Consider the following 111,621-nt stretch of genomic DNA (forward strand, 5'->3'; position numbering starts at 1 on the left):
CCCCCCCCCGCCCGCCCCCCCCCCCCCCCCCCCCCCCCCCCCCCCCCCCCCCCCCCCCCCCCCCCCCCCCCCGCGCCCACAGTTACTGCGCTCAGCCGTTAGAGCGCATCACGCGACGGCTGGCCATCGACCAGGCGCTGGATCCATAGCGGATTGCCGTTCTTCAACGCGTCCGGCAGTAAGCTGTCGGGGTAGTTCTGGAAGCACACCGGCCGCAGGAACCGATCAATCGCCAGCGTACCCACGGAGGTTCCACGCGCATCGGAAGTCGCCGGGAACGGACCGCCATGCACCATCGAATCACAGACTTCCACACCGGTCGGGTAGCCATTGAGCAGAATCCGCCCGACCTTCTGTTCCAGCAACGGCGTCAACTCGCCGAACTGCTCGAAGTCTGCCGGCTCACCAATGATCGTCGCCGTCAGTTGCCCGTGCAGCCCGTTCAATGCCGCACTGAGTTGCGCCTGGTCCGCCACTTCGACAAACACCGTGGTCGGGCCGAAGATTTCTTCCTGCAAGACTTCATCGCCATCGATCAACAGACCGACATCGGCCTTGAACAATTGCGGTTGCGCCTGATTCCCTTGCTGCGTACTACCCGCCAGATGCGTCACGCCGGGATGCGCGAGGAGTTTGTGCAGGCCTTTGCCGTAGCTGCTCAACGTCCCGGCATTGAGCATGGTTTGTGCGGGTTGATCATCGATCAACGACGCCACTTGCTGCACGAACGCACTGAACTGCGGCGAGCGGATGCCGATCACCAGGCCGGGATTGGTGCAGAACTGGCCGCAGCCTTGAATCACCGACGCCGTCAGATCACGGGCGACGGTTTCAGACCGCGCTTCCAGCGCTCGCGGCAGAACGATCACCGGGTTGATACTGGACATCTCGGCAAACACCGGGATCGGTTGCGCACGTGCCGCCGCCATGTCGCACAACGCGCGGCCGCCCTTGAGTGAGCCGGTGAAGCCAACCGCCTGAATCGCCGGATGCTTGACCAGCGCCTCACCCACCCCGCCGCCGTAGATCATGTTGAACACGCCAGCCGGCATGCCGGTTTTTTCCGCCGCACGGAGGATCGCGTCGGCAACCCGCTCGGCCGTTGCCATGTGGCCGCTGTGGGCCTTGAACACCACCGGACAACCGGCGGCCAGGGCTGAAGCGGTGTCGCCGCCCGCGGTGGAAAATGCCAGCGGGAAGTTGCTCGCACCAAACACCGCTACCGGACCGAGGCCGATGCGGTACTGACGCAGGTCGGGGCGCGGCAGCGGCTGGCGATCCGGCAAGGCTTTATCGATGCGTGCGCCATAGAAGTCGCCGCGCCGCAGGACCTTGGCGAATAACCGCATCTGGCCGCTGGTGCGACCGCGTTCACCTTGAATGCGTCCAGCCGGCAACGCCGTTTCGCGGCAGACCACGGCGACGAAGTCATCGCCCAACGCGTCCAGCTCATCGGCGATGGCATCAAGAAATTGCGCACGACGTTCGGCGCTCAGGCTGCGATAGGCCGGGTAAGCCACCGCGGCAGCCTTGGCGGCGGCGTCCACTTCTTCGGGCGTGGCCTGGACGAAATCGTGAGGCAACGCTTCGCCGGTGCTGGCGTCCACGCTCTGCAGTTTGACGCTGCCGGCCGCGCTGCGCTGGCCGCCGATGTAGTTGTGACCAAGAATCTGGGTCATGGGTTGCTCCTCAAAGTGTGCCTATGGTGCCGGGCTCGAACGCCGCTGCAACCGGTGCGATACCGTTGATCAACGGTGCGCCGAACTCGGCTTGACTGATTTCGAACACGTCACCCGGTTGGGTGCGAATGCCGTCAGCAAACGACAGGGTCGCGGTGCCGAAGAAGTGAACGTGCACGTCCCCCGGACGCAGGAACTGGCTGTATTTGAAATGGTGGTACTCAAGGTTTTCCAGGCTGTGGCACATGTTGGCCTCGCCGCTGAGAAACTCGTTCTGCCACAGCACCTCGCCGTTACGGAGAATGCGGCTGGTGCCTGCCAGGTGTTGAGGCAATTCACCCACGCGAAGTTCCGGCCCATAGCTGCAACTGCGCAATTTCGAGTGGGCCAGGTACAGGTAATTCTTGCGCTCCATGACGTGATCGGAGAACTCGTTGCCCACCGCGAAACCCAGGCGATAGGGCTTGCCGTCGTGGCCGATGACATACAGACCGCTGAGCTCGGGCTCTTCGCCCGCATCTTCGGCGAACGGTGGCAGCGGAAACGGTTGGCCCGGACGCACGACGATGCTGCCGTCGCCTTTATAGAACCATTCCGGCTGCACACCGGCCTGCCCCGCCGCCGGCTTTCCGCCCTCCACGCCCCATTTGAAAATGCGCATGGTGTCGGTCATTGCGGCTTCGTCACCGGCCTGTTGATGCATTTTGTCCCGCGCCGAGGCGCTGCCCAGATGGGTCAGGCCGGTGCCGCTGACCAGCAGGTGCGCCGGGTCCGGATGATCCAGCGGCGGCAGAATACGCAGTTGGCTCAGCAGTTCGGCGTAGTCGTGGCTGATGCCCAGGCCCAGGGTCTTCACCTGTTGCTCCAGATTGACGCCCGCCTCGATCGCCGCCAGTGCCAGGTCACGCACGGTGCGCGCATCCTGCACTTCGCGGACCAGACCGTCTTCGACTACGCCGACCCGGCGCTCGCCGTTTACCAATTCGAATTGAACCAGACGCATGAAAGTCTCCTGTTTAAGTCCACACCGCTTCCCCATGTGGGAGCGAGCCTCCTCGCGATAGCGGTGTGTCAGTCGCCGTAAATGTTGAATGGGGTATCCATCGCGAGCAGGCTCGCTCCCACAGGGTCAAGCGGTGTTGCTGAATCAGGTGCGGGTCGCGCCGCGGGCACTCGCCGCGAACTGATCAACCGGCAATACATGCTTGCGCTCCAACAGGCGATACACCACGCCGGTCAGCACCAGCCCGAACAGCATCACTGCGGAGAGGAAATACAACCCGGATGCCAGATTCCCGGTGTATTCCTTCAACGCCCCGATCACGAACGGACCGATGTAGCCGCCGAGGTTGCCCACCGAGTTGATCAGCGCAATGCCCGCCGCCGCACTGGCGCCGGCAAAGAAGCGACCGGGCAAGGTCCAGAACACCGCGGTGCAGGAAAACAGTGCGAATGCCACCAGGCACAACGCCGCCAGTTGCAGCACCGGCAGCGTCAGCCACGCACTGAGGAACAGGCCGATGGCACCCAGCACATACAGCACCGCCAGGTGGCCGTAGCGATCATTCAAACGGTCGGAACTGCGCGGGATGATCAGCAAACCGATGATCCCGAAGAGATACGGCACCGAGGACACGAAACCGGTCACCAGGTCAGTGCCGCCAAACTGTTTGATCAGCGTCGGCAACCACAGGCCCAGACCGTAGATGCTCAGGGTCACCGGCAGATAGAACAGCGCCAGCAGCAACACCCGCTTGTCCTTGAGCGCATGCAGCGGATTGCCATGGCGAGTCTGGCCGTACTCTTCCAGGTCCTTTTTCAGCTCGCCGGCCAGCCAGTCTTTCTCGGACTGCTCCATCCATTTCACCTGTTGCGGGCCATCAGGCAACCAGCGCAGCACCGGCCAGGTCAGCAGGATCGCCGGGGTGCCGATGACGATGAACAGCCACTGCCAGCCGTGCAATCCAAGGATGCCGTCCATGCCGAGCAGGCCGCCGGACACCGGGCCGGTGATCAGCATGGCAATCGGTTGAGACAGGATGAACAGGCCGAGGATCTTGCCGCGATGGCGAACCGGGAACCACTGGGTGATGTAGTACAGAACGCCTGGGAAGAACCCGGCTTCGGCGGCACCAAGCAGAAAACGCATCACGTAAAAGCTGTGCGGCCCCTGGACGAAGGCCATGCCGATGGTGATGGCGCCCCAGGTGATCATGATCCGCGCAAACCAGCGCCGCGCGCCAAAACGTTCGAGCATTAGGTTGCTGGGGATTTCCAGCAGGAAGTAACCGATGAAGAACAGTCCGGCACCGAGGCCGTAGGCCGCATCGCCGATACCGATGTCAGCGCCCATGTGCAGCTTGGCGAAACCTACGGCGGAGCGGTCCACATAGGCGATCAGGTACAGCAAAATCAGGAAGGGAATCAGTTTCAGCGTGATGCGACGAATAAGCCGCAGTTCCTGGCTCATGAGATCGGTCTCCGATTGTTGTTGTTATAGAACCTCGGGGGACGCCTCTCGCGGAAAACCACCAGGGCCATCCCTCCACTGAGCGCGACTATATAGTAATACTATTTAAGCTCGCAACACTTCCAAACCGCGGAATTTGCGCTTATGTTAGGCGTCAGCTCGAACAATATAGTCATACAATAAGAGAATCGATCATGTCTGATAAGAAACCCACCCTGCGCTCCGCCCAATGGTTTGGCACGGCCGACAAGAACGGCTTCATGTACCGCAGCTGGATGAAGAATCAGGGCATCGCCGACCACCAGTTCCACGGCAAACCGATCATCGGCATTTGCAACACCTGGTCGGAGCTGACCCCGTGCAACGCGCATTTCCGTCAGATTGCCGAGCACGTCAAACGCGGCGTGATCGAAGCCGGGGGCTGGCCGGTCGAGTTCCCGGTGTTTTCCAACGGCGAGTCAAACCTGCGTCCGACCGCGATGTTCACTCGCAACCTGACGAGCATGGACGTCGAAGAAGCCATTCGCGGCAACCCCATCGATGGTGTGGTGCTGCTGACCGGCTGCGACAAAACCACCCCCGCCCTGTTGATGGGCGCCGCCAGTTGTGACGTGCCGGCGATCGTGGTCACCGGCGGGCCGATGCTCAACGGCAAGCACAAAGGCCAGGACATTGGATCGGGCACCGTGGTCTGGCAGCTCAGCGAACAAGTGAAGGCTGGCACCATCACCCTCGATGACTTCCTGGCGGCAGAGGGTGGCATGTCCCGATCCGCGGGCACCTGCAACACCATGGGCACCGCGTCCACCATGGCCTGCATGGCCGAAGCCCTCGGCACTTCCCTGCCCCACAACGCGGCGATTCCCGCCGTCGATGCACGTCGCTATGTGTTGGCGCACATGTCCGGCATGCGCGCGGTGGAGATGGTCCGGGAAGACTTGCGGTTGTCGAAGATCCTCACCAAGGAAGCCTTCGAAAACGCGATCCGGGTGAACGCGGCCATCGGCGGTTCGACCAACGCGGTGATCCATTTGAAAGCCATCGCCGGTCGCATCGGCGTGGACCTGGAGCTGGACGACTGGACCCGCATCGGCCGCGGCATGCCGACCATCGTCGACCTGCAGCCGTCCGGCCGTTTTCTGATGGAAGAGTTCTACTACGCCGGCGGCTTGCCGGCCGTGCTGCGTCGCCTCGGCGAAGCCAACCTGATTCCGCACCCGAACGCCTTGACCGTGAACGGCAAGACCCTCGGCGAAAACACCAAGGACGCGCCGATCTATGGCCAGGACGAAGTGATTCGCACACTCGACAATCCGATCCGCGCCGACGGCGGCATCTGCGTGTTGCGCGGCAACCTGGCGCCGTTGGGAGCCGTGCTCAAACCGTCTGCGGCCAGTGCCGAACTGATGCAGCATCGCGGCCGTGCGGTGGTGTTCGAGAACTTCGACATGTACAAGGCGCGGATCAACGACCCGGAACTGGACGTCGATGCCGATTCGATTCTGGTGATGAAGAACTGCGGGCCGAAGGGTTATCCGGGCATGGCCGAAGTCGGCAACATGGGCCTGCCGGCGAAACTGCTGGCGCAAGGCGTGACCGACATGGTGCGGATTTCCGATGCGCGCATGAGCGGTACCGCGTACGGCACGGTGGTGTTGCATGTGGCGCCGGAAGCGGCGGCCGGCGGCCCTCTGGCGACCGTGAAGGAAGGTGACTGGATCGAACTGGATTGCGCCAATGGTCGTCTGCACCTGGATATTCCGGATGCGGAGCTGGCGGCGCGCATGGCCGATCTGCAACCGCCGCAGAACCTGATCCTCGGCGGTTACCGTCAGCTGTACGTCGACCATGTGCTGCAAGCGGATCAGGGTTGCGATTTCGACTTCCTGGTCGGATGCCGCGGTTCAGAAGTGCCGCGCCACTCCCACTAATCTCACCCTCCCCTGTGGGAGCGGGCTCGCTCGCGAAAGCGGTGTGTCAGTTAACTTATGTATTGACTGCAACACCGCTTTCGCGAGCAAGCCCGCTCCCACATTTGATTTGCACTTGCCTCAAGATTGCGCCGTGCCTGCTATCATGCGCGGCATCTCCACCGCACAGGATCGCGCCGTTCCCCATGGATTACCGCAAACCCTCCGACCGCAAAAGCATGCACTCGCGCATCGTCCAGGAACTGGGCATGCAGATCGTTTCGGGTCGCTTCAAACCGGACGACAAACTGCCCGCCGAAGCCCTGCTGTGCGAAGAGTACGCGGTCAGCCGCCCGGTGCTGCGCGAAGCCACGCGCGTGCTGGTCGCCAAAGGCCTGGTGTATTCCCGTCCGCGGGTGGGCACGGTGGTCAAGCAGCGCAAGGAATGGCACATGCTCGATCCGGACGTCCTGCACTGGTTGATGCAAAGTAGCCCGCAAAATGAATTCTTCGATCTGCTGACCAGCGTGCGCAGCATCATCGAACCCGCCGCTGCCGCCCTGGCCGCGCAGTTCGCCACCGACGCCGACATTGCCTCCATCGGTGAAGCGTATCAACGCATGGAAGCGGCACTGACACCGGAAGCCCTGCTGCAACCGGACCTGGATTTCCACAGCCGCATCGCAGACGCGACCCACAACGACCTGCTGGCCAACCTGTGCAACATGTTGTCAGTGGCGATTGCCGAGGCGCTGAAGCATTCCAACCAGCGGCCGAACCTGCATGAACTGGCGTTGCCACGGCACAAGGCGATACTCACCGCGATCGAGAACCGTGATGCGCTGGGTGCGCGGCATGCGACGTTGGTGCAGCTGGATGATGCGCGCAGTGCGTTGAATGTGGTGTTGGGTTCCGAGCCTTCCTGAACACCACTATCCCTGTGGGAGCTGGCTTGCCAACTCCCACAGGAGTTGTGTCGATCTTCAGTGTAAAAAAAGCCGCAACCCTGAGGTTGCGGCTTTTTCAGTTCAAACCGGGATCAGTGGGCAAACAACGAATTGCCCTTCTGCCCCGCCAGCTTTTCCGGCTTGATCAGGAACCGCGCCAGTGCCGGCAGCAGCCACAGCGCGCCGAACATGTTCCAGAGCAGCATGAAGGTCAGCATCAGGCCCATATCGGCCTGGAACTTGATGGCCGAGAAGATCCAGGTGCACACGCCGATCGCCAGGCACAGACCGGTGAACAGCACCGCTTTACCGGTGGATTTCAGGGTCTGGTAATAGGCTTCCTGCAACGGCAGGCCGGCACGCAGGAAACTTTCCAGGCGGCTGTAGATGTAGATGCCGTAGTCCACGCCAATCCCCACACCCAGCGCCACCACCGGCAATGTCGCGACTTTCACGCCGATGCCCATGAAGGCCATCAGGGCATTGCCGAGCACCGAGGTCAGCACCAGCGGCAACACAATGCACAAGGTCGCGGCCCAGGAACGGAAGGTGATCATGCACATCGTCGCCACGCAGATGTAGACGAGGATCAGGATGGTCAGCTCGGATTCCTTGATCACCTCATTGGTGGCCGCCTCGATCCCGGCGTTACCGGCGGCCAGAATGAATTCCAGGCCTTCCTTGTTGTTCTCCTTGGCGAAGTCCTGCACCGCATGCACCGCGCGATCCAGCGTCGCCGCCTTGTGATCGTTGAGGAACACCAGCACCGGCGCCAGGGAGCAACTGTTGTTGTACAGGCCATCGGCCCGGGCGATGGAGTTGTTCAGCACGTCCGGGTTGCGCGACAGGGTTTCCCATTTCAGGTTGCCCTCGTTCATGCCCTTGATCATCTGCTTGGACACGGTCACCAGGGAGATCGCCGACTGCACGCCCTCGGTGTTCTGCATCTTCCACATCAGTTCGTCGATGGGCGCCATGGCTTCGTAGCGCGAGCAGCCTTCAGCCTTGGTCTTGACCATCACCACCAACACGTCGGAACTGGTGGAATAGTTGTTGATGATGAAGTTGTTGTCCTTGTTGTAGCGCGAATCCGGGCGCAGCTCAGGGGCCCCCTGGTCGAGGTCGCCGATTTTCAGGTTCTGGCTGTACCAGAGGCCGCCACCGAAGGCCAGCAAGGCCAGGACGATCGACACCGGTGCGACTTTCGGGCTGGCAAAGTTCGACAGCAGGCGCCAGAACGGGTGTTCGCGGTGCGCGTCTTTCTTGCTGCGCTCGACCGCACGTTTACTGATGCCGACGTAGGAAATCGCCACGGGCAGCAGGATCAGGTTGGTGAACACGATCACCGCTACGCCGATGGACGCGCCGATGGCCAGCTCGCGGATCACGCCGATGTCGATGATCAGCAGCGTGATGAAGCCGACCGCGTCCGCCAGGATCGCGATCATCCCCGGCAGGAACAGTTGGCGGAAAGTACGCCGTGCCGCGGTCAAGGCGTTGTCGGCCTCGCTGGACTGCAAGGCGATGCCATTGATTTTCTGCACGCCGTGGGAAATACCAATGGCGAAGATCAGGAACGGCACCAGCATCGAATACGGATCGAGCCCGAACCCGAAAAAGTGCATCAAGCCGAGCTGCCAGACCACCGCCACCAGCGTGGTACTCAACACCGCCACGGTGCTGCGCATGCAGTTGGTGAACCAGTACAGCAGGATCAGGGTGATGATGAAGGCGACGCCGAAGAACATCACCACCATCACCAGGCCATCAATCAGGTCGCCGACTTTCTTGGCGAAACCGACGATGTGGATCTGCACGTTGGGGTTCTGTTTTTCAAACTTGTCGCGGATCTTTTCTTCCAGCTCGTGGGAGAACTTGCGGTAGTCGAGCGCCAGCAACTTGCCCTGGTCCTGCGGGTCCGGATAAGACTCCAGCAGCGGGATGTCGACGATGCTCGACTTGAAGTCGTTGGCCACCAGACGCCCGACCTGCCCGGACTTGAGCACGTTGTTGCGCAGCAGGTCGAGGCTTTCCTGGGATCCGTTGTAACTCTGCGGGATCACTTCACCGCCAGCGAAGCCCTCCTCCGTCACCTCGGTCCAGCGTACGCTCGGGCTCCACAGCGACTTGAGGCCGGAACGATCGACGCCGGAAATGTAGAACACTTCGTCGTTGATCTGACGCAGGGTCTCCATGTACTCCTTGGAGAAGATGTCGCCGTCGGTGGCTTCCACCGAAATCCGCACGGTGTTGCCCAGGTTCGCCAGATCGTTGCGGTGCTCCATCATCTTTTGAATGAACGGATGCTCCAGCGGGATCATTTTTTCGAAGCTGGTGGACGGCCGGATCAGCGTCGCCTGCCAGAACAGAAAAATGCTGACCAGCAGGCAGATCACAATCACTGCCGGGCGGTTGTTGAAGATCAGGCGTTCGAGAAACGTCGCCTTGTCCTGGTGATGGCTTGTCATGGATGTCATAGCTCCGCCCTTCTTATTATTTGCCCAGCTCTGAGCCGGTTGGCGAAGTAGCGCGAACGCCGCCCTGTCCTGCCAGAATCAGATTACCGTTGCCCGCTGCAGTCACCGCCGAAACGGAAATGCGATCCGGGCGGTTGAACACGCTGAAGGTTTCGCCGTTGTCATTGCTGCGGATCACGCTGCCACCGTTGCCGACGATCACGATGGAACCGTCGTCCAGCAGCGTAGCGCCGGACAAGCCAAATTCCAGTGCGCCGCGGGCGGCTTTCAGCTCGACCGGTTCCCAGGTGCTGCCGAAATCGGTGGAGCGGAACAGATTGCCGCGCAGACCGTAGGCCAGCAGCGTGTTGGCCTGGGCGGTACCGATCACACCGAACAACGAGCCTTCGTATGGGCCTTCAAGCTTTTCCCAGGTCTGGCCCCAATCAGCGGAGCGGAACATGCTGCCCTGCTCGCCGACGATGAACAGCCCGGCATCCTTGATCGCACCGATGGCGTTGAGGTGATACTGGTCTTCGTTGTCCAGGCGATCGCTGACGTCTTCCCAGTGCTTGCCGCCGTCGGTGGTGGCCATCAACGCGCCGTAAGCCCCCACGGCAAAGCCGCTGTTGACGTCCTGGAACCAGACATCGAGCAGCGGCGCTTCACGTTTGAGGTCTTCGAATTGCTTGGTCCAGGTGACGCCGCCGTCCTCGCTGGCGAGGATCTGTGCGTCGTGGCCGACGGCCCAGCCGTGCTTGTCATCGACAAAATAGACCGAGGTCAGCAGTTGCCGGGTCGGCACTTTGGCCTGGGTCCAGGTGGTGCCCTGGTCATCGGAATAGAGAATGTGTCCGCGATCACCGACCGCCACGAGGCGCTTGCCGGCATGGACGACGTCAAGCATCAGGCTTTTGCTGGCCTTGGCGGACTCAACGGCATAAACCATGTCGGACGCTGGCGCCGCCGCGGCCAGCACCGGTGCCGACAACACGGCACAGCCCAGCAGCGAGAGCGCTGTAGCCAGCAACGCGATTTTGCGCAGCGCCGGCGGGCGGCAAGTACCCACACCCATGACAGGCTCACTCATAGACCTTCCCCCATTATTATTGTTAGGTCGTTCAACCTTTCAGGGCGCCGTAAGGGGTGCTCGTGGGGATTGAATGGTTAGGAGCATAGTCCTGAAACCCGCAATCCAGAGCCCCTTCGGAAGCTGGCTTATCCTATCGGGGTTTGGAAAGGTCTGACAATCGACGCCACGTTATGTTTTGTTAACCTGCGGGGTGCAGTGGGATGGGTGAATGATGGGGTATCAGGCGGGGTGATTGTTGGGGGACGCATTCCACTGTAGGAGCGAGCTTGCTCGCAATGGACGGCAACGATAACACGGGAAACCAGACGCCCGCGGCGCTCTCGGGTATTTCGCGAGCAGGCTCGCTCCCACAGGATCCGAGTGAACCCCGAGGGAGCTAACCGCGACCTTATGCCAGGCTTTTGCTGACCACTTCAAACACGTCGCTGGACAGCTGACCCGAAGCGCGAATTCGCTCCAGCTCACCTTTCATCAATGCCTGACGAGCATCGTCATACTTGCGCCAGCGCGTCAGCGGTGCCAGTTGGCGAGAGGCGATCTGTGGGTTGAAGCCGTTCAGTTCGATCACCAGATCGGCGAGGAAGCGATAACCCGAGCCATCCGCCGCGTGGAAGTTGATCAGGTTCTGCCCGGCAAACGCGCCGACCAGTGCCCGCACCTTGTTCGGGTTCTTGATGTTGAACGCCGGGTGCTGCATCAACGCCTTGACCCGCTCCAAGCCACCCGGTAACGGGCTGCCGGCCTGAACGCCGAACCATTGATCCATGACCAGCGGGTTATCCTTGAAGTGCTCGGCAAAACTCGCCAGCGCGGCGGCCTTCTCTTCTTCATGAGGCGAGTTGACCAGCACGGCCAACGCCGTCAAGCGCTCGGTCATGTTGTCGCTGGTCTCGAACTGCTCGAGCGTGGCCGCCAGGACTTCAGGTTTACCCACCAACATCAGGTACGACAGCGCAATGTTCTGCAGCGCACGACGAGCAAAGTGCTCGGCCTCGGCGACATACGGCGTTTTCTTCGACAGGTCGCGGTTGGCCTGATAACGCAGCCACAACGCCTCGAACAAACCATCGGCCAATTGCTTGCGGGCAAATTCCCGGGCGATGTGGATGGCGTCGACGTCGGCCACTTCGCTGATTTCGGTCAGATACGCCTCGCCTGGCAGCGAGAGCATTTCGGCGACCATCGCCTGGTCCAGCGTCTCGTCCGACAACACCGTGCGCAAGGCCGTTACCAGACGCTGATCCAGCACCAGCGTCTCGCCCCGCTGCTGCTGGGCGATCAATTCTTGCAAGACCTGAACCGACAATTGCTGACCGGCATCCCAGCGGTTGAAACCGTCGCTGTCGTGCTGCATCAGGAACATCAGTTGGTCGCGGTTGTACGGGAAGCTCAGTTTCACCGGCGCCGAGAAGCCACGCAGCAGCGAAGGCAGCGGTTGTTCGGCGATATCGACGAAGGTGAAGGTCTGCTCGGCTTCAGTCACCGAAATCACCCGCGACGTGCCTTGAGCGCTGGCTTCGCCGGACAGACGCAGGGCAATCGCTGCGCCTGTCGAATCCAGCAGGCCCAGCTCTACCGGAATCACGAACGGCAGTTTTTCAACTTTATCCGGGGTCGGCGGGCAGCTCTGTCGGAACGTCAGGCTGTAGGTTTTCGCGGCGGCGTCGTAGGACTCACTTACCGCGAGACGCGGCGTACCGGCCTGGCTGTACCAGCGCTTGAACTGAGTCAGGTCGACACCGTTGGCGTCTTCCATGGCTTTGATGAAATCGTCGCAGGTGACGGCCTGGCCGTCGTGGCGTTCGAAATACAGGTCGCTGCCTTTGCGGAAGCCGTCGGCGCCGAGCAAGGTGTGGATCATGCCGACCACTTCCGAGCCCTTTTCATACACGGTCAGGGTGTAGAAGTTGGAAATCTCGATGAAGCTGTCCGGACGCACGGCGTGGGCCATCGGGCCGGCGTCTTCGGCGAACTGGTGCGTGCGCAGGTAAGCCACGTCCTGGATGCGTTTCACGGTGGCCGAGTTCATATCGGCGGAGAAACCGGAATCACGGAATACGGTGAAACCTTCCTTCAGCGACAACTGGAACCAGTCGCGGCAGGTCACGCGGTTGCCCGACCAGTTGTGGAAATATTCGTGGGCGACGATCGCTTCCACACGCTGGTGCGCGGCATCGGTCGCGGTTTCAGCACGGGCCAGCACGGCGCTGGAGTTGAAGATGTTGAGGCCCTTGTTCTCCATGGCGCCCATGTTGAAGTCGTTGACCGCGACGATCATGAAGATGTCCAGGTCGTATTCGCGACCGTAGACTTCTTCATCCCAGCGCATGGACTTCTTCAGGCTGTTCATGGCGTGCTGGCACTTGTCGATATTTTCCGGCTCGACGTAGATGCGCAGCGCCACCGAGCGCTGGGTCATGGTGGTGAAGGTGTCCTCGACGCACCACAAGTCACCGGCCACCAACGCGAACAGGTACGCCGGTTTCATGAACGGGTCTTCCCAGGTCGCCCAGTGCCGGCCGTCTTCGCCCGGACCGCTGGCAATCGGGTTGCCGTTGGACAGCAACACCGGGTAGCTGTGCTGTTCAGCGACCACCGTGGTGGTGAACTTGCTCATCACGTCCGGACGGTCGAGGTAATAGGTGATCTTGCGAAAGCCTTCAGCCTCGCACTGGGTGCAGAACATACCGCTGGATTTGTACAGGCCTTCCAGCGCGGTGTTGGTTTCCGGATGAATCCGGACGCTGGTGTCGACCGTGAACGTGGTGCTGGTCGGGTGCAGGGTCAGGTGGTTTTCGGTCAGTTGATAATCCGCGTCGCTCAATTCGCGGTCCGCCAGCGTCACCGCCAAAAGCTCAAGCTGCTGACCATCCAGCACCAGCGGCGGCAGGCCCGGGCCACGCTCGGGGTTGCGGCGCATCACCAGTTGCGCGTGGACCAGGCTGTGGTCCTCGAACAACTCGAAGGTCAGGTGCGTCTCGTCGATCAGGTATTCAGGCGCCTGATAGTCCTTCAAATAGATCATCTTCGGTTGTTCGGTGCGCATGCTGGAATCCTTACTGATGCACGGCGAGCTGATAAGCCGTGTATTTACGAATGTTGATCACGCCGGTGTCGAAAATCAGGTATTGGCCCTTGATCCCCAGCAGCGTGCCTTCGGCAATCGGGTTCTTGTCCAGGTTGAAACTGACGATCTTGGCCGGGTACTGCTCGACCGGATAACGGATTTCGAGTGGCGCCACGTCCGCAATGGTCTGGATTGCCTGCAGGCCGAATCGTTCCTGCAATGCTTGTAATCCCTCGGCACAGCTTTCAAACAGCTGATCGCGAACTTCGGCCAGGTCCACGGAAATCGCTTCGCCCTTGAGTAAAGCACGCCAATTGGTCTTGTCGGCCACCTGACTGCGGAACAGGTCTTCGACGAAACCCGACTGCTGGCGGCTCGCCACGCGCATGATCGGCAACGCCTGACGGGCACCCTGGTCGATCCAGCGGGTCGGCAGCTGGGTGGCGCGGGTGATTCCGACTTTCACCCCGGACGAGTTCGACAGGTAAACGATGTGATCGGTCATGCAGAACTTCTCGCCCCACTCCGGCTCACGGCAGGTGCCTGCGTCGTAGTGGCATCGCTCTGGACTCATGATGCACAGGTCGCACTGCGCCAGCTTGGTCATGCACGGATAGCAGTAACCCTGGCTGAAACTGGTTTTGGTCTTGCGCCCGCAATGGGAGCAGAAGATCGCTCCCAGGTATTCGAGGCGAACCGTGCTGCCGATCAATGGATTGACCGGCACCTCGACCTCGCCCAGACGAAACGCGTACTGCACGTCGGACCCGTCCAGGCGTGCCGACATCTTGCTGATTGCACCGCGGCCAATCTCGATCAATGGATGGCATCCGACTTGAACAGGATGTTGGGCACGCTGATCGACTTGGAGCTGCATTCCTGCGGCCCCATGTAGCCCGTCCGCTCTTCTTCCGGCAGGTTCTGGACTTCCCAGGCGATCATTGCTTGCAGCGACAATTCCCTTTGCTCGGCGGTGAGCTTGCCACCGTCGGACCATTTACCGATTTCCACCGCCAATTTCAGGCTCTGGTAGATGTCCGGGGTGATGTTCTTGATCATTTCGTTGAAAGAGGACATTGGGTCTCCGCGCTCTTTGATTCACGTAACTGTTTTAGACGGCCAGTTTACGGCGGTTGTACGAACCACCCAACAAGCCGGTCAAGCATCCGACGAGCAACCCGCCAACATGGGCGGCGTTGGCGATTTCACCGAAACCGATCATCGAGACCAGCCCCGACAGGCACAGCAGCAGCCACACCAGCATCATCACCAGCACGCCACGCGGCAGGCGATAGGCGCGGTTCGGCGACAACAGCTGGAAAATCCAGCAATGCCCGAGCAGGCCGTACAGCACACCGGACAACCCGCCGAACAGGGTCGGGCCGCTGAAAACGAACTGCGCATAATTCGACACCAGGGCAAACAGCAGCGTCAGGCCGATCAGGTTGATGCTGCCCTGACGCGACTCGATGCGCCGCCCCAGCTCCCAATACCACATGCCGTTCATGGCCAGGTGCAGGAAGCCGAAGTGGATCAGCATCGGCGTTACCAGGCGCCACCACTGCCCCGCTTCCAGGCTGTCGGCCAGTGGGGTGAAATGCAGGTATTCGCCAACCACGCGAAAATCGAGGAAGGTGAACCAATGCAGGGTGGCGAGGTTTTCACCCAGCAGCGTCACCGCACCGACGATCAGGGTCAGCAATAGCACCAGCGCCGTCGCCTTGGCGTGGCGCAGCTGCTCGACGAAACCCGGGCGCTTGGTGGTTTGCGCCACCGGGATATCCAGCTGGTGATCGGGATCGCCGGCGGGAAAGCGCTCGTACAGCACGCGCACGTCGTCGCTGATATTGGCCGGCACCCATAACACCTGCTCGCCCTCTTCTTCACTGACCCGATGTGGCACCTGCATGCGTTGCAACAGGTTGACGAACCCGCTCAGGTCCACCGCCAGCGGCAGGCGCAGTACGGCAACGGCACTCATCGCAGCACCTCCGGCCGTTCGACATCGACCCAGACAAACTTATGCGGATCGAGCCGGGTTTCCTGGTCCAGGCGATAGGCAACCAGTTTGCCGTAGAGCACCGCGCTGTAGTCCAGGCAGGCCAGGTTCGGCCGGATCGGCGCCGGTTTGCCGCTGCGCCAGTAGTGGCCGACGAACAGCAAAGGCTCGTCCACGCCATAGCGCAGCAGGGTGTTTTTTTCGGTGGAGGACAGCGGCGTTCGGGCCACGGGTTCCGGCAGGGCGTCAGGCTGGAACACAATGTCTCCGTAGGTTTGCGGGTCGTCTTCCCAGAACTTGGTGCGGAAGAACGATCGCGTCAGGCCATCGCCGCTGGTCATGGTCAAGCCGTCAGGCAAGCGCATGTCGGTGCCGCGCAGCAAACGGTCGAACACGGTGCAGGCAAAGCTGCCCGGCACGGCCGAGGCCTGGAGGAAGTGCTCATCGATGCAGCCATCGGGAAACTGCGCGCGCAGCGGCTCGATCAGGCCCGCGTCCCAGCAGGCGTGCACCACGCGGAAACGCCCGGCATCGACAAACAGCGGCAAATCGTAGAACCACTGCTGGAAGTCGTGCCAATCGCCGGGGTGGTGTTCAAACTGGGTCAGGGTCTCACCAAGCAGACGCGCGTGACGGGGCGTGTGCTCGCGCACGAATTGCTTGCCACTGCCCGGCGGCGCTGGCGTGCTCCAGCCGAGTGCATTGAATTCATGGTTGCCCATGATGCACAGCGCCTGGCCGGCCTCGACCATGTCGTGGACGATGTGCAGCGCTTCGCGAATTCGCGGACCTCGGTCGATGATGTCACCGACGAACACCGCCATGCGCGACGCATGCCGCCAGACGCCACCCTGTTTGTGATAACCGAGCTGGTCGAGCAAGTGCTCAAGGGTCAGAGCGCAACCGTGCACGTCACCGATCAGATCGTAACTTCGCGCGGGATCGAGCATCAGTCGCCTCCACCCCCCAACTTGCTGCCCCAGCCGAGCTTGGTCCGGCAGACTTCATAATAGTTGTGGTCGAGCGGGTGGATCAGCCGCAGCTTCTGCGCTTTCTTGCTGACGGTGATGGTGTCGCCCGGTGCGCAGGTGAAATGGTTCTGCCCATCGCAGGAGACTTGCGGGTAGATCTGCATATCCTTGGACACGACGATTTTCAGCTCACTGTTGCCATCGACCACAATTGGCCTGCCCGACAAGGTATGGGGGTACATGGGCACAATCACAATAGCGTCGAGCTTGGGATGCATGATCGGGCCGCCCGCCGACAACGCGTAGGCGGTCGAGCCGGTCGGCGTGGCGACGATCAGCCCGTCGGCCTTCTGGCTGCAGACGAACTGGCCATCGATGTACAGCTCGAACTCGATCATTCGCGTGGATTTGCCGGGGTGCAGCACCACGTCGTTCAGCGCATCACCCTGACCGATGGCCTCGGCGTGACGGCGGACTTCAGCCTGCAGCAGAAAGCGGTTTTCCACCAGATAATGGCCGTCCAGCACTTCGGCGACTTTGACTTCGAGTTCGTCCGGGCGGATATCTGTCAGGAAGCCCAGGCTGCCGCGGTTGATGCCGAGCACCGGGATATTGTGTCGGGCCAGCGCGCGGGCGGCGCCCAACAGGCTGCCGTCACCGCCGACGACAATCACCATGTCACAGACTTCGCCGAGCATCTTGCGCGACGAGGTTTGCAGGCCATGCCCCGGCAGCACTTCGGCGATGGTGTCTTCGAGGATCACGTGCAAGTGACGATCGAGCAGAAAGCGTTTCAGTCGGCGGACGGTATCCAGCACCTGCGAACTGCCCAGGCGACCGATGATGCCGATATTACGAAATTGCTCCATGGTGCCTCTAAAGTCTGCGGCGACGAAAAGCACGATTATGGGCGAAAGCGCGGGATAGACAAAATCCTTTCAGCTACAAGGGTGTACTCAGGTTTAGGGCTATGCTCGCAAGATGATCCTATTTCCCGATTTGCTGCAGTTACCCCACCAGTTGCGCCACCCCGAGGTGCGCGACCTGGCCTGGGTCATCCTCGCGCCGCCGATGCTCGAAGTCACGCCGTGGCCCCAACGCCATCCGCTGACCGGCAGCGACTGGGTGCAGGCCCCGGAACGACTGGAGCTGTGGCTGCGACAGCTCGATCGCGACAGCTACGATTTACTGCACTGGCTGGCCCAGGCCCGGACCCGCCGCCTGGGCCTTTATTACGAACGGCTGTGGCAATACGCGGTGCGCCACGCGCCGGGCATCGACCTGATCGCCGCTAACCTGCCGATCCGCCGCGAGGGCCATACCTTGGGCGAACTGGACATGCTGTTGCGCGACCGCGACGGTGTGCATCACCTGGAACTGGCCATCAAGCTTTACCTCGGCCCACAGAATGGCGACGGACACGACACGGCGTTGTGGCTGGGCCCCGGCTGCCATGATCGGCTGGACCGCAAACTGGCGCACCTGAGCCAGCATCAACTGCCGATTTCCGCCCGGCCCGAAAGCCGCGAGGTACTGGCCGCGCTGGATATCCAGCCATTCAGTGCGCATTTGTGGTTGGGGGGTTATCTGTTGTATCCCTGGCCGGGGCAGTCGCAATCGCCGGACGGCGCGCACCCGCAGCATTTGCGCGGCAGCTGGCTGCATCAAAGGGACTGGAAGGACTTTGTCGCCCAGCGTCCGTACGGGCGCTGGCAACCCCTGCCCCGGCATGCCTGGCTGGCGCCGGCGCATTATCCGGTGGAACAGACCTGGAACGCCGAGCAGCTGCAGACGTGGCTCAACGAGCTGGAGCCGCTGGCGCCAGCGCAGTTGCTAGTGCGCCTGATCGAGAACGACGATGGCGACTGGGAGGAAGCGGAGCGGTTGTTTCTGGTGGCGGATCTTTGGCCGAATGTGCCGGGTGGTGGTTGAGTGTTGTGAGTGTTCGCACCGGCCTCTTCGCGAGCAAGCCCGCTCCCACAGGGAAACGCATCCCATGTGGGAGCGGGCTTGCTCGCGAACGGGCCAACCCGGTTTATATGGACAGCCGCACTGCCAACGCCGCCAACGTCACCAGCAACACCGGCACCGTCAACACAATCCCGACCTTGAAGTAATACCCCCAGCCGATCCGGATATTCTTGCGCTCCAGCACATGCAGCCACAGCAACGTCGCCAGGCTGCCAATCGGCGTGATCTTCGGCCCCAGGTCGCTGCCGATGACGTTGGCATAGATCATCGCCTCCTTTACCACCCCCATCGCCTGGCTGGCATCAATCGACAACAGGCCGATCAGCACCGTCGGCAGGTTGTTCATGATCGACGACAGCACCGCCGTCAGCACGCCAGTGCCCATCGCTGCACCCCAGACGCCGTAACCGGCAAACCCGTCCAGCCAACTCGCCAGATACCCGGTGAGCCCGGCGTTGCGCAGGCCGTAGACCACCAGATACATGCCCAGGGAAAAAATCACGATCTGCCACGGTGCTTCTTTCATGACCTTGCGCGTGGAAATCTTGTGACCTCGCGCGGCAATGCCCAACAGCAGCGCCGCGCACACCGCTGAAATGGCGCTGATCGGGATGCCCAAGGGCTCCAGCGCGAAGCAGCCGAGCAACAGGATCACCAGAACCACCCAACCCGCGAAAAAAGTCGCCTTGTCGTGGATCGCGCTGGCCGGATCTTCCAACTGCTCAGGGTCGTAATCCTTCGGAATGTCGCGCCGGAAGAACCACATCAATACCGCCAACGTCGCCGCGACGCTGACCAGGTTGACCGGAATCATCACCGCCGCATAGCGATTGAAGGTGATGTGGAAGAAATCGGCGGAAACGATATTGACCAGGTTCGACACCACCAGCGGCAGGCTCGCGGTATCGGCGATGAACCCGGCGCCCATGACGAAGGCCAGGGTCGCCGCCGGGGAAAAGCGCAAGGCCAGCAACATGGAAATCACGATCGGCGTGAGGATCAGCGCCGCGCCGTCATTGGCGAATAGTGCCGAGACCAGCGCCCCCAGCAGTACCATGTAAGCGAACAACTTGCGGCCACTGCCGCGGCCCCAACGGGCGACATGCAGCGCCGCCCAGGCAAAGAACCCCGCCTCATCCAGCAACAGGCTGATGATGATCAACGCGACAAAGGTGCCGGTGGCATTCCAGATGATCTGCCACACAATCGGGATATCGCTCAGGTGCACCACGCCAAAGATCAGCGCCAGCACAGCGCCGAACACGGCGCTCCAGCCAACGCCCAGGCCTTTGGGTTGCCAGATCACCAGGGTGATGGTCAGCAGGAAAATCAGCGACGCGATGAGCATGCAAAGCAGCCTTACAAAAAACAAACCGCGATTCAGCCGTAATGTGCGCGAGGAGTAAAGCCAAAACACATCGCCGTGCAGCGATTTGCCTGTACAAACCTCGGAAACGACGATCGCCCTTGCAGGAGCGTGGCTTGCCCGCGAAGGCGGGTGTGTCAGGCGGCCTCAATGCTGACAGGCACGCCGCCTTCGCGGGCAAGCATCGCGCCTGCAGGGTTTGTCAGACTTTCTTGTGCTGCTCGACCCACTGCCCGTAAGCATTGATAAAGTTTTGCAGAAACGGCTTCACCGACTCCGACAACTTGCCCGCCTCATCGAACGCCGACCCCGCGCCGCCCAAATAGGCTTCCGGCTGCTGCATGCACGGCACATTGAGAAACACCATCGACTGACGTAAATGATGGTTCGCGCCAAACCCGCCGATCGCCCCCGGCGACACGCTGATAATCGCACCCGGCTTACCGCCCCACGCGCTCTGGCCATAAGGGCGCGACCCTACGTCGATCGCATTCTTCAGCGGCGCCGGAACCGACCGGTTGTATTCCGGGGTGACGAACAGCAACGCGTCGGATGAACTCACTTGCTGCCGGAAAGTGCTGTAGGCTGCCGGCGGTGAAGCACCATCGATGTCTTCGTTGTACAGCGGCAAATCGCCAATTTCGACGATCTTCAGTTTGAGGTTTGCAGGTGCGAGATCGGCCAGGGCCAGTGCAACCTTGCGATTGATCGATTCCTTTCTCAAGCTGCCGACCACAACGGCGATCGTGTAAACGTTGCTCATGGAAGATTCTCGACTGTTCGATGGAAAGAGCTTGTAGTTATAGATGACGTATCAATCAGTGGGCGAGCAAAAATGCCGCCCCTGACTATTTTTTTCCTGTAGGAAAACTTACCTCGCCCAACAACGGTCTACAGAACCGCAAATTGAGTGATTTATCTCCAGAGGTTCTAAGCAGATGGCAGCAGTACTCGTCGGTCAGTTCCATGCAAGAGACGCAGAAGGCCGTGTCTATTCCGTGCATGAGTTCCAGGAATCCACCCCACCGGCAGACGGCCTCACCGGCTCCGCGCCTGTCACCACCTATAAACTGGCCATCGGTGATCGCGTTAAAAAACTCGATGACAACCAGTTTCTGCTGGTTCAGTCGGACATCACCATTGTTCGCGAACCTGACACCTACATTGCTGGCCTGCCGGAAACCAACGTCGCCTCATAACCTCGCGTTATGAGCAGAAGTCATAGGCACGGACTTGGGTTAGGATTCAGCCACTGACTCTTCCCACCTGCTGAACATGGACTTCACGCATGCGTTTACGTCATATCGAAGTGATACAGGCGCTTTTGCAGACCGGTCACCTGGGCACCGCTGCCGAATGGCTGCAGCTGCCAGTGACCGAGGTAGAAAGCCTCCTGCGTGACGCCGAGAGCCTGTTGGGTTTCATGCTGTTTTCCAGCGTGCGGGGACGCTTGCAGGCCACGCGCGAGGCGCGAGAGCTTCAAGTCGAGATCGCTCACGTCTACGAAGTCCTCGAACCGGTCCAGCGCCTTGCCAGCAGCCTCAAGCAATATCACGCCCCACCGCTTCGCCTCGTTTGCACCCCGCCGCTGGCACAACAGTTGTTGCCACAAAGCATTGCCGCCCTGCGCCGGCGTCTGCCTGACGTGCCTTGCAGTCTTCTGAGTCAACCCACCCGCGACATCGTCAGAAGCCTGCTCCTGCGGGAAAGCGATGTGGGCCTGAGCCTGCACGACCCCGATCATGCGGACATTGATTGTCAGGTCATCGCCCAAGGCAAATTGCAGCTACTGGCCCCCCATGGCTGGCTGCAACCGAAGCAGAAATATATTTCCTTGCAAGATCTGGCGGGCCAATCGATGGTCGGCCTCGAAGGGCATGATCCGCTGAGCCCGGCGCTCGACAACAAACTCCACGCCTTGCGCCCTGCCCCCGTCATCCATACCCGGGTTCAGACCCACCAGATGATGCGCAGCATGGTCGAGGCCGGTGAAGGCCTGGCGATTGTCGATCCGTTCACCGCGCTCGGAGCCAAATCCGCAGGCCTGGACGCCTGCCCGCTGGCGCCTGCCGTGCCGATCAGCGTCTATGCCCTGACGCTGAAGAACGGCGAACCTTCACCCGCCGCTCAGGCGTTACTGGACATCGTCACGGAACAAGCCGCGGCGATGTTGGCGAACTGATCGGCTTCTCCAGCGGATTATCGAACAATCGATACCAGAACAAGGCGATCTCGGCGGTGTTCGGGTCAATGCCGCGATAACGCAGATGATCGGTTCCACCGATCACATACCCGCAACGTTCATACAGTCGGCACGCACCCAGGTTGTTGTTCTGGGTTTCGAGCATGATGCCCGGCAACTTTTTCTTGCGGCTCCAGAACTGCGCCACGTCCAGCAGCGCCTTGGCCACACCATGTCGCCGGGCCGGCGCGTGCACCGCCAATTCGTCGATGTGGGCAAAGCCGTTCCAGTTGGTACTGATCACCAGGTGCCCCACCGGCTCATCGTCGAGATAAGCCATGAAAATCGCACTGTCGGCGGCATCACGGAAACTGCTGAACTCTTCGGGATCGATGCCGTAACACTTGCGGTAAGGAGTGATCGGCGTCACCGGCCACTGCTCCACCGGTTTGCCGATTTCGGCCGCACCATAGGCCGCGACTTCAAAACTGAAATCACTGCCCCAGATATAAGCGGCGAAACCATCATCGGCAACTCGCACCGACAGCCCTGGGTATTTCGGATTCATAACCGGTTGCATACTGGGAAAGGTCCTCACTCCTTGATGCAATCGACGGTGTAAAGCCGCCCATTGCCCTCGTCTTCGTGTTGCAAGCCGTGCACATCGGCGACAAATCCGGGGAAACTGCTGTCGAACGTGCGGGCAAACGCCAGATAATCGTTGATCGAGCGCGTCGAGTCGGTAAAGCGCTCGCCGGGCATGATCAACGGGATCCCCGGCGGATAGGGCACCAGCATCACGGCGGCGATGCGCCCGTCCAGCGCATCGATCGACACGGCCTCTACCTCGCCACGCACCAACTGATCATAGGCGTCCGCAGGCTTCATCGCGATTTCCGGCAGCACGGTGTACATGCGCTTGAGGTGCTTGGCCGTGGCGTTGCTGCGATAACAGGCATGCAGTTGATCGCACAAATCACGCAATCCCATGCCCTTGTATCGCGCGACGTCCTGTTGCGCCACACAGGGCAGGCACGCCGAGAGACTGACGTTAGCGTCGTAACTGCGTTTGAACTCGAGCAACTCGGTCAGCAGCGTGCTCCACTTGCCCTTGGTGATGCCCATGGAAAACAGCACCAGGAACGAATACAAACCGGTCTTCTCGACCACCAGTCCGCGCTCCCACAGAAACTTGCTGACCACCGCCGCCGGAATCCCGCGCTCACTCAGTGCGCCGCCCGCCGTCAGCCCCGGCATCACCAGGGTCACCTTGATCGGATCGAGCAGCACGTAATCGTCGGTCACGCCACCAAAGCCGTGCCAGTCGGCATCGGGTTGCAGCAACCAGTCTTCGGTCACCACTCGCTCGATGCCCTCCACCGACGGCGGCTGCCAGATGGAAAACCACCAGTCATCGGCGGCGATGTGCTGACGCAGATTGGCCAGCGCCCGGCGAAAGCTCAAGGCTTCATCGAACATTTCCTGTAACAGCGAACGACCGGCCGGGCCTTCCATCATTGCCGAAGCCACATCCAGCGACGCAATGATGCTGTACTGCGGCGAGGTGGAGATGTGCATCATGAACGCTTCGTTGAAGCGATCGCGATCCAGCTGCCGCGCGCCACCGTCCTGCACGTGAATCATCGAGGCCTGACTGAAGGCCGCGAGCAGTTTGTGCGTGGAATGGGTGGTGAAGACCAGCGGGCTGTCGTCACTGCGCGAGGTGCCCATGCCGTAACGTCCGGCAAAGAATTCGTGAAACGCCGCGTAGGCGTACCAGGCCTCATCGAAATGCAGCACTTCTACGCTGTTGCCCAGGCTCTGTTTGATCAACTCGGCGTTGTAGCACAAGCCGTCGTAAGTCGAATTGGTCACTACCGCCAGTTTGACCTTGGGCTCGCGGCCTTTGGTCAGCGGGCTGGCATTGATCTTGGCCTGGATCGATTCGCGGCTGAATTCACTCAACGGAATCGGGCCGATGATCCCCAGCTCGTTTCGCTCCGGGCACAGGTACAAGGGAATCGCGCCGGTCATGATGATCGCGTGCAGCACCGACTTGTGGCAGTTGCGGTCCACCAGCACCAGGTCATCGCGGCCGACCATCGAGTGCCAGACAATCTTGTTGGCGGTCGAGGTGCCATTGATCACGAAAAACGTGTGATCGGCGCCGAAGTTGCGCGCCGCTCGCGCTTCGGCCTCGGCCAGCGGCCCGGTGTGATCGAGCAACGAGCCCAGTTCGGGCACCGACACCGACAAATCCGAGCGTAAGGTGTTTTCCCCGAAAAACTGGTGGAACGCCTGCCCCACCGGGCTTTTGTGGTACGCCACGCCGCCGCCATGCCCCGGCGTGTGCCAGGAATAGTTGGAGTCGGCAGTGTGCTGCACCAACGCCTTGAAAAACGGAGGAAGCAGACCGTCCAGGTATTTGCGCGCGGCGCGTGCCACCTGACGTGCCAGGAACGGCACGGTGTCCTCGAACAGGTAAAGAATGCCCCGCAGTTGATTGAGCTCGTCCATGGCGTCGGCCGGGGCGTTTTCCAGAGTCACTTGTTCGCCGAGGGCAAAGATTGGCAGGTCCGGTGCACGCACCCGTGCCAGGCCGATCAGGTCAGCCATATTCTGTAATAAATGACAATTAACGCTGGGATCTTCAGCGGCAATCAACATGCACGAGAGGCCGTGATGGGTCGACGCAACCAGCCGTCCTTCGGTGTAGTCCACCGCTGACACAATGCTGAAACCTTCCTGCTCCAGCTCCCGGGCGATGCCACGCACGCGGTCACCGGCGACGGTGTCTGCCTTGATGTCGCGATGGACGATCAGGACCGGAAATTTCAAATCTTTATACATGAGGCTCAGTGTCCTGAGGCGGCAGACCGTGGGCTGCCAATAACCTCAGGGTAGAGGGTTGCGGCGGAAGTGGCGAGCATGATGCCCTCAAAGGGGTCATTGGATGCGTGTTGATGGTGCGCAAACATCGCAGCCTTCGGCAGCGCCTACAACGGGATTCGCATTTCCCTACAGGCGCTGTCGAGTGCAACGAGGTCCCGATCTTTCAAGCAACCTATGCCTGCGCCTTTGCCTCGACCAACTGCTGCCACAGCGACGGAGCGCCGGCGGATTTGGCGATGACTTCCAGGCGCGCCAGGTGCTGCGCCAGATCGTCTTCGCTGGCGCGGATGACCCGCGTCGGTTGGCGATCGGCCGGCAAGCGGCGGATTTCGGTGGCGGAGTTGTCCGCGCCTTCGCCGGAACCGTTGCCATCGGACGCATTGCCGGCCAGCGACAGGCTGGTCTGGCCACCGGTCATGGTCAGGTAGACGTCGGCGAGAATCTCGGAGTCAAGCAAGGCGCCGTGGAGTTCACGGCCGGAGTTGTCGACGCCATAACGCTTGCACAACGCATCGAGGCTGTTGCGCTGGCCCGGGTGACGTTCCCGGGCCATCATCAGGGTGTCGAGAATCGAACAGTGCTGGGTGATATCCGCGCGGTCGTGCTGCCCCATCAGGGCAAATTCGTTGTTGATGAAGCCAACGTCGAACGCCGCGTTATGGATGATCAGCTGCGCGCCCTTGATGAATTCGAAGAACTCATCGGCCACTTCGGTGAAGCGCGGCTTGCCCACCAGGAATTCGTTGGTGATGCCGTGGACGCCGATGGCGCCTTCATCACTTTCGCGGTCCGGTTGCAGGTAAACGTGGAAATGCCGGCCCGTCAGGCGCCGACCAATCAACTCGACACAACCGATTTCGATAATCCGGTGGCCGTCGGTCACCGGCATGCCGGTGGTTTCGGTATCGAGTACAACGGATCTGGTGGCCATCAGTGCTCAGCTCTCAACGGGTCAATCGTGCAAAAGCGGCGATATTAGCACGCGATCTGGCGAGGTGAAGCGTACGGGCGCTCGCGCCTCAAGTTATAGGCACCAATGCGAGCTGGATGCACTGACTCACAAATTCAATGTGGGAGCGGGCTTGCTCGCGAAGGGAACGACGCGGTTGCTCAAGACGCAGCTCAGGCTTGTTTGTAACCGCGCACTTCGTCCACGCCACGGTTGGCCAACTGGTCAGCGCGCTCGTTGCCGTGGTGGCCAATGTGCCCACGCACCCATTTCCAGGTGACGTTGTGACGGTTGACCTGCTCGTCCAGCAGCTTCCACAGGTCAGCGTTTTTTACCGGTTCCTTCGCCGCGGTTTTCCAGCCGCGCTTCTTCCAGTTGTCCATCCATTCGTTGATGCCTTTCATCACGTACTGCGAGTCGGTCGTCAACACCACGTCACAGGCACGCTTGAGCTCTTCCAGCCCGCGGATGGCACCCATCAGTTCCATACGGTTGTTGGTGGTGTTGGCCTCGCCACCCCAAAGTTCTTTTTCAACGCCCTTGCACACCAGCAACGCGCCCCAGCCGCCAGGGCCAGGATTGCCTTTGCAGGCGCCGTCGGTGAAGAGTTCTACGCTATCGCTCATGCCAATCTATCCAGAAAATGCGGTGGCTCGCCGATCAGCGACCGACGATGCCCGAGGCCGGGGCAAACCCGGCCGGGAATAAAACAGTATTACGGTTCGATGTTGCGCCGGTTGACCTTGGCCATCGGCAAGGGAATCAGCTTGCCCATCGGTTCGCGCCGTTCCTGCCGCAATGGACGCAGGCCCACGACGATCTTGCGCGCCACCAATAAATAGAAGCCGCCACCCGACAGTTGCCAGTCACCGGCCTTGCGCTCCCAACCGGCGAGCCGGGCTTGCCAGGCGGGGGACGCCAGCGGCGGACGATAGCACCCGAAGCGGCGTTTCTCCAGCGCGAAGCCCAGCAGATTCAACCAGTCGCCGACCCTCGACGGCGATATGCAGCGGGCCTTGCGCAGCGCATCGTGGGCGAATACGTGGCGCAGGCCCCAGCTGCTCCAAGGATTGATCCCGATAATCAGCAAATGCCCGCCGGGGCGCACGCTGCTCGCAGCTTCGCGCAGCAGGCCGTGGGGCGACAGGCAGAAATCCAGGCCATGCTGCAACACCACCACATCGGCGGCGTGCTCGCTCAAGGGCCAGGCCTGCTCTTCGCAGACAATCTCGACCCCCGGCAACGGTGCGCCAAGCCGCACGTTGCGCTGGACCTGAGGCGCCGACGGCGGAATCTCGGCCGAAGGACCGTAATGCACCAGATAGCCGCCGAAGAAGCGCCCCAGCTCGTCTTCAAGCATGCGTCGTTCTTCGTCCAGCAGAAATTGGCCGAGGGGGCCGGACAGCCATTCACGGGCCGCGCTGATCAAGGCCAGCCAGTCAGGATCAGCCTGAGCGAACGCTTTATCGGTCATTGCATTCTCCAACGCGCCAGGAAGTTCTAAGATGCGCCATTGTTTACCGCTTGGCGAATCCGACGATGATACAGATCACAGCCCTGCCCGCCTTCACCGACAACTACATCTGGTTGTTACAAGACCCCGAGACCCGGCGCTGTGCCGTGGTCGATCCCGGCGATGCCGCGCCGGTTCAGGGCTGGCTCGCGGCGAATCCGGGGTGGGTGCTCAGTGACATTCTGATCACACACCATCACCACGACCATGTCGGCGGCGTCGAACAACTGAAAAAAGCGACGGACGCGACGGTCTATGGTCCGGCCAGCGAAACCATCCCGGTGCGGGACGTAGCCCTGAAGGACAACGATCGCATCAGCGTCCTCGGTTGGGACTTCGAGGTCATCGCTGTGCCCGGCCACACCTTGGGGCACATTGCTTTCTATCACGAAGGGACGCTGTTCTGTGGCGACACCCTGTTTGCCGCCGGTTGCGGGCGCCTGTTTGAAGGCACACCCGAGCAAATGCACACCTCGCTGACGCGCCTCGCCTCGTTTCCCGAGGACACCCGGGTCTACTGCACCCATGAATACACCTTGAGCAACCTGCGCTTCGCCGTCGCGGTCGAACCCGGCAACCCGCATACCGTCGAGCGCCTGGCCAAGGTCACGGAGCTACGCCAGGCAGGGATCATCACGCTGCCCTCGACACTGGCCCTGGAAAAGATGACAAATCCATTTATACGGACAGGCGAAACATCCGTTAAAGAAAAAGTGGACGAACGGATGGGAGCTCATAACCGGGCGCCCAGTGAGGTTTTTGCGGCCTTGAGGGCGTGGAAAGACACGTTCTAATGGGGCTCGACGCGACTGCGGACAATCTGAATGGTTGACCGCAGGGGGTGCGCTTTCTAGAATCGCCCGACATTTTTGCCCGGAACTTACTTCCAGCCAATGTCGTCATCTATTCGTAAAGCCATCAATTCAGACGCATTGACCCGCTTGGCTCAAGCCATAGCGGTGGCTGTGTCCGCCACCCTGGCGGGCTGTTCAAGCCATGTGCCGCAGACCGAAGCGGCCCACACACCGAATATTGCCGCTCGAGCCAAACAGAAGCCTATCTGGCTCAGCGAAAAGCCAACACCACAAATTCCACAGGACGTCTGGGAGCGCATGCGCCAGGGCTTCCAGCTGCAGGAAGGTCTGGGCGTCAACCCGCGCATCGAGCAACAGCGCCTGTGGTTCGCCAGCAATCCTTCGTTCCTCGAAAACGCCGGCGAACGCGGCAGCCTCTACATTCATTACATCGTCGAACGCCTTGAAGAACGCAACATGCCGCTGGAGCTGGCGCTGTTGCCAGTGATTGAAAGCGCCTACAACCCGATGGCCTATTCCCGGGCCGATGCGGTTGGCTTGTGGCAATTCATTCCTTCCACCGGGCGTTATTTCAATCTGCGTCAGACCCGTTTCTATGATGGCCGTCGCGACATCACCGCCTCGACCACCGCAGCGATGGACTACCTGACGCGCCTGCACGACATGTTCAACGGTGACTGGTTGTTGGCCCTCGCGGCCTACAACGCAGGCGAAGGTACGGTCAGCCGGGCCATCGAGCGCAACGAAAAGCTCGGCCTGCCGACCGATTACTGGAACCTGCCGCTGCCCGCCGAAACCCAGGCCTACGTGCCGAAGCTGCTGGCCTTGTCGCAAGTGGTACTGGCACCAGAAGCCTACGGGGTGAACCTCAACCCGATTGCCAACGAACCGTATTTCCAGGTCGTCGAAATCAACCAGCGCATGGACCTGTCCAAGGTCGCCGCGGTGGCCAATATCGACGAAGACGAACTGTTTCAGCTCAACCCGGCCTTCAAGCAGCGCACCACCATCGACGGTCCCCAACATTTGCTGGTGCCGACGTCCAAGGCGCAGCTATTGACCGCCAGCCTGTCGACCATGCGTCCGGACGAATTGATCAGCCAGCGTCCACTCAAGCCAGTCTTCGACGGCGTTGATAATTCCGAAGTCGCCACGCTTAAACGCGCCTACCGCGTCAAACGTGGTGACAACCTGGGCACCATCGCCAAAGCCAACAAGGTTGATGTCAAGGACCTGCAACGCTGGAACAAGCTGACCGGCAAGGACCTCAAGGTCGGCCAGACGCTGGTTATGCAGGACAAGACCAACAAGCGCAATACCGGCCGGATCAACACCGTGGTGGCGGCCAACGCCAAGACCAAGACCAAAGCGACAAAGCCGCAGACCCAGTATAAGGTGCAGCAAGGTGACTCGCTGTACATCGTGGCCAAGCGTTTCAATGTCGAGATGCAACATCTCAAGCGCTGGAACCCGCGCGTCGGCCAGGCCCTCAAGCCGGGGCAGATGCTCACGGTTGCTTCCCCGCACTAAAAACAGCCCCTGAATTCAGGGGCTTTTTTGTGAGCGGACATTACCTTCCTGTAGGAGCGAGCACGCTCGCGATGCACCCGAAAGCGACGCGGGGCGTCAGGTTGCCAGCGTTATCGTTAACGACCATCGCGAGCATGCTCGCTCCTACAGAGGTGGGGATAGCCAGCAATTAACCGAGCATTAAATCCCCATCTTTTTCCTGTCCATACAAGCTGTTACTGTACGGCCCACAAAGCCCAAGCCGCCTGGATCGGATCTCTGACTTGAAGCGTCCCCTCCTCCTGCTCCTGATCAGCCTGGCCTTGAGCTCCTCCGCAAGCGCGACGATCAGCGAAAGCCATGGTTATGCGCAGTTCGGCACGCTCAAGTACCCGGCCAGATTTACCCACTTCGACTGGGTCAACCCGCAAGCGCCCAAGGGCGGTACGTTGCGGGTGATGGCGTTTGGCACCTTCGATACGCTCAATCCTTATACCTTCAAGGGCTCCAGCCCGGTTTCCACGGCGAATTTCCTGCAGTACGGCATCAACGAGCTGAACGAACCGCTGATGGTCGGCACCGGCCAGTACGCGCCGTCCGGCGATGAACCCACCTCCAGCTATGGCCTGATCGCTCAATCGGTGGAATACAGCGAGGACCGCAGCTGGGTGGTGTTCAACCTGCGTCCGGAAGCGCGATTTCACGATGGCGAGCCGATTACCGCGTACGACGTCGCATTCTCCTACCGCTTGCTGCTCAAGGAAGGACACCCGCAATACCGCACCAATCTCCAGGAAGTGTCGCGCGTCGACGTGCTCAACCCGCATCGCATCCGTTTTGTTTTCAAGCGTGCGGGCAATCCGCTGCTGATTCTGCGCCTGGGCGAATTGCCGGTGCTGCCGCAGCATTACTGGAAAGATCGCGACTTCAAGGCCACCACCTTCGAACCACCGTTGGGCAGCGGGCCGTATCGCATCACTGCGGTCACGCCCGGGCGGCAGATCGTGTTTGAGCGGGTCAAGGATTACTGGGGCAAGGACCTGCCGGTCAACCGCGGCAAGTACAACTTCGACCGTATGGAAGTCGAGTTCTATCGCGACAGCGACGTGGCGTTCGAGGCGTTCAAGGCCGGCGAGTTCGACATCTACATCGAGCACCAGGCCAAGAACTGGGACAACGGCTATCGCTTCCCGGCGGTCAATCGCGGCGACGTGATCAAGGCGCAGATCCCGCACCAGATCCCGACCCAAACCCAGGGCCTGTTCATGAACACCCGGCGCCCGGCCTTTGCCGACACGAAAGTCCGTGAAGCGCTGGGGCTGATGTTCGACTTCGAATGGACCAATCGCACGCTGTTCAGCGGTGCGTACACACGCGCCATGAGTTACTACCCCAACAGCGAGTTTTCCGCCACCGGCCTGCCGGTCGGGCACGAATGGCTAATGCTCAAGCCGTATCGCGAACAACTGCCGGCCAAACTGTTCACGGAGCCGTTCAGCCTGCCGCAAACCCAGGGGCGCGGCATTCCCCGGGAAACCATGCGCCAGGCCCTGAGCCTGCTGTCTGAGGCCGGCTGGAAGCTCAACGGCCAGCACGTACAGAATGCCGCCGGGCAACCGCTGCGCCTGGAGATACTGTTGGTCAACCCGAACCTGGAACGCATCCTCCAGCCTTACGTCGAGAACCTCGCCAGCATCGGTATCGATGCCCGGCTGCGGACGGTGGATCGCGCCCAGTACAAACAGCGCCTCGATCAGTTCGATTTCGACATGATCCTGATGACCCTCAACCAGACTCTGAGCCCCGGCCTGGAGCAATGGCAGTATTTCCATTCCAGCCAGGCCGGAGTCAAAGGCAGCAAAAACTACGCGGGCATCGCCAACCCGGTGGTCGACCACCTGCTCGATCAACTGCTCGGCGCCCAGACCCGCGATGAACAAGTCGCCGCCGGAAAGGCCCTGGACCGGGTGCTGCTGTGGCAGCACTACATCATTCCCAACTGGTATCTCAATTATCACCGCCTGGCGTACCGCAACCGGTTCGCTTTCGTCACTACGCCGCCCTATACCCTGGGCCTGAGCGCGTGGTGGTTGAAATCTTCGGAGAAAGATCGATGAAACCCGTACGTGCCCTGCTCCTGCACGCCAGCGGTCTGTTGTTCGCCGGGCTGGCTTGCGCCGCCCCGCAACACGCCGTGACGCTTTACAACGAACCGCCAAAATACCCGGCGGACTTCAAGCATTTCGATTACGTGAACCCGGATGCGCCCAAGGGCGGGATATTCCGCCAGGCCGGCTTCGGCGGCTTTGACAGCCTCAACCCGTTCATCAGCAAAGGTGTGCCGGCCGACGACATCGGCATGATCTACGACACCCTGGCCAAACAGGGCCTTGACGAACCGTTCACCGAATACGGATTGATCGCCGGCCAGATCGAAAAAGCCCCGGACAACAGCTGGGTGCGTTTTTACCTGCGCCCGGAAGCACGCTTCCACGACGGTCACCCGATCCGTGCCGAGGACGTGGTGTTCAGTTTCGAGACCCTGACCAAGGACGGCGCCCCGCTCTACCGCGGCTATTACAACGACGTCGAGGAAGCGGTCGCCGAAGACCCGCTCACGGTGCTGTTCAAGTTCAAGCACAACAATAACCGTGAACTGCCGTTGATCCTCGGCCAGTTGCCGGTGCTGCCGAAACACTGGTGGGCGAACCGGGATTTTAACAAGGGCAACCTGGAAATACCGTTGGGCAGTGGTCCGTACAAGGTCAGCGAAGTGAAGGCCGGGCGCTCGGTGCGTTATGAGCGGGTCAAGGATTACTGGGGCAAGGACCTGCCGGCCAACCGCGGCTTCTACAACTTCGACGTGATGACCACCGATTACTACCGCGACAACACCGTGGCGCTGGAAGCGCTGAAGGCCGGGCAGTTCGACTTCTGGCTGGAGATGAGCGCGAAAAACTGGGCCAATGCCTACAACATTCCGGCAATCACCGAAGGCCGATTGATCAAGGAACAGATCGCCAACGGCAACCCGACGGGGATGCAGGGGTTTGTCTTCAACCTGCGACGTCCGACGTTCCAGGACGTGCGGGTGCGCCAGGCGCTGACATTGCTGCTCGACTTCGAATGGACCAACAAGCAACTGTTCAACGGCGCCTATGTGCGCACCCGCAGTTTCTTCGAAAATTCGGAAATGGCTGCCACCGGCCTGCCCGATGCCGATCAACTGGCGATTCTCGATCCCTTCCGCGGCAAGATTCCCGAACAAGTGTTCACCGAGGCCTTCCAGAACCCGACGACCGATGCCAGCGGCATGATCCGCACGCAGCAGCGCAAGGCCTATCAGCTGTTGCAGGAGGCTGGCTGGAAAATCGTCGACGACAAAATGGTCGACGCCACCGGCAAACCGGTGACGATCGAATTCCTGCTGGCCCAGACCGAGTTCGAGCGGGTATTGCTGCCGTTCAAGCGCAACCTGAGCGACCTGGGCATCGACCTGGTGATCCGCCGCGTCGACGTGTCCCAATACATCAACCGCGTCCGCTCCCGAGACTTCGACATGATCGTCGGCAGCTTCCCGCAGTCCAATTCGCCGGGTAACGAACAGCGCGAGTTCTGGATGTCGGCCGCCGCCGACAAGCCTGGCAGCCGCAACTCCATGGGCCTCAAGGACCCGGTGGTGGACCAGTTGGTCGAGCAGTTGATCAACTCCGACTCGCGCAAGAGCCTCGTGGCCCACGCCCGCGCGCTGGACCGTGTGCTGCAATGGGGCCATTACGTGATCCCCAACTGGCACATCAAGACCTGGCGCGTGGCGTATTGGAACCACATCGGCCACCCGAAAATCTCACCCAAATACGACATCGGCACGGCCACCTGGTGGATCAAGCCGAACGTGACACCGGCGATAGAAGTCGAAACCAAACTGCAAGCCGACCCTGCGGGCACGGAGTAATAGATGCTGGCGTATATTTTTCGGCGACTGCTGCTGATCATCCCGACGTTGCTCGGCATCCTGCTGATCAACTTCGTGATCATCCAGGCCGCTCCCGGCGGACCGGTGGAACAGATGATCGCCAAGCTCGAGGGCTTCGAAGGTGCCACCAGCCGCATTGCCGGCGGTGGTGCGGAAGTCTCGGTGGCCGGTTCCGCCTATCGCGGCGCGCAAGGCCTGGACCCGGCGCTGGTGAAAGAAATCGAGCACATGTACGGCTTCGACAAATCGGCGCCGGAACGTTTGTGGATCATGATCAAGAACTACGCCACCCTGGATTTCGGCGACAGCTTCTTCCGCGACGCCAAGGTCATCGACCTGATCAAGGAAAAGATGCCGGTGTCGATCTCCCTCGGGCTGTGGAGCACGCTGATCATGTACCTGGTGTCGATCCCGCTGGGGATCGCCAAAGCCACGCGGCACGGTAGCCACTTCGATGTCTGGACCAGCTCCGCGATCATCGTCGGCTACGCGATCCCGGCGTTCCTGTTCGCCATCCTGCTGATCGTGGTGTTCGCCGGGGGCAGCTATTTCGACTGGTTCCCGCTACGAGGCCTGACCTCGAACAACTTCGATGAACTGAGCATGGGCGGCAAGATCCTCGATTACTTCTGGCACCTGGCGTTGCCCGTGACGGCGCTGGTGATCGGCAACTTCGCGACCATGACCCTGCTGACCAAAAACAGCTTCCTCGACGAGATCAACAAGCAGTACGTGGTCACGGCCAAGGCCAAAGGCCTGACCAATCACCGCGTGCTCTACGGCCACGTATTCCGCAACGCCATGTTGCTGGTGATCGCCGGTTTCCCCTCGGCGTTCATCGGCATCTTCTTCACCGGCTCGTTGCTGGTGGAAGTGATCTTCTCCCTCGACGGCCTGGGCCTGATGAGTTTCGAAGCGGCGATCAACCGCGACTACCCGGTGGTCTTCGGCACGTTGTTTATCTTCACCCTGCTGGGGCTGGTGGTGAAGCTGATCGGCGACCTGACGTACACCTTTGTCGATCCGCGCATCGATTTCGAAAGCCGGGAGCATTGAGATGAACCTGTCCCCTCTCAATCGCCGACGTTTCGAACTGTTCAAGGCCAACAAGCGTGGCTGGTGGTCGTTGTGGCTGTTTCTGGTGCTGTTTGGCCTGAGTCTTGGCGCCGAGCTGATCGCCAACGACAAACCGCTGGTGGTGCATTACGACAACTGCTGGTACTTCCCGGCGCTCAAGCGTTACCCGGAAACCACCTTCGGCGGCGAGTTTCCACTGGAAGCCAACTACAAGAGCCCGTACATCCGCGAACTGCTCAAGGCCAAGGATGCCTGGGTGCTGTGGGCGCCGATTCCCTTCAGCTACCAAAGCATCAACTACGACCTGAAAGTGCCGGCCCCGGCGCCACCCTCCGCCGACAACCTGCTGGGCACCGACGATCAGGGCCGCGATGTGTTGGCGCGGGTGATCTACGGGTTCCGGATTTCGGTGCTGTTCGCCCTGACGTTGACCATTCTCAGTTCGGTCATTGGCGTGATCGCCGGCGCGCTGCAGGGTTTCTACGGCGGCTGGGTCGACCTGGCCGGGCAGCGTTTCCTGGAGATCTGGTCCGGGTTGCCGGTGCTGTACCTGCTGATCATTCTCGCCAGTTTCGTCCAGCCGAACTTCTGGTGGCTGCTGGGCATCATGCTGCTGTTTTCCTGGATGAGCCTGGTGGACGTGGTCCGCGCCGAGTTCCTGCGTGGGCGTAACCTCGAATACGTACGCGCAGCGAGGGCGCTGGGGATGCAAAATGGTGCGATCATGTTCCGCCATATTTTGCCCAATGCGATGGTTTCGACCATGACGTTCATGCCGTTCATCCTGACCGGCGCCATCGGTACACTGACTGCCCTCGACTTCCTGGGCTTCGGCCTGCCGCCGGGCGCGCCGTCGCTGGGCGAACTGGTGGCCCAGGGCAAATCGAACCTGCAAGCGCCGTGGCTGGGCATGAGCGCGTTTGCGGTGCTGGCGTTGATGTTGAGTTTGCTGGTGTTCATCGGCGAGTCCGCTCGCGATGCCTTCGACCCGAGGAAGTGAAATGAATCAGGACAATCTGATCGAAGTGCGCGACCTCTCCGTCGAATTCGTCGTCGGTGATCGCTGTCAGCGCGTGGTAGAGGGCGTCAGCTTCGACATCAAGTGCGGCGAAACCCTGGCCTTGGTGGGTGAAAGCGGTTCCGGCAAATCGGTGACGGCGCACTCGATCCTGCGACTGCTGCCCTACCCGCTCGCCCGGCACCCGTCCGGCACCATCGAGTACGCCGGGCAGGACCTGCTGAGTTTGAAAGAGAAAACCATCCGGCACATCCGCGGTAACCGGATCGCGATGATCTTTCAGGAACCGATGACCTCGCTGAACCCGCTGCACTCGATCGAAAAGCAGATCAACGAAGTACTGGGCATCCACAAAGGCCTGATGGGCAAAGTGGCGACCAAACGCACCCTGGAATTACTGGAGCTGGTCGGCATTCCCGAGCCGCACAAGCGCCTCAAGGCCCTGCCCCACGAATTGTCCGGTGGTCAGCGTCAGCGGGTGATGATCGCCATGGCCCTGGCCAACGAGCCGGAACTGCTGATCGCGGACGAGCCAACCACCGCGCTGGACGTGACCGTTCAGCTGAAAATCCTCGAATTGCTCAAGGAATTGCAGGCCCGCCTGGGCATGGCCCTGCTACTGATCAGTCACGATTTGAACCTGGTGCGAAGAATTGCGCATCGTGTATGTGTCATGCAGCGCGGTTGCATCGTCGAACAGGCATCGTGCGAAGAGCTGTTCCGTGCGCCGCAGCATCCGTACACTCGGGAACTGCTGGCAGCGGAGCCCAGCGGCAAGCCGGCGACCAATGTTATCGGCCCGCCATTGCTGCAGGTCGAGGACCTGAAGGTCTGGTTTCCGATCAAGAAAGGCCTGCTGAAAAAGACCGTCGACCACATCAAGGCGGTGGACGGGATCAATTTCAGCCTGCCGCAGGGGCAGACCCTGGGGATCGTGGGCGAAAGCGGTTCCGGCAAGTCGACATTGGGTCTGGCGATTTTGCGCTTGATCGGTAGCCAGGGGGCGATCCGTTTTGAAGGCAAGCAGCTAGACTGCCTGACGCAGCAGCAGGTTCGGCCGCTGCGGCGGGAGATGCAGGTGGTGTTTCAGGACCCGTTCGGCAGCCTGAGCCCGCGGATGTGCGTGAGCCAGATCGTCGGCGAAGGTCTGCGGATCCACAAGATGGGCACCGAGGCGGAACAGGAACAAGCGATTATTGCGGCATTGAAGGAGGTAGGCCTGGATCCGGAAACGCGGAACCGCTACCCCCACGAATTTTCCGGTGGGCAACGGCAGAGAATCGCCATTGCCCGGGCACTGGTGCTGAAACCGGCGCTGATTCTGCTGGACGAGCCGACTTCGGCGCTCGACCGGACAGTGCAGCGCCAAGTGGTGGAGCTGCTGCGGTCACTGCAAACCAAGTACAACCTGACGTATCTGTTTATCAGCCATGACCTGGCTGTCGTCAAAGCGCTGAGCCACCAGCTGATGGTGGTCAAGCATGGCCAAGTGGTCGAACAGGGAGACGCGCAGAGTATCTTTGCCGCCCCCCAACATCCGTATACACAGCAGTTGCTGGAAGCCGCTTTCCTGGCTCCAGCCACTGCGCAATAACCTGAAAGAGAGGAGCAACACATGGGTTTTCTCGCCGGTAAGCGCGTACTGATCGTCGGTGTCGCCAGCAAGCTGTCCATCGCATCCGGCATCGCTGCCGCCATGCATCGCGAGGGCGCTGAGCTTGCCTTCACTTATCAGAACGACAAACTCAAGGGTCGTGTCGAAGAGTTCGCACAAGGCTGGGGTTCGAATCCGGACCTGTGCTTCCCGTGCGACGTAGCCAGCGATGAAGAAATCGCCAAGGTCTTCGTTGAACTGGGCAAGAAGTGGGACGGCCTGGACTGCATCGTGCACTCCGTCGGCTTCGCACCGGGTGACCAACTGGACGGCGACTTCACCGAAGCCACCACCCGTGAAGGTTTCCGCATCGCTCACGACATCAGCGCCTACAGCTTCGTGGCCCTGGCCAAGGCCGGTCGCGAAATGATGAAAGGCCGCAACGGCAGCCTGCTGACCCTGTCGTACCTGGGCGCTGAACGCACCATGCCGAACTACAACGTCATGGGCATGGCCAAGGCTTCGCTGGAAGCCGGCGTACGTTACCTGGCCGGCTCCCTGGGCCCGGACGGCACCCGCGTAAACTGCGTCTCGGCCGGTCCGATCCGCACCCTCGCGGCTTCCGGCATCAAAAACTTCCGCAAGATGCTGGCCGCCAACGAAGCGCAAACCCCGCTGCGTCGCAACGTCACCATTGAAGAAGTCGGCAACGCCGGCGCCTTCCTTTGCTCGGACCTGGCGTCCGGCATCAGCGGTGAAATCATGTACGTGGACGGCGGTTTCAATACCACGGCCATGGGCAACCTCGAAGAGTAATCTTCGACCGGCCCAATAAAAAACCCGCCTCGCCAGGCGGGTTTTTTTGTGCCTGCGATTTCAGCTTTGCCGTGATCACCTGTGGGAGCGGGCTTGCTCGCGAATACGGTGCATCGGACGACATCAGTTTCGACTGATACACCGCATTCGCGAGCAAGCCCGCTCCCACAGGATCAGTGTTGTGCCAGGCAGGTGGCGAACAATTGCTGGATCGGCTGCGAACGCTGGCTGTAGCGTTGCAGCAGGACGATCTCGCGGTGGAACGTCAATTCGCCCAGCCGGATGATCCTGACCTTCGCGCCATATTCCAGCCACAACCCGGCTTCGGGCAGCAACGAGATGCCGAGCCCGCATTCGACCATCTTCACGATGGCTTCCAGCTCATCCAGCTCCAGTGCCACGTGCACGTCGATGTGCTGTTCACGCAGGAACCGCGTCACCAAGCGCCCGCCAAAAGAGTTACGGTCGTAGCGCACGTGGGGATGATCCGCCAGAAGCTGCAACGGATCATCACCTTCAAGCCCAGCTGGCACGATCAGCACAAACGGCTCGCGGCGGATGATGTGTGCCGACAGTTCCTTGGGCAATTCAAACGGCGGCTGGATCAGAATCGCCAGGTCCACTTCGCCGGTGTCCACCTGGCTCAGCAGATTCAGCGACACGCCGGGCACCAGCTTCGGTTCAAGCCGCGGTGCTTGCTGGCGCAGGCGCAACAATGCCTGGGGCAGCAGTCCTGTCTGGGCCGTGGCCACTGCACCGATTTTCAACTCGCCGCGGTACTCGCTGACGTCATCGCTGACCGCCATGCGGCTGAAGGTTTCCAGCATTTCCCTCGCCATCGGCAGCGCCCGCTGGCCTGCGGCATTGAGAATGGCCTGACGCCCCGTGCGATCAAACAAACGAATGCCCAGCGCCTGCTCAAGATTACGCATCTGCGCACTGACCGCCGATTGGGTCAGGCCGATGTGCATGCCGGCCGCCGCGAACGTGCCGTAGCGTGTAACTGCAATGAACGTTTTCAATTCACGCAACATAACGGCCTCGATTGATCGAAATAATTTGAGCTCGATGCAAAAACTATCGTCTTTCAATCAAAAAGCACAGCGCTAAACTCAGCCTCAATCCCCACCGCCTGCGAGGCATCAGCGATGCAACTCTCCCCGTTTCACCTGGCCATCCCCGTGTACGACCTGGCGGCCGCCCGTGCCTTCTACGGTGAAGTCTTCGGCCTGGAAGAAGGCCGCTCCAGCGACCATTGGGTCGACTTCAATTTTTTTGGCCATCAACTGGTCATTCACTTGGCGCCGAAAAACGCTTCTCAGCAAGCGGCACACACCAACGCTGTGGACGGGCATGACGTACCGGTGCCGCATTTCGGCGTGGTGCTTGGGATGGCGGAATGGGAAGGTCTGGCGGAACGCCTGAAGGCGCGCGAAACGCGATTCGTGATTGAGCCGGGTATTCGATTTCAAGGGTTGGTGGGGGAGCAGGCGACGATGTTCCTGTTCGATCCGTGCGGCAATGCCTTGGAGTTCAAGGCGTTCAAGGATATCGGGCAGCTATTTGCCAAGTGAATGGGTGATTTTTCCGGCCCTTCGCGAGCAAGCCCGCTCCCACAGGTGCGGCGCCGTCCTTGCTCGCGAAGACGCCCGCTTATACACCACACCACTTGCAGGCTACCGGTGCAGCGCTCTCTCGGCATCGTCCAGCAACTCATCAATTGAGCCGTGACGGCTGGCGTCATATTCCACCTGCCCAATGCTGAAGCGAATATCATATCCCCGACGCATCGCGGCACTGCGCTCGTCGAGAATTTCCTCAAGGCGCACCTTGATCGCGGCCAGGTCCACAGCACTCGAACCGGTCAACAGCGCCACGAACTCATCATCACCCAACCGCCCGATCACGTCGCTTTCGCGAAACGCAATCCGCAGCACATCAGCGAAACTCTTAAGGGCATCATCACCCTCGGCACGACCGTACAGGTAATTGATCTGCTTGAAATTATCGAGATCGAAAAAGAGTAAAGTGGCCGGTACTTCCAGCCGCTGACACGTATCCAGTCCCAACTGGGCCAGTGTGGTGAATCCGTGCCGGTTGGACAGCAGCGTCAGCTCGTCCATGCTCGCCATGGTCACGCCCATGACTTCCTGCTCGGCCTTGCGAGCCATGTCACGCAGCACTTCGCGTGGCTGTTGCGGCGACACCGCGGGGGCGGCGCAAGCGCCGTGTTTGACCGGTTTGCCTGGGATCAGCATTACTCACTCCAATAGCGGGTATGTTGTTTAGAGTCGCCCATACCCGCTTTGACTCCCGGCTAACGGACCGCCGGTCAACTGCCCGCCACCGGGCAAGGCCCTCCCGCCGCGGCCCAGAGCTTGAATTGAGTGACAAAAATATCGTGAGGCACCGGCACTGGTGCCCTGCCCTCGCCTGGATTCCAGCCCCACAGCACCAGTTTGTCGTCGCTGACATGCTTGATCAGCGCCGCGAAATCCCGGTCACCGTTGCTGCTACGGTCCTTGATCATCGCGCACAGTTTATCGGCCGGCAGGCCGATCCAGGCCATCTTGTGCGCCGCGGGCGGCAGGCTCCAGTGCGGCGCACCCGGCGGAGCATGCGGGCCGTAGCTGGCCGGCGGGTTGTTTTCGGCGTGACACGTGGCGCAGGGCAAACCCGCCGCGCCCTTGCCGTCCATGCCTCGCACCACGTTCATTGCGTGGGGAATCCCGGCGTCGAACTGCAACGGTGAATCGCCGGGGATATGGCAGTTCTGGCAACGCGGGCTTTGGAAAACTTTCTGCACGGTATCGAAGGCCTTCAACGCCGCCTTGTCTTCGGCGAACAGGTCCGAGGCGTAGATCGTCAGCCCAACCAGCACCACCGCGCCCAACATCAAATGTCGTTTCATCTCACACCCCCGACAGGTTCAAGGGTAATTCGCGCAGACGCTGCCCGGTCAGGGCAAACACCGCGTTGGCCACCGCCGGCGCTGTCGGCGGCACGCCGGCCTCGCCGATACCGCCCGGTTTGTCGGTGCTAGGCACGATGTGCACCTCGACCACAGGCATCTCGTTAAGTCGCAATACCTGGTAGTCGTGGTAATTGGACTGCACCACCTCGCCGTTCTTGAAGCTCAGCTTGCTGTGCAAGGTGAATCCGAGGCCAAAGGTCACCGCCGATTCCATCTGCGCGGCGATGCTCATCGGGTTGACCGCAATCCCGCAGTCCACCGCGCACACCACCCGGTGCACGCGGATCGCCAGGTTGTCCTGAGACACTTCGGCGACCTGCGCGACGTAGCTGCCAAACGACTCGTGCACGGCCACCCCCAACGCGTGGCCGTCCGGCAACGGCGCGCTCCAGTTGGCTTTCTCCACCGCCAGATTGAGCACGCCAAGATGCCGCGGATGGTCCTTGAGCAACGTTCGGCGGTAGTCCACCGGATCCTTGCCGGCCGCCGCCGCCAGTTCGTCAATCAACGATTCCATGACGAACGCAGTGTGGCTGTGCCCGACCGAGCGCAGCCACAACACGGTGATGCCGGTTTTCGGTGAATGCAGTTCCACCGAATGATTGACCATGCCCTCAAGGTAAGGACTGTCGGCCACGCCTTCGACCGAAGTCTTGTCGACGCCATCCTTGACCATAGTGGCTTCCATCATGGTGCCGGCCATGATCGACTGGCCGACCATCACGTGTTTCCACGCGACCGGCAGCCCACCGGCATCCAGCCCGACACGGGCCTGATGCAGGAACGCCGAACGGTAGTAGCCGCCACGAATGTCGTCCTCCCGCGACCACACGGTCTTGACCGGCGCGCCCGCCGCTTTCGCGACCTCGACGGCCTCCGCGACAAAATCCGAGGTCGGATTGGCCCGGCGACCGAAACCGCCGCCGAGAAACTCGGTATGAATCTCCACCTGCTCGGGTTTTAGTCCGGTGATCTTGCCTGCGACCATCTGATCCAGGGTCTGGAACTGCGTGCCGGTCCAGATCTCGCATTTGTCCTGGGTGATTTTTACCGTGCAGTTGAGCGGTTCCATCGGCGCATGCGCCAGATACGGCACGCTGTACTCGACGTCGATGGTTTTCGTCGCTTTCGCCAAGGCACCTTCGGCATCGCCCGCCTTGCTCGCCGGGACGCCAGGCGTGGCCGCCAGTTTGCGAAAGCTTTCCAGCAGGTTCTGACTGTCGAGCCCGGCGTTCGGCCCCAGGTCCCAGTCGACCTTGAGCGCGTCACGCCCCAGCTTTGCCGCCCAATAGTGATCGGCAATCACCGCGACGCCCGTGGACACTTGCACCACTTTGTGCACCCCCGGGACCGCCAGCGCTCCGGCGCCTTCGAAGGATTTGACGTGCCCGCCCAGCACCGGCGGACGCGCGACCATCGCGGTCATCAGGCCGTCGAACTGCACGTCCATGCCGAACCTGGCGCGCCCGGTGATTTTCTCGGGCGTGTCGAGGCGCTTGGTGGGTTTGCCGATGACCTTCCAGTCCTTGGCCTCCTTGAACTTGATCGACGCCGGATCCGGCACCGGCAACTTGCCGGCGTCGTCGGCCAGTTCGCCGTACGTGACGCTGTGTTCGCCGGCCGTCACCACCCCCGATTCGGTGCGAATGGTCGAAGGCGCGACGTTGAAGCGCTTGGCGGCAGCATCGACCAGCATCAGGCGCGCCGCGGCGCCGGCCTGACGGTAGCGGTCGAACTCCATCCAGGTGGAGGTCGAACCACCGGTGATCTGCATCCCGCCAAACCCGGCCATGCCGTAGTCCGCCGCCGATGCAGGCGAGTGTTCAACGCGGATTTTCGACCAGTCGGCGTCCAGCTCTTCGGCGATCAGCATGGTCAGGCCGGTCCAGATGCCCTGGCCCATTTCCGAATGACCAAGCAGCACGGTGACGCTGTTGTCGTTGGCGATACGCAAGAACGCATTGGGCGCGAAGGCATTGCCCTGATTCTCGGCGCCCAAGGCAAACCGGTGCGCGCCGGGGATGACAAACGCCACCACCAGACCGCCGCCCAGCAACGCGCTGCCCTTGAGGAAACCTCGGCGCGATAACGGATGGATGCTGTTCATTCGAACCTCCCTCAACCGATGTCGGCGGCGCGTTTGACCGCAGCGCGAATCCTTGGGTAAGTGCCGCAGCGGCAGATATTGCCGGACAGCGCCTGATCGATGTCGCTGTCGGTGGGTTTGGGGATCTTCGCCAACAGCGCCGCTGCTGACATGATCTGCCCGGACTGGCAGTAGCCGCACTGGACCACATCGAGTTCGGCCCAGGCTTGTTGCACCGGGTGCGAGCCGTCGGTGGACAGGCCTTCGATGGTGAGGATTTTTTGCCCGTGGGCCACGACGGTGGCGGGCGTGATACAGGAGCGCAATGGCGCGCCATCGACGTGCACGGTGCAGGCGCCACACTGGGCCATGCCGCAACCGAATTTGGTGCCGGTCAGGTGCGCGACGTCGCGCAGGACCCAGAGCAACGGCATGTCCGCGGGGACATCCAGCTCCTGATCCTTGCCGTTGATGTTCAGGGTCAGCATCGCGATTTTCCTCAGACTCACGGTGTTCTGAAGGGCGACGCTGTGGCATCCAACATGCCCACGCGCGCCTCGGGTTATCCCTACAGCTAAGCGCAAAATGCCGGGCGAGACCGGTTCATCGACCACCGGTCACATCCCGGCCGCCACAAAACCTGTAGGAGCGAGCGTGCTCGCGATGGTCGCTAACGAAGACGCGTATTTTCTGGATATACGTGGCGCTCTTCAGACCATCGCGAGCAAGCTCGCTCCTACAGGCGAGCGATGGTCGAGGGCGATTCGACCAGCGAATGGCATTTGAGAAATTCGGTGCGGTGATCACACGGTACGCAGGATGATTGCCCGGAAAAATGGCCTCGTGTTACAAGCACTATGAAGCAGTCTTTCACAATGGTGGCGGCAATGAATCAGGATCCGTTCGATGGCTTGACCGAGTTTCTGGCGGTGGCCGAGCACAGGAGTTTCACCCTCGCCGCCACTCGCCTGGCGGTGACCCCGACAGCGGTGAGCCAGGCGATCAAATTGCTGGAACGGCGTACCGGGGTGTTGCTGTTCCAGCGCACGACACGCCGGGTCGCCTTGACCGAGGCCGGTGCCAGCCTGTTCGCCCGCCTGCGTCCGGCGGCCAGCGAAATCAATGAGGCCCTCGCAGTGCTCAGCGGCTTTCGCGATCAGCCGATGGGCACGCTGCGCATCACCGCGCCACGGCTGTTGGGGGCGTCGCTGATGGAGCCGCTGATCCCGCTGTTTCGCGAGGCCTGCCCGCAAGTCACCCTCGACATTTCCCTTGACGACGCCACCGTCGACTTGATGACCGGCGGCTTCGACGCCGGAATCCGTCTGGGCGAGTCCATTGAACAAGACATGATCGCGGTGCGCCTCACGCCCGACCTGCAATGGTCAGTGGTGGGCGCTCCGGATTACTTCGCCAAGGCTGGCAAACCCGCCAGCCCCGAGGAGCTGACCGGCCATCAGTGCATCGGCTTTCGCTTCTCGAACTCGGGCAACGCTCACCGCTGGGAGTTTCGCCGCGACGGACGCGACTTCACCGTGGGCGTCGAAGGTGGCGTCATCGTCAATGACCGTCGGCTGCTGGTGGCCGCCGCTCGCAGCGGATCGGGTCTGGCGTACGCCTGTGATCTGGAGATTGCCGAAGAACTGACGGACGGTCGACTGGAGCGCGTGCTAGAGCCGTTTGTACCGCCCAGTTCAGCGCTGTACCTGTACTTTCCCAGCCGGACCCAGACCCAGCCGAAACTGCGCGCGTTCATCGACCTGGCGACGCGCTGGATCGCCAGTCAGGGCGGGCTTAAACCCTCGGTTTGAGCAAGAGGCCGATGCTGAAGACCGGTGCGGCGGCGAGCCGACGCATCAGGCCGCCACCTTGATCCGGTGGTGGGCGCTCAACCGATGTTGGGCCAGCAGGCGCATTACGTAGCCAATCTTGATCAAGGTCGGGCCGATGATGGTCATGGCGTGCATCGACACGAGCACCACGATCGACAACTGCCCGGCGTAGAGGTAGGCGCCGTAGATACCCGCCAGCAGCAGCGCGAGGCCGATGCCCAGGACTTTGCTCGACAGCTGAAGAACGTTCTGAGGATTGTTGAAGTAAGCGAACATTTTTTTGTACTCCTGTATCAGCCAGTTGTACGGTTGTTAGTTCACCTTTCGTGCCAGGTTTTCCACGCCTGTAAATCAATACGTTAGGGCTTACAGTGTCAATTTGACTCATTCCACCTAGTCAGTACGACACCAAACCATGTCATTTTGACTGCGTTCAACTGATAATCCGATGGGATTTCTGATCGGCAATTCGCGCCAGAGCTAATACACTCCAACGCTGACCTGTCGAGGACACCGTGATGAAGCCCACCGCTGCCAAAGACGCCGACAAGGCCCCACGCTTCTGGCGCGACGACGCCCTGCCCTTCATTGAAGCCCGCTCCATCGCCGACGGCCGCGAGGTCTGCTACACCCGGCATGCCCACACGCATTTCTCCATAGGCGCGATCACTGCCGGGCGCAGTACCTATATTCATGAGCGATCGCAGTTTCAGGTCAGCGCCGGCACGGTGGTGCTGATGAATCCCGGCGATGTTCACGCCTGCAACCCGATTGACGACGAGCCGTGGTCGTACCTGATGTTGTACGTCGATACGGCATGGCTCACGGATCTGCAGCATCAGCTCGGGTTCAGCCATGACCTGGCATTTCGGCGGTTTTCCATCACCCACAATCGGGACGACGATCTGTTCACCGGGCTGAAGGTGTTGTACGAAATACTGGTCGACAGCGAACAGGACGTACTACGCAAACAGAGCGCGGCGGTGGAGTTTTTCACCGACGTGCAGCAACGCCTCAACCCCGGTGATCAACCGCTGCGCGAGCCTAATTTCAAACTGGAGCGCGCGGCGGATTTCATTCGCGACAACTGCACACATCTGCTTAAGCTCGAGGACATTTGCGAGGCCGCGCAGCTGTCGCCGTCGTACCTGATCCGCGCGTTCAAGCAGCATTTCGGCATGACGCCCCACGCGTTTCTGGTCAACCGCCGGATCCAGTTTGCTCAGGACCAACTGCGCAACGGCCGGTTGATCGCTGACGTCGCGCTGGAGGCCGGGTTTGCCGATCAGGCGCATTTTCAGCGGGCGTTCAAACAGCATCTGGCGGCGACGCCGGGGCAATATCGCGGTTAGGGCAGCAGGAGATAGATCGCGCTCATGGCCAGCAGCAGCGCCATGATCCGGTTGAACCAGCGCATGCCCGCCGGGTTGTTCAGGTAGCCACGCAAAAAGGTCCCGGCGTAGGCCCAACAACCGACCGACACATAGCAGATCACCAGGTACACCGCAGCAAACTGCCAGACCAGCCGCGCTTCGCCATCCGCGACAAACGCGCCCATGCCGGCCACGCAAGCCAGCCAGGCTTTCGGATTGAGCCATTGCATCACCGCGCCATACATCATCGACGGCGCCCGTGTTGAGCTTTTCGCATCAAGCTCGCCGTTGTCCGCCGCCAGTTTCCACGCCATGAACAACAGGAACGCCACGCCGGCCAGTTGCACCGCCCGCGTCAGCGCCGGCCAGGCGATCAACACCTCATGCAGTCCGAGGCCCATCAACACCAACAACAGCACAAAACCCAGGGTCGCCCCGGCCACGTGCCGTTGGCTCGCGCGAAAGCCGAACTGCGCGCCGGAACTCAACGCGACAATATTCACCGGCCCCGGCGTGATCGACGCCACCAGCGCAAACGCTGCCATCGAAATAATCAGACTCATTGCACGTTCTTCCCTTCAGTTAAACCAGCCCTGAAGGTAAAGAGCGGCTTGGCTCGCGTATTGAAGAAAACTGCCCAGTGCCATTACCGCAACCTCCTTTAGGAGCGAGCACGCTCGCTCCTACAGGTGAATGCGTTCGCGCCGTATACGCCGCCATGCCCACGGCCCCCAACGACAGGCGGATCGCATGCGGCACGTGGAGTGAAGTGGCGAAAGGCTCGGCGGTGGAAACGGCAACTTGCTCCCAACGGGCCGTGGCGTTTTCCATAAGGAATTTTGTCTGAATAGAAACGCTGAAACGGCTTGTAGCAAGACTGGCGAAGCCGACCATGCAGCGGAGGTATCCATGACGGCTTTTGATTGTCTGCTCTTTCGCCTACACGATGTGTGCAAGGCATCCTTCGCCGCACCCTCCGCAATAAATCAGTGTGCTACAGATCATTTCCATCTAAGTCTTGCAGCAATACCCGGTAAATCAAACAGACGGTTGGTCACCCCTGTCGATGGCAGAATTTCTCGGCTTCCCATCCTGGCCGCAGAAAAATGGTGATCAATGAAACCTCTACCGCTCTTGCTCAGCGCGCTGTTCATCAGCCCTGGCGCCTTCGCCATGAACGGCGATTTCTGGTATTTCCAGACAAGTGCCTATACCAAACACTGGAAAAGCGACCCCGACCACAACAACCGTCAGAAGCTGATCAGCGTCGAACGCAACCTGGCCGACGGCTCTCTGTGGGGAGGCGCGACGTTTCGAAACTCTTTCGACCAGCGCTCCTACTACGCGTACTACGGCCATCGCTGGGTCGCCGAGCAGTATCCGGTCTACTTCAAGCTCAGCGGCGGATTGCTCAAGGGATACAAAGGCCAATACAAGGACCGGATTCCATTGAACAACCTGGGCGTCGCGCCGGTGATCATTCCCGCCTTCGGCACTTTCTACGGGCCCGTGGGTGCCGAACTGGTCGTCCTGGGCGGCGCCGCGGTCATGGTCAATGTCGGTTACCGCTACTGATCATCCCGGCCCGGGTTGGCTGAAAATTACAGGTGTTCACACAGCCTCTCTGTAGGAGCGAGCTTGCTCGCGATGGACGTGAACGATGACGCGGGCAGCCTGAATGCCCGCGGTGTCCGGACGTCCATCGCGAGCAAGCTCACTCCTACAGGTGAATGCGTTCGCGTCAGGTATACGCGCCGACCACTCGTTTCACTTTAATCAGCGCATCTCTCAGCGAGTCCATGTCCACGGAACCCAACGCCAGACGGATCGCGTGCGGCACGTGGACTGAAGTGGCAAAAGGCTCGGCAGTGGAAACGGCGACTTGCTCATGCATCAACTCCACGGCGATCTGGTCCGCCCGCGCGTCTTCGCCGAGCGGCAACCACAGAAAGTAGGACGATGGGTGTGTCATGCAACGCAGACCTTTCAGCAGGTCGGCAGCCATCGCTTGCCGGGCTTGGGCGTCGGCGCGCTTTTGTGCTTCCAGAGTGCTCACGGTGCCGTCATCGAGCCAGGCACAGACAATGGCGGTCATCACCCCCGGCGTGTTCCAGGTGGTCGCGCGGATGGCATGTTCCAGTGCCGGCACCTTGTCCAGCGGCGCGGCGACGAAGCCGACGCGCAGCCCCGTGGCAATATTCTTGGAGAACCCCGAGACGTAGACGGTCCGTTCTGGCGCCATGTCGGCCAACGGGGCCGGGGCGTTTTCCACCAGGAAGGCGTAGGCGGCGTCTTCAATGATCAGCAGATCGTGCTGGCGTGCAATCGAGACAAACTGCTGACGCCACTGGGCGTCCATGACCCATCCCAATGGATTGTGCAGGGTCGGCATGGTGTAAACCGCGCGTACCGAGCGGCGTCGGCACAAGGCGCTCAAAGCCTCCAGATCCGGTCCGGTCTCCGTGACGGGAATCGGCACGATTTCCAGGTGCAGCGATTCGGCCAGCACCTTGAAACCGGTGTAGGTCAGCGCATCCGCCGCGATCACGTCGCCGGGTTTGAGCAACGCCATCATTGTCACCGCCAGCCCATGTTGCGCACCGCTGACGATCAACACCTGCTCGCCCTGGACCTTCAGCCCACGTGAAAGCAAATGGTTGGCGATCGAGGCCCGCTCATGGGGACGCCCGGCATGGGGCTGGTAACGCAGATGGGATTCAAGGTCGCCGGACAGCGCGAGTTGCCTTAGCGCGGTTCGCAACAAATCCGCCTGACCGGGCAACGACGGGTAGTTGAAGTTGAGATCGGCCATGCCCACGGCGACCGCGTGCTGGCTGACACCCTGGCCGGGCGGCAGCGACGTCTCCCGGACAAACGTGCCCCGCCCCGTTTCACCGCTGACGAGGCCCATCGCCTCCAGCTCCGCATACACACGGCTGGCAGTTACCAGCGCCAGCCCATGGTCCGCCGACAGTTGGCGATGGGTTGGCAGCCGCGTGCCGGGCGCGAGGCGTCCTGCACGGATGTCGGCGGCAAAGGTGTCGACCAGGGTCTTGTAACGCAAGCGCGGCATAGGCGATGTATCCATGACAATTTTTTGATTGTCTTGATAGTCAACCCTACGATGCGCTCAACGCAACCCTGCGCAGACGCCACCAGTCGAGTGATCTTCAATGGAACGAGTATCGAACGTGCACAGCCAGACTCAAGCAAAGGCCTCGAGCGGCTGGATCAACGGCCTGATCGGCGTGCTGATCTTCAGCGGCTCGCTGCCGGCGACCCGCATCGCCGTACTGGAATTCGACCCGGTATTTCTGACCGTCGCCCGAGCCACCATCGCAGGCGTGCTCGGGCTGTTGATGCTGATGCTGTTCAAAGAAAAACGTCCGGCTCGCGATCAGCTGTTGCCGCTGGTCATTGTGGCCATGGGCGTGGTGGTCGGGTTTCCGCTGCTGACGGCGCTGGCGCTGCAATGCGTGACCTCGGCGCATTCGATTGTGTTCGTGGGGCTGTTGCCGCTGGCTACTGCGGTGTTTGGTGTAGTGCGCGGTGGCGAGCGCCCGCGGCCGGTGTTCTGGGTGTTCTCGGTGCTGGGCAGCCTGCTGGTGGTGGGATTTGCCGCGTCCCAGGGCCTGACCGCCGCACCCGAGGGCGCCATCCTGATGCTGTTGGCCATCCTGGCGTGCGGCCTTGGCTATGCCGAAGGCGCGAAACTGTCGCGAACCCTCGGCGGATGGCAGGTAATTTCCTGGGCGCTGGTGCTGGCGCTGCCGGTCATGGCGTTGCTGAGTCTGTGGCGCGCACCGGCTTCGTTCTCCGGGATCAGCACACCGGCGTGGTTCAGCCTGGGTTACGTCTCGCTGTTCAGCATGCTGATCGGCTTCGTCTTCTGGTATCGCGGGCTGGCGCAGGGCGGGATTGCCGCTGTAGGGCAGTTGCAATTGCTGCAGCCGTTTTTTGGCCTGGCGCTGGCGGCGTCGTTGCTGCACGAGCAGGTCAGCCTCGGCATGCTGGCGGTGACGATGGCAGTGATTCTCTGCGTGGCCGGGGCGCGGAAATTCGCGTAGGCGCGAGAATTTCCCGCGAAGCTGTCCTTGAGGCGGCATCGCCGATCGGGATGCCATCCTGACCACCGAGCGATTGTACGGCGCCAGCGCTGCTCGACTGTACGGGTCGAGCCGCCCGGCACCTGTGGTAAAAATATCGCTCTCGTCACTGGAGCCGATCATGGACCTCGCCACTCTCACCCTCTTTCTTCCGGCCTGCTTCGCCCTGAACATGGCCCCCGGTCCGAATAACCTGTTGTCGGTCAGCAACTCGACGCGCTATGGCTACCGCACCGCGTGCGTGGCAGGCCTAGGTCGGTTGCTGGCGTTCGCCGGGATGATCGCCCTGGCGTCGGCGGGTCTGGCGGTGGTGTTGCAGACGTCGGAAGTGTTGTTCTACGTCATCAAGATTGTCGGCGCGGCGTACCTGTTCTACCTCGCGTGGCAATTGTGGCGCGCGGATCCGGGGGCGGAAAACCGGGTGACCGGCGCCCCCGCAGGCCTGCTGAGTTTGGCCCGACAGGAATTTCTGGTGGCTGCCGGCAACCCGAAAGCGATCCTGATCTTCACCGCGTTCCTGCCGCAGTTCGTCGACCCGAGCCAGGCCGTGACGCCGCAATTCGCCGTGCTCGGCGCGCTGTTCCTGATGCTGGAATGGATCGCCATCGGCGCCTATGCCTACATGGGCCTGCACATGCGCCGCTGGTTCGCCAGGCCGCGGGGCAAGCGGATTTTCAACCGTTGCTGCGCGGGGTTGTTGTCGGCGGCGGCTTCGGTGTTGTTGATGGCGCGCCGGGCCTAGGCCTCATTCACTGTAGGAGCGAGCATGCTCGCTCCTACAGGGGGGCTTGGCGGCGTCTGAAATTTCTTGTCGATTTTCCGGTGGAGACGCCGGGCGGCGGGCCTTATGCTCAAGCCATGAATATACAAAACGCTTTCCTGCCGCCCCACGCCGAGATGGTGCGCGCCATGCTCGAACGAGACACCACCTACGAGGGGGTGTTTTTTACTGCGGTCAAGACCACCGGCATCTTCTGCCGCCCCAGTTGCACGGCGCGCAAACCGAAACCGGAGAACGTCGAGTTCTTCGCCCATGCCGATGAATGCCTGTCCGCTGGCTACCGCGCCTGCCTGCGCTGTAAACCGCTGGACGCGGCCGCCATCGCCCCGGACTGGGTGCAGGCGCTGCTCCACGCAGTGGACGCCGATCCCGAGCGACGCTGGACCGATGCCGACTTGCTGGCCAAAGGCGTGGAGCCGCTGAAACTGCGCCGCTGGTTCAAGCAGCACTTCGGCATGACCTTCCACGCGTGGCTGCGTACCCGTCGCCTCGGCATGGCACTGGGCGGGATCAAGCAAGGCGATTCCATCGACAGCGCCGCGTTTGATTCGGGCTACGAATCCCTGAGCGGATTTCGCGACGCCTTTCAAAAATCCTTCCACATCACCCCCGGCCGCGCGGCCAACAGCGAACCGCTGCTGTTCACACGCCTGACCACGCCGCTGGGACCAATGATCGCCATGGCGGAACGGCGTGGACTGGTGCTGCTGGAGTTTCTCGACCGGCCGGCACTGACCCGGGAAGTCGAGGCATTGCAGAACCGCCACGGCTATGCGGTGGCGCCTGGGCACAACGCGCACTTGCGGCAAATCGAAGAGGAGCTGGCGCAGTATTTCGCCGGCCAGCTAACCGAATTCAAGGTGCCGTTGCACCTGCCCGGCAGCGAATTCTCCCGGCAGGTCTGGGCCGAATTGGCCAAGATCCCGTACGGCCAGACCAGCACCTACGGCACCATCGCCGCGCTGATGGGCAAACCCGGTGCCAGCCGCGCGGTAGGCCTGGCCAATGGGCATAACCGGATTTCGATTGTGCTGCCCTGCCACCGGGTGATCGGTGCGGATGGCTCGCTGACCGGCTATGGTGGAGGACAGCCGCGCAAGGCGTTTCTGCTTCGGCTGGAAAAAGCCGCCGTGCAGCTCACCGAACCACTGGCGTTTTGATCATTTCACCAGGAATCAACGCTTGACCCCCGACCCGTATTTATCCGCAACCGAATTTCTCAAGTCGATCGACGACGATTGGGCACGCCACATTGCTGCCATCGGCCCCTGCCGGCACGAACCCCACGCGGCGCACGATCCGTATGAATCGCTGGTGCGTTCGATTGCCTATCAACAGCTGCACGCCAGGGCCGGGGATGCGATTGTCGGTCGATTGCTGGCGCTGTTTCCTTCAACAACGTTTCCTCGTCCTGAACAAATCCTGGCCACCGGGTTTGACTCGATGCGCGGGTGCGGCTTTTCCGCGAGCAAGATTGCGACCATTCAAGGCATCGCCCAGGCCGCGCTGGACGGGGTGGTGCCGGACTACGCAACGGCGTTGGCCATGGAGGATGAGGCGCTGATCGAGCGGCTGGTCACCCTGCGGGGCGTTGGCCGCTGGACGGTCGAGATGCTGCTGATCTATAGCCTGGAACGGCCGGATATCCTGCCGGCCGATGATTTCGGCGTGCGTGAAGGGTATCGGCGGCTGAAAGGGTTGGAGGTGCAGCCTACCCGGAAACAGATGATTGAAATCGGGTTGGCGTGGAGTCCTTTTCGGACGGTGGCCTCTTGGTATTTGTGGCGGGTGCCCAGCAGGTAGACCGGGTTATCGTTCTTCGCGCGCAAGCCACGATCCCTGTGGGAGCGGGCTTGCTCGCGAAGGCGTCATCCCGATCAACAAATCACTCAAACCTGTTCACAACCCCGACTTCAACCGACTGAACGCCCGAATCAACGCCCGATTGAAGGCCTTGCCGTTGTCATTCTTGGTGTACAACGAAGCCCTCACTGCTGCCGACGGATACGTCCCCGGGTCATTGCGAATGGCCGGGTCGATCAACGCGTCCGCCGCCGTGATCGCATTGGCGTAGTGAATCGTGTCGGTGATTGGCGCAATCACCTCGGGCGTCATCAGGTAGTCCATCAACGCCAGGCCTGCCTGGGGGTGCGGCGCGTCCCTGGGAATGACCATGGCGTCAAACCAGATCAACGTGCCTTCCTTGGGAATGCGGTACTTCAGCGTGAACGGTTTTTTCGCCGCTTCCGCCTGGCCCGCCGCGATGGCCACGTTGCCGTTCCACGACATCGCCACGCAGGTGTTGCCGTTCGCCAGGTCGCTGATGTTCAGGTCATTGTCGAAATAGCGAATGTACGGACGGATCTTCGCCAGTTGCTGCTCGGCCTGCTTGAGGTCGTCGAGGTTCTGGCGGTTGATGTCCAGCCCCATGTACTTCATCACCGCGGCGAACACTTCATTGGGATCGTTAAGCAAACTCACGCCGCAATCGGCAAATTTCGACACCACGTCCGGATCGAACAGCATTGCCCAGCTGTCCGTTGGCGCATCGGGCAGGCGCTTCTTGACGGCTTCCTGCTGGTAGCCCACGCCGGTCGTGCCCCAGGCATAAATCCCGGCGTAACGATTGCCCGGATCGAACACCGCCATGTGCTGGCGGAACTCATCACCGACGCCGGCAAAATGCGGCAGTTGTTGCGGGTTCAGCGTCTGAATCGCCCCGCTCTGGATGGCCCGGGACAGGTGCTGCCCCGCCGTCAGCACCAGGTCATAGCCGCTGCGGCCGGTGAGCAGCTTGGTCTCGACGGTTTCCAGGGAGTCGAAGTGATCGGCGACCACGTGAATGCCGGTCTTCTTCTCGAAATTGGCCAGGGTGTCCGGGGCCAGGTATTCGCCCCAGATATACAGGTTCACCACCGGTTTTTCGCTGTTGGCGGCCTGCACACACAGGGGTGCAAGCACCAGCAATAACGCTTGAGTCAGTTTGTGCAGGCGCATGTTCACGCTCCCTGTTTATTGCGGGCAGGCGCGGCGTATTGCGGCATGGTGATGCACGCGACGTTGCCGCCGCCCAGGAGGATTTCCCGGGAGTTTTCGATGCCGACGATTTTGTGCTGCGGGAACAGTTCGGCCAGTGTTGCCAGCGCCACCTGGTCGTTGCGATCGCCAAACAGCGGCACCACAATTGAGCGGTTGCCGGCGTAGTAATTGATGTACGAGGCGCAGATCCTGGTCCCGGCCTGGCGGGTGTGGGTGCTGTCCTGCTGATCCAGGCCTTCGGCCTCTTCAGCAGTCCATTCCAGCACGTCAGGTTGTGGCAATTTGTGCACGATCAGTTCGCGGCCACGGCTGTCGCGGGTGCTGCGCAGGATGTCGTAGGCCTCCTGGTAGATTTCCCATTGCGGGTCATCGCGATTGTCGGTCCATTGCAACACCACTTCACCCGGACGCACGAAGCACGCGAGGTCGTCGACGTGGCCGTCGGTTTCGTCGAACTTGCAGCCGCGAGGTAGCCAGATGACCTGCTCGGCACCGAGGTAATCAGTGAGCCGGCGAGTGACTTCTTCCTTGCCCAGATGCTGGTTGCGATTGCGGTTGAGCAGGCATTGTTCGGTAGTGAGGATGCTGCCCTGGCCGTCGCTCTGGATGCCGCCGAGTTCGGCAATCAACGGCGCGCGATAGCGGTCGAACCGCTCGATTTCGAGAATCTTGCTCGCGATCTGATCGTCCTTGTCCCATGGGTAGTACAAGCCGCCATCGAGGCCGCCGTACGCGTTGAATTCGAAGTCGACGCCGCGCACTTCGCCGCTGGCGTCGTTGACCACGAAGCACGGGCCGCTGTCGCGGAACCAGGTGTCGTTGCAGGTCATTTCCACCACCCGCACTTGCGGCGGCAATTGCCGGCGCGCGGTGGCGAATTGCGCGGCGGAAGCGCACACGGTGACCGGTTCGCTGTGGGAGATGGCAGTGACAATCTGTACCCAGACTTTCTGCGCGGGCTTGGCGCCGTTGCGCCAGACGTCGGTGCGCTCCGGCCAGCCGAGCCAGCAGCCGGCCTTGTTCTCGAATTCGCCGGGCAGGCGAAAACCGTCTTGTTTGGGGGTGGAGTCGAGCGAACGTGCCATGGTCAAACCTCGTTAGCGGGGATTGGGATGACCACAGGCTACGGTCGCCTGGCCCCTCGTCGCCAACGATGATTATTTCGGAATACTTGAATTCAACTCATCAATCGATCAGTTGATCGTTGAACCATTCCAGCATTTGCGCCACGGCTGGACGCTCCAGGCGCACCCGCTCACACACCAGCGCGTACTGACCCAACGCGGTCATGCTTGAGGTGAACGGCCGGACCAGACGACCGCCAAGCAAATCTTCCTGGGCCGTGAGGTTATCGCCCATCGCGATGCCCTGCCCTTGCGCCGCTGCCTCCAGCGCCAGACCGGCGTGGGCGAAATACAGCTGCCGTTGCGGACGCAGGTCACCGGCATGACCGGTCAGCCAGGCGGTCCAGGTCTTGCCGTCCTGGTCGTCGTGCAACAGGCAGTGACGCGCCAGGTCCTTGGGGGCTTTCAGCGTGCCCTGGTTGAACAGGCCGGGGCTGCACACCGGGAAGAACTGCAGCGCGGGCAACGGCCGGACGAAGTAGGCGCTGCTGTCCACGGGGCCGGTGCCATAGGTGATCGCCAGGTCGATGTCTTCCCCTGGCGCGGTGGCATCGATCGGTTGTTCGTAGAGGTGCAGCGTGATGTGCGGATAGCGCGCATAGAAGTCGGTCAGACGACGCATCAACCACTTCTGCGCCAGTTCGGCGGTGACCGCCAGGCGCAGTACCGCGAGCGACGAGGGATCGCGCAATTCGTCGCAGGCCTCGCCGATCAGCTCGAAGGCTTGCTGCAGGCTCTGCATCAGGCGTCCGGCGGCGATTGTCGGGCGGATCTGTCGGCCTTCGCGGATGAACAGCGACACGCCCAGTTGCTCTTCGAGTTGACGGATCTGATGGCTGACGGCGCTGTCGGTGACACACAACTCCGCCGCCGCGCGGCCGAAATGGGCGTGGCGGGCAGCGCATTCGAAGGTTTTGAGGGCCGCGAGGGAGGGTAAGCGTCGCATCAGGTCAGGTCCCGGAGGTGAGATGCCCATGCTGACCGGGCGGGCGGTGGGCGTCCAGTGGCACCGAGTGATCGTGTGTCAGCAGCAAGCCGGCTCCAACAGGGAATGCTGTGGGAGCGAGCCCGCTCGCGAAGGGTCTACGCCGAAAGATGCTCGTAAAGGATGGTCGCGCCGACAATGATCAACACCACGCCGCCCACAATCTCTGCACGCTTGCCCATCACGCTGCCGATCACCCGGCCCAGCATTACACCGATCGTCACCATGGTCAGGGTCGCCAGGCCGATTAAACCGGCCGCCAACCAGATGTTGACGTTAACGAACGCCAGGCCCACACCGACGGCCAACGCATCGATGCTGGTGGCAAAACCGGTGACGGCGAGCAGCCAGAAACCATGTTGCTTGGGCTTCTCGATTTCCTCTTCGGCATCATCGGGCTTCACCCCGTTGTAGATCATGTGCAGGCCAAGAACCAGCAACAGTGTGAAGGCGATCCAGTGGTCCCAACTGGAGACGAATTGCGACGCCGCCTGACCGATGAACCAGCCGACAATTGGCGTGATGGCTTCGATCACGCCGAAGATCACGCCGACGCGCAAGGCTTCGAAAAACTTCGGTTTGTGCAGGCTGGAGCCTTTGCCGATCGCAGCCGCAAAGGCGTCGGTGGACATGGCGAAAGCGAGGAAAACAAGAGAGGCTGGGTTCACGCTGAAACATCCGGTCGGGCTGGAGTCCACGACATGCCCGCGCGCCCGACTTCAGCGCAGGTATGTCGATGGTCTCACCAACCAGAAGGTGCCCGTACCACGGCAGGTTGCCGAGAATGTTGATACGGGCGCTTGCGACAGGCGCAAGCAGGCTACTCCCCAAAGAGGTGCGCAGGGTAAACCAGTGAATGTGAAAATTGCATTAACGCGTTCGAGACCGAGTCATCGTTCTTCTCCCAACGCCGTCACATTCACCACAAATGGCGCCGGTTTCCTGCACGCCGGCTGACCGGCGCCCTGCTCGACACCGTTTGCGGATTTTCCGCCGGGAACGTCCTCGCTTCACACTTTTCAGTGAATTGCCTGGCGCCCGCCGTCGGCGAAGTGTTTATCGCCCGGGGTCGCGTGGTGAAAGCCGGCAAGAAACAAGTGTTCGCCCGCGCCGAACTGTTCGCCCAGACCGGCGACCAGTTGAAACGGGTGGCGACCGGTGATGCGATTCTGCTGCCAACCTCACACTGAACCTGCGGTTTTTCGGGCGGTCATGGAAATAACAGCCAGTCATTTGGAGGTTCGGCCATGCAACTCGAAGGTTCTTGCCATTGCGGCGCGGTGTCGTTCAGCCTCACCAGCGTCCACCCCTACCCTTATCAACGCTGCTACTGCTCGATCTGCCGCAAGACCCAGGGCGGTGGCGGCTACTCGGTCAATATTTCCGGCGACGCCGCCAGCCTGAAGGTGCGGGGTCGCAAATCCATCGCGATTTACCACGCGCGGCTCAAGGATGACGGCGACCAACGCGCTCATCGCAGCACCGCGCAACGGCATTTCTGTTCGGTGTGTGGCTCCGGATTGTGGCTGTTCAGCCCGGAGTGGCCGAAATTGATTCACCCGTTTGCCTCGGCCATCGACACGGCGCTGCCGGTGCCGCCCGAGTACACCCACGTGATGCTCGGTTCGAAGGCACCGTGGGTCGAAGTGCCGCCGCATCAAGGTGATCGGCAGTGCGAGACCTGGCCCGAGGAATCCATCGCGCAGTGGCATGAGCGCCTGGGTCTGGCCCGCTGATTCAGCAACACACTTGCCGCGCGTTTTCGTTTTGCCCTGTGCCCGCTGGCGCCCCGCTTCCACAGTTGTCAATGCACTGCGATCGCTGCCGCCAGCAAGTTCTGCCCCTATGCAGGCCCATCGGTCTGGGGCAGCAGTTGTACCCCCAGGTACAACGCCAGCATCCCGTCCAGCCGCAACGGATCCACCCCGCTGATCTCGGCAATTCGCTCCATCCGGTACCGCAGACTGTTGCGATGGATCCCCAACGCCTCCGCACACGCCTGGCTTTGGCCATCGTGATCACACCAACTGCGCAAGGTCGCCAACAATTGACCGTTACCGTCCTTGGCAATGACCTTGCGCAGCGGTTTGAGCAGTTCATCCAGCGCATCGTCGTTGCGATGCCGCCAGAGCATCACCGGCAGCCGATAACGGGTCAGCGTCAGCAAGCGCGAATGGGGCAGCACATCACGCCCGTACGCCAGCAGGTCGCCGACTCGCCGATAGCATCGGCGCAAGCCCGACAAGCCATCGGCCTGCCCGCCCACGGCGATGCGCAAAATATTCCAGCCAAGCCCATCGAGCTTTTCCAGCAACCGATCATTCTCGATGGCCTGGTTTGCCGGTCGACACCACAGCAACGATGACTTCGCCGAACTCACACACCAACTGTCCGGGTAGCGCAACGTCAACCACGCACTCAGCGCCTCGACTGTCTGCCCCGGCCCGTGTTCCAGTCCCAACTCGAACAGGTACGGCACCCGCGTCATCTGCGGTTTCAACCCCAACTGTTGCGCCTCATCGATCAACCGCGGCGCATCACCCGACTCGCTCAGCAGCAAGGCCAGCAGGTCATCACAGCGCTGGCGCCGCCATTGCTGCTCGGCCTGCTGATTGCGCTGGCCCACCAGCATCTCCGCGGTCATCCGCACCAGCTCGGCATAGGTACGCAATTGCTCCGGCTCGCCGGTGATGCCCAACACCCCAATCAAGCGCTGATCGAGCAACAACGGCAAATTGATCCCCGGCTGCACGCCTTTAAGGTGAATCGCCGTTTGCGTATCGATTTCCACCACGCGCCCGTTGGCCAGCACCAGTTGCGCGCCTTCGTGCCGCGTGTTGATCCGCTCCGGTTCACCGCTGCCAAGAATCAATCCCTGGCTGTCCATGACATTGACGTTGTAGGGCAGGATCGCCATCGCCCGGTCGACGATGTCCTGGGCCAGGTCGTGATCGAGTTCGAACATAGGGGGAATCCTTGCAAGCGTAATGAATCGAGGGTTGTTCACCCGCACAGGGCCGGGCCGCAAACCCTGTGCTCAGGCACAAAGACAGCCACCCTCGAGGTGGCCGAGACTCTCAGGGCGAACAACGTTACCCTTTGCATCGCAAAAAATCATAATAAAGAGAGAGCCGCCATGTCACAGAGCGCCGCCACAACCCAGGCCGTCGTTGACGAAAAAAATGCCGTCTACAAACGCATTACCCTGCGTTTGATCCCCTTCATTTTCATCTGCTACCTGTTCAATTACCTCGACCGGGTGAACGTTGGATTTGCCAAGCTGCAGATGCTCGACGCGCTGAAATTCAGCGAAACCGTGTACGGCCTCGGCGCCGGGATCTTCTTTATCGGCTACGTGCTGTGCGGCGTGCCGAGCAACCTGGCGCTCACCAGATTCGGCCCACGGCGCTGGATCGCGCTGATGATGATCGTCTGGGGCACGCTGTCGACCTGCCTGCTGTTCGTCACCACCCCGACCGGGTTCTACACCTTGCGCCTGTTCACCGGCGCTGCCGAAGCCGGGTTCTTCCCCGGCGTGGTGCTGTACCTCTCGCAGTGGTTCCCGACCTTCCGCCGCGGCCGCATCATGGCGCTGTTCATGTCAGCGATCCCCGTGTCCGGCCTGCTCGGCAGCCCGTTCTCCGGCTGGATCCTCAACCACTTCGCTGCGGGCCAGGGCGGTTTGGCCGGCTGGCAGTGGATGTTCCTGCTGCAAGGTATCCCGACCGTGATCCTCGGCGCGCTCGCCTACTTCCTGCTCAGCGACAGTTACGCCAACGCCAAATGGCTGACCCCGTTCGAGCGCTCGGTGCTGGAAGCCGACCACGCCGAAGACCTGGCCAACCAACCGAAAACCACCAGCGACACGTTGTTAGCAGTGTTCAAGAACCCGGCAATCTGGGCGTTCGGCCTGATCTATTTCTGCATCCAGAGTGGTGTCTACGCGATCAACTTCTGGCTGCCGTCGATCATCAAGAACCTGGGCTTCAGCGATAACCTGGTGATCGGCTGGTTGAGCGCGATTCCGTACCTGCTGGCCGCGGTGTTCATGTTGCTGGTCGGCCGCTCGGCAGACCTGCGCAAGGAACGTCGCTGGCACTTGGTCGTGCCGATGCTGATGGGCGCAGCGGGCCTGCTGATCGCTGTGAACTTCGCCACCACGCCCGCCATCGCCATCCTCGGCCTGACCATCGCCACCATGGGTGCCCTCACCGGCCTGCCAATGTTCTGGCCAGTGCCCACCGCCCTGCTCAGTGCCGGCGCGGCCGCTGGCGGCCTGGCGTTGATCAACTCCATGGGCCAGATGGCGGGCTTCCTCAGCCCGTACCTGGTGGGTTGGGTCAAGGACAGCACAGGCTCGACCGATGCGGCGTTGTACCTGCTGGCCGGTGTGATCGTGTGTGGCAGTGTGCTGGCGTTGCGCATGACGCGAACGCTGCGGGTTTGATGTTTTTCATCCCGTGAGTCATTTGCCGTGCGACATGCAGGAACCTTCCTACTTGTCGCACTGCTGGCTCCTACAGTAATTACTTAGATGAGGCGATAGTCTGCAATCGCCTCGTTTACTGACGTTTAGCGAGGTATAAAAAATCTAGAAGGATGTATCTAAATGATCAAACTATCCGTAACTAGTTTGTGCCTGTCGTTGTCATTAGCTTGCCTGCCGCTGACCACTAACGCGGCCGTCCCCACACAATCCGACTCTGGCAAAATGCCTTCCGTTGCGTTCAGCCTTTCGTGCAGTAAAGATGGTTTCAGGGGCGAAGCCAGAGGGCATTACTATAACTATGGCCAAAACGGCAGAAGCGTCTATGTGAATCAATACAGAATCCTCAATGCTGACCCTACACGTAATAAAGCCAATGTAAACACGACCATTGCCAACGCTGGCGGAGGCGGAAGCAAACCGTTCAAATCAACCGACAGTATGAAACAGGATGGCCAGTGGCATGACGTCGGTGTTTCCTGGCACTCGCCATGGCCAGCCACTCAGGTAAGGGTTGAGTTTGTCTTCGACAAAAAAGGCAAAGATCCGAGGTGCGAAGGAGCGGCCAATCTTGGTTGAATAAAAAGCGTGGTTTCCAAGCGACTTGATTGCGATTTTCCCTAGCACTAAGACCTTTGCTCGCGGCTTTATAAGGCCGCGAGCGCTTTCCGAAAAAAAGGATTTTTGAATGCACAAGTTTATTGCAGGTTTTTTGCTGTCCGTATCGCTAGCCTGTCTGTCCCCTATCGCCAGTGCTTCGAGCCCTGTCCAAGCAGACATGGCCGGAGCCGTTGCCAAACCGTTCGAGCTTTCCTGTGGTGTTGGCAACGGTCTCTTTCAGGGATATGTCAAAGGTCATTACTACAATTACGGTAGCAGCAAAGGTATTTACATAACTCAGTACAAGATCTATCAAGACGACGAGTTAGCAACTTATGGCGACAAAGCCAATATAAACCTGGCTGCCTTCAGCTCGAATGGACCTGTCAAAGAGGTCGCATCCCCCGACAACCGTAGACAAGACAACCAATGGCACAGCGTCACACAAAACATCCCGAGCATTGCCGGGAGCAAGGTGTTGGTCCGAGTAACTTTTGTCTTTGACAGACCCAGAAAAAAGGATCCCAGTTGCAGCAGCGAACTCCTTATCTGATTTAAATCAAGCATCAATCTAAAATCCCATAGCCATTCAATATAGATAAAACCTGCTCGCCACCCACAAAGTGGCGAGCAACGTCGCCAGCCCTCCATGAATGCCTGACATCGCTATGAATGAGCGTCTCATCCACCTTTTAAACATCCAGAAAAGCTATCAACACTCCATCGAAAACCTGGCCATCCTCAACAATGTTTCCCTGACAATAAACACAGGTGAAAGCTGCGCCCTACTCGGCACTTCCGGCTCAGGCAAAAGCACGCTGCTTAATATTCTGGGTTTACTGGACTCAGCCGATTCCGGTGAATATTACTTTGCCGGTCACGACATATTCACCGCCACACCGGATGAACTGGCTGCCATCCGCAATCGCCACATCGGTTTCATTTTCCAGAGCTTCAACCTGATGCCGCGCCTGAGTGCACTCGACAACGTGGCTTTGCCCCTGCGCTATCGGAATACCCCACACAACGAAGCGCGAGAACGCGCCCTGCACATGCTCGTCAAGGTCGGCCTGGAACAGCGCGCCCAGCATCGCCCTGCCGACCTCTCTGGCGGTCAGCGGCAGCGAGTGGCGATTGCCCGGGCGTTGGTCGGCGAACCGTCGTTGATCCTGGCAGACGAACCCACCGGCAACCTCGACCGTCGCACCGCGGACGAGATCATGACGTTGCTGCTGTCGCTCAACCAAACCCACAACGTGACGCTGATCGTGGTCACCCATGACCCCGCGATTGCCGCGCGCCTGGACCGCCAGGCGCGGGTCGACAACGGTGTGGTGCGAGAGGGCGTTGCTTGTTCAGCCTGATATCCAGCGCCCTGCTGCAGGACCTCGGCGCGAGCCTGCGCGGGTTGGGCAAACGCTCGGTGCTGGCGCTGATCGGGATTGCGATTGGCAGTTCTTCCGTCGTCGCCATGATCAATATCGGCAGCAACGCCGCCGAGGAGGCAGCAATGATTTTCAAGGGAATGGGCGTCACCACGCTGGTCGCTCAACTTTCCGAAACGACCCAGGATGGAAGTGCCGCTCGCACAACGCTGGACACTGATCACCTACGCGCCACAATTCCGAACCTCATGCAGGTTGCCCCGACCGCGCAAACAGGCAGTGCGGTGACGTTCAAGGGACGTACCTCCTACACCCAACTGGTCGGCAGCACGGCCGAGTTGCCGGGCGCAATGGGGTTAACGCTAAGTGCGGGGCGGTTCCTATCGGACTTCGATCAGGGTGATACCTATGCCGTGGTAGGGCACCGACTGGCCGCAGAGCTCGGTACGACCAGGGATCCCTTGCGTATTGGTGACCGGATCCGCGTTGAAAACTACCTGTTTCAAGTGGTCGGCATCTTGCGCGAGCAACCCGACAGCCTGCTGATACCGGTCCGGCCCAACGACTCGCTGTTCCTGCCCTTGGCCGGCATGCGCCGGGTCAGCGATTCGGCGCCCATCCGTGACGTGATCATTCGGGTGACTGCCGAACACTCCGTCAATGCTGTTGCCATGGCGTTGGTCGCCCCGCTGAAACGGCTGTCCGGCGCCAAGAACGTCGAGATCTTCGTTCCGCAGCAACTCATGGATGGCTTGACCCGCCAAACCCGCACCTTCGCTTACCTGTTGATGGCGCTCGGGGGTATTGCCCTGATCGGTGGCGGCACCGGCGTGATGAACGTCATGCTGATGAACGTATCGCAGCGCCGCCGCGAAATTGGCGTGCGCATGGCGCTGGGCGCTCGGCGGCGCGACATCCGCCATTTGTTCATGCTCGAGGCCATCACCCTCACCGCCGTCGGCGCCTTGTGTGGCGGGCTGCTGGGCATCGCTTGCGCCTACACCTACGCGACCGTCTCGGGCTGGACGTTTTTCCTGGCGCCGATGTCACTGCCGCTCGGCGTGTCCAGCACGTTGCTGGTGGGTGTGTTTTTTGGCCTGTACCCGGCCGTGCTGGCTTCACGGTTGCAACCGGTGGAGGCATTGCGGGATGAATAGTCGGGGCGCCCTGGCGATCACGTTGCTGTGTCTGATTGCGCGCAGTGGTCACGCATCAATGGACGTGTCGGCACCGACCGTCACCCGTGGCGCCGAGCCCGGCGTGCTGTTGAGCCAGCAATCGACGCACCTGACCCTGGGCGATGCGGTGTACCTCGGCCTGCGCAATCATCGCGGAATTCGCAGCGCTTACCTGCATCGAGTGGCGCAGAAATTTGACTTGCGCGTGGCCAAGGATGCGTTCAATCCAAAGCTGCTGCTCAAGGCTAAACACGAAGGCACCCAAGGCAGCGTCGACCGGGGCCGCCACACCGCGCTGTCGCCCAGTGTGAGTCTGCTGGGCGAACACGGCACGCGCCTCAGCACCGGCTGGACCCACCAGCTGGGAGATGCCGAGCGTGCCGGTCGCGTGCGCAGCGACGGCCTCAACCTGTCGATCATCCAGCCACTGCTGCGCGGCGCGGGCCGGGACGTGACCACGGCGCCCTTGCGTCTGGCGCAGGTATCGGAACAGGCCAACCGCCTGAATCTCAAGGCCAGTGTGGCCCAGGCGATCTCCGACATCATCACCACTTACCGCGAGCTGCTACGGTCGCAGGAACAGCTGACCATCGCTCAGGAGGCGCTTGAGCGCACCCGGTCATTGCTGGAGGTGAACAAGGCATTGATCAGCGCCGGGCGCATGGCCGAGTTCGAAATCGTCCAGACCGAGGCCGAGATTGCAGCACAGGAACTGAGCGTCGAGGACGCGCACAATCAGCTGCACATCAACCGTCTGGCGCTGCTGCGCCTGCTCGCCCTGGACCTGTCGACTCCGGTCCGCGCCAGTGAAATGCTCGAAGCGTCCCGCGTCAGCATTGACCCGCAGGAAGCATTACGTCTCGCGCAGGTCCAGCAACCGAACTATTTGTCGACGCTGCTCGGCAGCCAACAGGCCGATCTGAACCTGCTGATCGCCAGGGACCAGGCGCGTTGGGATGTCTCGCTGGTCGGCGGCGCCAATCAACTGAACGGCCGGTCTGACAGCGGTGCTGGCGTCGGTCGTACCTGGGACAGCTACGCCGGCGTGCAACTGGAAATCCCCCTCGGTGACCTGAGTACCCGTCAGGCCGAGGTGCATGCGCGGATCAATGTCGAGACGCAGGCAATCAGTTTGGCCGACGCCCGCCAGGAACTGGAACGGGACGTCAACAATGTGGTGCGCGATCTCGGCACGCGCTGGCGCCAGTATGAAATTGCCCAGCGCGCCACCGAGCTGTCACGCCGAAAACTGGAAATCGAACGGGAAAAACTCAATGCCGGACGCTCCAGCAACTTTCAGATCATCAGTTTCGAGGGCGACCTGCGGGCGGCGGAAAATGCCCGGCTCAGCGCGCTGATTGCCTATTTGAATGCCCAGACCCAACTCGACCTGACCCTCGGCATGACGCTGGAAAGCTGGGAGATTGCCCTTAATGACGCCTGATAAAAAAAACCGCTGGCAAAAGATTGCCCTGCTGGCGTCGATCGTTCTGGCGGGCATTGCAATCATCGGCGTACGGGCAGCGTTCACCAGCGCGCCTGCCCCTGAACAATGGCTGGCGGTGAACAGCGAACCGTTGGTTCACAGCATTGCGCTGGCCGGAAAAATCGAACCGCAAAAGACCATTTTTCTAAGCGCGCCATTTGAAGGCAACATCCAGTCGCTGCTGGTAGAGCACGGCCAACGGGTGGAACAAGGACAACGGCTGCTGACTCTTGATTCCGTGCTGATCGAAACGCAGCTGCGTGATGCCTTGGCGGCGCAGCTCAAAACCCGGCGTGTGGCGCAGGAACTGAAGGACTGGGAAAACAGTGCGCAAGTGGTCCGGGCACGGCGAACGGTGCGAACGGCTGAAGTGTCCCTGAGCACTGTGCAGCGCCGACTCCGCGACGCCCGGCAGTTGCTGGCGCGAGGCATCATTCCCCGTAACGAGCTGGACGATCTGGACCAGCAGCTGCAGATGCAACAGCTGGAGCTGACGGCGGCGCAAAACGAACTGCAACAAACCCTGGACCAAGGGACGGGCGAGCATCGGCGTATTGCCGAGATGGAGCTGAAAAACGCCACGGTCAAATACGAGGGATTGCAGGCATTGCTCGACGGCCAGAACATCGTCGCCCCGTTCACCGGGGTGATCGTGCCCGTCACCACTAACGCCGTTCCCGGCGCTGGCGCCGCCGGACCGTTGCAGGTCGGGGCCCGATTGAGTCAGGGCCAGGTGGTGTTCGGCCTGGCCGATATCGAGCGGCTGAAGATCGTCGCCATGGTCTCGGAACTCGATATCAATCAACTGCATCCGGGGCAAGACGTCGAAATCGAGGGCGATGGTTTCGAGGGAGAACGCCTTGCAGGCACGGTGCAGATCGTCAGCAGCCTGGCCGAGCCCAATGACGAGGTCGGCGGCAGCGCGAAGTTTTCGGTGACGCTGTCGGTGCCACCGTTGACGCCCGAACAGTTGCAACGGGTGCGCCTGGGGATGAGCGCACGCCTGTCCATCACCACGTATCGCAACGAGCAGGCGATCATCGTCCCGCCGCACGCCATTCGTAAGGAAGGGCCGGATCGGGTGGTGGATTATCGTGAGGCGATGGACCAGCCTGCCCGGCCAATGACCGTTACCACTGGGCGCCCGACGCTCAACGGCGTTGAAGTGTTCGGGCTTGCGCCGGGATTTGTTCGCGCGGGCGATCGGGACGATCGGTTGTAGGATTTCGCGTGATGCCATGAATGCTCGCCGCTCTCGACGCCAACAATTCATTTTGCTACGCCCGGTGTTTCTGGTATTTGATTGAAGCTTTCCCACTCGTAAAAGGAATTCGTCATGAGCTACCGCACGTTGGGTCATTCAGGTCTGCAGGTGTCCACCCTGACCTTGGGCACGATGATGTTCGGCGAACAGACCAGCACCGAAGATTCCCTGCGGATCATCGACAAGGCCTGGGACCAGGGCATCAATTTCATCGACACCGCCGACGTCTACACCGCGGGCCGCTCCGAAGAAATCGTCGGCGAAGCGATTGCCGGTAACCGCCATGAATGGGTCCTCGCCACCAAAGTCGGTTTCGGCCCGGTGGACGGCGTGCCGAACCGCACTGGCTTGAGCCGCAAGCACCTGTTCAATGGCATCGACGCCAGTCTGACGCGCCTCGGCACCGACTATCTCGACATCTACTACCTGCACCGCGAAGACCACAACACGCCGCTGGAAGTGACCGTGTCGGCAGTTGGCGACCTGATCCGCCAAGGCAAAATTCGCTATTGGGGGCTGTCGAATTATCGTGGCTGGCGTATCGCCGAGGTCATTCGCGTAGCTGACAAACTGGGGGTGGACCGGCCTGTCATCAGCCAGCCGCTGTACAACATCGTCAATCGTCAGGCTGAAACCGAGCAGATCACCGCCGCGCAGAATTATGGCCTGGGCGTAGTGCCTTACAGCCCGCTGGCCCGTGGCGTGCTCAGCGGCAAATATGCGCCAGACGTGAAACCGGACGCCAACAGCCGCGCCGGCCGCGCCGACAAACGCATCCTGGAAACCGAATGGCGCGTGGAATCCCTGCGCATCGCCCAGCAGATTCAGGAATACACCCAGGGTCGTGGCGTGGGCATCGTCGAATTTGCGATTGCCTGGGTGCTGAACAACAGCGCCGTCACCTCCGCCATCGTCGGGCCGCGGACCGAAGAGCAGTGGGACGCCTACACCAAGGCCCAGGCGGTGAAGATCACGGCGGAGGACGAGGCGTTCATCGATTCGCTGGTGACGCCGGGGCACGCGTCGACACCGGGGTTCAATGATGTGAGTCATTTCGTGTCGGGGCGTAAACCGCGTACGGCTTGAAATCTTTCGCGAGCAAGCCCGCTCTCACTCGGGTGATGTGTCGATTCCGTGACTATGCTTCGACGCAGATCCCAGTGTGGGAGCGGGCTTGCTCGCGAAGGCGTCGTATCAGTCGACATCATTATCGCGAGCAAGCTTGCTCCTACCGAGTAGAGCCTGCGTGTTCCTGGAGATGACCGACGTTGATCGATTGGTCAATATCCGGCACAAAAACCACGTATCCTCCGCCCCCCGCTTCACGTTCAACTTCGCGAGGACAGTTTGTCTAAAGGTATCGCTCTATCGGTTTCGGCCTCGGTGCTGTTTGCCGTCATGTATTACTACACTTCACTGCTCACGCCGTTGAGTGGTGTGGAAATTTTTGGTTGGCGCATGCTGCTGACGGTGCCGTGCATGACCGTGTTCATGGTGATGTCCGGTGAGTGGAAACGTGTGCGCGAGATCATCCGCCGTGCCGCCGCCCAGCCCAAACTGATCGCCGGGCTGATCGCCTCCTCCGCCCTGCTCGGCGTGCAACTCTGGCTGTTCATGTGGGCGCCGCTCAACGGCTACAGCCTCGACGTGTCGCTGGGTTATTTCCTGTTGCCGCTGACCATGGTCCTGACCGGAAGAATGGTTTACGGCGAACGCCTGTCCTACTTGCAAAAAATCGCGGTGTTTTTCGCCTGCCTCGGGGTGATCAACGAAATTTATCAGGTGGGTGGTTTTTCCTGGGCGACCTTGCTGGTGTGCGTGGGCTATCCAGCCTATTTCATTCTGCGCAAGCGCCTGGCGGCGGACAACCTGGGCGGCCTGTGGCTGGACATGGCGCTGACGCTGCCCGTGGCGTTCTGGTTCGTGCAGACCGGGGAGCAAGGGTTCAACGTGTTTGACCAGCACCCCTGGCTGTCGCTGCTGATCCCGATGCTCGGCGTGATCAGTGCTTCGGCGCTGGTGATCTACATCGTCGCCAGCCGGCTGCTGCCGTTCAGCCTGTTCGGGCTGTTGAGCTACGTCGAGCCGGTGTTGCTGCTGGGTGTGGCGTTGCTGCTTGGGGAAAGCATCAAGGCCGGGGAATGGCTGACCTACATCCCGATATGGGCGGCGGTGCTGGTGCTGATGTTCGAAGGGTTCAAGCACCTGACAAGACAGCGCCGCCCTTAAGCCCCACGCAAAACAAATGTGGGAGCGGGCTTGCTCGCGAAAGCGGTGAGTCAGTCAACACTTGAGTTGAATGACACATCGCCTTCGCGAGCAAGCCCGCTCCCACAGTTTTATTGCGTTGACGGGTTAGTCAGTGGACAACACGCCACGACGAACCTGGTCACGCTCGATCGATTCGAACAGCGCCTTGAAGTTGCCCTCGCCGAAGCCATCGTCGCCTTTGCGCTGGATGAATTCGAAGAACACCGGCCCCATCAGGGTTTCCGAGAATATCTGCAACAGCAGACGCTTGTCGCCCGACTCGGACGCACCGTCCAGCAAAATACCCCGCGCCTGCAGTTGATCAACCGGTTCACCGTGGTTCGGCAAACGGCCTTCGAGCATTTCGTAATAGGTGTCCGGCGGTGCGGTCATGAAGCGCATGCCGATTTTCTTCAGGCGATCCCAGGTATCGATCAGGTTATCGCTGAGGAACGCCACGTGCTGGATGCCCTCGCCATTGAACTGCATCAGGAACTCTTCGATCTGCCCGGCGCCCTTGGACGATTCTTCGTTCAGCGGGATACGGATCATGCCGTCCGGTGCGGTCATCGCCTTGGAAGTCAGGCCGGTGTATTCGCCCTTGATGTCGAAGTAGCGAATTTCACGGAAGTTGAACAGCTTCTCGTAGAAATTCGCCCAGTACGCCATGCGACCGCGATACACGTTGTGGGTCAGGTGGTCGATGATTTTCAGGCCAGCCCCGACCGGATTGCGCTCAACGCCTTCGATGAACACGAAGTCGATGTCGTAGATCGAGCTGCCCTCGCCGAACCGGTCGATCAGATACAGCGGCGCGCCGCCGATGCCCTTGATCGCCGGCAGGTGCAGCTCCATCGGGCCGGTTTCGATGTGAATCGGCTGGGCGCCGAGTTCCAGTGCGCGCTTGTAGGCCTTCTGCGAATCCTTGACCCGGAACGCCATGCCGCACACCGACGGGCCATGCTCTGCCGCGAAGTACGAGGCGACGCTGTCAGGTTCGTTGTTGAGGATCAGGTTGATTGCGCCCTGGCGATACAGGTGCACGTCTTTGGAACGGTGGGTCGCTACCTTGGTGAAGCCCATGATCTCGAAGATCGGCTCCAGGGTGTTCGGGGTGGGCGACGCGAATTCAATGAACTCGAAGCCCATCAGGCCCATTGGGTTTTCGTATAAATCTGCCATGGTTGACGCCTCATCATGCTGCTTTTGAAATTAACGAATCGTTAGTTGCAAGCACTGCTGAGACGGGCGGGTGGCGCACAGGAGATGCCCCGCACGCTGCGGGCGAGGAAGTCACCGTAGATCAATTGAAACCCGAAACTCTTCATTGTCGACCCAAGGCTCTTGCGGGCGAGGCTTCTGCTGCCAGAAGACGATTATTCTTATATGCGTAACCGGATTCTACACAGCGTAAATAGGTTTGTCCGCCTTCTGTATCAAATCCCCTTTTTCCCTGCTCGCGCAAGGGGTTTTAACAGGCCCGAGGCTTGCCGTGGACTATCATGGCCACTGACCGAACTCATCGTGGGAGGTGTGCCGTTGTCCTGCCAACATTTGAGCGCCCTATTTCCTCGCTTCAGGTTTCGCACATGCCATTGACTGTCAAACCCCGCCGCCCGCGCGCCAGCCGCATTGCCGTGACGCTATTGAGCGGCCTGCTGCCCGTGATTCTGGGCTCCGCCATCCTGTATATGCAGGCCGGACGCACGCTTGAGCAAAGCACCCGGCTGACTGCCGAAGAAGCCATTCGCCAGTTCGAACTGATGCTCGACAACACCGCCCAGGCCGCACGCGAACTGCTGCCGCTGGCCGGCCAGAGTTGCATCGACGTCAACCTGGCATTGCGCGAGCAAGTGACCCGCCGCCCCTTCGTGCGCTCGACCAACCTGGTGTGGGACGACGTGAATTATTGCAGTTCATTGTTCGGCGACTTCCACGAAAAAATCGATGCCGGCGACTACAGCGACGGCAAGCTGGCGCTGATGAAAGGCAACCTTGTTACGCCCAACAGCGCGGTGCTGGTGTATCGCATCAGCGAAGGAAAAAAGGGTGCGCTGAGCACGCTGGACGGCTATCACTTGAGCAATGTGTTGCGCATGATTGGCCACTCCACCGTGCTCCGACTGCAAGTGGGCTCAAACTGGCTGTCCGCCGATGGCCAGTTCCACCAGGAAGCCCTCCCCGCCCTGCCGGTGGCGCAAACCCGACTCGATTCCACGCGTTATGCCTTCTCGGTCACGGCGGGGTTTCCCGAGGGCGAGACCTGGCGCTACATGAGCAGCGAGTACCCACCGTTGTTCAGCTTGCTGATCTTCTTCGGCGTGGTCTCGGGCTGCATCGGCCACTTTCTGCAGAAGCGCTCGACGTCTCCCAGCCATGAACTGCAGCGCGCGATGGAAGCGGCAGAATTCGTTCCGTACTTCCAGCCGGTGGTTCATGGTGACAGCAAAAAATGGTCCGGTGCCGAAGTGCTGATGCGCTGGAATCATCCGAAGGAAGGCCTGGTGCGACCCGACCTGTTCATCCCTTTTGCCGAGCACTCGGGGCTGATCGTGCCGATGACGCGCTCACTGATGCAGCAGACCGCGCAACTGCTGGGCCCTGTCTCGGCCTCGTTCAACGAACCGTTTCACATCGGCATCAACATCACCGCCAGCCATTGCAAGGACCTGAAACTGGTCGAGGATTGCCGGCAATTTATCGGCGCCTTTGTCCCGGGCACCATCAACCTGGTGCTGGAACTGACCGAACGCCAACTCATCGAACCCACGCCCGTCACCCTCCAGCTATTCGAGCAATTGCATGAACTGGGCGTAATGATCGCCATCGACGACTTCGGCACCGGTCATTCAAGCCTCGGTTACTTGCGTCAGTTCAATGTCGATTTCCTGAAAATCGACCAGAGCTTTGTTGCCATGATCGGTGCCGATGCCCTGTCGCGGCACATTCTGGACAGCATCATTGAACTGTCGGCCAAACTCGATCTGGGCATCGTTGCCGAAGGCGTGGAAACCACCGAACAAAGTGATTACCTCAGCGCCCATGGGGTTAACTTCCTGCAAGGTTATCTGTTCGGCCGACCGATGCCCGGCGCAGACTTCCTTAGTGCATTAAGTCACCGTTAACTAGCGGTTTTATGCGATGAGCGCGTACCACCGTGCACCGATTTGAATCAAAAAACCCATCTTGTTACATGAAGAAAAAGACAGGATTTACTCTTTGCCAATTAACTACTACAATTTTTCTTGCCTGCGCTAGATTGGCAGGTGAGCCAATTATCACCGAGTCGCTTCAAGGCTCTTGGCTTATAGCTTTGTTTGCGGTTGGTATCAGCCAAACACACTATTGGAGTAAAGATATTGTCCAGACTCGCTGAATTTCGTGCAGCTGAAAAGGCCCTTCAAGAGCAGCTCAAACAGCTGGAATCCCTGAAGAACGATGCCGGGCTCAAGAAAGAAATCGAATTCGAAGAAAAGCTCCAGGGGCTGATGAAAACCTACGGCAAGAGCCTGCGTGACATCGTCGCCATTCTCGATCCGAACCCATCAAAATCCGGTCTGCAACAGGCCACTGCGCCGAAAACCCGCCGCGCTCGCGTGGTCAAGGTTTATCAGAACCCGCACACCGGTGAGCTGATTGAAACCAAGGGCGGCAATCACCGCGGCTTGAAAGCCTGGAAGGAAAAATACGGTGCGGGCACCGTTGATTCCTGGCTGCGCGGCTAAACACTCGCAATGACAAAAACGGCCCCGCCTCGAAGCGGGGCTTTTTTATGGATACCTGACAAATGAAACGATTTGAAATCGATCAAGTCGCTACATGAACAACAACTTTTGGCTTAATTCTTTTGGGTATCTAAAGATTGCGAAATGCACGAACGTGCAAATCCACCACTAAAGTTTCAAGCTGCTTCGAGCAGCCTCTATTTCATCCTGGCTGGCCTTATAAGCCTCGGCCTGCCCCGCGTAAGAAAGAACATAAGCCTTATCCTCATCCACTGCCGCGACCAATGTTTGCGACAACACATGCCGGCCGTTCTGGGTAATCGTGCAGGTCGTCTCCAGGGCCGATAACCGGCTCAAGGTTGCCGGGTGGATCTTGTTGCAAACGCTTTGATAGCCACCCTGAAAAAAGTCCTTCTGCAGTGACTTGCGCATCTCCAGCAACACGCCTTGCACATTGACTTGATGCCCGGTGTCCACGGGCGTCATGGTCAGTTCCATGACCATCACCGGCGTACCGCCCTGATCGTTTTTCACCGCGCGCTGCCGGCTCACCTGAGGCCTGGCATCATCCGGCGGCACCGCTTCGACTTCCCAGCCATCTGGCCAGGTCACGGCTGGCTGATCGGCATGAGCACCGGCAATCCCGGACAGCAGACCAAGCAGAACCAACAGCGATTTACAGGATCGGATCATTACAATGAATACTCGCGGGTTGAACCGCAAAGTCTGAGCCTCCCCAACCCGTCAGGCAATAGCCGACGGTTTGGGTTTGGTGAAGCCTGCGCCCTTGCGTATCATTGGCGCCATTCGTTAGCCCCACATATTTCCGGAGGGCCCATGAGCCTGCACGAATTGAACACCTTCCCGGGCGTGACCGCCCAGCCTGACACCGCGACCCAGAAGTTCGTCTTCAACCACACCATGCTGCGGGTCAAGGACATCACAAAGTCCCTGGATTTCTACACTCGGGTGCTCGGTTTCTCGCTGGTGGAAAAACGCGACTTCCCGGAAGCCGAATTCAGCCTGTATTTCCTGGCACTGGTCGATAAAGCGCAGATCCCGGCCGACGCCGCCGCTCGTACCGAGTGGATGAAGTCGATTCCCGGCATCCTTGAGCTGACCCATAACCATGGCACCGAAAACGACGCGGACTTCGCCTACCACAACGGCAACACCGACCCGCGCGGCTTCGGCCACATCTGCATCTCGGTGCCGGACATCGTTGCTGCGTGCGAACGCTTCGAGGCGCTGGGCTGCGATTTCCAGAAACGCCTGACCGACGGCCGCATGAAGAGCCTGGCGTTCATCAAGGACCCGGATGCTTACTGGGTCGAGATCATTCAGCCAGCACCGCTCTAAAACCCCGTCCAGAATCCCTGTGGGACCTTCCTTTGTGTGAGCGAGCCTGCTCGCGATTGCGGTACATCAGTCACCGAGGTAGTGAATGATGCTCCGCCATCGCGAGCAGGCTCGCTCCTACAATTGACCGGCACAAAAAACCCCATGATCGCTCATGGGGTTTTGTGTTTCAGGCCATGGCGTCAGGCTGGGGCCGAAGTGCGGATCAGGTGGTCGAATGCGCTCAGGGAAGCCTTGGCGCCCTCACCCACTGCGATCACGATCTGTTTGTACGGCACGGTTGTCACGTCACCGGCAGCGAATACACCCGGCAACGACGTCTCGCCACGCGCGTCGACAATGATCTCGCCACGGGGCGACAGTTCGACGGTGCCTTTGAGCCAGTCGGTGTTCGGCAGCAAACCGATCTGCACGAAGATACCTTCGAGGTTGATCGTCTTGAACTCGCCTGAATCGCGATCCTTGTACACCAGGCCGCTCACTTTCTGGCCGTCACCCTTCACTTCACTGGTCAGTGCGCTGGTGATGACATCGACGTTGGGCAGGCTGAACAACTTGCGTTGCAGCACCGCATCAGCGCGCAACTTGCTGTCGAACTCCAGCAGCGTGACGTGGCTGACGATGCCTGCCAGATCGATTGCCGCCTCGACGCCGGAGTTACCGCCGCCGATCACCGCGACACGCTTGCCCTTGAACAGCGGGCCGTCGCAGTGCGGGCAGAAACACACGCCCTTGGCTTTGTATTCCTGCTCGCCCGGCACGCCCATTTCACGCCAGCGGGCGCCGGTGGCCAGGATCAGCGCCTTGGTTTTCAGGCTGGCACCACTTTCGAAGCGCACTTCGTGCAGCTCGCCTGGGTTCTTCGCGGGAATCAGTGCGGTGGCGCGCTGCAGGTTCATGATGTCGACGTCGTACTGCTTGACGTGTTCTTCGAGGGCGCTGGCCAGTTTCGGCCCTTCGGTTTCCTGCACGGAGATGAAGTTCTCGATGGCCATGGTGTCGAGCACCTGCCCGCCGAATCGCTCCGCCGCCACACCGGTGCGAATGCCTTTACGCGCAGCATAAATCGCTGCGGCAGCGCCGGCTGGGCCGCCGCCAACCACCAGCACGTCAAAGGCTTCTTTCGCGCTGATTTTCTCGGCCTGGCGTTCGGCGCCGCTGGTGTCGATCTTGGCGAGGATTTCTTCCAGGCCCATGCGACCCTGACCGAACACTTCGCCATTCAGGTAAATGCTCGGCACGGCCATGATCTTGCGATCATCCACTTCGGCCTGGAACAACGCGCCATCGATGGCGACGTGGCGAATGTTCGGATTGAGTACCGCCATCAGGTTCAACGCCTGGACCACGTCCGGGCAGTTCTGGCAGGACAGCGAGAAGTAAGTCTCGAAGCTGAACTGGCCTTTGAGCGAGCGGATCTGTTCAATCACTTCCGCGCTGGCTTTCGACGGGTGCCCGCCGACTTGCAGCAAGGCCAGCACCAGAGAAGTAAATTCATGGCCCATCGGGATACCGGCGAAACGCAGGCTGATATCGGCACCGGGGCGATTGATCGAGAACGATGGCTTGCGTGCGTCATCACCGTTGTCGAGCAAGGTAATCTGGGTGGAAAGACTGGCAACGTCTTTCAGCAGTTCGAGCATTTCCTGGGATTTCGCACCGTCGTCGAGGGATGCAACGATCTCGATCGGCTGGGTGACCCGTTCCAGGTACGATTTCAACTGGGCTTTAAGATTGGCGTCCAACATACGGGCGATTTCCTTTTTGCTTTACTGAAGACATAAAAAAACGCCCGAGCGAATCTCGCCCGGGCGTTTTTATTGGGCGGTGCAGCTTACTGAGTAGGTGCGGAGTTCCGCCCTGAGTAGCGTGTCACAGACTTAGATCTTGCCGACCAGGTCCAGGGACGGAGCCAGAGTGGCCTCGCCTTCTTTCCACTTGGCTGGGCAAACCTGGCCTGGGTGAGCAGCAACGTACTGGGCAGCCTTGATTTTGCGCAGCAGTTCCGAAGCGTCACGGCCAACGCCGCCATCGTTCAGTTCAACGATTTTGATCTGGCCTTCAGGGTTGATCACGAAGGTGCCACGGTCAGCCAGACCAGCGTCTTCGATCAGCACGTCGAAGTTGCGGGAGATGGCGTGGGTCGGGTCGCCGATCATGGTGTACTGGATTTTGCCGATCGCTGGGGAGGTGTTGTGCCAGGCAGCGTGGGCAAAGTGGGTGTCAGTGGAAACGCTGTAGATTTCGACGCCCAGTTTCTGGAAAGCGTCGTAGTTGTCAGCCAGGTCTTCCAGTTCGGTCGGGCAAACGAAGGTGAAGTCAGCTGGGTAGAAGAACACTACGGACCACTTGCCTTTCAGGTCAGCGTCCGAGACTTTAACGAAGTCGCCGTTTTTGAATGCGTCAGCTTTGAATGGTTTAACTTGGCTGTTGATGATAGGCATCGATGACTCTCCGTCAGGGGTTGTGAAGTTGATGGAGTGAACTCTACCCACTCGACGGCCGGATGGCTCATTGGCAAACCTGATGCTGCTGATCGACTTTCGCTATTAGCCATCAGTATTAATAGAAGGAAATGGTATCTAGGGCGCCAGCGGCTTTTCCTCGATCCGTGTCATTCCGAGAAAAGGGTTGGCTTCAACGTAACGCATCGCCGATTTCATATCTTTCCACCCCACGTAACTCATCAGCGATTTCAGGTCCCAACCGCTTTGATGGGCCCAGGTGGCAAAACCGCGCCGCAACGAGTGACTGGTGTAGTGGTCAGCCGGAATGCCGGCGCGCTCCAGCGCCTGGCGCAACAGCGGAATCACGCTGTTGGCGTGCAGCCCCTCCTCGCTCAGGTGCCCCCAACGGTCGATGCCACGAAAGACCGGCCCGCGTACCAACGCCGCTTCGCTGATCCAGGCGATGTACGCCTGCACCGGGCACAAACGCTGCAAGGCTGGCGTCTGGTACGTTTTGCCAAGGTTTTCGCGATCACTCTTGCTGCGCGGCAGGTACAGGGTGATGCCGGAATCGGCACTGGCCTGCACATGCTCGATCTGTACGCGGCAGAGTTCATCGCTGCGGAAACCGCGCCAGAAGCCCAGCAGGATCAGCGCCTTATCGCGCAGGGCTCGTAACAGCGCCGGTCGATCGCCGTCCGACCTTGCGGTTCGCGCTTCCTGTTCCAGCCAGACAACCAATTTCTCAAGCTGTTGAAGCTGCAACGGCTCGGCCTGCTTTTCCTGCGCCGGGTGCAGCGCGCGAATGCCTTTGAAAACCTGGCGCACGACCGGCGCCTTGGTGGGGTCGGCGAACCCTTGGCTGTTGTGCCATTGCGCGAGCGCCGACAAACGCAGCTTCAGCGTATTGATCGACAACTCACCGGCATACGCCACCAGGTAACGCGCAACGCTGTCGGCCGTGGCCGGCAGGAAGCCACCCCAGCTGACTTCGAAATGCTCGATGGCCGCTCGATAGCTGCGACGGGTGTTGTCGCGGGTGGCGGCTTGCAGGTAACGGTCCAGATCACTCATGGGACGGCCTTGTTGAACTGTAGGCGCGAGCATGCTCGCGATGGCGTTAACGGTGACGCGGGTTTCCTGAATGAATGTGGTGCTCTCACGCTTTTCGCGAGCGTGCTCGCTCCTACCGGTAGATGTCGTGTACCGAAATCAGGGTCAAAACTATGCAAAATTGCCGTGACGCGGGGTAATACCAGTATATCCCGTATCAAGAACTTACAAATTTAAAGATAAAAAGATCCTGTGGTACACTGCGTACTTTAGTGGTACGTACCACAGTACGAAAACGTAGGAGAGCACATGGCTCGTGGCGGCATCAACAAAGCAGTGGTTCAAACGGCGCGCCTGGCAATCCTCGCGCGAGGCGAGCACCCGAGCATCGATGCGGTACGCATCGAAATGGGCAACACCGGCTCAAAGACCACCATTCACCGGTATTTGAAGGAACTGGACGACGGCGTCGAACCGGCCGCGCCCTCCTCCGAACCCATCGACGACGAGCTGGCAGGACTGGTATCACGCCTCGCACAGCGCCTCAAAGAGCAAGCCCTGGCACCTATCGACCAAGCGCGCGCGCAGTTCGAGCAACAACGACAAGCGCTGGAGATTGAGCTGACCATCGCCCAGGAAGCCACCAACGAATTACAGCAACAGTACGAACTGCAAACCCTGGCGCTGACCCAGGAGTCCGACACCCTGCAAAACACCCTGTCGATGCTGCAGACCGAGCAAACCCGCAACGCCGGACTGAACCAGGCGCTGGCCGACTTCGAGTTACGCTTGCAGGACAAGGACGAGCAGATCCGCTCCCTCGAGGAAAAGCACCTGCACGCCCGCGATGCGCTGGAGCACTATCGCAGCGCTGTGAAAGAGCAGCGCGAACAGGAACAACGCCGCCACGAAAGCCAGGTTCAGCAGATTCAAATGGAGTTGCGCCAGGCACAACAAAGCGCGCTGGTGCGCCAGGATGAGATCACCCAACTGCACCGCGACAATGAACGCCTGCTGACGGAAAACCGCGGCACGCTGCGCGAGTTGAGCCTGCTGCAGGAGCAGCTCAAGCAAACCCACACCCGCCAGGATCAGTTGCTGGAACAGGTCAACCGCATCGACAGCGAGCGCACCCTCCTCCAGGAACGGCTGCGCACAGCGCTGCTGGAAAGCCAGGCGCTGAAGCAGAATGTCGATGAGCAGGTGCAGATCAACAAGTCGCTGGAAGTTGAGTTGACCAAGGCCCAGGCGGAGATTGTGGAACGCGCCCGCCAAAACGACGCAGACCCTCTGTAGGAGCGAGCTTGCTCGCGAAGGACGTGAACGATAACGCGTAAAATAAGATAACCAGGGGCGCTCTCGGGTTTTTCGCGAGCAAGCTCGTTCCTACAGAGGGCAGCGCCTGGCGCAGTCGTTGCGACAGCGCCAGACGTAGACGATCAACCCGCGACCGGCGTCCGCATGGTGACGAACTCTTCGGCGGCCGTCGGGTGCACGCCGATGGTGTCGTCGAAATCGCGCTTCGTGGCGCCCGCCTTCAAGGCAATCGCCAGCCCCTGCACGATCTCGCCGGCATCCGGCCCAACCATGTGGCAACCCAGCACCTTGTCGGTTTTGCCGTCCACCACGAGCTTCATCAAGGTGCGCTCCTGGCATTCGGTCAGGGTCAGCTTCATCGGGCGGAAACGGCTTTCGAAGATCACCACGTCGTGCCCCGCTTCACGCGCTTCCTCCTCGGTCAACCCGACGGTGCCGATGTTCGGCAAGCTGAACACCGCCGTCGGGATCATCTTGTAATCCACCGGGCGATACTGCTCAGGCTTGAACAAGCGACGCGCAACGGCCATGCCTTCAGCCAGGGCCACTGGCGTCAGCTGGACCCGACCGATCACATCGCCAAGGGCCAGGATCGACGGTTCGGCAGTCTGGTATTGCGCGTCGACTTCGATAAAACCCTTGCTGTCGAGTTTGACCCCGGTGTTTTCCAGGCCCAGGTTGTCCAGCATCGGACGCCGGCCCGTGGCGTAAAACACACAATCCGCCTCAAGCTGGCGACCATCTTTAAGCGTTGCCTTCAGGCTGCCATCGGCGAGCTTTTCGATGCGTTCGATGTCGGCATTGAATTGCAGGTCCATGCCGCGCTTGGTCAGCTCTTCCTGCAAGTGCTTGCGCACAGCTCCGTCAAAACCGCGCAGGAACAGGTCACCGCGATACAGCAACGTGGTCTCGGCGCCCAAACCGTGGAAGATCCCGGCGAACTCGACCGCGATGTAACCACCGCCCACGACCAGCACGCGTTTTGGCAGCTCCTTGAGGAAAAACGCCTGGTTCGAACTGATCGCGTGCTCGTGCCCCGGAATCTCCGGGATCTGCGGCCAGCCGCCGGTAGCGATCAGAATGTGTTTCGCGCTGAAGCGCTCGCCCTGGATCTCGACCGTGTTCGGGCCAACGATCCTGGCGTGGCCCTCATGCAGGGTCACGCCGCTGTTGACCAGCAGGTTGCGATAGATGCCGTTCAGACGATTGATCTCGCGATCCTTGTTGGCGATCAGCGTCGCCCAATCGAATTCAGACTCTCCCAAGGTCCAGCCAAACCCCGAAGACTGCTCGAAGTCTTCGGCGAAATGCGCGCCGTAAACCAGCAATTTCTTCGGCACACAACCGACGTTGACACAGGTGCCACCCAGGTAGCGGCTTTCAGCCACCGCCACCTTCGCGCCAAACCCGGCCGCAAACCGCGCAGCCCTTACACCACCGGAACCGGCGCCAATTACATAAAGGTCAAAATCGTAGGCCATTGTCTATCTCCTCGGCAGGCCACCAGCATACCCGCCGCCGTTCGTTGGGCAAGCGCTGCACGTTATTTGGGGGCGGAAAATGAAAAAGCCACCCGAAGGTGGCTTTTCAATACAAGCAGGTCAGGCGCTATCAGTAAGCCTTGCCAGTCTTGTAGAAGTTCTCGAAGCAGAAGTTGGTCGCGTCGATGTAGCCTTCGGCGCCACCGCAGTCAAAACGCTTGCCCTTGAACTTGTAGGCCATGACGCAGCCATTCTGGGCCTGCTTCATCAAGGCGTCGGTGATCTGGATTTCACCGCCCTTGCCTGGCTCGGTCTGTTCGATCAGATCGAAGATATCCGGGGTCAGGATGTAGCGACCGATGATCGCCAGGTTCGAGGGTGCATCTTCAGGCTTCGGCTTCTCGACCATGCTGTGTACGCGATAGATGTCATCGCGGATCATCTCGCCGGCGATCACGCCATATTTTTGCGTTTCCTGCGGGTCGACTTCCTGGATCGCAACGATCGAGCAGCGGAACTGCTTGTACAGCTTGACCATCTGGGTCAGTACGCCGTCACCTTCGAGGTTGACGCACAAGTCATCCGCCAGGACCACGGCAAACGGTTCGTCGCCGATCAGCGGACGGCCGGTCAGGATCGCGTGACCCAGACCTTTCATTTCGGTCTGGCGGGTGTAGGAAAACGAGCAGTTGTCGAGCAGTTTACGGATGCCGACCAGGTACTTTTCCTTGTCGGTGCCCTTGATCTGGTTTTCCAGCTCGTAGCTGATGTCGAAATGGTCTTCCAGAGCGCGTTTGCCACGGCCGGTGACGATGGAGATTTCGGTCAACCCGGCTTCCAGTGCTTCTTCGACGCCGTACTGGATCAGTGGCTTGTTTACCACCGGCAGCATTTCCTTGGGCATGGCTTTAGTCGCTGGCAGGAAGCGAGTACCGTAACCGGCTGCTGGGAACAAGCATTTCTTGATCATAAAAGTCCTTGAAAGGGCTGTGTGTACGAGTTTCGGCGCAGTCTAATCAGGCGGCGTGCACCTTACAATGCCCCGCGCTGGCTAACCGATGCCATCATAGAGAAATATTCTCGCGGATAGTTCCGCATATCGTTCAGGTGCCTTTATAGATAGCAGAGATTCCGCCCAGCGCCGATGAATCTGCTGCCCGCACAATCGCACCACCCTACGCCCTTCTGCACCCGTTGAGGGCGTTTGGCGTTATCATTGCGCAATTGAACCAGCCAACGAGGCAGATAGATGTCGGAAGCAAAAAGCGTCAACGGGTACCTGATCAACAAGGCGAAAGACGGCCAGTGGTGGGTAGACAGCGTCGGCGGCGAAAACATAGCCGGGCCTTTCCCGACCGAGGCGATGGCGATTGAAGTGGCATCCGTATTGCAGCTTGAACACCCGACCGTCAAACGCCGCGGCAAAGACAAGACTTGATCCTGCTTGCCAAGCCCTGCCTCCTGCGGGGCTTTTTTTCGATTGAATGAAACGAAGTGGCCTTTCGCTATAACCTTTTGATTGCGGCGCTGTCACAGGCTTAGCCCCATCATCCTGACGACGACCCCATCATGAATAAATTTTTGCCCTTGTTAGCGGTACTGGCCCTGAGCGGCTGCGCTACTTCCGAAACCACTTACCTGAACAACGGCGAGCAAGGCCTGTCCATCGACTGCTCGGGGGAAGCCAATTCCTGGGCCACCTGCTATGAAAAAGCCGATGCCTCTTGCGCTGGCACCGGCTATCGAATCGTTGGCACCGATGGCTCCCCTTCGACCAAGGAAAGCGACAAGACCCTGGGCGTCGACGTCGGCAACTTCAAGAACCGCACCGTTGTGGTGGTCTGCAAGTAGGGCGCCCTGTCTACATGTGGATTTCAGCGAATTTGATCCCGAGACCGCGAACGGCCTCGATCAGATCGTCCAGGCGACTGAAGGATTCGACTTCATCATTGTCATCCACCAGAAAATAACTACGTCCTGCACTTTTCTTGAAAAACACGATCCACTCACCCAGGTTCGCCGGATTCTGAATCACATGGGTGGCAGAGATGTGGCCCTCTGCGTGACGTGCCCGTACCTGCTCTCGCTTCATGCCGAACTCCAGAAATGACAATGCCGCCAAAGCCTTGCTTTGACGGCATCGGTGTTGACGGTGCCCAGTCTATCAGCCGGAAATGCACGCGGTGGCGGCGTTGCGCACATCCCTCGGCCGCAACGGCACATTGGAGATACGCTCATGCAGCTTGATGCTGCTGCCACTGGAACGCTCCTCGATATCGAACACGGCGGCCGGACCCGAGGAAAACTTCTGCGGCACGATCACCCGCACACCTTCCTTCGGCTGCGGCTCGATCTGCAGGGCGCCGCGGCTGCTGGCCAGTTTCTCGGTCAGGCATTGCGCGTACTCATGGGGTTTCTTGCCGGAAATCACATTCATGGTCGGCAGCGTTTCGTTGATTTCCTCAACACTCGCACAACCGCTAATCGTCAATGCCAACGGCAAGACCCAAACACCCCACTTCATACAAAACCTCCGATAAAGACCCTCCGACAGCATAAATGCTGGTTTTCTCCGAGGCTCACTGCTTTTTTCGCTCGTGGAATTCCGAATATCCGTTTTTAATTGTCAAAGCGGACCCCGACGACCGGATAATAACCCGTTCGGGCTGATAAACTGCGCCCATTGCCCATGCTATCGTTTTGATTTTGTACAAAAAGCCCTTCCGGAGGCGCCTCATGAAATTTATCCACCAGCGCGAGCACCTCAATGAAGACGACATCGTCGTCATCCAGTGCTCGCAAATGTGCAACATCCGCTTGATGAACGACGCCAATTTCCGCAGTTTCAAGAATGGTGGTCGTCACACTTACCATGGTGGAGCGTTTGACACCTTCCCGGCGCGCATTACTGCACCGAGTACCGGTTTCTGGAACATCACCATCGATACCGTCAACCGTCGGCCTATCAGCGTGACTCGCAAACCGACCCTGACCCACTCGATCAAGATCATCCGCCGCTCCACCTCGAAACTGAGCTAAGCGACCGAACACAGGCAGAAATGACCGTGGCCCAAACGACCAAATACGTCATCAAATACAAACTCAACGGCGAACGCCGCTTCGAGTTCGCCCAGCTTGAACACGGCACCGAAGCTGAAGCTAAAGCCGCACTGGACGCACTGCATGATGGCGAAGACGTCATCAGCGAGATCAGCGTCAGCAAAGCGCTGTAACCGGATTCGGAGCGACAACCAGGATGTCGGCTCCGTCCGTAGAATTTGACCGCAAGCGCCGGAGTGTTCGCCCCGGCCGCGCTCCGTAGACTGGCCACCTCAACCTTTGGTTCAGGAGTCAGAACATGTCTACTTCCCCTATTCGATTCATCAGCGGCACGTCCAGCCTCGGCACCCTGCTGCTGGCCTTTAGTGCCAATGGTCTGTGCGCGATGTTACTCGGTGATGACCTGGCAACGCTCGAACACGATCTTGCGCGGCGCTTCCCCGGCCAACCGACGCCCCAGCGCGACGAAGCATTGCTGCCTGAACTGGAGAAAACCCTGCGTTACCTCGATAACCCGCTGGCCGCGCTCGACCTGCCGCTGGACCTGACCGGCAGCGCTTTTCAACGGCGAGTCTGGGAAGCGTTGCGCCAGATTCCGGCCGGCAAAACCATCAGCTATCAGGAAATCGCACGCCAATTGGGCCAACCCAATGCGTTCCGGGCCGTGGCCAATGCCTGTGGCGCGAATCCCCTGGCGGTCATCGTGCCGTGCCATCGCGTAGTACGTCAGGACGGTAGCCTCGGCGGCTACCGCTGGGGCCTGGAGCGCAAACGGCAATTGCTGGCACGTGAGGCGCAGCAATGATCGAACAACGGCTGCATGCACTGGATTGGACAGCGCTGACACAGCAACTGGATCAGGATGGCTGCGCGATCATCCGCTCGCTGATCAACACAACCACCTGCGATGACATCAGCGCGCTGTACGCCCGGCCTGATCCGTTTCGCTCTCAGGTCATCATGGCTCGTCACGGCTTTGGCCGTGGCGAGTACAAATACTTCCGCTACCCCCTGCCTGACATCGTCTCCAGCTTGCGCGAGGCGCTTTACCCTCGACTGGTGCCGATTGCCAATCGCTGGTACGAGCAAATGGACTTGCCAATCCGTTTCCCTGAATCCCATGCGGCGTTTCTTGAGCGCTGTCATGCCGCCGGTCAGGCGCGTCCTACGCCGTTGTTGCTGCAATATGGGCCACAGGACTACAACTGCTTGCATCAGGACGTGTACGGCGAACACGTTTTCCCGCTGCAAGTGGCGATTCTTCTGTCAGCGCCGGACGAAGATTTCACCGGCGGAGAGTTCGTACTGACCGAACAACGCCCGCGAATGCAGTCACGGCCGCAGGTCATCGGACTGCAAAAGGGCGACGCGGTGATCTTCGCCGTCAACCAGCGACCGGTCAAAGGCGTGCGCGGCCATTACCGGGTCACATTGCGCCACGGCGTGAGTCGCCTGCACAGCGGAAAACGGCATACCCTTGGAATCATCTTTCACGATGCATCATGAGCCTATGAACCCGACCACTTTTGATTTGTTTGCCGATGCAGAGCCCGAGCAGCCAGCCCGGAGCGAGCAGATTGGCGAACAGTCCTACGTCTTGCGAGGCTTTGCCCTGCCCTGGCTGGTGCAGTTGCTGCCCGCGCTGGGGGCGGTTCTCGCGGCAGCACCGTTTCGGCAGATGGTCACACCCGGCGGGTTCACCATGTCAGCGGCCATGAGCAGTTGCGGCACGTGGGGCTGGACCACGGACCGCAGCGGTTACCGCTACTCCCGGGAGGATCCCCGCACCCATGCCCCCTGGCCGGCAATGCCAGAGGTGTTCCTCGCGCTCGCCCAGGCAGCGGCGCTGGAAGCCGGTTTCGCGGATTTCGTACCCGATTCCTGCCTGATCAATCGCTATGTTCCCGGCGCCAAGATGTCATTGCACCAGGACAAGGACGAAGCGTCCTACGGCGCGCCGATCGTTTCAGTGTCCCTGGGATTACCGGCGATGTTTCTGTTCGGCGGTTTTGAACGCGGCGACAAAAGCCAGCGAGTACCGCTGTTTCATGGCGATATCGTGGTCTGGGGCGGTGTCGATCGCCTGCGGTACCACGGCGTTCTACCGATCAAAGAGGGCCAGCACCCGCGCCTGGGCGAGCAACGGATCAACTTCACGTTTCGTACCGCGAAGTGAGTACTCGAATTTGACCGCAAGACCCGGAGTGCAGCGACCCTGCCCGTTGGATAATCTGAATCAAACGGGTCAACGGACATGAAGCCATGACAACCACCGAGAACGATCCCCGCTGGGCCGCCGTCGTCGCCCGCGATCCCCGGGCTGACGGGCAGTTTGTGTATGCGGTGAAAACCACCGGCATCTATTGCCGCCCCAGCAGCCTGGCGCGCTTGCCGAAACCGCAGAATGTCGAATTCTTCGACTCGGCCGAACAAGCCCAGGCCGCGGGCTATCGCCCGAGCAAACGCGCGGCGAAGGATCAAAGCGATGTCGCGGCACAACACGCCGCGACTGTCGCCGCAGCGTGCCGGCAGATCGAGACCGCCGAGCATATGCCAGCGCTGAGCGAGTTGGCCAAGGCCGCAGGGCTCAGCAGCTTTCACTTTCATCGCGTGTTTAAAAACGTGACCGGCCTGACGCCAAAGGGCTACGCCACAGCCCACCGCTCACGCAGGGTTCGTCAACATCTGACGGACGGCGGCTCGGTGACCGATGCGCTGTATGAAGCCGGCTTCAACTCCAACAGCCGTTTTTATGAGGCGGCGGATCAGTTGCTGGGCATGAAACCCGGGGACTACCGCGCCGAGGGCCAGAACAACGACATTCGATTTGCCGTCGGACAGTGTTCCCTGGGCGCGATACTGGTGGCGCAGAGTCAACGCGGGGTGTGCGCCATTTTGCTGGGTGACGATCCGCACCAGCTGGTGTGCGATCTGCAGGACAAGTTTCGACGGGCCAACCTGATTGGCGCCGATCATGAATTCGAACAACTGATCGCCAAGGTTGTCGGTTTTATCGAGGCCCCGGCCATTGGCCTGGATTTGCCGCTGGACGTTCAGGGCACCGCGTTTCAGGAGCGAGTCTGGCAGGCGCTGCGGGAAATTCCCGCTGGCAGCACCGCGAGTTATGCCGATATTGCCCAGCGCATCGGTTCACCGAAAGCCGTGCGCGCCGTGGCGCAGGCCTGCGGCGCGAACAGTCTGGCGGTGGCGATTCCGTGCCACCGGGTGGTGCGCAGCGACGGTAACCTGTCGGGCTATCGCTGGGGTGTGGAGCGCAAGCGGCAGCTGCTGGAACGCGAAGCGCCTTAAGCAAGGCCGATATGCACCGCCACGGCGTCCGGGCCAGTATAAGCCTCAAAGTCGGTGACGAATCGGCGCTTGATCTGCGGGTTGGCTTCGAAGTAGCTCCAGATGCGTTGCCAGGTCTGGACAATGACATCAGGCATCGGCCCCGTGCTTTCGAACACCAGGTACTCGCCGCCTTCGACCCTGACCGTTTGGAACCCCGGCACCGCTGTCACCACTGCAACGCCGGCCGTCACATCGAACGCCCCCGATGCATCGGATTCGTACCCTGAGTAAACGCCGTAAATCGCTGAGGCGGGCGGTCCGGAGCCGATGCGCGCCGCCAACCCTTCGCTGTAGAAACGCCCCCACATCGGACCGATCTTCGCCGATTCGGCGCTTTGTTCTGCATGGTTAAAGGTGCGCACCTTCAGCCCCGCGACACTGAACGCAGCTACATAGACCTGCTTGATATCCATTAAGGTGCCACTCCTTTTTTGAGATGACGGCTCCGGCGAGCCGTCACGGCGCCTACCTTGTCAGCGATTGACGTCGACGACAACCCTCCCCCGCAGCTGACCGGCGAGCAATCGTGGCGCCGCTTCGATCGCTTCGCTCAGGCCGATTTCATGGCTGATCAGCGGCAGCAAGGCGAAGTCCAGGTCTTTGGCCAGTCGATTCCAGGCCAATACACGCTTGGCCTTGGATTGGGTCACGCTGTTGATCCCGGCCAAGGTCACGCCACGCAGAATGAACGGTGCAACGGAGGCCGGAAAATCCATGCCCTGGGCCAGACCACATGCCGCGACCGTGCCATTGGCCTTGGTGCTGGCGCAGGCGTTGGCCAGGGTGTGACTGCCCACCGAGTCGATCACCGCCGCCCAACGTTCCTTGGCCAGTGGCTTGCCCGGCTCGGACAGCGTGGCGCGGTCGATGATCTCGCTGGCGCCCAATTGCTTGAGGTAGTCATGTTCGGACGTGCGACCGGTGGACGCGACCACCCGGTAACCGAGCTTGCTCAGCAAGGCAATGGCGAAACTGCCTACACCGCCATTGGCGCCCGTGACCAGTACGTCGCCCTGTTCGGGCGACACACCGTTATGCTCCAGCGCCAGAATGCTCAGCATCGCCGTGTAACCGGCCGTGCCAATGGCCATGGCCTGGGCCGGCGTGAATTCCCGGGGCAACGGGATTAGCCAGTCGCCATTCAGGCGCGCCTTTTGGGCCAGTCCGCCCCAATGCCCTTCGCCGACGCCCCAGCCATTGAGTACGACTTGATCACCGACCTTGTAGTCCGGATGCCCACTGACTTCGACAGTCCCCGCCAGATCGATACCCGGCACCATTGGGAATTTTCGCACCACCGGGCTGCTGCCGGTGATGGCCAGACCATCCTTGAAATTCAGCGTGCTGTACGCCACTCGCACGGTCACATCGCCCTCGGGCAGCTGGTCGTCATTGATCTCTTGCAGTGTGGCCCGGTAACCGCTGTCGTCTTTGTCGATCAAAATGCCTTGGAACATGAGTGTCTCCTATGGAATGACCCTGGTTGTGGTGCAGTGGAAATAACACACGGCAACATTTTTCCGTACCCGACTTTAAGCCAATCCGGGCGATTCCATCACCACCGACTATGCTTTTTTCGCGGCCCTGAAAAGCCAAGCGAACTGACCTGTCGATGGAGCTGACAATGCCTCACTCACGCGCCTTTACTGTTTTGCTGATGCTCTGTCTGCTGGCTTTCAACACGGTTCAGGCTGCGCCGGCGAAAACCCCACCCGCTTCCACCGAGCAGGCTCCGGCGAGCCCGACATGGCCTCAGGTGCTGACCAGTGGCGACACCAGACTCACCCTCTATCAGCCACAGCTCGACAGCTGGGACGGCTATACCCTTCAGGCCCGGGCAGCAGTGGAAGCCACCGGCGCTGACGACAAATCCACCTACGGCATCGTGCAATTCAGCGCCCATACGCTGGTCGACAAAGCGACCCGCTGGGTAGCGCTCGATCAGTACAAAATCGTTAAAGCGGACTTTCCTTCCAGCGCGGCAAAAGCCGACAGTTGGGTCGCGACCCTGCAAAAAGACGCGGCAAACCGCAAGAAAACCATTTCCCTCGATCAGCTCGAAGCTGCCGTTGGCGTGCTCGCCGCCGAGCAGAAATCCAGCGGCGATCCGATCGACAACACCCCGCCGATCATCATCACATCCGACGTCCCGGCCTTGCTGGTGTACATCGACGGCGAACCGGCCTTTCGCCCTGTAGAGGGGACCGCGTTGCAGCGGGTCATCAATACTCGGCCGCTGCTGCTCAAGGATGCTCAAGGCAAACATTACCTGCATGTGTTCGATGGCTGGATGGTGGCTGACGAACTGAACGGCCCCTATGCGCCTTTGCCCTCACCGTCCGCCGAACTGGAAAAAGCCATGAAAGTCGCGATCCAGAGCCGCCAGGTCGATTTGCTGACAGGCCAGAGCGATCCGAAGGACAAAAAACCGACACTGGCCAAGCCGCCGACTCCGCAAATCCATATCGCCACCACGCCCACCGAACTGATCGTCACCGACGGCGCGCCGCAATGGCAGCCGATCCAGGGCACCCAGCTGCTGTACGTGACCAACACCACCGGACACATTTTCAAGGAAATCGGTGACCAGGACAGCTACACGCTGATCTCCGGTCGCTGGTTTCGCGCGACCGACATGAACGGTCCATGGACCTTCGCACCTGCAGACAAACTCCCTGCGGACTTCGCGAATATTCCCGATGACAGCGCCAAGGAAAACGTCAAAGCCTCGGTGGCCGGCACGCCGCAAGCCAGGGAAGCGGCGATTGCGGCGACCATCCCGCAGACGTCGGCGATCAAGAAAAGCCAGGTCAAGATGACCGCGCCGCAGTTCGACGGCGAGCCACAGCTCAAGGCCATCAGCGGAACGCCGTTGCAATACGTGGTCAACAGCGCCACACCGATCATCATGTTCGATGCCAAACGTTGGTACGCGGTAGAAAACGGCATCTGGTTCAGCGCCACCTCGGTACAGGGCCCGTGGTCGGTAGCCACTTCGGTGCCGGCGGTGATCTATTCGATTCCACCCAGTTCGCCGATGCACTACATCACGTATGTGAAAGTCTATGAAGCCAACGGCGATACCGTGGTGGTGGGCTACACGCCCGGCTATCAGGGCTCGACGGTCGATCCGAACAGCGGCGTGGTGGTGTATGGCACCGGTTATCCGTATACGCCATGGGTGGGCAATGTCTGGTATGGGCCACCGGTGACCTACGGTTTCGGCGTCGCGATCCGCTACACACCGTGGACCGGCTGGACCTTCGGCTTCGGATTTGGCTGGAGTTGGGGTGGCAGCACCGTGGCCATGGGCTGGGGCTGGGGCGCCTACCCTTGGTGGGGAAATTACGGCTGGGGGTACGCCTGGGGGCCGCGTCTGTATCCGGCACCGCTGCCGTGGGGTGGCGCAGCCTATGGCTATCATGGCGGCGCGGTCGCCTGGGGGCCTGGCGGCTGGGCCGGCACCAGCGGCAACATTTACCGTCAGTGGGGAGATCGTGCCTCGGTCAGTCGTTATGGCGCCGGTTACAACGCCTGGACCGGCAACCGTTGGGCCGGCCAGGTCGGTGCTTCGTATAACTCGCGCACTGGCGTCTCGGCCGCGGGTCAGCGGGGTGCGGTGCATAACGTCTACACCGGTAATTATGCGGCCGGGCGCAGCGGTGTAGCGGTGGGTCCAAACGGCGGTGCCATTGCCGGTCGCCAGGTGACGGCGGGCAACGCGCGGACCGGAAACCAGGTCACCGCTGGCCGAGGCGCCGTCTACAACCCCAATACCGGCAATACCACGCAGGTCGGCGGCATACGGGGCCGTAACAACAGCGCCGCCAGGATCGGCGATAACGTCTACGCCGGGCATGACGGAAACGTCTACAAGAAAACCGACGACGGCTGGCAGTCGATGGTCGGCGGTGAAAAACGGGTCAACCCGGCCAACAATCCGCAACTACAAAATCTCAACCGCGAATCCGCGGCGCGTTCGTTTGGTAATCAGCGCCTGAACAACTATCACAACTCTTCCCAGGTCATGAATCGCTCATTCGGCGGCGGTGGCGGATTGCATCGGCGTTGAGCGGTCGCCCCCGATGCAAAAACTCGATTGGTCTTGCGCCTGCTATTGCTGGTACAAATCCGGCTCTACCGTCCCTGCCCTGTTTTGACGCCGGAGAACCTTGCAATGAGCCAATGGCCAGACACCCGAATTATTGACCTGCTGGGCATCGAACTGCCGATCATTCAGGCTCCGATGGCCGGCGCTACCGGTACGGCCATGGTGATCGCCGCGAGCAACGCCGGCGGCCTGGGTTCGATGCCCGCGGCCATGCTGAGTACCGAACAGTTACGCGAGGATTTGCAGACGATTCGCCAACACAGCCAGCGCCCGATCAGCGTCAATTTCTTCTGTCATCAACCGCCAGCCGCCGACGAGCAACGCGCCCGGGACTGGAAAAATCTGTTGGAGCCCTACTACCGCGAGCTGGGTGTCGACTTCCATGCGCCGACGCCCGTGTCCAATCGCGCGCCGTTCGACAACGCGACCTGCGAAGTCATCGAGGCGTTGCGTCCCGAAGTGGTGAGCTTCCACTTCGGCCTGCCGGAAAAATCCCTGCTGGATCGCGTCAAGGCGACCGGGGCGAAAGTGCTGTCTTCGGCAACGACCGTCGAAGAAGCCATCTGGCTTGAGCAGCACGGCTGCGACGCGATCATTGCCATGGGGTACGAGGCCGGCGGCCATCGGGGCATGTTCCTCAGCGATGACCTGAACAGCCAGGTCGGTCTCTTCGCGCTGCTGCCGCAGATCGTCGATGCGGTGAAAGTCCCAGTCATCGCAGCGGGCGGTATTGCCGATGCACGAGGTGTGGCCGCGGCATTTTTGCTGGGTGCTTCGGCGGTGCAAGTGGGTACGGCGTATCTGTTTACCCCAGAGGCCAAGGTCAGCGCCTCCCATCACACGGCATTGCGTACGGCCAGGGAAAGTGAGACGGCGGTTACCAACCTGTTTACCGGCCGCCCGGCGCGGGGGATTCTCAATCGGGTAATGCGTGAGCTCGGGCCGATCAATGATAAGGCTCCCGCCTTTCCCCTGGCCGGTGGCGCGTTGATGCCGTTGCGGGCGAAGGGCGAAGCGGATTTCAGCAACCTTTGGGCCGGACAGGCGTTTACGCTGGGGGTTGAAATGACGACGGCCGAGCTGACCCGACGCCTGGCGGAGGAAGGCCTGGCCAAGCTCACCAAGGCCTGACGAACGTCCCTGTGGCAGCTGCCGAAGCTGCTACAGGGACAGTGGCCATTCAACAACGCGCATCCAACACATTCCGTTGGCAGGCAATTCGCTATATATTCCGCTATATAACGTTTTCACCCCCCTTGCTGTACTTGCCTACGACGGAGCCGTTTCATGACCATTCGTGCCTCACGTTTTGCCCCTACCTGCCTGACGAGCCTGCTCGCCGTGTTCGCCATGGGCGCTGCCCAGGCGGATGAAGTCCAGGTCGCGGTCGCGGCCAACTTCACCGCACCGATCCAGGCCATCGCCGCGGATTTCGAGAAAGACACCGGGCACAAACTGGTCACCTCCTTTGGTGCAACCGGTCAGTTCTACACCCAGATCAAGAATGGCGCGCCGTTCGAAGTGTTCCTCTCGGCGGACGACACCACCCCGCAAAAACTCGAGACCGAGGGCGACACCGTGAAGGGCTCGCGCTTCACCTACGCCATCGGCACCCTCGCCCTGTGGTCAGCCAAGGAAGGTTACGTGGATGCCAAGGGTAAAGTGCTGAGCGACAACCAGTATCAGCATTTGTCGATCGCCAACCCGAAAGCCGCCCCTTACGGCCTCGCCGCCACCCAAGTGCTGGCCAAGCTGGGCCTGACCGACAAGGTCAAAGACAAAATCGTTGAAGGCCAGAACATCACCCAGGCGTACCAGTTCGTTTCCACCGGCAACGCGGAACTGGGCTTCGTCGCCTTGTCACAGATCTACAAGGACGGCAAAGTCACCGGCGGTTCGGCGTGGATCGTTCCGGCGAGCATGCACGACCCGATCAAACAAGATGCGGTGATCCTCAACAAAGGCAAAGACAACCCGGCTGCCAAGGCGCTGGTCGACTACCTCAAAGGGCCAAAAGCCGCTGCTGTCATCAAGTCCTACGGTTACCAACTCTAAATGACGCTATCGAGTGCCGACTTTTCCGCGATCTGGCTGACCCTGAAGCTCGCGTCACTGACCACGGTCATCCTGCTGATCATCGGCACCCCGATTGCGTTATGGCTGTCGCGCACCCGCTCCTGGCTGCGCGGCCCGGTCGGGGCAATCGTCGCCCTGCCCCTGGTTCTGCCACCCACGGTGATTGGCTTCTATCTGTTGCTGGCGCTGGGCCCTAACGGCTTTGTCGGCCACTTCACCCAATCACTGGGGCTCGGCACCCTGACGTTCAGTTTTGCAGGGTTGGTCATTGGCTCGGTGCTCTACTCGATGCCGTTCGTGGTCCAGCCGCTGCAAAACGCTTTTTCTGCCATTGGCACCCGCCCGCTGGAAGTGGCCGCGACACTGCGTGCCAATCCCTGGGACACGTTTTTCAGCGTCATCCTGCCGCTGGCCCGCCCCGGTTTCATCACCGCAGCCATTCTCGGTTTCGCCCACACCGTCGGCGAGTTCGGGGTGGTGCTGATGATCGGCGGCAACATTCCCGACAAGACCCGCGTGGTCTCGGTGCAAATCTACGATCACGTCGAGGCGATGGAATATGCCCAGGCTCACTGGCTGGCCGGCGCGATGCTGGTGTTCTCGTTTGCCGTGTTGCTGGCGCTCTACTCCAGCCGTAAAACCAAAGCGGGCTGGAGCTGATCAATGATTCATACGCGTCTGAAACTGAGCTATTCGGGCTTCGCCCTGAATGTGGATCTGCAACTGCCGGGCCGTGGCGTGACTGCGCTGTACGGTCATTCCGGTTCGGGCAAGACCACGTGTCTGCGCTGCATCGCTGGCCTGGAACGGGCTGAACACGGGTTTATCCAGGTTAACGATGAAGTCTGGCAGGACAGCGACCGGAAGATTTTCGTCGCCCCGCACAAACGTGCGCTCGGCTACGTTTTTCAGGAGGCCAGTCTGTTCCCGCATCTGTCGGTGCTGGCCAACCTGGAGTTCGGTCTCATGCGCATCCCGAAACTGCAGCGCCGGGTCGACATGGCCCACGCGACTGAATTACTGGGCATCGGCCATCTGCTGGGCCGCCCCCCACAGCACCTGTCGGGCGGCGAACGGCAGCGTGTCGGCATCGCCCGCGCGCTCCTGACCAGCCCGAAGCTGTTACTGATGGACGAACCGCTGGCGGCGCTGGATGCGCAACGCAAAAGTGAAATCCTGCCGTACCTGCAACGTTTGCACGATGAGCTGGACATTCCGGTGCTGTACGTCAGTCACTCCCAGGATGAAGTGGCGCGATTGGCCGATCACATCGTCCTGCTCAGTGACGGCAAGGCGCTGGCCAGTGGTTCCATCGGTGAAACCCTGGCGCGCCTCGACTTGCCGCTGGCGTTGGGCGATGACGCCGGCGTAGTGATCGAAGGGCACGTCAGTGCGTATGACGCCACTTACCAGTTGCTGACGCTGCAGCTTCCGGGCACCGCGCTGAACATTCGCGTTCCGCACACACCAATGGACGCCGGCCAGACCCTTCGCTGCAAGGTTCAGGCACGGGACGTCAGCCTGAGCCTGCAAAGTGTCGAGCACAGCAGTATCCTCAATCGGCTGCCGGTGACGGTGGTCAGTGAAATGGGCGCGGACAATGCCGCACACGTGCTGATTCGCCTGGACGCGGCCGGCACGCCATTGCTGGCGCGGATCACCCGCTACTCCCGGGATCAGTTGAACGTGCACCCCGGTCAGTCACTCTGGGCCCAGATCAAGGCGGTGGCGGTGCTGGCGTAAATCCGCTGGCACCACTGCAACGGCACGCGGTCAATGGCTGTAACGGCCCCTGATTCGTAGCCAAGGATTACCGCCATGCCCGATTCCGCAATGCTCGATGTGCTGCCACCTGACCTGCATTACGTCGACGACTCCCAGCCCGGCATTACCCGCAAGAAACTGCGCGGCAAGTTTTGCTATTTCGACCCGTCGGGTCAGCGCATCACTGATCCGGACGAAATCAAGCGCATCAACTCGCTCGCCGTACCACCGGCCTATGTAGATGTGTGGATCTGCGCCGACCCGCGCGGGCATCTGCAAGCCACGGGGCGCGATGCACGGGGCCGCAAACAATACCGTTATCACCCGCGCTGGCGCGAAGTGCGCGACGCCGATAAATACTCGCGGCTGCGCGACTTCGGCCTGGCCCTGCCGAAGCTGCGTAAACAACTGGAAGCGCTGCTGGAGGCGCCGGGTTTCAGCCGCGACAAAGTCATGGCCACGGTGATTACCCTGCTCGATGCGACGCTGATTCGGGTCGGCAACACACAGTACGCGCGGGACAACCGCTCCTACGGGCTGACCACCCTGCGCAACCGCCACGTCGAGGTCAATGGCACGGCGATTCGCTTCCAGTTCCGCGGCAAGAGCGGCGTCGAGCACCAGATCACGGTAAAAGACCGGCGCCTGGCGCGAATCATCAAGCGTTGCCAGGAGATTCCCGGACAGAACCTGTTTCAGTATCTGGATGAAAACGGTGAGCGGCACACCGTCAGCTCTTCCGACGTGAACGCCTACCTGCAAACCCTCACCGGCGCCGATTTCACCGCCAAGGATTACCGCACCTGGGCCGGCAGCGCGCTGGCATTGGCGGTGTTGCGCGAATTGCAGTGGGAACCGGAGTCGGACGCCAAGCGCCATGTGGTTGAGATGGTCAAGAATGTCGCCAGGCAACTCGGCAACACTCCGGCAGTCTGTCGCAAGTGCTATATCCACCCGGCGGTGCTCGAAGGTTTCCTGCTCGGGGCCCTGGCCGAGTTGCCCCGTCCGAGGACGCGCAAAGGGCTCCGGGCCGAGGAAGTGGGCTTGGCGATGTACCTGGAAAAGATGATCGAGGCGACTCAACCGACGAGCTGACCGTCCATTTTTTGCGCGATCAAAAATGGCTTCTATAGTTGTTGTGACAGAAATTAGCTGGATGACGCCATGGAAGACATTTTCGTTGTGAAGCGTTGCAACAAGATCATCATTCATGGTCGCCGGGCCGGGGATGCCGGTCATCAACCACCGGACGCCGCCGTCTGGTATCGCATCGCCGATACCCGCACCCACGGTTTCATCGGCGACGGCTTCGATCTTGAGGAAGACGCGAAACGCGCGTGTTTTCAGCTCAATGCCCGATCGCAAGTGACGGTCCGACAAGGCTGAAGTCCGGGTCTATACTGAAATGGCTGAAGGACCAGCGACCCCATCGGCAGAAAGCTCGCTCCAAGCGGGCTTTTTGCTGCCATTTGCCAGGTTTCTTGAACGGAGGTGTTTGCCATGTCCGAAAAAGAGTCCATCACCACCCTGCTGACCCTGCTTGACTCCCGCCAGGCGCGTTTGGCCGCCGCGTGCAAGGAGATCGCCGACTGGGTCGATCATCAAGGCGGGCACCCGACCGCGCTACGAATTCGTGATCGGCTGAATGACATCGAGAAGGACACGCCGCTGATTCGCAACACCCTGTCCTCACTCAAGCCTGTCGACCGGCCGCTGCCTCGGTTCAGATGATCCAACCTGTAGAAACGGTCTGATGCAGGGCGCATGAACGGCGACGCTTTCGTCACCGGGTGCGTCCTTGCCTGAATATCTTTCGCTGAATACCCACCCGACCTGGCGTCGGGATTTTTTTGCCTGGCCATTTCACACGGCATTCACAACCCGCTCCGTACAGTGAACCCACTCCTTTTCAATGAATCCCTTGGCCCGCCCGCATGCGGGCTTTTTTTTGCGCGGCTTACTGTCAATGTTCGCACGCCTCGTGCAGGAGTCGGCTTGCGATCAGGAGCCGGCTTGCTGGCGATGGCCGCCAACGGTAATGCGGGCTGTCTGAATCAACGCGGCGCGCTTGAGTCCATCGCCAGCAAGTTGGCTCCTACATGTTTGCACTATCTCTGAAGGGATGCCGTGCAAAATGCCCGGCCGCCGAACGTCGCCCTTAGCGGGAGGTCCAACGATTACACGTCACGAAGGAGGCGTCTGATGGTTACTCACTTCAAAGTTGGCGGGCATCTGGCCTGCGGTCACAAAGGCAGCAAACTCACCTCAACCACTGAACTGACCCGGGTGAAATGCAGGAGCTGCCGAAACACCGATGCATTCAAGGACGCGCGCAAGGACCAGCGTAATGCTACACGGCGCGCCGCACGCAAAGCCAAGGTCACACACACCGCCAATGATTGGCGCGCGGCCTGGGTCGAGCGGTTGACCGCGATGGCCGGCCTGCAACGACTGCCCCGTGGCTTTACTGGCCAACCCTTTGTTTAGCTGACCGATCGGGCGGTTGTGACGTTATTTGGTCCAGCCGCCCGAACAATTCAGGGGTGACGCCCGATGCCCAGCGGATAGCGATAAGTCATTTCTTCAACTAGGGTTTCTATCTCATCGGAATCAAGCCGCCCCTCATGTGCGCAGCTGATCAAGGAGGAATAGATGACCCCGATTCATATGGCAGAAAAGACGTACCGCGCCTGGTCCAGCCCGATCCTGTTGGAGCTCAAGGAACGAGAGCATCAGCTGGACCCCGCCGCCCGGCAGGCCTTGCAAAACGTATTGGTGGAGAGAAGGCTGGTGGACTCGGGAAACCCTTCAGGCATCGAGCGGCGCAATGCCTGGAAAAACGACAAGTACTGACCGAAAACACACAAGGGTTTACGTCGGCTCTCGCTCGCAAACCCTTGAATCGTAAGATCGGATGCGCACGGCGCGACATCGCTCCTTCGATGAAGCTTTTGTGCAGGGGAAGAATCTTGCAGGCCATTACCGAGTCGGCGGCAGTTGGCGCAAGCCCCAGAGCAGGAGCAGCGCAGCAACAATGATAGCGACGCCGACGCTGGCAAATCCCGCCGTTACCAAATTCTCCTGCCAGGGCTTGGCCGCCTGTCCTGCGCCAGTGAATGGCGACATGGCCGTTGTCCCGAGAATGGCAGCCAGTGTCGTCACCCCCCAATTTGCATAAGTGCCGTACAGAACGCCCCAGTACGCTATGGTCTTTTTGCGGGGAGAAAGCTGTATCTCCGTCCACACCGAGCCAATGGCGAGTAGTAAGATGCCGTTCATCACCCCCTCAAGGTGTGCGGCCAGGCCCATGCGCGGGTTGCTGAATTGTTGTTCAATCAGCCCCGTGCAAAGACCGAGGAGCAACAAAAACAGGCCATGCCAGAGCAGCCTGCGACGAGTGTCGACCATGGCCACGCACCTCCCGCGATTGACTGAAAGTTAATGCCCCCTGACACCAACTCTAGATCGTTCTGCAACAGGCCGGTTAGCGCCCTGCTCTCGCCGACATCATTCACCTGAAGATTTCCCTTCTCCAGACAATAAAAAACCGCCCGAAGGCGGCAGTTTTATTTGGAGCGGATCACGATCGTCGACGCGAGCATGTCGCCCAAGCGTTTCCGTGAGCCGAAAAAAATGAATATCCAGTCAAAAATACTCAGGAACGGCGTCGTGATGTTTCGCATGAACGATTGATAAAGATTACAGCTGAGGTAACTGCGTTCATCAATCACGGACATGCCCAACAATTTTTTGCCAAGGCTTTGACCGTTGGGCATTGCGTCGGAAAACAGGTAGTAAGCGACGCCTGAGCCGACAGCGAGCGCGCCAACCATATCAGAGGGTAAGCCAACAAAATCGGCTGATCGCCCTACGAAGAAAAACAGAAAGACCGTCATCAGGGAGTCAATCATTTGCCCGCCCCACCGACGCCCCAGACCGGCCAGGTTTTTCGGCTTCTGATACTCGACTTGGGTATTGCTTACGTCCATGCACTGCTGCTCCGCTGATATATGGGATCAGAGACTATCGGCACTGCCCGGAAAACATTTAGCTCACGCTAACAAGAGCGGCCATTCCCGCTTCACGACCGGCATCGTTACCCAACATGGGCTTCCCCACGGGCATGAGGACCGCGGCCGGATTTCCCCGAACAGCCTCGATCACGTTGGCCAGCGCAATTGACTGTTCAACCTGCGCCGGCAAAGCGTTATAACGAAGCCAGCACTCATCGGTCCACAGTGAATCACCCGAGGAGAACAACGCGATGTGCGGACGACTCTCCCAGTACGACGGCATTCACGATTTCGTTGCAGCGCTGGGCATGCCCAACGCGCTGGTGAACAACGCGGGTGACCGGCCGCTTGAGCGCTACAACGCCGCACCGTCGACTCAGCTCGCCCTTTTCCATCAGGAGGGCGAATACCTGCACGCAGACATGGTTCGCTGGGGATGGCGGCCGCACTGGGCGAAGGATCGTGCAGCACCCGTCAACGCGCGAGTAGAGAAAGTCGCTCACGGCCCGTTCTACCGCGCGATCTGGCCACACCGGGCAATCATCGCGCTCAACAATTGGTTTGAATGGGTGGACGAAGGTGGCCCGAAGAAGCAGCCCTACCTGATCCGCCGGCGGGACCGGTCGCCTATCCTGTGTGCTGCGATTGGTCAGTACCCGAACGACGAGCAGGAACAAGGCGAGCATGACGGCTTCGTGATCATCACCGCAGATAGCGCCGGCGGCATGGTGGATATTCACGACCGGCGCCCGGTGACGCTGTCGCCAGAGCTCGCACGTGAATGGCTCGACCCGGCCACACCCAGAGAACGCGCCGAACAAATGGCGCTGCACCAAGGCGAACCCACCGAGGCGTTCGAATGGTTCAGGGTCGGCTATGCCGTTGGCAATGCGAAGAAGAATGACGGCCCGGAAGTCATCGAGCCTATGGCGCAAGAAGGCCTGTTTTAGATCTGCGAGCTGAAGGTTTTGATTAATCCTCTATCCAACTGACCTGGATTGCGGACCAACTTCAAAATTGCGACCCAGAAACAAACAAGGGTTTGCATCAGCTTTCGCCCGCAAACCCTTGATTTTAAATGGTGCCCGAAGCCGGAATCGAACCGGCACGCCCTTACGAGCGGGGGATTTTAAGTCCCATGCGTCTACCAGTTTCGCCATTCGGGCGGTAGCGCGGTCAAGCAGTCCAGAGGCTGGCAAATGTGCATCTGTCAGTTCTGACGCCTGTGCAACAGAGGACGAAATATATACATCCCGTCCCGGTGAAGCAAGTTTGCAACTCCCCTTTTCAAGACTAAATCTTGCAGGGCAATGCCAATAAAAAAGCTCCGTAAATCATCGATCTACGGAGCTTGTTTAAAGTGGAGGCCGAGGTCGGAATCGAACCGGCGTAGGCGGATTTGCAATCCGCTGCATAACCATTTTGCTACTCGGCCTCAAACATCTGATGTCATGTAGCACAACACCAAACGCGTACAAACTTGGAGTAGATTCGAGATCTAACTCCTTGAAAACATTGAGCTTTTTCAGCGATCAGTGCTTTCGATGGCGTGAATTATGTACTGATTTCCCGAGGCTGACAACCCCTTGATTTCAAAAAAAATTCTGCTCGCCGCTTTAAGCGTTTACAGGCGCTTGCGCAGGCGTCTGCCCGGTACAGGCAAAAAAAATCCCGGGCAGCTGATGGACGCCCGGGATTTAAAAATGCATAAACCGTGGTGGTGAACGCGGCGCGGATATTACGGAATATTTCGCCGTGTAACAAGATATTTTAACTCACCGTCCGGTTACTAAGCGTTCTAACCCATTAAATATCCACACATTTTCTAAGGCTGCGGGGCGACCAGCGGTGACCTACAGATACCAGCGATATTCCCGGGCACTGATGTCTTGCAGAAAGGCCAGATGATCCTGGCGCTTGTTTTCGCAGTACACGTTGACGAATTCAGCGCCCAGGCCTTCGCGCAATTGCGCATGACTTTCCATGGATCGTACGGCCTCCAGCATTTCAAGCGGGAAGTCGACACCGCTGCTGCGATCTTCGTTGAGCGCTGCGATCGGTTCGCGCCCCGCTTCCACTCCTTGTTCCAGCCCCACCAGAATCGCCGCCAGCACCAGATATGGGTTGGCATCCGCGCTGGCGAGGCGATGTTCGATCCGCAGATTCTTCGCGTCGGACTCCGGCACGCGCAGGCACGCATCCCGATCTTCGAAGCCCCAACTGGCGCGCGTCGCGACGTTGACGGTGCCGCTCAAGCGGCGCATGGCGTTGTGGTTCGGCGCGAAGATCGGCATGCAATGGGGCAGCACTTCAAGGCAACCGGCCACCGCATGGCGCAGCGCGTGTTGGCCGTTCGCCGCCAATAGGTTGTTGCCCGCTTCGTCATACAGGCTCACATGCACGTGCATGCCGCTGCCGGGGTGTTGCAGGTAAGGCTTGGCCATGAAACTGGCGCGGTAGTTGTGTTTCATCGCTACGCCGCGGGTACTGCGGCAGAACAACGCGGCCCAGTCAGCGGCACGCAGGCCGTCATCGAGGTGGCCGAAGTTGATCTCGAACTGCCCCGGGCCCAGCTCGGCGGTGATTACCGTGGCATCAATGCCCTGCGCACGCGCGGTCTCGACCATTTCATCGAGCACCGGCGCAAACCGCGTCAGCCGTTCAATATGCATGTTCGGTTGATCGTCCGCATCGTCGGTCAGCGGGTCCCGCGCAAACTGCGGCAAGCCGTCGCGCAACTGGCGGTCGAACAGATAGAACTCCAGCTCGAAGGCCACCACCGGGAAAATCCCTTTGCGGCCCAGGCGCTCCAGTACTTGCGCCAACACTTCCCGCGGTTCGAAGACGATCGGTTTTTCGGTGCCGCTGGAAGTGATCAGCATCTGGCCCAGTGGCTGCTTTTCCCAATTGACGAGTTTCAGCGTGCCCGGCACCAGGCGACGTGGCGCATCCGGGTCGCCGTCGTTGAAACAATAGTCGCCAATCTTGAACAGTCCGCCCTGAGTACCCAGCAGCACACAGTTCTGCGGTAGCTTGAGCGCGCTGCCGGCCGCCACCTTTTCGAGCATGTCGATCGGATAACGCTTGCCGTAGAAATGCCCTGGAATGTCCAGGGAGATCAGGTCCACATAACGCACATCCGGGAAACGCTGGCGAAACGCGCGGACTTCAGCGACCAGATCAGAGCACACATCATCCATCATTGTTGTTCCTTGTTATTTATCAGGTGTAGACCCAGAGCACGCGGGTGAGCTGATCGGAGAGATTGCCGTAGCGGCAGTGGGTATAGCTGGCGAGCTGAAAGCTGTCCCCGGCGGCCAACGTGACCGGTTGATCATCATCCAGCCACAGGGTCAGTTGCCCTTCGAGCACGTAGCCGCCCTGCTCCGAGCTGTCGTTCATGTGCCGGTCACCACTGCTGGCGCCGGGCTCGAGCCGGCTTTCAAGCATCGAGAACGATGCGCGCATTTTCGGCGAGACCAGGATGTCGGTGATGCCGTCGGCGTAATACAGCGTGCGGCGCTCGTCTGGCCGGGTCACCCAGGGCAAGGCCATGGGTTTGGGCAAGCTGTAGAAATAGGTGGTCGGCACGCCGAGGGTTTCACTGATGGCAGTCAGGTCTGCCACCGTCGGCCGCGAGAGTCCGCGCTCGACTTGCGACAGAAAGCCAACCGAGCGACCGATCTTGTCCGCCAGCTCCTTGAGCGTGTACTTCTTGTGCTTGCGCAGGTCCTGAATCAGGATCGCCAGCGCCGAGATTTCTTCTTGCATGTCCATCTGAAAGCTTCCAGAAAATGTGCGGTTCAAAGGCTGTCGCGCAAGCGATACCAGGCCTTGCCGATGGCTTCCAGCGGCGCTGCCATGTACTTGCCACCGGGAAATCTGCCGTTGACCAGGCCCTGATACAAGCCCAGTTCCTCCGGTTGACCGAGTATCGCGTCGGACACGGCGCGGGCCCCGGCCAACGTCGGCAGCACGCCGTGGCCGGAGTAACCCTGAAGCCAGTAGAGATCGCGCCGACGGCCGATATCCGGCGTCCGTTTGAGGGTGAGGTCGATGTGCCCGCCCCAGGCGAATTCCAGCTCCACGCCTTTGAGCTGAGGAAATACCCGCTCGAGGAACGGCCTCGTCGCCGCGGCGATGTCCTTCGGCATGCCCCCCAGGTACGTGCAGCCACCGCCGAACAGCAAGCGGTTATCCGGCGTGCGGCGGAAATAATCGAGGACGAACTGGTTGTCGGTCACGCACACATTGCTCGGCAGCAGCGCCGTCGCCTGCGCTTCCGAGAGTGGCGCGGTGGCCACCTGATAGGTGCCGACCGGCAACACGCAACTCGACAGTTCCGGATCCAGTCGGTCCAGGTACGCGTTGCACGCCAACACCAGCACATCGGCGCGAAGGCGTCCGCGCTCAGTGGTGACCACGTAGCGGCCGCCCTCCTCGCGATAATTCAACGCCTTGCTTTGCTCATGAATGCGTCCGCCGGCACGCTCGATGGCGGCGGCCAGGCCGAGCGCCAGTTTCAGCGGATTCAGGTGCCCGCCTTCCGGATCGAACAGGCCGGCCTGATAGCGCTCACTGGCGACCCACTCGGGCAACTGCTCGCGAGGGATGAATTGCAATCCGTCGTGGCCCCACTTGTGGCTGGCTTCGTGTTGCCACTCCGTCAGCAGGCTAACCCGGCGCGGCAGCACCGAGGTCCAGAGGTGACCGGCCCGGTAGTCGCAGTCGAAATCGTGTCGCGCGGGCATCGCACGCAACTCCTGCGCGGCCCAACGCATGCCGTCCCATAGCCGCCGCGCGCGCTCGTAACCCAACGCCGCCTCCAGCGGTGGCATGTCGCATGACCAGCCGAGAATCGCCTGACCGCCATTACGCCCCGACGCCGCCCACGCCACGCGACTGGCTTCCAGCAACGTCACCCGCTTGCCGGCCAGGGCCAGGCGCAGCGCGGTGTGCAAGCCACTGAAGCCGGCGCCGATGATCACAATCTCAGTGTCCTGCTCGCCCTCCAACGCGGCCCGCTCGACCAGACGATCTGCACAAGTGTCGGCGTAATAGCTGGCGACGTGTCGCGAGGATTGCTGGAACATGCGGGCCTCATGAAATTTTATTATTGAAATTTCATGAAAAAATACATGGGTTATTTCATGGATGCAAGGAACCTGTAGGAGCGAGCTTGCTCGCGATGAACATTCAAGACTGGCTCGACGGTCGTCGGGAAAGGAAAAGCAGCACCGCCACGGTCAACGATGATCAAACGATCCCGGTCACAGACGTCACCGACTGAACCTCACAGACAATCGCGAACCGCCTGACGCAACGCGCCGGACTTGGCCCAGGGCGGACCCTGATACAACGAGACCCGGCTGCCATCCTTGGATTTCACGATGTCCAGAATCTCGTCAGCGGTGATGATGCTGGGCGCCGTGATCCGGTAACCATTGGAGATCCCGGTCTGAGCGGCTTTCGGCACCTCTTTCTGCCATGCCGGCAACAGGCAGGCGGCATATGCCTTCGGCGGTTTTTCGCTGTATTTACTGAAATTCGGCTCGCCGGGCACCAATGAGGCGGGCAATGAGCACCCGGTCAATAACGCCACTATGACGCCCGTCATCATCGTCCGCATCTCGCATCCTTAATGTGAAAAAGGGCAATGTAGCGCGTCGTCGAGCAGACAGCCATTGCTCGAACCAGCCTCATTATTGCGGAGCGCTTTTATCTTCCGGGTCCGGATAAGTCCGGGTGTTCAGATACGTCATCCAGCGTTCATACGCATCGTGCTGCCACTGACTGACCCGTTCCCATTCCGGGCCGCTCAATTGATGAGCAGAAATCAGCTGCATCATCGCCGTGGTCGCCGCGTCGAGATCAACGATCAGCTCATGGGCGTGAAATCTAAAATCATCGGTGTTCGTCATTGAAGTTGCCTCGCCCTAGCGAAAGTTCACCACTCCAGTACGACATCAGCTCTGTCAGTTCTCGTTCAACTTCCCGACCAAAGGCTGCTCCGACGAACAAAACGCCCTGCTCGGGGATTCGCGACTAAAATTTCCTGGCGCAGACATTCAGGAGGTCGCCATGTGGCTCAACGAATCTGAAAACGAACTTCGGCGGGATCTGCAAAGCGTTGCGTCGGACTTGCGATGGTCGGCAGTCGAACTGCTGCGCCTGGCGGACCAGTTACGCCAGGCGGGCAACGATGTGGATGCGCAGGCGGTGCTCAGGCTATGCGATTTGTTTCAGGGGGATGAACAGCGGCTGGCAGGCTATGCCGAGGAAGTGAAGGCCAAGATGATCAGCCGCAACAAGCACGGCGGGATGAGCGGCGGCGGTGGTTCTCCCCACCCATGAAAAAGCCCCGGCAGACCGGGGCTTGAAGCGTGCTATTGATCGACCTTCTGCCCAGCGGACGGTCTTTTCGCCCGGGCTTTGTAGCCGGGTAGCGAAGCGGCGAACGCCAGTGCCTCCTCCCGGCTGCCAAATGACCCGAGACGGTCACCTTTGGTGCATACCCGCCAGGGGCCGTTGTTCACGCTAAGTACGTCGTAACCGTTCATGTGCATCTTATTCAGCATCGGAACGCTCATAAGCTACCTCCATTTCGGTACCGATTTTCGGAACTGACGCGCCTACCTTACACCTCTCATCCCGGCGGTGCGGACCAGACGTCGTGCCAGGCTTCGCGCATTCAGTTGCACTTTCCGTCGCGCCGACACCTCCAACCAGCCAGAGCCCCGCAAAATCGGGTTCCGGCGTGTATATTGCATTTTTATTACTAAATTGTGACAGACGAGCAGTCGGGTAACGCATGAAAGTACGCGCCACCGTTATTTGCGAGCAGGATCGGCACATTCTTCTGGTGCGCAAGCCCAGATGCCGCTGGACGTTGCCCGGCGGAAAAGTCGAGAGCGGTGAAACCATCGCCAACGCGGCCATGCGCGAACTTCAGGAAGAGACCGGGCTCGCCGTCGATGACTTGCTGTATTTGATGGAGCTGGAAGCGGGCAACACCCGCCACCACGTCTACGAGGCGTCGGTGCTGAACCTCGACGAGGCGCGCCCGCAGAACGAGATCTTTGACTGCCTGTGGTTTCCCCTGGACGCGGTGCAGAACCTCAACACCAGCGACGCCACGCTCAGAATCGTCAGGGCGTTCCAGCGTCGCTTGTAGGGTCCGGCGATTTTGTCAGCCCTGATCGCCACCGCCCACGGGCATGATCATCCCGGTGATGTAGGACGCCTCGTCGCTGGCCAGGAACAGAATGGCCGCGGCCTGTTCATCCAGGGTGCCGTAGCGTTTCATCAGGCTGGAATCGAGGGTCTGCTCGACGATTTGCTGGTACCAGACTTTCTCCTGCTCACTCTGCGGTGCACTGTTGCGCGGAATCACCCGCGGCGGCGCTTCCGTTCCACCCGGCGCCGTCGCATTGACCCGCACGCCACGCCCGGCGGTTTCAAACGCCAGGCACGCGGTCAGCGCATTGACCCCACCCTTCGCCGCACCGTACGGCACGCGATTGATACTGCGCGTGGCGATGGACGACACGTTGACGATCGCGCCGCTGCCCTGCTCCAGCATGATCGGCAGCGCGGCATGGCAACACCACAGCGTCGGGAACAGCGAGCGCCGCACTTCGGCTTCCATCTGTGGTGCTTCGTAATGCTCGAAAGGTTTGGCCCAGATCGTTCCGCCGACGTTGTTGATGAGAATATCGAGACGACCGAAACGCTCGACAGCGGCGTGCATCACGCGGTCGCATTCGTCGTACTGCTCAAGGTCGGCAGTCAATGCCAGCACTTGGCTGCCCTGTCCTAATTGCTGTTGCACTTCGAACACCCGTTCGGAGCGGTCGACCAGGATCAGCCGCGCCCCTTCCGCCGCCATCCGCTCGGCGACACGCCGCCCGATGCCTTGGGCGGCGCCGGTGATCAAGGCGACTTTTTGGTGAAATCTGTTCATACCTACCTCAAAAAATTCCGGCCAATCAGAAAAATGCAGGCGACACGCGCTCCCACACGTTGCGCGGCACTCACGCCGCGCTGGCGGCAAACTTCTCGTAGTAAAAATTCACCGGCGCGATGCCTTGCTCGCGAATGAACTGGCTGACCGCTTCGACCATCGGCGGCGGGCCGCACAGATAGACGTCGACGTCGCCATCGTTCAGATGCTTCGGCTCGATGTGCTGGGTCACGTAGCCCTTGAGCGGGTGCTGGCTGTCGGGGCTGGCCACGCAGGCGCTGAAGCTGAAGTTCGGGATGCGCGCGGCGAAGGCTTCGAGTCGATCGATTTCCACCAGGTCGAAATCATGGGTCACGCCATAGATCAGGTGCAGCGGATGGTCGCTGCCCTGTTCGGCGATCTTTTCCAGCATCGCCGTGAACGGCGCCAGCCCGGTGCCGCCGGCCAGCAGCAACAGCGGTCGGCGAATGTCACGCAGATAAAAACTGCCCAACGGCCCGGCCAGCCGCATGCTGTCGCCGGCCTTGGCCATGCCGGTGAGGAAGCTGCTCATCAGGCCGCCAGGCACGTTACGAATCAGGAAGCTGACTTCGCCGTCGCGCTGCAGCGAGCTGAATGAATAGGCGCGAGTCTGCTCGCTGCCGGGAATCCCCAGGTTGACGTATTGCCCCGGCAGGAACGCCAGTTGGCTCAACGCATCGCCTTTGATCGACAGCGCAATGGTGCTGTCGGACAACTGGCGCACGGCGCTGATGGTCGCGTCATAACTGGCCTGTTGCGTGCGGCACACTTGCGAGGACGCCGGCACCCGCACCACGCAATCGCTCTGGGCGCGCATCTGGCAGGTCAGGACAAAACCCTGCTCGGCCTCTTCGGGGCTGAGGGCGTCTTCGATGTAGTCATCGCCCAGGTCATAACGACCGGCTTCAGCGAAACACTTGCAGGTGCCGCAGGCGCCGTCTCGGCAATCCAGCGGAATGTTGATGCCCTGGCGGTACGCGGCATCGGCCACGGTTTCGCCGGTGTTGGCGTCGATGAAGCGGGTGACGCCGTCTTCGAAATTGAAGGCGATGGAATGAGTCATGACGGCTGCCTCACAGATGGTAAACATCGATGACCTGACGAACGTAGTCGTTCTTCAGGATCACTTTCTTGGCCTTGATCAGCGGGTTTTCGCCGCGCACGTCGAGGGTGTAGAAGCTGCTGCCGAAATAGCTGTCGACGGTCTTGTAGCGAAAGCTCAGGGTGTGCCAGTTGAAGCGCACCTTGCACAGGCCGTCCGCCTGTTCCAGCAGCTCGATGTTGCTGATGTTGTGGGAGGTGCGGGTGTCCGGCAGGGTGGCGCTGGAACGTTCGGTCTTGATGCGAAAGACACGGTCTTCAAGCCCCGTGCGGTTGCCGTACCAGATCAGCGAAATTTCCCGCTGCGGGTCTTCGGTCAACTCGTCGTTGTCGTCCCACGAGGGCATCCAGAAGGTAGCGTCCGGCGCGTACAGCTCCAGCCATTGGTCCCACTGGCGATCGTCGAGGTAGCGCGCTTCGCGGTAGAGAAAATCGCGCACGCTGTCGTAGGTGATGGTCATTGCACGTCCTCCACGGCGATCAGTTTCGACTGTTCGGCGGCCAACGCCTTGAGCATGGTTTGCTGCCAGTATTTGTGTTGCAGCACGAACAGCCCTTCGTCTTCGGTGCGCACACCGCTGAGCAGTGGCTGCAGGTCGATTTCTTTCGCCGCCTCGTCGGGGCCTTCGATCCAGTGCTCGGCACCACGGGACATGTCGTTCCACGTAGTAACGCTGCCCTGATAGCTGGTCTGGCACGAGCGGAACTCTTCCAGGTCATCCGGCGTGGCCATGCCGCTGACGTTGAAGAAATCCTCGTACTGACGAATCCGGCTGGAACGCGCCTGATCGCTTTCGCCTTTGGGAGCGATGCAATAGATGGTGATTTCCGTGCGATTGACCGAGATCGGCCGGGCGATACGGATCTGCGAGCTGAACTGGTCCATCAGGTACACGTTCGGGTACAGGCACAGATTGCGCGAGTTCTCGATCATCCAGTCGGCGCGGGCGCGGCCGAAGTCCTGAGCCAGTTCATCGCGACGTTCGTACAGCGGACGATCCTCAGGGTTGGCCCAACGGGTCCAGAGCAGCATGTGCCCCTTGTCGAAGGAATAAAAACCGCCGCCCTGCTTGGCCCAGCCGCCTGCACTCATGGTCGGGTTGCTGTCGCAAGCCTCGCGTTGTTTGCGCTGGTTCTGGGTGGCCGCGTAGTTCCAGTGCACCGAGCTGACGTGGTATCCGTCGGCACCGTTTTCGGCGGTGAGTTTCCAGTTGCCCTCGTAGATATAGCTGGATGAGCCACGCAGCACTTCCAGGCCGTCAGCGGACTGGTCAACGATCATGTCGATGATTTTCGCCGACTCGCCGAGGTGTTCAACCAGCGGCAAAACATCGGCCTTGAGGCTGCCAAACAGGAAGCCGCGATAGGATTCGAAACGCGCGACCTTGGTCAGGTCATGGGAGCCTTCGCAGTTGAAGCTCGCCGGGTAGCCCGCCTGGGCCGGGTCCTTGACCTTGAGCAGTTTGCCGGAGTTGTTAAAGGTCCAGCCGTGGAACGGGCAGGTGTAGGTGCTTTTGTTGCCGGACTTGTGCCGGCACAGCGTCGCGCCGCGGTGGCTGCAGGCGTTGATGAACGCGTTGAGTTCACCGTCCTTGTTGCGCGCGATAAAGATCGACTGGCGCCCCATGGTGGTGGTGTGGAAATCGTTTTTGTTGGGGATCTGGCTTTCGTGCGCCAGGTACAGCCAGTTGCCTTCGAAGATGTGTTCCATCTCCAGGTCGAACAGCCGCGGGTCGGTGAACATCTCGCGTTTACAGCGGTAGATGCCCTGTTCTTTGTCATCTTCGAGCAGGGAGTGAAGGTATTCGGGTCGCAGGGACATGTCCGCCGCCTCCATTGTTTTTATCAGGCAGGGCCATGCTAGGACGAGAGGCTGGGGCGGACTATCCGCTGAGTGCAGACCTGTATCCGTTTTGTGCAAACCGTTTTCGGGGGGCCGGAAAACCGTGCAGCGTCATGTGGCGCCGCCACAGGCCTGGTCACGACACGGCCCCTGTAGGAGCAAGCTCGCTCCTACAGGGGTTTCGCGCTGATCATTCTTCCACTGTTCATTTTCGGAAATGACCTACACCTCGGCCTACATAAACACAAAACGTTCTGCCCTAGACTGCCCGCCTGAATACAAGGAGTGCGTTCTATGGCCAATCATCCGGACCGTCGTGACCTCTGGGATGTCAACAGCGCCGCCGGCAAACTGATCGGCCAAGGCCGCACGATCAGCGCTCGTCATATCGCCGACGGCATGGCGCGGGAGCAATTCAACCGGGAAGTGGCCAGCTACGCAAAACGCATCGCCGACGATGTTGCCCGAGGCCATAAGACGCCGGAGCAAGGCCTACAGGCGCTGCTGCAGGAGCAGCGCAATCTGCTCAGTCAGTCACAGGCGCTGACACGAAAAGCTCAGGGCGCAATACCTGACCAGGTGAAGAAAGCGCCCACCTCGACACTCAAACAACCGGTGTTGAAGCCTGACCCGCAGCGACTGCTGCGCCATGTTCATGCGCAGCATCTCAAGGCATCCCGCGGCGTAGACGCCTCACCGCACCCTGTCGCCGACTTGAAATTTTTCCCCCGTGAACGCTGGCCGCCGGAAGTGCCACTGGAAGACCCGGGGTTCTACATCGTCCCCAGAACCACGACGGCCGACAAACTCGAAGCACAGCTATTCACATCGGCCTCCCCCGCCGTCATCGCCAAGTTCCACGCCCTTAATCCAAATCTGGATCAAGTGAAAGCCGGGACGATGATTGTGCTCAGCGACCCGAACAATCCTCGCTGTAGTTTCGAAGATGCGCTGTTGATGCAGGCGGCGGATAAGGTGAATAGAGCCCTGGAGCCTCTCAGCCCGGATGAAGCCGATTTCATGGCGCGCCATTACGATGAGATCGCCCTCTTTCTATCCAAGGGCTCACTCGGTGCCAGTGTCGGACTGTCCATGTTCTCGAAGAACCTGGACGACGTGAGCGGCGTCCTGCGGGAGATCGAGCATTTGCATAGGCGAACTTTTGAGGCCAATGGTCGCTTGAACTCGCCCGAGTTCTTTTCAGAACGTAAACGCTTGTTATCTCAATTGGATACTCACCTCACCAAACTGACAAAGCAGAGCATTGGCTTCCCCGATCATCCCAATCTAAAGGCATTACTGGGCATATCGACCAAAAGCCTTGTGCATCGCTGGAGAAAAGCCGGCGCCCCCGGACGGATCCCGGGCTACGCCACGCATATCGCGGGCGTTTCGAAGGCGGCGAAGTATGTGAAATATGGTGGCTGGATTGGTACGGCGGTGGGGGGTGGGGCTTCGGCGGTCAAGGTCAAGGGTGTTTGTGCAGAAGGCGATGCAGAGGCTTGTGAGAAAGTGAAGTTTACTGAAGGCGGGAGCTTTTTAGGTGGGATTGCCGGCGGCGTGGCTGTTGGAGCGATGTTTTCGGCGCCGCTTGTAAGCAGCATATGCGTAGCGCTTTCCGTGCCAACGGGTGGAACTGCTGGTCTGGTATGCGGAGTATTGGTAGTCGGCACAGGAACTTACGCGGCTGGTGCAGCCGGAGCTAACTTTTTTGAAA

The 111,621-nt window shown here is 60.4% G+C and carries 112 protein-coding genes, 2 tRNA genes and 1 riboswitch (1 of these 115 only partly in view); of the genes, 58 read left to right on the forward strand and 56 right to left on the reverse strand.

Annotated elements, in window-relative coordinates; translation table 11 throughout:
- Window positions 1-98: 98 nt before the first annotated feature.
- The 3 genes from NTD84_RS17465 to NTD84_RS17475 form a co-directional block, all read right to left on the reverse strand.
- The gene (locus NTD84_RS17465; RefSeq protein ID WP_262167807.1) at window positions 99-1,679 is read right to left on the reverse strand and encodes an aldehyde dehydrogenase (NADP(+)); all 1,581 of its coding nucleotides are present in this window, start codon (window positions 1,677-1,679) and stop codon (window positions 99-101) included.
- A gap of 10 nt (window positions 1,680-1,689) precedes the next feature.
- Complete coding sequence (gene araD1 / locus NTD84_RS17470; protein ID WP_262167808.1) at window positions 1,690-2,682, reverse strand: AraD1 family protein; 993 nt, start codon at window positions 2,680-2,682, stop codon at window positions 1,690-1,692.
- Between the two features lie 144 nt (window positions 2,683-2,826).
- On the reverse strand, window positions 2,827-4,149 hold the full coding sequence (locus NTD84_RS17475) for an MFS transporter (RefSeq protein WP_262167809.1): 1,323 nt from the start codon (window positions 4,147-4,149) through the stop codon (window positions 2,827-2,829).
- Window positions 4,150-4,343: 194 nt separating this feature from the next.
- On the opposite strand from NTD84_RS17475, the gene NTD84_RS17480 reads away from it, so the two are divergent.
- Together NTD84_RS17480 and NTD84_RS17485 are read left to right on the forward strand one after the other, a co-directional pair.
- Window positions 4,344-6,080 (forward strand): IlvD/Edd family dehydratase, encoded by a 1,737-nt coding sequence (locus NTD84_RS17480; protein ID WP_262167812.1) that lies wholly within the window; start codon window positions 4,344-4,346, stop codon window positions 6,078-6,080.
- Between the two features lie 185 nt (window positions 6,081-6,265).
- Window positions 6,266-6,985 (forward strand): FadR/GntR family transcriptional regulator, encoded by a 720-nt coding sequence (locus tag NTD84_RS17485; RefSeq protein ID WP_262167815.1) that lies wholly within the window; start codon window positions 6,266-6,268, stop codon window positions 6,983-6,985.
- Window positions 6,986-7,098: 113 nt separating this feature from the next.
- On the opposite strand, the gene NTD84_RS17490 is transcribed toward NTD84_RS17485, so the two are convergent.
- From NTD84_RS17490 to NTD84_RS17525, 8 genes are all read right to left on the reverse strand, one after another.
- On the reverse strand, window positions 7,099-9,474 hold the full coding sequence (locus NTD84_RS17490) for an efflux RND transporter permease subunit (protein ID WP_410017366.1): 2,376 nt from the start codon (window positions 9,472-9,474) through the stop codon (window positions 7,099-7,101).
- 25 nt (window positions 9,475-9,499) lie between these two features.
- Window positions 9,500-10,552 carry a WD40/YVTN/BNR-like repeat-containing protein gene (locus NTD84_RS17495; protein ID WP_262167820.1) on the reverse strand — a complete coding sequence of 351 codons (1,053 nt, stop codon included), beginning with the start codon at window positions 10,550-10,552 and terminating at the stop codon, window positions 9,500-9,502.
- Window positions 10,553-10,943: 391 nt separating this feature from the next.
- On the reverse strand, window positions 10,944-13,601 hold the full coding sequence (pepN, locus tag NTD84_RS17500) for an aminopeptidase N (RefSeq protein WP_262167821.1): 2,658 nt from the start codon (window positions 13,599-13,601) through the stop codon (window positions 10,944-10,946).
- A 10-nt stretch (window positions 13,602-13,611) separates the two neighbouring features.
- Window positions 13,612-14,442, reverse strand: a complete 831-nt coding sequence (locus NTD84_RS17505) for a DUF2797 domain-containing protein (RefSeq protein ID WP_262167824.1) — start codon at window positions 14,440-14,442, stop codon at window positions 13,612-13,614.
- Complete coding sequence (locus tag NTD84_RS17510; protein WP_157712939.1) at window positions 14,439-14,699, reverse strand: YeaC family protein; 261 nt, start codon at window positions 14,697-14,699, stop codon at window positions 14,439-14,441. Before NTD84_RS17510 ends, NTD84_RS17505 begins: the two co-directional genes overlap by 4 nt.
- Window positions 14,700-14,733: 34 nt before the next feature.
- Window positions 14,734-15,603 carry a rhomboid family intramembrane serine protease gene (locus NTD84_RS17515; protein WP_262167827.1) on the reverse strand — a complete coding sequence of 290 codons (870 nt, stop codon included), beginning with the start codon at window positions 15,601-15,603 and terminating at the stop codon, window positions 14,734-14,736.
- The gene (locus tag NTD84_RS17520; protein WP_262168187.1) at window positions 15,600-16,574 is read right to left on the reverse strand and encodes a metallophosphoesterase; all 975 of its coding nucleotides are present in this window, start codon (window positions 16,572-16,574) and stop codon (window positions 15,600-15,602) included. The genes NTD84_RS17515 and NTD84_RS17520 overlap by 4 nt, the downstream gene beginning before the upstream one ends.
- Entirely contained in the window at window positions 16,571-17,461 is an 891-nt protein-coding gene (locus NTD84_RS17525; protein WP_007988608.1) for an NAD(+) kinase, read from the reverse strand. Before NTD84_RS17525 ends, NTD84_RS17520 begins: the two co-directional genes overlap by 4 nt.
- 112 nt (window positions 17,462-17,573) lie before the next feature.
- Here NTD84_RS17525 and NTD84_RS17530 point away from each other — a divergent pair, with 112 nt between their 5' ends.
- Window positions 17,574-18,524 carry a DUF1853 family protein gene (locus NTD84_RS17530; protein ID WP_262167831.1) on the forward strand — a complete coding sequence of 317 codons (951 nt, stop codon included), beginning with the start codon at window positions 17,574-17,576 and terminating at the stop codon, window positions 18,522-18,524.
- 103 nt (window positions 18,525-18,627) lie between these two features.
- Here the strand turns inward: NTD84_RS17530 and NTD84_RS17535 are convergent, their stop codons facing one another.
- Window positions 18,628-19,911, reverse strand: a complete 1,284-nt coding sequence (locus NTD84_RS17535) for an arsenic transporter (protein ID WP_262167833.1) — start codon at window positions 19,909-19,911, stop codon at window positions 18,628-18,630.
- 220 nt (window positions 19,912-20,131) lie between these two features.
- Window positions 20,132-20,692 carry an NADPH-dependent FMN reductase gene (locus NTD84_RS17540; protein ID WP_262167836.1) on the reverse strand — a complete coding sequence of 187 codons (561 nt, stop codon included), beginning with the start codon at window positions 20,690-20,692 and terminating at the stop codon, window positions 20,132-20,134.
- A 175-nt stretch (window positions 20,693-20,867) separates the two neighbouring features.
- Here NTD84_RS17540 and NTD84_RS17545 point away from each other — a divergent pair, with 175 nt between their 5' ends.
- Complete coding sequence (locus NTD84_RS17545; protein ID WP_262167837.1) at window positions 20,868-21,128, forward strand: hypothetical protein; 261 nt, start codon at window positions 20,868-20,870, stop codon at window positions 21,126-21,128.
- An 89-nt stretch (window positions 21,129-21,217) separates the two neighbouring features.
- The gene (locus tag NTD84_RS17550) at window positions 21,218-22,111 is read left to right on the forward strand and encodes a LysR substrate-binding domain-containing protein (protein ID WP_262167839.1); all 894 of its coding nucleotides are present in this window, start codon (window positions 21,218-21,220) and stop codon (window positions 22,109-22,111) included.
- Here NTD84_RS17550 and NTD84_RS17555 read toward each other — a convergent pair.
- The 5 genes from NTD84_RS17555 to NTD84_RS17575 all read right to left on the reverse strand — a co-directional run bounded on the left by NTD84_RS17555 (window position 22,077) and on the right by NTD84_RS17575 (window position 27,426).
- Window positions 22,077-22,691 (reverse strand): GNAT family N-acetyltransferase, encoded by a 615-nt coding sequence (locus NTD84_RS17555; protein WP_262167840.1) that lies wholly within the window; start codon window positions 22,689-22,691, stop codon window positions 22,077-22,079. The genes NTD84_RS17550 and NTD84_RS17555 overlap by 35 nt on opposite strands.
- A gap of 14 nt (window positions 22,692-22,705) precedes the next feature.
- Window positions 22,706-24,961, reverse strand: a complete 2,256-nt coding sequence (locus tag NTD84_RS17560) for an Orn/Lys/Arg decarboxylase N-terminal domain-containing protein (protein ID WP_262167842.1) — start codon at window positions 24,959-24,961, stop codon at window positions 22,706-22,708.
- Between the two features lie 214 nt (window positions 24,962-25,175).
- Complete coding sequence (gene dnaQ, locus NTD84_RS17565; RefSeq protein ID WP_262167843.1) at window positions 25,176-25,934, reverse strand: DNA polymerase III subunit epsilon; 759 nt, start codon at window positions 25,932-25,934, stop codon at window positions 25,176-25,178.
- 191 nt (window positions 25,935-26,125) lie between these two features.
- Complete coding sequence (gene rnhA / locus NTD84_RS17570; RefSeq protein ID WP_262167845.1) at window positions 26,126-26,578, reverse strand: ribonuclease HI; 453 nt, start codon at window positions 26,576-26,578, stop codon at window positions 26,126-26,128.
- 89 nt (window positions 26,579-26,667) lie between these two features.
- The gene (locus NTD84_RS17575; RefSeq protein WP_262167848.1) at window positions 26,668-27,426 is read right to left on the reverse strand and encodes a class I SAM-dependent methyltransferase; all 759 of its coding nucleotides are present in this window, start codon (window positions 27,424-27,426) and stop codon (window positions 26,668-26,670) included.
- Window positions 27,427-27,491: 65 nt separating this feature from the next.
- On the opposite strand from NTD84_RS17575, the gene gloB reads away from it, so the two are divergent.
- The 8 genes from gloB (at window position 27,492) to fabI (ending at window position 38,270) form a co-directional block, all read left to right on the forward strand.
- The gene (gene gloB, locus NTD84_RS17580) at window positions 27,492-28,259 is read left to right on the forward strand and encodes a hydroxyacylglutathione hydrolase (protein ID WP_262167851.1); all 768 of its coding nucleotides are present in this window, start codon (window positions 27,492-27,494) and stop codon (window positions 28,257-28,259) included.
- Between the two features lie 99 nt (window positions 28,260-28,358).
- Window positions 28,359-29,810 (forward strand): transglycosylase SLT domain-containing protein, encoded by a 1,452-nt coding sequence (locus NTD84_RS17585; RefSeq protein WP_262167854.1) that lies wholly within the window; start codon window positions 28,359-28,361, stop codon window positions 29,808-29,810.
- A gap of 281 nt (window positions 29,811-30,091) precedes the next feature.
- Window positions 30,092-31,906: an extracellular solute-binding protein gene (locus tag NTD84_RS17590; RefSeq protein ID WP_410017368.1), complete on the forward strand. Its 1,815-nt coding sequence runs from the start codon at window positions 30,092-30,094 to the stop codon at window positions 31,904-31,906.
- Entirely contained in the window at window positions 31,903-33,744 is a 1,842-nt protein-coding gene (locus tag NTD84_RS17595) for an extracellular solute-binding protein (RefSeq protein WP_262167860.1), read from the forward strand. The genes NTD84_RS17590 and NTD84_RS17595 overlap by 4 nt, the downstream gene beginning before the upstream one ends.
- 3 nt (window positions 33,745-33,747) lie before the next feature.
- Window positions 33,748-34,821 (forward strand): microcin C ABC transporter permease YejB, encoded by a 1,074-nt coding sequence (locus NTD84_RS17600; RefSeq protein ID WP_046048846.1) that lies wholly within the window; start codon window positions 33,748-33,750, stop codon window positions 34,819-34,821.
- A gap of 1 nt (window position 34,822) precedes the next feature.
- A complete protein-coding gene (locus NTD84_RS17605; protein ID WP_262167863.1) occupies window positions 34,823-35,842 on the forward strand; it encodes an ABC transporter permease in 1,020 nt (339 codons plus the stop codon).
- A 1-nt stretch (window position 35,843) separates the two neighbouring features.
- A complete protein-coding gene (locus NTD84_RS17610) occupies window positions 35,844-37,454 on the forward strand; it encodes an ABC transporter ATP-binding protein (protein WP_262167865.1) in 1,611 nt (536 codons plus the stop codon).
- Between the two features lie 21 nt (window positions 37,455-37,475).
- Window positions 37,476-38,270 (forward strand): enoyl-ACP reductase FabI, encoded by a 795-nt coding sequence (gene fabI, locus NTD84_RS17615; protein WP_262167867.1) that lies wholly within the window; start codon window positions 37,476-37,478, stop codon window positions 38,268-38,270.
- A 173-nt stretch (window positions 38,271-38,443) separates the two neighbouring features.
- Here the strand turns inward: fabI and NTD84_RS17620 are convergent, their stop codons facing one another.
- Window positions 38,444-39,304, reverse strand: coding sequence for a LysR family transcriptional regulator (locus tag NTD84_RS17620; protein ID WP_262167869.1), 861 nt, complete (start codon window positions 39,302-39,304; stop codon window positions 38,444-38,446).
- A gap of 114 nt (window positions 39,305-39,418) precedes the next feature.
- Between NTD84_RS17620 and NTD84_RS17625 the strand changes: the two genes are divergently transcribed.
- On the forward strand, window positions 39,419-39,844 hold the full coding sequence (locus NTD84_RS17625) for a VOC family protein (RefSeq protein WP_262167871.1): 426 nt from the start codon (window positions 39,419-39,421) through the stop codon (window positions 39,842-39,844).
- A 102-nt stretch (window positions 39,845-39,946) separates the two neighbouring features.
- Here NTD84_RS17625 and NTD84_RS17630 read toward each other — a convergent pair whose 3' ends face one another.
- From NTD84_RS17630 to NTD84_RS17645, 4 genes are all read right to left on the reverse strand, one after another.
- A complete protein-coding gene (locus NTD84_RS17630; protein ID WP_262167873.1) occupies window positions 39,947-40,528 on the reverse strand; it encodes a GGDEF domain-containing protein in 582 nt (193 codons plus the stop codon).
- A 74-nt stretch (window positions 40,529-40,602) separates the two neighbouring features.
- Window positions 40,603-41,181 carry a hypothetical protein gene (locus tag NTD84_RS17635; RefSeq protein ID WP_262167875.1) on the reverse strand — a complete coding sequence of 193 codons (579 nt, stop codon included), beginning with the start codon at window positions 41,179-41,181 and terminating at the stop codon, window positions 40,603-40,605.
- A 1-nt stretch (window position 41,182) separates the two neighbouring features.
- Window positions 41,183-43,351 (reverse strand): xanthine dehydrogenase family protein molybdopterin-binding subunit, encoded by a 2,169-nt coding sequence (locus tag NTD84_RS17640; protein WP_262167877.1) that lies wholly within the window; start codon window positions 43,349-43,351, stop codon window positions 41,183-41,185.
- A gap of 11 nt (window positions 43,352-43,362) precedes the next feature.
- Complete coding sequence (locus NTD84_RS17645; RefSeq protein WP_262167879.1) at window positions 43,363-43,818, reverse strand: (2Fe-2S)-binding protein; 456 nt, start codon at window positions 43,816-43,818, stop codon at window positions 43,363-43,365.
- A gap of 399 nt (window positions 43,819-44,217) precedes the next feature.
- Here NTD84_RS17645 and NTD84_RS17650 point away from each other — a divergent pair, with 399 nt between their 5' ends.
- Window positions 44,218-45,141 (forward strand): LysR family transcriptional regulator, encoded by a 924-nt coding sequence (locus NTD84_RS17650; protein ID WP_262167881.1) that lies wholly within the window; start codon window positions 44,218-44,220, stop codon window positions 45,139-45,141.
- A 45-nt stretch (window positions 45,142-45,186) separates the two neighbouring features.
- Here the strand turns inward: NTD84_RS17650 and NTD84_RS17655 are convergent, their stop codons facing one another.
- On the reverse strand, window positions 45,187-45,438 hold the full coding sequence (locus NTD84_RS17655; protein ID WP_262167883.1) for a transmembrane sensor/regulator PpyR: 252 nt from the start codon (window positions 45,436-45,438) through the stop codon (window positions 45,187-45,189).
- 242 nt (window positions 45,439-45,680) lie between these two features.
- Here NTD84_RS17655 and NTD84_RS17660 point away from each other — a divergent pair, with 242 nt between their 5' ends.
- On the forward strand, window positions 45,681-46,514 hold the full coding sequence (locus NTD84_RS17660; protein WP_262167885.1) for an AraC family transcriptional regulator: 834 nt from the start codon (window positions 45,681-45,683) through the stop codon (window positions 46,512-46,514).
- Here the strand turns inward: NTD84_RS17660 and NTD84_RS17665 are convergent.
- Entirely contained in the window at window positions 46,511-47,098 is a 588-nt protein-coding gene (locus NTD84_RS17665; RefSeq protein ID WP_262167886.1) for a LysE family translocator, read from the reverse strand. The two genes, NTD84_RS17660 and NTD84_RS17665, sit on opposite strands and share 4 nt — an antisense overlap.
- 553 nt (window positions 47,099-47,651) lie before the next feature.
- Between NTD84_RS17665 and NTD84_RS17670 the strand changes: the two genes are divergently transcribed.
- Complete coding sequence (locus tag NTD84_RS17670; RefSeq protein WP_262167888.1) at window positions 47,652-48,110, forward strand: sn-glycerol-3-phosphate transporter; 459 nt, start codon at window positions 47,652-47,654, stop codon at window positions 48,108-48,110.
- Window positions 48,111-48,276: 166 nt separating this feature from the next.
- Here the strand turns inward: NTD84_RS17670 and NTD84_RS17675 are convergent, their stop codons facing one another.
- Complete coding sequence (locus NTD84_RS17675) at window positions 48,277-49,608, reverse strand: PLP-dependent aminotransferase family protein (protein ID WP_262167890.1); 1,332 nt, start codon at window positions 49,606-49,608, stop codon at window positions 48,277-48,279.
- A gap of 100 nt (window positions 49,609-49,708) precedes the next feature.
- Between NTD84_RS17675 and NTD84_RS17680 the strand changes: the two genes are divergently transcribed.
- From NTD84_RS17680 to NTD84_RS17695, 4 genes are all read left to right on the forward strand, one after another.
- The gene (locus tag NTD84_RS17680; protein WP_262167892.1) at window positions 49,709-50,602 is read left to right on the forward strand and encodes a DMT family transporter; all 894 of its coding nucleotides are present in this window, start codon (window positions 49,709-49,711) and stop codon (window positions 50,600-50,602) included.
- 160 nt (window positions 50,603-50,762) lie between these two features.
- On the forward strand, window positions 50,763-51,383 hold the full coding sequence (locus tag NTD84_RS17685; RefSeq protein WP_262167894.1) for a LysE family translocator: 621 nt from the start codon (window positions 50,763-50,765) through the stop codon (window positions 51,381-51,383).
- 116 nt (window positions 51,384-51,499) lie between these two features.
- A complete protein-coding gene (locus tag NTD84_RS17690) occupies window positions 51,500-52,582 on the forward strand; it encodes a bifunctional transcriptional activator/DNA repair enzyme AdaA (protein WP_262167896.1) in 1,083 nt (360 codons plus the stop codon).
- Between the two features lie 22 nt (window positions 52,583-52,604).
- Complete coding sequence (locus tag NTD84_RS17695) at window positions 52,605-53,225, forward strand: DNA-3-methyladenine glycosylase family protein (protein WP_262167899.1); 621 nt, start codon at window positions 52,605-52,607, stop codon at window positions 53,223-53,225.
- Window positions 53,226-53,321: 96 nt separating this feature from the next.
- On the opposite strand, the gene NTD84_RS17700 is transcribed toward NTD84_RS17695, so the two are convergent.
- The 4 genes from NTD84_RS17700 to mntP form a co-directional block, all read right to left on the reverse strand.
- Window positions 53,322-54,419, reverse strand: a complete 1,098-nt coding sequence (locus NTD84_RS17700) for an extracellular solute-binding protein (protein ID WP_262167901.1) — start codon at window positions 54,417-54,419, stop codon at window positions 53,322-53,324.
- A gap of 2 nt (window positions 54,420-54,421) precedes the next feature.
- Window positions 54,422-55,546, reverse strand: coding sequence for an agmatine deiminase (aguA, locus tag NTD84_RS17705; protein WP_262167903.1), 1,125 nt, complete (start codon window positions 55,544-55,546; stop codon window positions 54,422-54,424).
- A 100-nt stretch (window positions 55,547-55,646) separates the two neighbouring features.
- The gene (locus NTD84_RS17710; RefSeq protein ID WP_262167905.1) at window positions 55,647-56,531 is read right to left on the reverse strand and encodes a LysR substrate-binding domain-containing protein; all 885 of its coding nucleotides are present in this window, start codon (window positions 56,529-56,531) and stop codon (window positions 55,647-55,649) included.
- Window positions 56,532-56,668: 137 nt separating this feature from the next.
- Window positions 56,669-57,238 carry a manganese efflux pump MntP gene (gene mntP / locus NTD84_RS17715; RefSeq protein ID WP_262167907.1) on the reverse strand — a complete coding sequence of 190 codons (570 nt, stop codon included), beginning with the start codon at window positions 57,236-57,238 and terminating at the stop codon, window positions 56,669-56,671.
- A 6-nt stretch (window positions 57,239-57,244) separates the two neighbouring features.
- Window positions 57,245-57,414: riboswitch (yybP-ykoY riboswitch) on the reverse strand.
- A 178-nt stretch (window positions 57,415-57,592) separates the two neighbouring features.
- On the opposite strand from mntP, the gene NTD84_RS17720 reads away from it, so the two are divergent.
- Window positions 57,593-57,760, forward strand: coding sequence for a hypothetical protein (locus NTD84_RS17720; protein ID WP_262167909.1), 168 nt, complete (start codon window positions 57,593-57,595; stop codon window positions 57,758-57,760).
- Between the two features lie 57 nt (window positions 57,761-57,817).
- Complete coding sequence (locus NTD84_RS17725; RefSeq protein ID WP_262167912.1) at window positions 57,818-58,306, forward strand: GFA family protein; 489 nt, start codon at window positions 57,818-57,820, stop codon at window positions 58,304-58,306.
- A 107-nt stretch (window positions 58,307-58,413) separates the two neighbouring features.
- Here the strand turns inward: NTD84_RS17725 and NTD84_RS17730 are convergent, their stop codons facing one another.
- Window positions 58,414-59,535 (reverse strand): sugar diacid recognition domain-containing protein, encoded by a 1,122-nt coding sequence (locus tag NTD84_RS17730; RefSeq protein ID WP_262167914.1) that lies wholly within the window; start codon window positions 59,533-59,535, stop codon window positions 58,414-58,416.
- Window positions 59,536-59,706: 171 nt separating this feature from the next.
- On the opposite strand from NTD84_RS17730, the gene NTD84_RS17735 reads away from it, so the two are divergent.
- The 9 genes from NTD84_RS17735 (at window position 59,707) to rarD (ending at window position 69,198) form a co-directional block, all read left to right on the forward strand.
- The gene (locus NTD84_RS17735) at window positions 59,707-61,017 is read left to right on the forward strand and encodes an MFS transporter (protein ID WP_262167917.1); all 1,311 of its coding nucleotides are present in this window, start codon (window positions 59,707-59,709) and stop codon (window positions 61,015-61,017) included.
- 162 nt (window positions 61,018-61,179) lie between these two features.
- Window positions 61,180-61,635, forward strand: coding sequence for a hypothetical protein (locus NTD84_RS17740; protein ID WP_262167920.1), 456 nt, complete (start codon window positions 61,180-61,182; stop codon window positions 61,633-61,635).
- A gap of 109 nt (window positions 61,636-61,744) precedes the next feature.
- Window positions 61,745-62,209, forward strand: a complete 465-nt coding sequence (locus tag NTD84_RS17745; RefSeq protein ID WP_262167923.1) for a hypothetical protein — start codon at window positions 61,745-61,747, stop codon at window positions 62,207-62,209.
- Between the two features lie 100 nt (window positions 62,210-62,309).
- A complete protein-coding gene (locus tag NTD84_RS17750; protein WP_262167926.1) occupies window positions 62,310-63,020 on the forward strand; it encodes an ABC transporter ATP-binding protein in 711 nt (236 codons plus the stop codon).
- Window positions 63,008-64,198 carry an ABC transporter permease gene (locus NTD84_RS17755; RefSeq protein WP_262167928.1) on the forward strand — a complete coding sequence of 397 codons (1,191 nt, stop codon included), beginning with the start codon at window positions 63,008-63,010 and terminating at the stop codon, window positions 64,196-64,198. The genes NTD84_RS17750 and NTD84_RS17755 overlap by 13 nt, the downstream gene beginning before the upstream one ends.
- Window positions 64,191-65,663, forward strand: a complete 1,473-nt coding sequence (locus NTD84_RS17760) for a TolC family protein (RefSeq protein WP_262167931.1) — start codon at window positions 64,191-64,193, stop codon at window positions 65,661-65,663. The genes NTD84_RS17755 and NTD84_RS17760 overlap by 8 nt, the downstream gene beginning before the upstream one ends.
- The gene (locus NTD84_RS17765) at window positions 65,653-66,927 is read left to right on the forward strand and encodes an HlyD family secretion protein (protein ID WP_262167934.1); all 1,275 of its coding nucleotides are present in this window, start codon (window positions 65,653-65,655) and stop codon (window positions 66,925-66,927) included. Before NTD84_RS17760 ends, NTD84_RS17765 begins: the two co-directional genes overlap by 11 nt.
- A 114-nt stretch (window positions 66,928-67,041) precedes the next feature.
- Window positions 67,042-68,055: an aldo/keto reductase gene (locus NTD84_RS17770; protein ID WP_262167937.1), complete on the forward strand. Its 1,014-nt coding sequence runs from the start codon at window positions 67,042-67,044 to the stop codon at window positions 68,053-68,055.
- A gap of 261 nt (window positions 68,056-68,316) precedes the next feature.
- The gene (gene rarD / locus NTD84_RS17775; RefSeq protein WP_262167940.1) at window positions 68,317-69,198 is read left to right on the forward strand and encodes an EamA family transporter RarD; all 882 of its coding nucleotides are present in this window, start codon (window positions 68,317-68,319) and stop codon (window positions 69,196-69,198) included.
- Between the two features lie 126 nt (window positions 69,199-69,324).
- On the opposite strand, the gene hppD is transcribed toward rarD, so the two are convergent.
- Window positions 69,325-70,401: a 4-hydroxyphenylpyruvate dioxygenase gene (hppD, locus tag NTD84_RS17780; protein ID WP_262167942.1), complete on the reverse strand. Its 1,077-nt coding sequence runs from the start codon at window positions 70,399-70,401 to the stop codon at window positions 69,325-69,327.
- Between the two features lie 407 nt (window positions 70,402-70,808).
- On the opposite strand from hppD, the gene NTD84_RS17785 reads away from it, so the two are divergent.
- Together NTD84_RS17785 and NTD84_RS17790 are read left to right on the forward strand one after the other, a co-directional pair.
- The gene (locus NTD84_RS17785) at window positions 70,809-72,344 is read left to right on the forward strand and encodes an EAL domain-containing protein (RefSeq protein WP_262167945.1); all 1,536 of its coding nucleotides are present in this window, start codon (window positions 70,809-70,811) and stop codon (window positions 72,342-72,344) included.
- 234 nt (window positions 72,345-72,578) lie between these two features.
- Window positions 72,579-72,944, forward strand: a complete 366-nt coding sequence (locus tag NTD84_RS17790; protein WP_262167948.1) for a histone-like nucleoid-structuring protein, MvaT/MvaU family — start codon at window positions 72,579-72,581, stop codon at window positions 72,942-72,944.
- A 168-nt stretch (window positions 72,945-73,112) separates the two neighbouring features.
- Here NTD84_RS17790 and NTD84_RS17795 read toward each other — a convergent pair whose 3' ends face one another.
- On the reverse strand, window positions 73,113-73,637 hold the full coding sequence (locus tag NTD84_RS17795; protein ID WP_262168190.1) for a DUF4946 domain-containing protein: 525 nt from the start codon (window positions 73,635-73,637) through the stop codon (window positions 73,113-73,115).
- A gap of 144 nt (window positions 73,638-73,781) precedes the next feature.
- Here NTD84_RS17795 and gloA point away from each other — a divergent pair, with 144 nt between their 5' ends.
- Window positions 73,782-74,303: a lactoylglutathione lyase gene (gloA, locus tag NTD84_RS17800; RefSeq protein WP_262167950.1), complete on the forward strand. Its 522-nt coding sequence runs from the start codon at window positions 73,782-73,784 to the stop codon at window positions 74,301-74,303.
- A gap of 182 nt (window positions 74,304-74,485) precedes the next feature.
- Here the strand turns inward: gloA and ahpF are convergent, their stop codons facing one another.
- From ahpF to NTD84_RS17815, 3 genes are all read right to left on the reverse strand, one after another.
- Window positions 74,486-76,051: an alkyl hydroperoxide reductase subunit F gene (ahpF, locus tag NTD84_RS17805; protein WP_262167953.1), complete on the reverse strand. Its 1,566-nt coding sequence runs from the start codon at window positions 76,049-76,051 to the stop codon at window positions 74,486-74,488.
- A gap of 132 nt (window positions 76,052-76,183) precedes the next feature.
- Window positions 76,184-76,747 carry an alkyl hydroperoxide reductase subunit C gene (ahpC, locus tag NTD84_RS17810; RefSeq protein WP_010460707.1) on the reverse strand — a complete coding sequence of 188 codons (564 nt, stop codon included), beginning with the start codon at window positions 76,745-76,747 and terminating at the stop codon, window positions 76,184-76,186.
- Between the two features lie 138 nt (window positions 76,748-76,885).
- Window positions 76,886-77,824 (reverse strand): site-specific integrase, encoded by a 939-nt coding sequence (locus tag NTD84_RS17815; RefSeq protein ID WP_262167957.1) that lies wholly within the window; start codon window positions 77,822-77,824, stop codon window positions 76,886-76,888.
- 288 nt (window positions 77,825-78,112) lie between these two features.
- On the opposite strand from NTD84_RS17815, the gene NTD84_RS17820 reads away from it, so the two are divergent.
- Window positions 78,113-79,099: a DNA-binding protein gene (locus NTD84_RS17820; protein WP_262167960.1), complete on the forward strand. Its 987-nt coding sequence runs from the start codon at window positions 78,113-78,115 to the stop codon at window positions 79,097-79,099.
- A gap of 143 nt (window positions 79,100-79,242) precedes the next feature.
- Here NTD84_RS17820 and gorA read toward each other — a convergent pair whose 3' ends face one another.
- Complete coding sequence (gene gorA / locus NTD84_RS17825; protein WP_262167963.1) at window positions 79,243-80,601, reverse strand: glutathione-disulfide reductase; 1,359 nt, start codon at window positions 80,599-80,601, stop codon at window positions 79,243-79,245.
- 130 nt (window positions 80,602-80,731) lie between these two features.
- Window positions 80,732-81,571 carry a UTP--glucose-1-phosphate uridylyltransferase GalU gene (gene galU, locus NTD84_RS17830; protein ID WP_128605083.1) on the reverse strand — a complete coding sequence of 280 codons (840 nt, stop codon included), beginning with the start codon at window positions 81,569-81,571 and terminating at the stop codon, window positions 80,732-80,734.
- A 279-nt stretch (window positions 81,572-81,850) separates the two neighbouring features.
- On the opposite strand from galU, the gene NTD84_RS17835 reads away from it, so the two are divergent.
- Both NTD84_RS17835 and NTD84_RS17840 read left to right on the forward strand, forming a co-directional pair.
- A complete protein-coding gene (locus tag NTD84_RS17835; protein ID WP_262167967.1) occupies window positions 81,851-82,039 on the forward strand; it encodes a hypothetical protein in 189 nt (62 codons plus the stop codon).
- Window positions 82,040-82,170: 131 nt separating this feature from the next.
- The gene (locus NTD84_RS17840; RefSeq protein ID WP_262167971.1) at window positions 82,171-82,452 is read left to right on the forward strand and encodes a hypothetical protein; all 282 of its coding nucleotides are present in this window, start codon (window positions 82,171-82,173) and stop codon (window positions 82,450-82,452) included.
- Window positions 82,453-82,462: 10 nt separating this feature from the next.
- Here NTD84_RS17840 and NTD84_RS17845 read toward each other — a convergent pair whose 3' ends face one another.
- Together NTD84_RS17845 and NTD84_RS17850 are read right to left on the reverse strand one after the other, a co-directional pair.
- The gene (locus NTD84_RS17845; protein ID WP_262167974.1) at window positions 82,463-82,693 is read right to left on the reverse strand and encodes a hypothetical protein; all 231 of its coding nucleotides are present in this window, start codon (window positions 82,691-82,693) and stop codon (window positions 82,463-82,465) included.
- Window positions 82,694-82,765: 72 nt separating this feature from the next.
- Window positions 82,766-83,125 (reverse strand): hypothetical protein, encoded by a 360-nt coding sequence (locus tag NTD84_RS17850; RefSeq protein WP_262167976.1) that lies wholly within the window; start codon window positions 83,123-83,125, stop codon window positions 82,766-82,768.
- Window positions 83,126-83,283: 158 nt separating this feature from the next.
- Between NTD84_RS17850 and NTD84_RS17855 the strand changes: the two genes are divergently transcribed.
- The 6 genes from NTD84_RS17855 to ada all read left to right on the forward strand — a co-directional run bounded on the left by NTD84_RS17855 (window position 83,284) and on the right by ada (window position 86,970).
- On the forward strand, window positions 83,284-83,640 hold the full coding sequence (locus NTD84_RS17855; RefSeq protein WP_410017369.1) for a DUF1883 domain-containing protein: 357 nt from the start codon (window positions 83,284-83,286) through the stop codon (window positions 83,638-83,640).
- A 20-nt stretch (window positions 83,641-83,660) separates the two neighbouring features.
- Entirely contained in the window at window positions 83,661-83,834 is a 174-nt protein-coding gene (locus tag NTD84_RS17860) for a hypothetical protein (protein WP_262167979.1), read from the forward strand.
- A 125-nt stretch (window positions 83,835-83,959) separates the two neighbouring features.
- A complete protein-coding gene (locus NTD84_RS17865) occupies window positions 83,960-84,466 on the forward strand; it encodes a methylated-DNA--[protein]-cysteine S-methyltransferase (protein WP_262167982.1) in 507 nt (168 codons plus the stop codon).
- Window positions 84,463-85,167 carry a 2OG-Fe(II) oxygenase gene (locus NTD84_RS17870; protein ID WP_262167985.1) on the forward strand — a complete coding sequence of 235 codons (705 nt, stop codon included), beginning with the start codon at window positions 84,463-84,465 and terminating at the stop codon, window positions 85,165-85,167. Before NTD84_RS17865 ends, NTD84_RS17870 begins: the two co-directional genes overlap by 4 nt.
- A complete protein-coding gene (gene alkB / locus NTD84_RS17875; protein WP_262167987.1) occupies window positions 85,157-85,837 on the forward strand; it encodes a DNA oxidative demethylase AlkB in 681 nt (226 codons plus the stop codon). Before NTD84_RS17870 ends, alkB begins: the two co-directional genes overlap by 11 nt.
- 86 nt (window positions 85,838-85,923) lie before the next feature.
- Entirely contained in the window at window positions 85,924-86,970 is a 1,047-nt protein-coding gene (gene ada, locus NTD84_RS17880) for a bifunctional DNA-binding transcriptional regulator/O6-methylguanine-DNA methyltransferase Ada (RefSeq protein WP_262167990.1), read from the forward strand.
- Here ada and NTD84_RS17885 read toward each other — a convergent pair.
- Window positions 86,967-87,425: a GyrI-like domain-containing protein gene (locus NTD84_RS17885; protein ID WP_262167993.1), complete on the reverse strand. Its 459-nt coding sequence runs from the start codon at window positions 87,423-87,425 to the stop codon at window positions 86,967-86,969. The two genes, ada and NTD84_RS17885, sit on opposite strands and share 4 nt — an antisense overlap.
- Before the next feature lie 60 nt (window positions 87,426-87,485).
- Window positions 87,486-88,469: an MDR family oxidoreductase gene (locus NTD84_RS17890; RefSeq protein ID WP_262167996.1), complete on the reverse strand. Its 984-nt coding sequence runs from the start codon at window positions 88,467-88,469 to the stop codon at window positions 87,486-87,488.
- A gap of 167 nt (window positions 88,470-88,636) precedes the next feature.
- Between NTD84_RS17890 and NTD84_RS17895 the strand changes: the two genes are divergently transcribed.
- The 10 genes from NTD84_RS17895 (at window position 88,637) to NTD84_RS17940 (ending at window position 97,816) form a co-directional block, all read left to right on the forward strand.
- On the forward strand, window positions 88,637-91,084 hold the full coding sequence (locus NTD84_RS17895) for an autotransporter (RefSeq protein WP_262167999.1): 2,448 nt from the start codon (window positions 88,637-88,639) through the stop codon (window positions 91,082-91,084).
- Between the two features lie 105 nt (window positions 91,085-91,189).
- Window positions 91,190-92,254 (forward strand): NAD(P)H-dependent flavin oxidoreductase, encoded by a 1,065-nt coding sequence (locus tag NTD84_RS17900; protein ID WP_262168002.1) that lies wholly within the window; start codon window positions 91,190-91,192, stop codon window positions 92,252-92,254.
- 156 nt (window positions 92,255-92,410) lie between these two features.
- Window positions 92,411-93,178 carry a molybdate ABC transporter substrate-binding protein gene (modA, locus tag NTD84_RS17905; RefSeq protein ID WP_410017367.1) on the forward strand — a complete coding sequence of 256 codons (768 nt, stop codon included), beginning with the start codon at window positions 92,411-92,413 and terminating at the stop codon, window positions 93,176-93,178.
- On the forward strand, window positions 93,179-93,859 hold the full coding sequence (modB, locus tag NTD84_RS17910; RefSeq protein ID WP_262168004.1) for a molybdate ABC transporter permease subunit: 681 nt from the start codon (window positions 93,179-93,181) through the stop codon (window positions 93,857-93,859). It begins immediately after the preceding gene.
- A 3-nt stretch (window positions 93,860-93,862) separates the two neighbouring features.
- The gene (modC, locus tag NTD84_RS17915; RefSeq protein WP_262168007.1) at window positions 93,863-94,942 is read left to right on the forward strand and encodes a molybdenum ABC transporter ATP-binding protein; all 1,080 of its coding nucleotides are present in this window, start codon (window positions 93,863-93,865) and stop codon (window positions 94,940-94,942) included.
- Between the two features lie 75 nt (window positions 94,943-95,017).
- Window positions 95,018-96,058 (forward strand): DNA topoisomerase IB, encoded by a 1,041-nt coding sequence (locus tag NTD84_RS17920; RefSeq protein WP_262168010.1) that lies wholly within the window; start codon window positions 95,018-95,020, stop codon window positions 96,056-96,058.
- 69 nt (window positions 96,059-96,127) lie between these two features.
- Window positions 96,128-96,349 (forward strand): hypothetical protein, encoded by a 222-nt coding sequence (locus NTD84_RS17925; protein WP_262168012.1) that lies wholly within the window; start codon window positions 96,128-96,130, stop codon window positions 96,347-96,349.
- A 114-nt stretch (window positions 96,350-96,463) separates the two neighbouring features.
- On the forward strand, window positions 96,464-96,694 hold the full coding sequence (locus NTD84_RS17930; protein WP_140671772.1) for a hypothetical protein: 231 nt from the start codon (window positions 96,464-96,466) through the stop codon (window positions 96,692-96,694).
- A 471-nt stretch (window positions 96,695-97,165) separates the two neighbouring features.
- Window positions 97,166-97,450: a hypothetical protein gene (locus tag NTD84_RS17935; RefSeq protein WP_262168019.1), complete on the forward strand. Its 285-nt coding sequence runs from the start codon at window positions 97,166-97,168 to the stop codon at window positions 97,448-97,450.
- Between the two features lie 165 nt (window positions 97,451-97,615).
- A complete protein-coding gene (locus NTD84_RS17940; protein ID WP_262168022.1) occupies window positions 97,616-97,816 on the forward strand; it encodes a hypothetical protein in 201 nt (66 codons plus the stop codon).
- A 126-nt stretch (window positions 97,817-97,942) separates the two neighbouring features.
- Here the strand turns inward: NTD84_RS17940 and NTD84_RS17945 are convergent, their stop codons facing one another.
- Window positions 97,943-98,371, reverse strand: coding sequence for a hydrogenase (locus tag NTD84_RS17945; protein WP_262168025.1), 429 nt, complete (start codon window positions 98,369-98,371; stop codon window positions 97,943-97,945).
- Window positions 98,372-98,529: 158 nt separating this feature from the next.
- Entirely contained in the window at window positions 98,530-98,952 is a 423-nt protein-coding gene (locus NTD84_RS17950; protein ID WP_262168027.1) for an RDD family protein, read from the reverse strand.
- A gap of 275 nt (window positions 98,953-99,227) precedes the next feature.
- Between NTD84_RS17950 and NTD84_RS17955 the strand changes: the two genes are divergently transcribed.
- Entirely contained in the window at window positions 99,228-99,926 is a 699-nt protein-coding gene (locus NTD84_RS17955; protein WP_262168030.1) for an SOS response-associated peptidase family protein, read from the forward strand.
- Window positions 99,927-100,055: 129 nt separating this feature from the next.
- Here the strand turns inward: NTD84_RS17955 and NTD84_RS17960 are convergent.
- The 7 genes from NTD84_RS17960 to NTD84_RS17990 all read right to left on the reverse strand — a co-directional run bounded on the left by NTD84_RS17960 (window position 100,056) and on the right by NTD84_RS17990 (window position 104,897).
- Window positions 100,056-100,142 (reverse strand) — tRNA-Leu (locus NTD84_RS17960).
- Window positions 100,143-100,337: 195 nt separating this feature from the next.
- Window positions 100,338-100,411 (reverse strand) — tRNA-Cys (locus NTD84_RS17965).
- A 418-nt stretch (window positions 100,412-100,829) separates the two neighbouring features.
- Window positions 100,830-102,176: a glutamine synthetase family protein gene (locus tag NTD84_RS17970; RefSeq protein ID WP_262168195.1), complete on the reverse strand. Its 1,347-nt coding sequence runs from the start codon at window positions 102,174-102,176 to the stop codon at window positions 100,830-100,832.
- A 22-nt stretch (window positions 102,177-102,198) separates the two neighbouring features.
- Window positions 102,199-102,753 (reverse strand): helix-turn-helix domain-containing protein, encoded by a 555-nt coding sequence (locus NTD84_RS17975; RefSeq protein ID WP_262168033.1) that lies wholly within the window; start codon window positions 102,751-102,753, stop codon window positions 102,199-102,201.
- A 26-nt stretch (window positions 102,754-102,779) separates the two neighbouring features.
- Window positions 102,780-104,069 carry an NAD(P)/FAD-dependent oxidoreductase gene (locus NTD84_RS17980; protein ID WP_262168036.1) on the reverse strand — a complete coding sequence of 430 codons (1,290 nt, stop codon included), beginning with the start codon at window positions 104,067-104,069 and terminating at the stop codon, window positions 102,780-102,782.
- A 200-nt stretch (window positions 104,070-104,269) separates the two neighbouring features.
- Window positions 104,270-104,605, reverse strand: a complete 336-nt coding sequence (locus NTD84_RS17985; protein ID WP_262168038.1) for a hypothetical protein — start codon at window positions 104,603-104,605, stop codon at window positions 104,270-104,272.
- A 73-nt stretch (window positions 104,606-104,678) separates the two neighbouring features.
- Window positions 104,679-104,897: a hypothetical protein gene (locus NTD84_RS17990; protein ID WP_262168041.1), complete on the reverse strand. Its 219-nt coding sequence runs from the start codon at window positions 104,895-104,897 to the stop codon at window positions 104,679-104,681.
- A 160-nt stretch (window positions 104,898-105,057) separates the two neighbouring features.
- Between NTD84_RS17990 and NTD84_RS17995 the strand changes: the two genes are divergently transcribed.
- Window positions 105,058-105,330 (forward strand): hypothetical protein, encoded by a 273-nt coding sequence (locus NTD84_RS17995; protein WP_262168044.1) that lies wholly within the window; start codon window positions 105,058-105,060, stop codon window positions 105,328-105,330.
- Between the two features lie 32 nt (window positions 105,331-105,362).
- Here NTD84_RS17995 and NTD84_RS18000 read toward each other — a convergent pair whose 3' ends face one another.
- Complete coding sequence (locus tag NTD84_RS18000) at window positions 105,363-105,566, reverse strand: DUF2188 domain-containing protein (RefSeq protein WP_262168047.1); 204 nt, start codon at window positions 105,564-105,566, stop codon at window positions 105,363-105,365.
- A 221-nt stretch (window positions 105,567-105,787) separates the two neighbouring features.
- Here NTD84_RS18000 and NTD84_RS18005 point away from each other — a divergent pair, with 221 nt between their 5' ends.
- Complete coding sequence (locus tag NTD84_RS18005) at window positions 105,788-106,150, forward strand: NUDIX hydrolase (RefSeq protein ID WP_262168049.1); 363 nt, start codon at window positions 105,788-105,790, stop codon at window positions 106,148-106,150.
- Between the two features lie 15 nt (window positions 106,151-106,165).
- Here NTD84_RS18005 and NTD84_RS18010 read toward each other — a convergent pair whose 3' ends face one another.
- The 4 genes from NTD84_RS18010 to benA form a co-directional block, all read right to left on the reverse strand.
- Window positions 106,166-106,939, reverse strand: a complete 774-nt coding sequence (locus tag NTD84_RS18010; protein WP_262168051.1) for a 1,6-dihydroxycyclohexa-2,4-diene-1-carboxylate dehydrogenase — start codon at window positions 106,937-106,939, stop codon at window positions 106,166-106,168.
- A gap of 70 nt (window positions 106,940-107,009) precedes the next feature.
- The gene (gene benC / locus NTD84_RS18015; RefSeq protein WP_262168054.1) at window positions 107,010-108,023 is read right to left on the reverse strand and encodes a benzoate 1,2-dioxygenase electron transfer component BenC; all 1,014 of its coding nucleotides are present in this window, start codon (window positions 108,021-108,023) and stop codon (window positions 107,010-107,012) included.
- A 10-nt stretch (window positions 108,024-108,033) separates the two neighbouring features.
- On the reverse strand, window positions 108,034-108,522 hold the full coding sequence (gene benB / locus NTD84_RS18020) for a benzoate 1,2-dioxygenase small subunit (protein WP_262168056.1): 489 nt from the start codon (window positions 108,520-108,522) through the stop codon (window positions 108,034-108,036).
- The gene (benA, locus tag NTD84_RS18025; RefSeq protein WP_262168058.1) at window positions 108,519-109,883 is read right to left on the reverse strand and encodes a benzoate 1,2-dioxygenase large subunit; all 1,365 of its coding nucleotides are present in this window, start codon (window positions 109,881-109,883) and stop codon (window positions 108,519-108,521) included. The genes benB and benA overlap by 4 nt, the downstream gene beginning before the upstream one ends.
- 315 nt (window positions 109,884-110,198) lie before the next feature.
- On the opposite strand from benA, the gene NTD84_RS18030 reads away from it, so the two are divergent.
- Window positions 110,199-111,621, forward strand: partial view of a hypothetical protein gene (locus NTD84_RS18030; RefSeq protein WP_262168060.1) — the 5' portion only. The gene runs 35 nt beyond the window's last position; the window shows 1,423 of its 1,458 coding nt (coding positions 1-1,423); the start codon lies at window positions 110,199-110,201; its stop codon lies beyond the right edge, outside the window.

The sequence above is a fragment of the Pseudomonas sp. 14P_8.1_Bac3 genome (assembly GCF_025466085.1).
Lineage (GTDB): Bacteria > Pseudomonadota > Gammaproteobacteria > Pseudomonadales > Pseudomonadaceae > Aquipseudomonas.

Excerpts from the sequence above, each read along its gene's own strand:
- NTD84_RS17465 (WP_262167807.1), bottom strand. The coding sequence starts at position 1,679 with ATGACCCAGATTCTTGGTCACAACTACATCGGCGGCCAGCGCAGCGCG.
- araD1 (WP_262167808.1), bottom strand. The coding sequence starts at position 2,682 with ATGCGTCTGGTTCAATTCGAATTGGTAAACGGCGAGCGCCGGGTCGGC.
- NTD84_RS17475 (WP_262167809.1), bottom strand. The coding sequence starts at position 4,149 with ATGAGCCAGGAACTGCGGCTTATTCGTCGCATCACGCTGAAACTGATT.
- NTD84_RS17480 (WP_262167812.1), top strand. The coding sequence starts at position 4,344 with ATGTCTGATAAGAAACCCACCCTGCGCTCCGCCCAATGGTTTGGCACG.
- NTD84_RS17485 (WP_262167815.1), top strand. The coding sequence starts at position 6,266 with ATGGATTACCGCAAACCCTCCGACCGCAAAAGCATGCACTCGCGCATC.
- NTD84_RS17490 (WP_410017366.1), bottom strand. The coding sequence starts at position 9,474 with ATGACAAGCCATCACCAGGACAAGGCGACGTTTCTCGAACGCCTGATC.
- NTD84_RS17495 (WP_262167820.1), bottom strand. The coding sequence starts at position 10,552 with ATGAGTGAGCCTGTCATGGGTGTGGGTACTTGCCGCCCGCCGGCGCTG.
- pepN (WP_262167821.1), bottom strand. The coding sequence starts at position 13,601 with ATGCGCACCGAACAACCGAAGATGATCTATTTGAAGGACTATCAGGCG.
- NTD84_RS17510 (WP_157712939.1), bottom strand. The coding sequence starts at position 14,699 with ATGTCCTCTTTCAACGAAATGATCAAGAACATCACCCCGGACATCTAC.
- NTD84_RS17515 (WP_262167827.1), bottom strand. The coding sequence starts at position 15,603 with ATGAGTGCCGTTGCCGTACTGCGCCTGCCGCTGGCGGTGGACCTGAGC.
- NTD84_RS17525 (WP_007988608.1), bottom strand. The coding sequence starts at position 17,461 with ATGGAGCAATTTCGTAATATCGGCATCATCGGTCGCCTGGGCAGTTCG.
- NTD84_RS17530 (WP_262167831.1), top strand. The coding sequence starts at position 17,574 with ATGATCCTATTTCCCGATTTGCTGCAGTTACCCCACCAGTTGCGCCAC.
- NTD84_RS17535 (WP_262167833.1), bottom strand. The coding sequence starts at position 19,911 with ATGCTCATCGCGTCGCTGATTTTCCTGCTGACCATCACCCTGGTGATC.
- NTD84_RS17540 (WP_262167836.1), bottom strand. The coding sequence starts at position 20,692 with ATGAGCAACGTTTACACGATCGCCGTTGTGGTCGGCAGCTTGAGAAAG.
- NTD84_RS17545 (WP_262167837.1), top strand. The coding sequence starts at position 20,868 with ATGGCAGCAGTACTCGTCGGTCAGTTCCATGCAAGAGACGCAGAAGGC.
- NTD84_RS17550 (WP_262167839.1), top strand. The coding sequence starts at position 21,218 with ATGCGTTTACGTCATATCGAAGTGATACAGGCGCTTTTGCAGACCGGT.
- NTD84_RS17555 (WP_262167840.1), bottom strand. The coding sequence starts at position 22,691 with ATGCAACCGGTTATGAATCCGAAATACCCAGGGCTGTCGGTGCGAGTT.
- NTD84_RS17560 (WP_262167842.1), bottom strand. The coding sequence starts at position 24,961 with ATGTATAAAGATTTGAAATTTCCGGTCCTGATCGTCCATCGCGACATC.
- dnaQ (WP_262167843.1), bottom strand. The coding sequence starts at position 25,934 with ATGGCCACCAGATCCGTTGTACTCGATACCGAAACCACCGGCATGCCG.
- rnhA (WP_262167845.1), bottom strand. The coding sequence starts at position 26,578 with ATGAGCGATAGCGTAGAACTCTTCACCGACGGCGCCTGCAAAGGCAAT.
- NTD84_RS17575 (WP_262167848.1), bottom strand. The coding sequence starts at position 27,426 with ATGACCGATAAAGCGTTCGCTCAGGCTGATCCTGACTGGCTGGCCTTG.
- gloB (WP_262167851.1), top strand. The coding sequence starts at position 27,492 with ATGATACAGATCACAGCCCTGCCCGCCTTCACCGACAACTACATCTGG.
- NTD84_RS17585 (WP_262167854.1), top strand. The coding sequence starts at position 28,359 with ATGTCGTCATCTATTCGTAAAGCCATCAATTCAGACGCATTGACCCGC.
- NTD84_RS17595 (WP_262167860.1), top strand. The coding sequence starts at position 31,903 with ATGAAACCCGTACGTGCCCTGCTCCTGCACGCCAGCGGTCTGTTGTTC.
- NTD84_RS17600 (WP_046048846.1), top strand. The coding sequence starts at position 33,748 with ATGCTGGCGTATATTTTTCGGCGACTGCTGCTGATCATCCCGACGTTG.
- NTD84_RS17605 (WP_262167863.1), top strand. The coding sequence starts at position 34,823 with ATGAACCTGTCCCCTCTCAATCGCCGACGTTTCGAACTGTTCAAGGCC.
- NTD84_RS17610 (WP_262167865.1), top strand. The coding sequence starts at position 35,844 with ATGAATCAGGACAATCTGATCGAAGTGCGCGACCTCTCCGTCGAATTC.
- fabI (WP_262167867.1), top strand. The coding sequence starts at position 37,476 with ATGGGTTTTCTCGCCGGTAAGCGCGTACTGATCGTCGGTGTCGCCAGC.
- NTD84_RS17620 (WP_262167869.1), bottom strand. The coding sequence starts at position 39,304 with ATGTTGCGTGAATTGAAAACGTTCATTGCAGTTACACGCTACGGCACG.
- NTD84_RS17625 (WP_262167871.1), top strand. The coding sequence starts at position 39,419 with ATGCAACTCTCCCCGTTTCACCTGGCCATCCCCGTGTACGACCTGGCG.
- NTD84_RS17630 (WP_262167873.1), bottom strand. The coding sequence starts at position 40,528 with ATGCTGATCCCAGGCAAACCGGTCAAACACGGCGCTTGCGCCGCCCCC.
- NTD84_RS17635 (WP_262167875.1), bottom strand. The coding sequence starts at position 41,181 with ATGAAACGACATTTGATGTTGGGCGCGGTGGTGCTGGTTGGGCTGACG.
- NTD84_RS17640 (WP_262167877.1), bottom strand. The coding sequence starts at position 43,351 with ATGAACAGCATCCATCCGTTATCGCGCCGAGGTTTCCTCAAGGGCAGC.
- NTD84_RS17645 (WP_262167879.1), bottom strand. The coding sequence starts at position 43,818 with ATGCTGACCCTGAACATCAACGGCAAGGATCAGGAGCTGGATGTCCCC.
- NTD84_RS17650 (WP_262167881.1), top strand. The coding sequence starts at position 44,218 with ATGAATCAGGATCCGTTCGATGGCTTGACCGAGTTTCTGGCGGTGGCC.
- NTD84_RS17655 (WP_262167883.1), bottom strand. The coding sequence starts at position 45,438 with ATGTTCGCTTACTTCAACAATCCTCAGAACGTTCTTCAGCTGTCGAGC.
- NTD84_RS17660 (WP_262167885.1), top strand. The coding sequence starts at position 45,681 with ATGAAGCCCACCGCTGCCAAAGACGCCGACAAGGCCCCACGCTTCTGG.
- NTD84_RS17665 (WP_262167886.1), bottom strand. The coding sequence starts at position 47,098 with ATGAGTCTGATTATTTCGATGGCAGCGTTTGCGCTGGTGGCGTCGATC.
- NTD84_RS17670 (WP_262167888.1), top strand. The coding sequence starts at position 47,652 with ATGAAACCTCTACCGCTCTTGCTCAGCGCGCTGTTCATCAGCCCTGGC.
- NTD84_RS17675 (WP_262167890.1), bottom strand. The coding sequence starts at position 49,608 with ATGCCGCGCTTGCGTTACAAGACCCTGGTCGACACCTTTGCCGCCGAC.
- NTD84_RS17680 (WP_262167892.1), top strand. The coding sequence starts at position 49,709 with ATGGAACGAGTATCGAACGTGCACAGCCAGACTCAAGCAAAGGCCTCG.
- NTD84_RS17685 (WP_262167894.1), top strand. The coding sequence starts at position 50,763 with ATGGACCTCGCCACTCTCACCCTCTTTCTTCCGGCCTGCTTCGCCCTG.
- NTD84_RS17690 (WP_262167896.1), top strand. The coding sequence starts at position 51,500 with ATGAATATACAAAACGCTTTCCTGCCGCCCCACGCCGAGATGGTGCGC.
- NTD84_RS17700 (WP_262167901.1), bottom strand. The coding sequence starts at position 54,419 with ATGCGCCTGCACAAACTGACTCAAGCGTTATTGCTGGTGCTTGCACCC.
- aguA (WP_262167903.1), bottom strand. The coding sequence starts at position 55,546 with ATGGCACGTTCGCTCGACTCCACCCCCAAACAAGACGGTTTTCGCCTG.
- NTD84_RS17710 (WP_262167905.1), bottom strand. The coding sequence starts at position 56,531 with ATGCGACGCTTACCCTCCCTCGCGGCCCTCAAAACCTTCGAATGCGCT.
- NTD84_RS17725 (WP_262167912.1), top strand. The coding sequence starts at position 57,818 with ATGCAACTCGAAGGTTCTTGCCATTGCGGCGCGGTGTCGTTCAGCCTC.
- NTD84_RS17730 (WP_262167914.1), bottom strand. The coding sequence starts at position 59,535 with ATGTTCGAACTCGATCACGACCTGGCCCAGGACATCGTCGACCGGGCG.
- NTD84_RS17735 (WP_262167917.1), top strand. The coding sequence starts at position 59,707 with ATGTCACAGAGCGCCGCCACAACCCAGGCCGTCGTTGACGAAAAAAAT.
- NTD84_RS17740 (WP_262167920.1), top strand. The coding sequence starts at position 61,180 with ATGATCAAACTATCCGTAACTAGTTTGTGCCTGTCGTTGTCATTAGCT.
- NTD84_RS17745 (WP_262167923.1), top strand. The coding sequence starts at position 61,745 with ATGCACAAGTTTATTGCAGGTTTTTTGCTGTCCGTATCGCTAGCCTGT.
- NTD84_RS17750 (WP_262167926.1), top strand. The coding sequence starts at position 62,310 with ATGCCTGACATCGCTATGAATGAGCGTCTCATCCACCTTTTAAACATC.
- NTD84_RS17760 (WP_262167931.1), top strand. The coding sequence starts at position 64,191 with ATGAATAGTCGGGGCGCCCTGGCGATCACGTTGCTGTGTCTGATTGCG.
- NTD84_RS17765 (WP_262167934.1), top strand. The coding sequence starts at position 65,653 with ATGACGCCTGATAAAAAAAACCGCTGGCAAAAGATTGCCCTGCTGGCG.
- NTD84_RS17770 (WP_262167937.1), top strand. The coding sequence starts at position 67,042 with ATGAGCTACCGCACGTTGGGTCATTCAGGTCTGCAGGTGTCCACCCTG.
- hppD (WP_262167942.1), bottom strand. The coding sequence starts at position 70,401 with ATGGCAGATTTATACGAAAACCCAATGGGCCTGATGGGCTTCGAGTTC.
- NTD84_RS17785 (WP_262167945.1), top strand. The coding sequence starts at position 70,809 with ATGCCATTGACTGTCAAACCCCGCCGCCCGCGCGCCAGCCGCATTGCC.
- NTD84_RS17795 (WP_262168190.1), bottom strand. The coding sequence starts at position 73,637 with ATGATCCGATCCTGTAAATCGCTGTTGGTTCTGCTTGGTCTGCTGTCC.
- gloA (WP_262167950.1), top strand. The coding sequence starts at position 73,782 with ATGAGCCTGCACGAATTGAACACCTTCCCGGGCGTGACCGCCCAGCCT.
- ahpF (WP_262167953.1), bottom strand. The coding sequence starts at position 76,051 with ATGTTGGACGCCAATCTTAAAGCCCAGTTGAAATCGTACCTGGAACGG.
- ahpC (WP_010460707.1), bottom strand. The coding sequence starts at position 76,747 with ATGCCTATCATCAACAGCCAAGTTAAACCATTCAAAGCTGACGCATTC.
- NTD84_RS17815 (WP_262167957.1), bottom strand. The coding sequence starts at position 77,824 with ATGAGTGATCTGGACCGTTACCTGCAAGCCGCCACCCGCGACAACACC.
- NTD84_RS17820 (WP_262167960.1), top strand. The coding sequence starts at position 78,113 with ATGGCTCGTGGCGGCATCAACAAAGCAGTGGTTCAAACGGCGCGCCTG.
- gorA (WP_262167963.1), bottom strand. The coding sequence starts at position 80,601 with ATGGCCTACGATTTTGACCTTTATGTAATTGGCGCCGGTTCCGGTGGT.
- galU (WP_128605083.1), bottom strand. The coding sequence starts at position 81,571 with ATGATCAAGAAATGCTTGTTCCCAGCAGCCGGTTACGGTACTCGCTTC.
- NTD84_RS17835 (WP_262167967.1), top strand. The coding sequence starts at position 81,851 with ATGTCGGAAGCAAAAAGCGTCAACGGGTACCTGATCAACAAGGCGAAA.
- NTD84_RS17840 (WP_262167971.1), top strand. The coding sequence starts at position 82,171 with ATGAATAAATTTTTGCCCTTGTTAGCGGTACTGGCCCTGAGCGGCTGC.
- NTD84_RS17845 (WP_262167974.1), bottom strand. The coding sequence starts at position 82,693 with ATGAAGCGAGAGCAGGTACGGGCACGTCACGCAGAGGGCCACATCTCT.
- NTD84_RS17850 (WP_262167976.1), bottom strand. The coding sequence starts at position 83,125 with ATGAAGTGGGGTGTTTGGGTCTTGCCGTTGGCATTGACGATTAGCGGT.
- NTD84_RS17860 (WP_262167979.1), top strand. The coding sequence starts at position 83,661 with ATGACCGTGGCCCAAACGACCAAATACGTCATCAAATACAAACTCAAC.
- NTD84_RS17865 (WP_262167982.1), top strand. The coding sequence starts at position 83,960 with ATGTCTACTTCCCCTATTCGATTCATCAGCGGCACGTCCAGCCTCGGC.
- NTD84_RS17870 (WP_262167985.1), top strand. The coding sequence starts at position 84,463 with ATGATCGAACAACGGCTGCATGCACTGGATTGGACAGCGCTGACACAG.
- alkB (WP_262167987.1), top strand. The coding sequence starts at position 85,157 with ATGCATCATGAGCCTATGAACCCGACCACTTTTGATTTGTTTGCCGAT.
- ada (WP_262167990.1), top strand. The coding sequence starts at position 85,924 with ATGACAACCACCGAGAACGATCCCCGCTGGGCCGCCGTCGTCGCCCGC.
- NTD84_RS17885 (WP_262167993.1), bottom strand. The coding sequence starts at position 87,425 with ATGGATATCAAGCAGGTCTATGTAGCTGCGTTCAGTGTCGCGGGGCTG.
- NTD84_RS17890 (WP_262167996.1), bottom strand. The coding sequence starts at position 88,469 with ATGTTCCAAGGCATTTTGATCGACAAAGACGACAGCGGTTACCGGGCC.
- NTD84_RS17895 (WP_262167999.1), top strand. The coding sequence starts at position 88,637 with ATGCCTCACTCACGCGCCTTTACTGTTTTGCTGATGCTCTGTCTGCTG.
- NTD84_RS17900 (WP_262168002.1), top strand. The coding sequence starts at position 91,190 with ATGAGCCAATGGCCAGACACCCGAATTATTGACCTGCTGGGCATCGAA.
- modA (WP_410017367.1), top strand. The coding sequence starts at position 92,411 with ATGACCATTCGTGCCTCACGTTTTGCCCCTACCTGCCTGACGAGCCTG.
- modB (WP_262168004.1), top strand. The coding sequence starts at position 93,179 with ATGACGCTATCGAGTGCCGACTTTTCCGCGATCTGGCTGACCCTGAAG.
- modC (WP_262168007.1), top strand. The coding sequence starts at position 93,863 with ATGATTCATACGCGTCTGAAACTGAGCTATTCGGGCTTCGCCCTGAAT.
- NTD84_RS17920 (WP_262168010.1), top strand. The coding sequence starts at position 95,018 with ATGCCCGATTCCGCAATGCTCGATGTGCTGCCACCTGACCTGCATTAC.
- NTD84_RS17925 (WP_262168012.1), top strand. The coding sequence starts at position 96,128 with ATGGAAGACATTTTCGTTGTGAAGCGTTGCAACAAGATCATCATTCAT.
- NTD84_RS17930 (WP_140671772.1), top strand. The coding sequence starts at position 96,464 with ATGTCCGAAAAAGAGTCCATCACCACCCTGCTGACCCTGCTTGACTCC.
- NTD84_RS17935 (WP_262168019.1), top strand. The coding sequence starts at position 97,166 with ATGGTTACTCACTTCAAAGTTGGCGGGCATCTGGCCTGCGGTCACAAA.
- NTD84_RS17940 (WP_262168022.1), top strand. The coding sequence starts at position 97,616 with ATGACCCCGATTCATATGGCAGAAAAGACGTACCGCGCCTGGTCCAGC.
- NTD84_RS17945 (WP_262168025.1), bottom strand. The coding sequence starts at position 98,371 with ATGGTCGACACTCGTCGCAGGCTGCTCTGGCATGGCCTGTTTTTGTTG.
- NTD84_RS17950 (WP_262168027.1), bottom strand. The coding sequence starts at position 98,952 with ATGGACGTAAGCAATACCCAAGTCGAGTATCAGAAGCCGAAAAACCTG.
- NTD84_RS17955 (WP_262168030.1), top strand. The coding sequence starts at position 99,228 with ATGTGCGGACGACTCTCCCAGTACGACGGCATTCACGATTTCGTTGCA.
- NTD84_RS17970 (WP_262168195.1), bottom strand. The coding sequence starts at position 102,176 with ATGGATGATGTGTGCTCTGATCTGGTCGCTGAAGTCCGCGCGTTTCGC.
- NTD84_RS17975 (WP_262168033.1), bottom strand. The coding sequence starts at position 102,753 with ATGGACATGCAAGAAGAAATCTCGGCGCTGGCGATCCTGATTCAGGAC.
- NTD84_RS17980 (WP_262168036.1), bottom strand. The coding sequence starts at position 104,069 with ATGTTCCAGCAATCCTCGCGACACGTCGCCAGCTATTACGCCGACACT.
- NTD84_RS17985 (WP_262168038.1), bottom strand. The coding sequence starts at position 104,605 with ATGCGGACGATGATGACGGGCGTCATAGTGGCGTTATTGACCGGGTGC.
- NTD84_RS17990 (WP_262168041.1), bottom strand. The coding sequence starts at position 104,897 with ATGACGAACACCGATGATTTTAGATTTCACGCCCATGAGCTGATCGTT.
- NTD84_RS17995 (WP_262168044.1), top strand. The coding sequence starts at position 105,058 with ATGTGGCTCAACGAATCTGAAAACGAACTTCGGCGGGATCTGCAAAGC.
- NTD84_RS18000 (WP_262168047.1), bottom strand. The coding sequence starts at position 105,566 with ATGAGCGTTCCGATGCTGAATAAGATGCACATGAACGGTTACGACGTA.
- NTD84_RS18005 (WP_262168049.1), top strand. The coding sequence starts at position 105,788 with ATGAAAGTACGCGCCACCGTTATTTGCGAGCAGGATCGGCACATTCTT.
- NTD84_RS18010 (WP_262168051.1), bottom strand. The coding sequence starts at position 106,939 with ATGAACAGATTTCACCAAAAAGTCGCCTTGATCACCGGCGCCGCCCAA.
- benC (WP_262168054.1), bottom strand. The coding sequence starts at position 108,023 with ATGACTCATTCCATCGCCTTCAATTTCGAAGACGGCGTCACCCGCTTC.
- benB (WP_262168056.1), bottom strand. The coding sequence starts at position 108,522 with ATGACCATCACCTACGACAGCGTGCGCGATTTTCTCTACCGCGAAGCG.
- benA (WP_262168058.1), bottom strand. The coding sequence starts at position 109,883 with ATGTCCCTGCGACCCGAATACCTTCACTCCCTGCTCGAAGATGACAAA.